At 41.5% G+C, this 115,343-nt stretch carries 100 protein-coding genes, 2 tRNA genes, 2 riboswitches and 2 other annotated features (2 of these 106 only partly in view); of the genes, 20 read left to right on the forward strand and 82 right to left on the reverse strand.

Annotation, left to right across the window (positions count from 1 at the left end; genetic code table 11):
- From AC623_RS13985 to AC623_RS14060, 16 genes are all read right to left on the reverse strand, one after another.
- Positions 1-365, reverse strand: partial view of a rod shape-determining protein gene (locus AC623_RS13985; protein ID WP_049663447.1) — the beginning only. It extends 652 nt beyond the left edge of the window; only the first 365 of its 1,017 coding nucleotides appear in the window; the start codon lies at positions 363-365; its stop codon lies beyond the left edge, outside the window.
- Between the two features lie 132 nt (positions 366-497).
- Positions 498-1,187, reverse strand: coding sequence for a RadC family protein (gene radC / locus AC623_RS13990; protein ID WP_049663449.1), 690 nt, complete (start codon positions 1,185-1,187; stop codon positions 498-500).
- A 22-nt stretch (positions 1,188-1,209) separates the two neighbouring features.
- Positions 1,210-1,797: a Maf family protein gene (locus AC623_RS13995; protein WP_049663451.1), complete on the reverse strand. Its 588-nt coding sequence runs from the start codon at positions 1,795-1,797 to the stop codon at positions 1,210-1,212.
- Positions 1,798-2,135: 338 nt separating this feature from the next.
- Positions 2,136-3,086, reverse strand: a complete 951-nt coding sequence (locus tag AC623_RS14000; RefSeq protein ID WP_049663453.1) for a hypothetical protein — start codon at positions 3,084-3,086, stop codon at positions 2,136-2,138.
- 109 nt (positions 3,087-3,195) lie between these two features.
- Positions 3,196-3,387, reverse strand: a complete 192-nt coding sequence (locus tag AC623_RS14005) for a hypothetical protein (protein ID WP_049663454.1) — start codon at positions 3,385-3,387, stop codon at positions 3,196-3,198.
- Positions 3,384-3,665 (reverse strand): prepilin-type N-terminal cleavage/methylation domain-containing protein, encoded by a 282-nt coding sequence (locus tag AC623_RS14010; RefSeq protein ID WP_053104146.1) that lies wholly within the window; start codon positions 3,663-3,665, stop codon positions 3,384-3,386. The genes AC623_RS14005 and AC623_RS14010 overlap by 4 nt, the downstream gene beginning before the upstream one ends.
- The gene (locus tag AC623_RS14015) at positions 3,646-4,416 is read right to left on the reverse strand and encodes a hypothetical protein (RefSeq protein WP_156187047.1); all 771 of its coding nucleotides are present in this window, start codon (positions 4,414-4,416) and stop codon (positions 3,646-3,648) included. Before AC623_RS14015 ends, AC623_RS14010 begins: the two co-directional genes overlap by 20 nt.
- A gap of 5 nt (positions 4,417-4,421) precedes the next feature.
- A complete protein-coding gene (locus AC623_RS14020) occupies positions 4,422-5,045 on the reverse strand; it encodes a hypothetical protein (RefSeq protein ID WP_049663458.1) in 624 nt (207 codons plus the stop codon).
- 3 nt (positions 5,046-5,048) lie between these two features.
- A complete protein-coding gene (gene pilM, locus AC623_RS14025) occupies positions 5,049-6,002 on the reverse strand; it encodes a type IV pilus biogenesis protein PilM (protein ID WP_049663459.1) in 954 nt (317 codons plus the stop codon).
- Between the two features lie 19 nt (positions 6,003-6,021).
- Entirely contained in the window at positions 6,022-6,771 is a 750-nt protein-coding gene (locus AC623_RS14030; RefSeq protein ID WP_049663461.1) for a prepilin peptidase, read from the reverse strand.
- A 14-nt stretch (positions 6,772-6,785) separates the two neighbouring features.
- Positions 6,786-7,262 carry a prepilin-type N-terminal cleavage/methylation domain-containing protein gene (locus tag AC623_RS14035; protein ID WP_053104149.1) on the reverse strand — a complete coding sequence of 159 codons (477 nt, stop codon included), beginning with the start codon at positions 7,260-7,262 and terminating at the stop codon, positions 6,786-6,788.
- Positions 7,263-7,359: 97 nt separating this feature from the next.
- The gene (locus AC623_RS14040) at positions 7,360-8,571 is read right to left on the reverse strand and encodes a type II secretion system F family protein (RefSeq protein WP_049663463.1); all 1,212 of its coding nucleotides are present in this window, start codon (positions 8,569-8,571) and stop codon (positions 7,360-7,362) included.
- A complete protein-coding gene (locus AC623_RS14045; RefSeq protein WP_049663465.1) occupies positions 8,564-9,613 on the reverse strand; it encodes a type IV pilus twitching motility protein PilT in 1,050 nt (349 codons plus the stop codon). Before AC623_RS14045 ends, AC623_RS14040 begins: the two co-directional genes overlap by 8 nt.
- A gap of 6 nt (positions 9,614-9,619) precedes the next feature.
- Positions 9,620-11,281: a GspE/PulE family protein gene (locus AC623_RS14050; RefSeq protein ID WP_049663466.1), complete on the reverse strand. Its 1,662-nt coding sequence runs from the start codon at positions 11,279-11,281 to the stop codon at positions 9,620-9,622.
- Between the two features lie 24 nt (positions 11,282-11,305).
- Positions 11,306-12,652, reverse strand: coding sequence for a VanW family protein (locus tag AC623_RS14055; protein ID WP_049663468.1), 1,347 nt, complete (start codon positions 12,650-12,652; stop codon positions 11,306-11,308).
- A 289-nt stretch (positions 12,653-12,941) separates the two neighbouring features.
- The gene (locus AC623_RS14060) at positions 12,942-13,886 is read right to left on the reverse strand and encodes a hypothetical protein (protein WP_049663469.1); all 945 of its coding nucleotides are present in this window, start codon (positions 13,884-13,886) and stop codon (positions 12,942-12,944) included.
- Positions 13,887-13,997: 111 nt separating this feature from the next.
- Here AC623_RS14060 and AC623_RS14065 point away from each other — a divergent pair, with 111 nt between their 5' ends.
- Genes AC623_RS14065 through AC623_RS14075 form a run of 3 tightly spaced genes read left to right on the forward strand, consistent with a single transcriptional unit; the run spans position 13,998 to position 17,258 of the window.
- The gene (locus AC623_RS14065) at positions 13,998-14,561 is read left to right on the forward strand and encodes a type IV pilus modification PilV family protein (protein ID WP_049663471.1); all 564 of its coding nucleotides are present in this window, start codon (positions 13,998-14,000) and stop codon (positions 14,559-14,561) included.
- Positions 14,503-15,102, forward strand: a complete 600-nt coding sequence (locus AC623_RS14070; protein WP_049663472.1) for a PulJ/GspJ family protein — start codon at positions 14,503-14,505, stop codon at positions 15,100-15,102. The genes AC623_RS14065 and AC623_RS14070 overlap by 59 nt, the downstream gene beginning before the upstream one ends.
- Positions 15,102-17,258: a hypothetical protein gene (locus tag AC623_RS14075; RefSeq protein WP_049663473.1), complete on the forward strand. Its 2,157-nt coding sequence runs from the start codon at positions 15,102-15,104 to the stop codon at positions 17,256-17,258. The genes AC623_RS14070 and AC623_RS14075 overlap by 1 nt, the downstream gene beginning before the upstream one ends.
- A 50-nt stretch (positions 17,259-17,308) precedes the next feature.
- Here AC623_RS14075 and AC623_RS14080 read toward each other — a convergent pair whose 3' ends face one another.
- From AC623_RS14080 to nfsA, 4 genes are all read right to left on the reverse strand, one after another.
- Positions 17,309-21,967, reverse strand: coding sequence for a VWA domain-containing protein (locus tag AC623_RS14080; protein WP_049663475.1), 4,659 nt, complete (start codon positions 21,965-21,967; stop codon positions 17,309-17,311).
- A gap of 221 nt (positions 21,968-22,188) precedes the next feature.
- Complete coding sequence (locus AC623_RS14085; protein ID WP_049663476.1) at positions 22,189-23,478, reverse strand: bifunctional folylpolyglutamate synthase/dihydrofolate synthase; 1,290 nt, start codon at positions 23,476-23,478, stop codon at positions 22,189-22,191.
- A gap of 178 nt (positions 23,479-23,656) precedes the next feature.
- Positions 23,657-26,299 carry a valine--tRNA ligase gene (locus AC623_RS14090; protein WP_049663478.1) on the reverse strand — a complete coding sequence of 881 codons (2,643 nt, stop codon included), beginning with the start codon at positions 26,297-26,299 and terminating at the stop codon, positions 23,657-23,659.
- A 101-nt stretch (positions 26,300-26,400) separates the two neighbouring features.
- Positions 26,401-26,637 (reverse strand) — a binding site (T-box leader).
- A 52-nt stretch (positions 26,638-26,689) separates the two neighbouring features.
- The gene (gene nfsA, locus AC623_RS14095; protein ID WP_049663479.1) at positions 26,690-27,418 is read right to left on the reverse strand and encodes an oxygen-insensitive NADPH nitroreductase; all 729 of its coding nucleotides are present in this window, start codon (positions 27,416-27,418) and stop codon (positions 26,690-26,692) included.
- 174 nt (positions 27,419-27,592) lie between these two features.
- Between nfsA and AC623_RS21160 the strand changes: the two genes are divergently transcribed.
- The 3 genes from AC623_RS21160 to AC623_RS14110 all read left to right on the forward strand — a co-directional run bounded on the left by AC623_RS21160 (position 27,593) and on the right by AC623_RS14110 (position 32,121).
- Positions 27,593-27,784, forward strand: coding sequence for a hypothetical protein (locus AC623_RS21160; RefSeq protein ID WP_082174552.1), 192 nt, complete (start codon positions 27,593-27,595; stop codon positions 27,782-27,784).
- 173 nt (positions 27,785-27,957) lie between these two features.
- Positions 27,958-28,097, forward strand: a riboswitch (cyclic di-AMP (ydaO/yuaA leader).
- Positions 28,098-28,396: 299 nt separating this feature from the next.
- Positions 28,397-30,223, forward strand: a complete 1,827-nt coding sequence (locus tag AC623_RS14105) for an APC family permease (RefSeq protein ID WP_049663482.1) — start codon at positions 28,397-28,399, stop codon at positions 30,221-30,223.
- 142 nt (positions 30,224-30,365) lie between these two features.
- Positions 30,366-30,544: riboswitch (Lysine riboswitch) on the forward strand.
- A 104-nt stretch (positions 30,545-30,648) separates the two neighbouring features.
- On the forward strand, positions 30,649-32,121 hold the full coding sequence (locus AC623_RS14110) for an amino acid permease (protein ID WP_049663483.1): 1,473 nt from the start codon (positions 30,649-30,651) through the stop codon (positions 32,119-32,121).
- Positions 32,122-32,174: 53 nt separating this feature from the next.
- On the opposite strand, the gene ysxE is transcribed toward AC623_RS14110, so the two are convergent.
- From ysxE to hemA, 8 genes are all read right to left on the reverse strand, one after another.
- On the reverse strand, positions 32,175-33,158 hold the full coding sequence (gene ysxE / locus AC623_RS14115; RefSeq protein ID WP_197090974.1) for a spore coat protein YsxE: 984 nt from the start codon (positions 33,156-33,158) through the stop codon (positions 32,175-32,177).
- A 62-nt stretch (positions 33,159-33,220) separates the two neighbouring features.
- A complete protein-coding gene (gene spoVID, locus AC623_RS14120) occupies positions 33,221-34,381 on the reverse strand; it encodes a stage VI sporulation protein D (RefSeq protein ID WP_049663485.1) in 1,161 nt (386 codons plus the stop codon).
- Between the two features lie 192 nt (positions 34,382-34,573).
- Positions 34,574-35,863, reverse strand: coding sequence for a glutamate-1-semialdehyde 2,1-aminomutase (hemL, locus tag AC623_RS14125; RefSeq protein ID WP_049663486.1), 1,290 nt, complete (start codon positions 35,861-35,863; stop codon positions 34,574-34,576).
- Positions 35,864-35,876: 13 nt separating this feature from the next.
- Positions 35,877-36,854, reverse strand: a complete 978-nt coding sequence (hemB, locus tag AC623_RS14130) for a porphobilinogen synthase (RefSeq protein ID WP_049663488.1) — start codon at positions 36,852-36,854, stop codon at positions 35,877-35,879.
- Entirely contained in the window at positions 36,854-37,639 is a 786-nt protein-coding gene (locus AC623_RS14135; RefSeq protein ID WP_049663490.1) for a uroporphyrinogen-III synthase, read from the reverse strand. Before AC623_RS14135 ends, hemB begins: the two co-directional genes overlap by 1 nt.
- Entirely contained in the window at positions 37,636-38,571 is a 936-nt protein-coding gene (gene hemC, locus AC623_RS14140; protein ID WP_442853573.1) for a hydroxymethylbilane synthase, read from the reverse strand. The genes AC623_RS14135 and hemC overlap by 4 nt, the downstream gene beginning before the upstream one ends.
- A gap of 17 nt (positions 38,572-38,588) precedes the next feature.
- Positions 38,589-39,422 carry a cytochrome c biogenesis protein CcsA gene (gene ccsA, locus AC623_RS14145; protein ID WP_049663493.1) on the reverse strand — a complete coding sequence of 278 codons (834 nt, stop codon included), beginning with the start codon at positions 39,420-39,422 and terminating at the stop codon, positions 38,589-38,591.
- A 13-nt stretch (positions 39,423-39,435) separates the two neighbouring features.
- Positions 39,436-40,779, reverse strand: a complete 1,344-nt coding sequence (hemA, locus tag AC623_RS14150; protein WP_049666652.1) for a glutamyl-tRNA reductase — start codon at positions 40,777-40,779, stop codon at positions 39,436-39,438.
- 184 nt (positions 40,780-40,963) lie between these two features.
- Between hemA and AC623_RS14155 the strand changes: the two genes are divergently transcribed.
- Positions 40,964-41,449 carry a LiaF transmembrane domain-containing protein gene (locus AC623_RS14155; RefSeq protein ID WP_049663494.1) on the forward strand — a complete coding sequence of 162 codons (486 nt, stop codon included), beginning with the start codon at positions 40,964-40,966 and terminating at the stop codon, positions 41,447-41,449.
- A gap of 288 nt (positions 41,450-41,737) precedes the next feature.
- Here the strand turns inward: AC623_RS14155 and yihA are convergent, their stop codons facing one another.
- The 13 genes from yihA to hsdR form a co-directional block, all read right to left on the reverse strand.
- Positions 41,738-42,343, reverse strand: coding sequence for a ribosome biogenesis GTP-binding protein YihA/YsxC (yihA, locus tag AC623_RS14160; protein WP_049663496.1), 606 nt, complete (start codon positions 42,341-42,343; stop codon positions 41,738-41,740).
- On the reverse strand, positions 42,333-44,663 hold the full coding sequence (gene lon, locus AC623_RS14165; protein ID WP_095407419.1) for an endopeptidase La: 2,331 nt from the start codon (positions 44,661-44,663) through the stop codon (positions 42,333-42,335). Before lon ends, yihA begins: the two co-directional genes overlap by 11 nt.
- Positions 44,664-44,900: 237 nt before the next feature.
- Positions 44,901-46,571, reverse strand: a complete 1,671-nt coding sequence (gene lonB / locus AC623_RS14170) for an ATP-dependent protease LonB (protein WP_049663497.1) — start codon at positions 46,569-46,571, stop codon at positions 44,901-44,903.
- Positions 46,568-46,729 carry a hypothetical protein gene (locus AC623_RS21540; RefSeq protein ID WP_156187048.1) on the reverse strand — a complete coding sequence of 54 codons (162 nt, stop codon included), beginning with the start codon at positions 46,727-46,729 and terminating at the stop codon, positions 46,568-46,570. The genes lonB and AC623_RS21540 overlap by 4 nt, the downstream gene beginning before the upstream one ends.
- A gap of 323 nt (positions 46,730-47,052) precedes the next feature.
- The gene (clpX, locus tag AC623_RS14175) at positions 47,053-48,315 is read right to left on the reverse strand and encodes an ATP-dependent protease ATP-binding subunit ClpX (protein ID WP_049663499.1); all 1,263 of its coding nucleotides are present in this window, start codon (positions 48,313-48,315) and stop codon (positions 47,053-47,055) included.
- Between the two features lie 787 nt (positions 48,316-49,102).
- The gene (gene tig / locus AC623_RS14180) at positions 49,103-50,389 is read right to left on the reverse strand and encodes a trigger factor (RefSeq protein WP_049663500.1); all 1,287 of its coding nucleotides are present in this window, start codon (positions 50,387-50,389) and stop codon (positions 49,103-49,105) included.
- A 143-nt stretch (positions 50,390-50,532) separates the two neighbouring features.
- The gene (locus tag AC623_RS14185) at positions 50,533-51,510 is read right to left on the reverse strand and encodes a tetratricopeptide repeat protein (RefSeq protein ID WP_049663502.1); all 978 of its coding nucleotides are present in this window, start codon (positions 51,508-51,510) and stop codon (positions 50,533-50,535) included.
- A gap of 225 nt (positions 51,511-51,735) precedes the next feature.
- Positions 51,736-51,812 (reverse strand) — tRNA-Arg (locus tag AC623_RS14190).
- Positions 51,813-51,959: 147 nt separating this feature from the next.
- The gene (locus tag AC623_RS14195; RefSeq protein ID WP_049663504.1) at positions 51,960-52,634 is read right to left on the reverse strand and encodes a hypothetical protein; all 675 of its coding nucleotides are present in this window, start codon (positions 52,632-52,634) and stop codon (positions 51,960-51,962) included.
- A gap of 219 nt (positions 52,635-52,853) precedes the next feature.
- On the reverse strand, positions 52,854-53,414 hold the full coding sequence (locus tag AC623_RS14200; RefSeq protein ID WP_049666657.1) for a recombinase family protein: 561 nt from the start codon (positions 53,412-53,414) through the stop codon (positions 52,854-52,856).
- Positions 53,415-53,859: 445 nt separating this feature from the next.
- Complete coding sequence (locus AC623_RS14205) at positions 53,860-55,170, reverse strand: restriction endonuclease subunit S (RefSeq protein WP_049663505.1); 1,311 nt, start codon at positions 55,168-55,170, stop codon at positions 53,860-53,862.
- On the reverse strand, positions 55,167-56,597 hold the full coding sequence (locus tag AC623_RS14210) for a class I SAM-dependent DNA methyltransferase (RefSeq protein ID WP_049663507.1): 1,431 nt from the start codon (positions 56,595-56,597) through the stop codon (positions 55,167-55,169). Before AC623_RS14210 ends, AC623_RS14205 begins: the two co-directional genes overlap by 4 nt.
- 131 nt (positions 56,598-56,728) lie before the next feature.
- Positions 56,729-59,935, reverse strand: coding sequence for a type I restriction-modification system endonuclease (gene hsdR, locus AC623_RS14215; RefSeq protein ID WP_049663508.1), 3,207 nt, complete (start codon positions 59,933-59,935; stop codon positions 56,729-56,731).
- Between the two features lie 452 nt (positions 59,936-60,387).
- Between hsdR and AC623_RS14220 the strand changes: the two genes are divergently transcribed.
- Positions 60,388-61,713, forward strand: a complete 1,326-nt coding sequence (locus AC623_RS14220; protein ID WP_049663511.1) for a hypothetical protein — start codon at positions 60,388-60,390, stop codon at positions 61,711-61,713.
- 95 nt (positions 61,714-61,808) lie between these two features.
- Here the strand turns inward: AC623_RS14220 and AC623_RS14225 are convergent, their stop codons facing one another.
- From AC623_RS14225 to AC623_RS14270, 11 genes are all read right to left on the reverse strand, one after another.
- Positions 61,809-62,585 (reverse strand): hypothetical protein, encoded by a 777-nt coding sequence (locus tag AC623_RS14225; RefSeq protein WP_156187049.1) that lies wholly within the window; start codon positions 62,583-62,585, stop codon positions 61,809-61,811.
- Between the two features lie 353 nt (positions 62,586-62,938).
- Entirely contained in the window at positions 62,939-63,418 is a 480-nt protein-coding gene (locus AC623_RS14230) for an HNH endonuclease (protein ID WP_049663517.1), read from the reverse strand.
- 688 nt (positions 63,419-64,106) lie between these two features.
- Positions 64,107-64,268 carry a hypothetical protein gene (locus AC623_RS21545; RefSeq protein ID WP_156187050.1) on the reverse strand — a complete coding sequence of 54 codons (162 nt, stop codon included), beginning with the start codon at positions 64,266-64,268 and terminating at the stop codon, positions 64,107-64,109.
- 12 nt (positions 64,269-64,280) lie between these two features.
- Positions 64,281-65,216 (reverse strand): tyrosine-type recombinase/integrase, encoded by a 936-nt coding sequence (locus AC623_RS14235; RefSeq protein ID WP_442853574.1) that lies wholly within the window; start codon positions 65,214-65,216, stop codon positions 64,281-64,283.
- Between the two features lie 209 nt (positions 65,217-65,425).
- Positions 65,426-65,499, reverse strand: a tRNA-Arg gene (locus tag AC623_RS14240).
- 252 nt (positions 65,500-65,751) lie between these two features.
- Entirely contained in the window at positions 65,752-66,261 is a 510-nt protein-coding gene (locus AC623_RS14245; RefSeq protein ID WP_049663518.1) for a metallophosphoesterase family protein, read from the reverse strand.
- A complete protein-coding gene (locus AC623_RS14250) occupies positions 66,258-66,866 on the reverse strand; it encodes an XTP/dITP diphosphatase (protein ID WP_049663520.1) in 609 nt (202 codons plus the stop codon). The genes AC623_RS14245 and AC623_RS14250 overlap by 4 nt, the downstream gene beginning before the upstream one ends.
- On the reverse strand, positions 66,863-67,624 hold the full coding sequence (gene rph / locus AC623_RS14255) for a ribonuclease PH (RefSeq protein ID WP_049663523.1): 762 nt from the start codon (positions 67,622-67,624) through the stop codon (positions 66,863-66,865). The genes AC623_RS14250 and rph overlap by 4 nt, the downstream gene beginning before the upstream one ends.
- Positions 67,625-67,791: 167 nt before the next feature.
- Entirely contained in the window at positions 67,792-68,838 is a 1,047-nt protein-coding gene (locus AC623_RS14260; protein ID WP_049663525.1) for a GerMN domain-containing protein, read from the reverse strand.
- 111 nt (positions 68,839-68,949) lie between these two features.
- Entirely contained in the window at positions 68,950-69,750 is an 801-nt protein-coding gene (gene racE / locus AC623_RS14265) for a glutamate racemase (protein ID WP_049663528.1), read from the reverse strand.
- Positions 69,751-69,760: 10 nt separating this feature from the next.
- Positions 69,761-70,210 (reverse strand): MarR family winged helix-turn-helix transcriptional regulator, encoded by a 450-nt coding sequence (locus AC623_RS14270; protein ID WP_049663530.1) that lies wholly within the window; start codon positions 70,208-70,210, stop codon positions 69,761-69,763.
- A 186-nt stretch (positions 70,211-70,396) separates the two neighbouring features.
- Between AC623_RS14270 and AC623_RS14275 the strand changes: the two genes are divergently transcribed.
- Positions 70,397-70,723, forward strand: a complete 327-nt coding sequence (locus AC623_RS14275) for a hypothetical protein (RefSeq protein ID WP_049663531.1) — start codon at positions 70,397-70,399, stop codon at positions 70,721-70,723.
- A 67-nt stretch (positions 70,724-70,790) separates the two neighbouring features.
- Here AC623_RS14275 and AC623_RS14280 read toward each other — a convergent pair whose 3' ends face one another.
- The 5 genes from AC623_RS14280 to AC623_RS14300 form a co-directional block, all read right to left on the reverse strand.
- Positions 70,791-71,015: a helix-turn-helix domain-containing protein gene (locus AC623_RS14280; RefSeq protein ID WP_041097586.1), complete on the reverse strand. Its 225-nt coding sequence runs from the start codon at positions 71,013-71,015 to the stop codon at positions 70,791-70,793.
- Between the two features lie 296 nt (positions 71,016-71,311).
- Positions 71,312-71,767 (reverse strand): acyl-CoA thioesterase, encoded by a 456-nt coding sequence (locus AC623_RS14285; RefSeq protein WP_049666661.1) that lies wholly within the window; start codon positions 71,765-71,767, stop codon positions 71,312-71,314.
- 65 nt (positions 71,768-71,832) lie between these two features.
- Positions 71,833-72,600, reverse strand: a complete 768-nt coding sequence (gene sdhB, locus AC623_RS14290; RefSeq protein ID WP_049663533.1) for a succinate dehydrogenase iron-sulfur subunit — start codon at positions 72,598-72,600, stop codon at positions 71,833-71,835.
- A gap of 2 nt (positions 72,601-72,602) precedes the next feature.
- Positions 72,603-74,363: a succinate dehydrogenase flavoprotein subunit gene (sdhA, locus tag AC623_RS14295; RefSeq protein ID WP_049663535.1), complete on the reverse strand. Its 1,761-nt coding sequence runs from the start codon at positions 74,361-74,363 to the stop codon at positions 72,603-72,605.
- A gap of 55 nt (positions 74,364-74,418) precedes the next feature.
- A complete protein-coding gene (locus tag AC623_RS14300; protein WP_049663537.1) occupies positions 74,419-75,027 on the reverse strand; it encodes a succinate dehydrogenase cytochrome b558 subunit in 609 nt (202 codons plus the stop codon).
- Between the two features lie 278 nt (positions 75,028-75,305).
- On the opposite strand from AC623_RS14300, the gene AC623_RS14305 reads away from it, so the two are divergent.
- Positions 75,306-75,737 carry a YslB family protein gene (locus AC623_RS14305; RefSeq protein WP_049666663.1) on the forward strand — a complete coding sequence of 144 codons (432 nt, stop codon included), beginning with the start codon at positions 75,306-75,308 and terminating at the stop codon, positions 75,735-75,737.
- A 51-nt stretch (positions 75,738-75,788) separates the two neighbouring features.
- On the opposite strand, the gene uvrC is transcribed toward AC623_RS14305, so the two are convergent.
- From uvrC to AC623_RS14375, 15 genes are all read right to left on the reverse strand, one after another.
- Complete coding sequence (gene uvrC / locus AC623_RS14310; protein ID WP_049663538.1) at positions 75,789-77,576, reverse strand: excinuclease ABC subunit UvrC; 1,788 nt, start codon at positions 77,574-77,576, stop codon at positions 75,789-75,791.
- Between the two features lie 89 nt (positions 77,577-77,665).
- Entirely contained in the window at positions 77,666-77,980 is a 315-nt protein-coding gene (gene trxA, locus AC623_RS14315; protein ID WP_049663540.1) for a thioredoxin, read from the reverse strand.
- A 272-nt stretch (positions 77,981-78,252) separates the two neighbouring features.
- Complete coding sequence (locus tag AC623_RS14320) at positions 78,253-79,233, reverse strand: electron transfer flavoprotein subunit alpha/FixB family protein (protein WP_049663541.1); 981 nt, start codon at positions 79,231-79,233, stop codon at positions 78,253-78,255.
- 28 nt (positions 79,234-79,261) lie between these two features.
- Positions 79,262-80,035, reverse strand: coding sequence for an electron transfer flavoprotein subunit beta/FixA family protein (locus AC623_RS14325; protein ID WP_049663543.1), 774 nt, complete (start codon positions 80,033-80,035; stop codon positions 79,262-79,264).
- 68 nt (positions 80,036-80,103) lie between these two features.
- Complete coding sequence (locus AC623_RS14330; RefSeq protein WP_049663545.1) at positions 80,104-80,874, reverse strand: enoyl-CoA hydratase; 771 nt, start codon at positions 80,872-80,874, stop codon at positions 80,104-80,106.
- Positions 80,875-80,906: 32 nt separating this feature from the next.
- Complete coding sequence (locus tag AC623_RS14335) at positions 80,907-81,491, reverse strand: TetR/AcrR family transcriptional regulator (protein WP_049663547.1); 585 nt, start codon at positions 81,489-81,491, stop codon at positions 80,907-80,909.
- 115 nt (positions 81,492-81,606) lie between these two features.
- Positions 81,607-83,295, reverse strand: a complete 1,689-nt coding sequence (locus AC623_RS14340; RefSeq protein WP_049663549.1) for a long-chain-fatty-acid--CoA ligase — start codon at positions 83,293-83,295, stop codon at positions 81,607-81,609.
- A gap of 143 nt (positions 83,296-83,438) precedes the next feature.
- Positions 83,439-84,305, reverse strand: coding sequence for a VanW family protein (locus AC623_RS14345; RefSeq protein ID WP_049663552.1), 867 nt, complete (start codon positions 84,303-84,305; stop codon positions 83,439-83,441).
- Positions 84,306-84,390: 85 nt separating this feature from the next.
- Positions 84,391-84,705, reverse strand: coding sequence for a cupin domain-containing protein (locus AC623_RS14350; protein ID WP_049663553.1), 315 nt, complete (start codon positions 84,703-84,705; stop codon positions 84,391-84,393).
- Positions 84,706-84,864: 159 nt separating this feature from the next.
- The gene (locus AC623_RS14355; RefSeq protein WP_049663555.1) at positions 84,865-86,325 is read right to left on the reverse strand and encodes a carbon starvation CstA family protein; all 1,461 of its coding nucleotides are present in this window, start codon (positions 86,323-86,325) and stop codon (positions 84,865-84,867) included.
- A 280-nt stretch (positions 86,326-86,605) separates the two neighbouring features.
- Positions 86,606-87,934, reverse strand: a complete 1,329-nt coding sequence (locus AC623_RS14360) for a hypothetical protein (RefSeq protein ID WP_049663558.1) — start codon at positions 87,932-87,934, stop codon at positions 86,606-86,608.
- Positions 87,935-88,123: 189 nt separating this feature from the next.
- The gene (locus tag AC623_RS21790) at positions 88,124-89,056 is read right to left on the reverse strand and encodes a hypothetical protein (protein WP_197090975.1); all 933 of its coding nucleotides are present in this window, start codon (positions 89,054-89,056) and stop codon (positions 88,124-88,126) included.
- 18 nt (positions 89,057-89,074) lie between these two features.
- The gene (locus AC623_RS21795) at positions 89,075-89,596 is read right to left on the reverse strand and encodes a sodium:solute symporter family transporter (RefSeq protein WP_197090976.1); all 522 of its coding nucleotides are present in this window, start codon (positions 89,594-89,596) and stop codon (positions 89,075-89,077) included.
- Positions 89,597-89,613: 17 nt separating this feature from the next.
- On the reverse strand, positions 89,614-89,832 hold the full coding sequence (locus tag AC623_RS14370) for a DUF3311 domain-containing protein (protein ID WP_049663560.1): 219 nt from the start codon (positions 89,830-89,832) through the stop codon (positions 89,614-89,616).
- A 100-nt stretch (positions 89,833-89,932) separates the two neighbouring features.
- Positions 89,933-91,594, reverse strand: a complete 1,662-nt coding sequence (locus AC623_RS14375; protein WP_049663562.1) for an amidohydrolase — start codon at positions 91,592-91,594, stop codon at positions 89,933-89,935.
- A gap of 266 nt (positions 91,595-91,860) precedes the next feature.
- Between AC623_RS14375 and AC623_RS14380 the strand changes: the two genes are divergently transcribed.
- From AC623_RS14380 to AC623_RS14395, 4 genes are all read left to right on the forward strand, one after another.
- Complete coding sequence (locus AC623_RS14380) at positions 91,861-92,841, forward strand: 2-hydroxyacid dehydrogenase (RefSeq protein ID WP_049663563.1); 981 nt, start codon at positions 91,861-91,863, stop codon at positions 92,839-92,841.
- A gap of 110 nt (positions 92,842-92,951) precedes the next feature.
- On the forward strand, positions 92,952-93,395 hold the full coding sequence (locus AC623_RS14385; protein ID WP_049663565.1) for an Hsp20/alpha crystallin family protein: 444 nt from the start codon (positions 92,952-92,954) through the stop codon (positions 93,393-93,395).
- A 462-nt stretch (positions 93,396-93,857) separates the two neighbouring features.
- Entirely contained in the window at positions 93,858-95,381 is a 1,524-nt protein-coding gene (locus AC623_RS14390) for a pyruvate kinase (RefSeq protein WP_197090977.1), read from the forward strand.
- Positions 95,382-95,705: 324 nt separating this feature from the next.
- Positions 95,706-96,731 carry a CapA family protein gene (locus tag AC623_RS14395; protein WP_049663569.1) on the forward strand — a complete coding sequence of 342 codons (1,026 nt, stop codon included), beginning with the start codon at positions 95,706-95,708 and terminating at the stop codon, positions 96,729-96,731.
- A gap of 197 nt (positions 96,732-96,928) precedes the next feature.
- Here the strand turns inward: AC623_RS14395 and AC623_RS14400 are convergent, their stop codons facing one another.
- A complete protein-coding gene (locus AC623_RS14400) occupies positions 96,929-98,317 on the reverse strand; it encodes a UDP-N-acetylmuramoyl-tripeptide--D-alanyl-D-alanine ligase (protein ID WP_049663572.1) in 1,389 nt (462 codons plus the stop codon).
- A 193-nt stretch (positions 98,318-98,510) separates the two neighbouring features.
- On the opposite strand from AC623_RS14400, the gene AC623_RS14405 reads away from it, so the two are divergent.
- A complete protein-coding gene (locus AC623_RS14405; protein WP_049663574.1) occupies positions 98,511-99,731 on the forward strand; it encodes an ATP-grasp domain-containing protein in 1,221 nt (406 codons plus the stop codon).
- 335 nt (positions 99,732-100,066) lie between these two features.
- Here the strand turns inward: AC623_RS14405 and AC623_RS14410 are convergent, their stop codons facing one another.
- From AC623_RS14410 to zapA, 5 genes are all read right to left on the reverse strand, one after another.
- A complete protein-coding gene (locus AC623_RS14410) occupies positions 100,067-100,474 on the reverse strand; it encodes a DUF350 domain-containing protein (protein ID WP_049663577.1) in 408 nt (135 codons plus the stop codon).
- A gap of 16 nt (positions 100,475-100,490) precedes the next feature.
- Entirely contained in the window at positions 100,491-102,845 is a 2,355-nt protein-coding gene (locus AC623_RS14415; RefSeq protein WP_049663580.1) for an endonuclease MutS2, read from the reverse strand.
- Between the two features lie 16 nt (positions 102,846-102,861).
- Positions 102,862-104,577 (reverse strand): DNA polymerase/3'-5' exonuclease PolX, encoded by a 1,716-nt coding sequence (gene polX / locus AC623_RS14420; RefSeq protein ID WP_049666665.1) that lies wholly within the window; start codon positions 104,575-104,577, stop codon positions 102,862-102,864.
- An 82-nt stretch (positions 104,578-104,659) separates the two neighbouring features.
- Entirely contained in the window at positions 104,660-105,205 is a 546-nt protein-coding gene (locus AC623_RS14425) for a CvpA family protein (protein WP_049663582.1), read from the reverse strand.
- Positions 105,206-105,210: 5 nt separating this feature from the next.
- Complete coding sequence (gene zapA, locus AC623_RS14430) at positions 105,211-105,471, reverse strand: cell division protein ZapA (RefSeq protein WP_049663583.1); 261 nt, start codon at positions 105,469-105,471, stop codon at positions 105,211-105,213.
- Between the two features lie 91 nt (positions 105,472-105,562).
- On the opposite strand from zapA, the gene rnhC reads away from it, so the two are divergent.
- Positions 105,563-106,495 (forward strand): ribonuclease HIII, encoded by a 933-nt coding sequence (rnhC, locus tag AC623_RS14435; protein WP_049663585.1) that lies wholly within the window; start codon positions 105,563-105,565, stop codon positions 106,493-106,495.
- Positions 106,496-106,874: 379 nt separating this feature from the next.
- On the opposite strand, the gene pheT is transcribed toward rnhC, so the two are convergent.
- From pheT to AC623_RS14450, 3 genes are all read right to left on the reverse strand, one after another.
- Positions 106,875-109,289, reverse strand: a complete 2,415-nt coding sequence (gene pheT / locus AC623_RS14440; protein ID WP_049663586.1) for a phenylalanine--tRNA ligase subunit beta — start codon at positions 109,287-109,289, stop codon at positions 106,875-106,877.
- Positions 109,290-109,304: 15 nt separating this feature from the next.
- The gene (gene pheS, locus AC623_RS14445; RefSeq protein ID WP_049663588.1) at positions 109,305-110,339 is read right to left on the reverse strand and encodes a phenylalanine--tRNA ligase subunit alpha; all 1,035 of its coding nucleotides are present in this window, start codon (positions 110,337-110,339) and stop codon (positions 109,305-109,307) included.
- 97 nt (positions 110,340-110,436) lie between these two features.
- Positions 110,437-110,662, reverse strand: a binding site (T-box leader).
- 43 nt (positions 110,663-110,705) lie between these two features.
- The gene (locus tag AC623_RS14450) at positions 110,706-111,473 is read right to left on the reverse strand and encodes a TrmH family RNA methyltransferase (protein WP_049666666.1); all 768 of its coding nucleotides are present in this window, start codon (positions 111,471-111,473) and stop codon (positions 110,706-110,708) included.
- 113 nt (positions 111,474-111,586) lie between these two features.
- On the opposite strand from AC623_RS14450, the gene sspI reads away from it, so the two are divergent.
- The 4 genes from sspI to AC623_RS14470 all read left to right on the forward strand — a co-directional run bounded on the left by sspI (position 111,587) and on the right by AC623_RS14470 (position 113,904).
- Positions 111,587-111,793, forward strand: a complete 207-nt coding sequence (sspI, locus tag AC623_RS14455; RefSeq protein ID WP_049663589.1) for a small acid-soluble spore protein SspI — start codon at positions 111,587-111,589, stop codon at positions 111,791-111,793.
- Between the two features lie 80 nt (positions 111,794-111,873).
- Positions 111,874-112,578 carry a DUF421 domain-containing protein gene (locus tag AC623_RS14460; protein WP_049663591.1) on the forward strand — a complete coding sequence of 235 codons (705 nt, stop codon included), beginning with the start codon at positions 111,874-111,876 and terminating at the stop codon, positions 112,576-112,578.
- Between the two features lie 154 nt (positions 112,579-112,732).
- Positions 112,733-113,305 carry a CotY/CotZ family spore coat protein gene (locus tag AC623_RS14465; protein WP_049663593.1) on the forward strand — a complete coding sequence of 191 codons (573 nt, stop codon included), beginning with the start codon at positions 112,733-112,735 and terminating at the stop codon, positions 113,303-113,305.
- A gap of 209 nt (positions 113,306-113,514) precedes the next feature.
- Positions 113,515-113,904: a CotY/CotZ family spore coat protein gene (locus AC623_RS14470; RefSeq protein WP_049663595.1), complete on the forward strand. Its 390-nt coding sequence runs from the start codon at positions 113,515-113,517 to the stop codon at positions 113,902-113,904.
- A 1-nt stretch (position 113,905) separates the two neighbouring features.
- Here AC623_RS14470 and AC623_RS14475 read toward each other — a convergent pair whose 3' ends face one another.
- Positions 113,906-115,343: the 3' portion of a hypothetical protein gene (locus AC623_RS14475; RefSeq protein WP_049663597.1), read on the reverse strand. 137 nt of this gene lie beyond the right edge of the window; 1,438 of the gene's 1,575 nt are visible here — the last part of the coding sequence; the start codon falls outside the window, past its right edge — the gene reads right to left on this strand; its stop codon occupies positions 113,906-113,908.

A 115,343-nucleotide genomic window follows, 5' to 3' on the forward strand; every position in this document is an offset into this window, starting at 1 on the left:
TCAATGACGGCCCGTTCTTCAACAGCTGTAATACCAGATGGTACACAAACCATGACATATGGCTTGCTTGCAAAAAAGCCTTTCCCGTTATTCGTCGCTTGTTTTAAATAGTATTTAATCATCGTAGCAGTCGTTTCATAATCAGCGATTACTCCGTCTTTCATCGGGCGCGTGGCTACTACATTCCCCGGTGTACGGCCGATCATTTTCTTAGCATCGTTTCCGACTGCCACAATTTGTTTTGTATCTGTCTGCAGAGCCACAACAGACGGCTCACGAACAACGACACCTTTTCCTTTTGCATAAACGAGCGTATTAGCCGTTCCTAAGTCTATTCCAAGATCTCGGCTTCCAATTCCAAACATACAAGTATCTCCCTTTCTCGGTCCATTACTTTTATCATGATTGATTTGACATTATTCTTTTATTTTTCGACAAAAACAACTAGGAAAAATCATAACTTATATTATAACCGAATGAAAAAAAAAATCCTAGCGTTATAAATAGCCTTTTTCTTTTAGACTGACGAATTTCTTTTCTCCTATTATTAAGTGATCGAGTAATTCAATACCAAGGATTTTGCCGCACTCGGCTAGCCGCTTTGTCACATCAATGTCTTCCCTGCTCGGTCCCGGGTCTCCTGACGGGTGATTATGGATACAAATGATCGAGGCAGCGGATCGGCGAAAAGCTTCCTTGAACACTTCCCGCGGATGCACGATCGAAGCATTTAAACTGCCGATAAACAAGGTTTGCTTGTGCAGCACTTGATTTTTGGTGTTCAAATAGAGACAAACAAAATGCTCCTGTGTTAGGAATCTCATTTCTTCCATCACATAATTAGCCCCATCTTCCGGTGACCGGATCACATAACGATCCTCAAACTTTAATTGACTAATACGCCTTCCCAGCTCAAGGGCCGACATAATTTGAACAGCTTTTGCTTCACCGATGCCTTTAATAGAAGTGATTTCTTCGAGAGAGGCTTCTTTTAACAAACGAAGGCCTTCAAATGTTTGCAAGAGACGATTAGCGATTTGCAGAACGGACTCCGCTTTCGTGCCCGTTCGCAAAATAATAGCGAGGAGTTCGTGGTTGGACAGACTTGCTGCCCCGTTGGCAATCAATCGTTCCCGCGGTCGATCTTCCACCGGAACATCACGGATCATAAACGTTTCTTTGGTCATCTTTTTCTCCTTTTCATTCTTTTCAGGAAGGGAAAAAGAAAGCCGTGCCTTGCCAACCCATTTGCTTTAGCTGTCTGTACAAAGAAGAAATCGGCAGGCCAACAACGGAGAAATAGTCGCCATCAATTTTTTTGACGAAGATGGCTCCTGCTCCTTGAATGCCGTATGCACCAGCTTTATCAAACGGTTCTCCTGTATCGAGGTAACCATTTATCTCTTCTTCCGTGAGCTTCCAGAAAGTGACGTTCGTTTTTTCATAAAAGCTGCACTCGCTTCCTTTATGCCTCACGGCCACTCCTGTGCAGACGGCGTGCGTGCGGCCAGAAAGACGCTGAAGCATTTCTTTTGCCTCTTGGCGATCGCTTGGCTTACCTAAAATTTCTCCATCGAGGACGACAACGGTATCTGCACCGATAACAAAGTGATCTTCATTGTTCTTCGCTACAGCCGCAGCTTTCACGGAAGCTAAGTGCATAACCGCTTCTTCTGGGGTTATTCCAGAGGGGATAGTTTCATCTGCATGGCTTACTTTCACTGTAAAAGCCAAGCCGATTTGTTCGAGGAGTTCTTTACGTCGTGGGGAACCAGAAGCTAAAATTAATTGTGTCAAATCCATTCACCTATCTTTCAAGAGTAAGGGAGATACACCGCTATCATATCAAAAGTGCCAAAACACTACAAATTTTTCTGCTGTGAGAAAAGAACACTTATTTCCACTCAAAACCAACATTTCCACAAAATAAAAAGGATGCACTGTACACCCTTAGAGATCGAGACAAAGTCTATTTTATATATTTATCGGGCTGATTAAAAGCGTTTGTCTTTCTAGACGCGAAACCTGGCGAGGAACGAAGTGACCATCAAGGTCATAAGCGCCACAGCCAGGTGAGCAACGAAGAAAGAGTACGTTTATCAACGGCCTGAAGGATGCATGACGCATCCTTATTCTTATTCACTATAAACAGCTAAAAAAGCCAGAAGCTTCTCCTGCGCAGCTTTGGCGGCCTGCGGCTGATCGCTTTTGGCTTCAGTTAACGCTTCTGTCAGCAGTTGTTTCAGCTTAGCGGACGCTTCGTCACTTGACGGCACTTTCACTGTTTCTAACTTTTTTTCAGCCTCCTCCAGCTTGCTTTTATCCGCGCTGAGACCAGCGGCCGTTTTACCGCTTTCCTCTGCTGCAATCGAGAATAACACCGCCATTTCACCAGCTTCCTCCGACAAGCCTTGAGCCGGAGAGATCGATACCTGTTTTGCATACGTATCTGCTCCAGCTGTTTGATAGAGACCGCCCACAGCCTTCGCCGTTTCGACAGTAGAAGCAGCGGCCAATAAGACAAAATACTGGCCATTTTGCCGCACGGATTCAGCAGGAAGCCCTAAGTCTTTCACTTGTTGTTTTACTGAGTCCGCTGCCTCTTTCGTTGAAAAAACTCCCCCTTGGACGACAGCCATTTCCAGCGGCAAGAGAGCTGTTTTTTCAGTTTTTGGCGCTGCCGGAGCAACGGGTGCCGCAACCTCTCTTTCCTGTTTGGCTTTTTCTTCTTTTAATATGGCTGGCGGTGCGGCTCCTTCCTTTTGTTGCGTTACAATTTTCACCAATGAATAACCGAGCAAGACTCCCACAAGCACAGCGCTGATGACAACAATAAAGATCCTTCCTGTCGCCCGTTTCGCTGCTGCTTTTTGTACCGGCACATACTGTGTAAGGACGTCTTCCTTTCGTTCCGTCTCTTCAGGAAGCAGCCATTGGAATTCGTCTTCGTTTTTCTTCGGTTCAATCGCAGCAGCACTCTCTGTTTCCCCTTTTTTCCACTCCTGCGTGACCACTTTTGTTTTCTTCTTTCCACCGATCGTTAAAAAGAGCTCTTGTCGTTTCTTTGGGTTATCCTTGTCCATCATTCGCGATCATCCTTCCGCCTCCATTGAAGTTGCCTTCATGCTAACATAGCGGATAAAAAAAAGAACAAGACTTTTGTCGTCCTGTTCTGGAAAAGTTTCGCCAACATTCTTATTTGTTCTTAATATTTTCTTCTACTAAATCGGCGGATGCCAAGCCTGTGTCGGCGCCTTCTCCGCATAGCTTTTTTTCATGGCCTTTTAAACAAACGCCCGTCACCCGCTTTCCATCTGTTAGAGCGAAAGAGTCCGTTGAGGGGTCTAGCTGCGTCTGGGTAAACGGATCGAAAAATGCTTCGATCATCCCCTCGTTATATAAAAAAGGTAAGTAATTTTTGAAGCAACTGGTTCTTCCCGCGCTGTTTTATCTTTGATGAAAAGGTCAGCGGCTGATTTTAATGCATGCGCATTTGCCACAAAGGCTTTCTCCTTTGATTGTTCAATCAGCCGGCTCATGCTAAGGACAGCGATGGCTGCAATAATAGCAAGGATCACCACTACTGCCAAAAGCTCTATTAAGGTATATCCTTTTTCATCTTCTATAGGAAAGCCTTTCTGTCCGCTAGTCATTAATTTTAACAAACGGATCTTCCTTCTTTGCTGGATTCGGTGTATCCACTTTCGGCACATCCTGCATTAAGCTAAGCAGCTCTGGCATATAGTAAGCCGCAACGGTCACATCATAGACGAGAGGCTCATCGGTTCCTTCTAGCTTTTCTGATTCTTCTGGTCCGTCGAATATAAGCTGCTCAATATTCAGAATACGAATTTGCTGTTCCAATTCCGCTAAAAATGTTTCCATCTCCGCATAACTGTCCGATTCGACAGTAAGCTGCGCTGAGATTTTCTCTATTCCCGCCGGCAGTACTTCTGGAACGGCTGTTGTATCAGCCTCACCTTGCTCTTTCTTTTTTTCCTGATCGGTTGTCTGCTCATCAGCTTGACTGTTGTTCGTCGTGTCCGTTTCTTCTTTTTTAGCATCCTCCAGCAGATTGGCTTCTTCTTCCACTTCCCCATCTGTGAAGTTCATCTCGGTAATGGTACTGTTGGAAAGCAGTTCGATCTTTTCAAAATCGAGAAGCAATTGATCGGTCATCGGTTTGACAGGCAACCTTTGCTGAAGGTTGTTGGTCGCTATAATCAGTTTAGAAGGTGTCTCTCCCATTTGGGATTCCAACGCTTCAATCAATTTTTCTTCCGATTGTAATTCCCGCTTCTTGGATTGCAGCTCTAACGTGAGCGGCTGGTAAAAAGCGTAATAAATATAAACACACACAGCAGCCAGCAAAAGAAGGAACAGAGGAATAAGGATACGGCGTCTGTTTTGAAACATATTTATCACTTCTCCCCCTGCTTTTCTCGTTCTTCACTTTGCTGTTTTTCTAGAATAAAAGCTTTATCGAGCGTAACCTCATACTCTACTCCGTAACGGGGCAAGGCATCTGCAATTTTCAACAATTCCTTCGCATCTTTTTCTTTTTCATCTACAGACGTTGTCACCGCAATGATCTTTGCGTCGGCCACCCACTCTGATGCTTTTAACTCACTCAAGTAATAAGCCGCCTGTCTGCTCGTGTCGAATTGAATTCCTAGCTTTATCGTTTCATTCGTTGTATAGGAGTATTCAAGAAAAAAGCCGCGCTCTGGCAGAAGAGCGATTAAGTGCTTCAGAACCGGAACAGTTTTCAGCTTTTTGCCTTCTGCCCACACAATCGCATCATTCAATTTTTTGACGTCTTCCTCGTCTCCTTTTGGCTCATTTTGACTCATTTCGAGCGTTTCCCGCAATTGAACCGTCGTTTTCAGCTTAGAGTCTAGCGATTCTAATTCGTTTTTCTTCGCTTGTACCCATAAAAAGGCGCCAGCGCCCGCTATGATTAGAAGCAAAAGCAAAAATACCGGAATGAAAATGGAACTGCGCTTTTTCTCTTTTTCTGGCAGTAAGTTAATATCAACGAGCATCAGCTACACCTCTTTCAAGCCTAAGCCCACAGCTGCGTAGTAGGCACGCGACAAAGGTTCACCATCTTTATCTATAACCTCTATCCCCTCTTGTTCCGCAACGGATAGGCCGAGCGTTTCTCTTATATAGGTCTCTACAAAAGCAAGGCGGGGGTGATCTCCATTGACAAATACTTTTCCGATCTGTGCCTGTCCTTTGCAAATGGAATTTTCATAGAAGTTCACGACATTCGCCACTTCTTTTAAAGCATCCATTAATCCGGATACTTCTTCCTCTCCTAATTCAAGCAAAGTGAGAGATTGAGCATCTTCTAGCGAAACCGGCTTAATAAACTTCGGCTGATGCTGATAAAAAATAGAAATCGTCATTAAATTTCTCCGTACATGAAGAACAAGCTCATGCCGACTTTCTTCTGTCAGCCCCTGATAGTAGAAAAAGCGGTAAAGACTCAACGGAGTAATATCGGCGGCCTTTAGTCGCAGCTTCACCTCTTCAAACAATTCACAAAACTTTCGAACTTCTTCTTCCGGGGCCGCTACGAGCAGTACGTTTTTTCGGCCATTCGTTTCACCGGTCACAACAGCATCAAACACTGGCTCTTCAAAAGGAAGGTGGATCGTCGAGCCAATTTGCAAAAACAAATAGCCTTTGATTTCATCCTCTTCCAGGTCTTCACGCAGCTGCTCTTCGCGAATGGCAATATAATGATCCGGTACCGCAAACCGCACATCCCGCTTTTTAATTCCCCATTCTACCAAGACATCTTCCAAAATTAGTTTCAATGATTTATAGTCGATTATTTCACCGTTGCGCACGATTCCTTCCGGCAATTCCCGTTCTCCGCAGCATTCGACGACAATCGGGTCCGTTTGGCGCAATTCAACAAAGCGAACTATATAGTCTGTTACGATAAAATTAACGGAGCGGTCCTTTTTTCTAAACAATGTAAAAGCCATGCTGAAGTCCCCTTAATCATTAGTTAAAAAAAGAAAAATACCACGCAATCATACGATCACCGTAAAAGTAGACACCAATGGCCGCCACCGCGATAAACGGACCAAACGGCATCGGTTTTCCTCTTTTCACTATACCAAAAAATAAAAGAAACAAACCAATAAATGCGCCAAGTGCACACGAAAGAAAAAACGTCAGCAATACTGCTTTCGTTCCGATCACAAATCCAATGACAGCAAACAACTTAATATCTCCGCCTCCCATTCCGCCCTTTGACACTATCGCAATCAACAAGAGCAAGAAAAAGCCAACAGCAGCCCCAAGCAACGAATCCCACCATGGAGACAACGGCCAAAACAGCCGTCCCACGATGAACAGAGCAGCAAAAAACAGCAGAATCTTATCTGGTATGAGCATGTACGCTAAATCGGACACCGTAATGATGACAAACATCGAAATCAACAACACCGCGATCAAAAACGCCGGTGTCAGTCCGAGAGAAAGGTACGCATACAAAAATAACAGCGCCGTCGCCAGCTCTGTTACAGGATAAAGAGGCGAAATGCTCGTCCGGCAGACACCGCATTTCCCTCCTTGCATCATATAAGATAAAACTGGAATCAATTCTCTTGCCGTCAACGTGTGGCTGCACTTTGGGCAAGCACTGCGCGGCCGCACAATCGACTGCCCTGCTGGGACCCTCAAGCCGACTACGTTAAAGAAGGAGCCGAATAGGAGACCGTAGAGGAATACTAGAAATCCAATCATCATTATTTTATTCAACCTTATGTCGTTGCAGCTGTTGCAACTCTGCTAACCGGTTCTGTAACGTTCGCACGCTTAAGTTTTTTTGGTTCGTCCACCCAAATTCCTCTAGTTCCATTAGTTAGTTTAACTTCATAAGAATAAGTCTTACCACTCTTTTTGATTAAGACATAAGATGCAGTAGCATCATAAGTACCCTTATCTGGGTCATCAATCGGATCTATTAAACCATCGTCCATCATCTTTTGTAATGTTAATTTCTGGCCATTCGTGGCATCAATTGCCTCATTCGCATTCCCAGCCACCCAAGTCTTCGCCGAGCTAATCATCTGCTGGGCATTCGCCACATGAGCATCCTTCTTTGTATTATCAATCAATCCGCCAATCGCCGGAATCGCAATCGCTGAAATAATCGCTAAAATAACAACAACAGCTAAAAGTTCAATTAACGTTAATCCTTTTTGATCTTTCAATCTTTGTTTAATCGTTGCTATCACTCTATATTCCTCCTTCTTTTTTACTAGTTTATCATATTGCTATCTTATGCTCTCTCCACTTCGAAATCAATTAGAATTTGTGTATGTTTTCCAACATCTATTGCTGTTGAACTGTATTGAATATTTCGAACATAGGCACAAGGATAGAGGTAACAATAGTGCCGACAATAGCAGCAAGGGCTACGATCATGAGCGGTTCGATGAGGGCTTTCAGCCGGTCTGTTACCGCTTCAACTTCCCTTTCATAGAAATCGGCGACTTTGGCGAGCATGGAATCGAGCGCGCCGGTTTCTTCCCCGATGGCAATCATGTGATGAATCAAAGGAGGAAAGGCCCAGTGCCGCTTCATTGGTTCTGTCATTGAACCGCCCCGCTCTAATGATTCCTTTGATTCGTGAATGACTTTGGCAATAATCTCGTTTTCTACGACATTCGCAACGATGTCAAGCGCCTGCAAAATCGGTACGGAGTTCGAGAATAAAGAGCTTAACGTGCGGGTCATGCGAGCAAGAGCCGCCTTTTGCAGCAGGTTTCCGAAAATCGGCATTCGCAGCAAAAAGTAATCCAGATAGTATCTCGTTTCTTTGCGCTGTCGAATCGCCCAAACCGCGATCGCGACAAGCAATGCAAGCGCTGCAATAACATACCAATACGCCTGCATCCAGTCACTGGCGCCGATAACAAATTTCGTAATCGCCGGCAGCTCGCCGCCCAAGTCGTTAAACATCGTTACAAACGTGGGCACAACAGAGACAAGAAGAAAGATAACAACCCCCACCGCAAGCAAACCTACGACGATTGGATAAGCAAGCGCCGAGATGACTTTCTGCCGCGTGCGGTATTGCTGCTCATAATGATCGGCCATTTCCTCCAAGGTCTCATCCAAGCTTCCCGTCGCTTCGCCAGCGCGCACCATATTAACAAACAGCGGCTCGAAAACTTTTTTTTGTTTCGCGAACGCTTCTGAAAGCGGTCGCCCTTCCCGCAGCTCGGTTTCCACAACAGCCAGTGCCTTTTTCAGTCCTTTACTTTCGGTTTGTTGGGCCAATATAACGATCGCATCGACAACGGTCACCCCAGCATGCAGCAGCGTAGAAAATTGTTTCAGAAACACCACCATTTGCTCAAGTTTCACAGGGTTGCCGATCGTAATGTCCTTCGTCAGCAATGTTTCTGGCTGTTCTTCTAACTCAATGACTCGGATGCCGCTTTTGGCAAGCTTCGCTGCTGCTTCCTTTTTGGTATTAGCTGTGATCACACCGGATTTTTTGCCTTTCCGATCCCGGCCCGCGTATTTAAATCTAGCCATTTTGCTGATCCCTTTCTTTCATGTAAGGCAGGGCTGATTCTCTGGCAATTTGTCCCTGTTCTACTAGTTCCCTAATTTGATCGGCCATAACCTGCATTCCTTGTGCTTTAGATGTCTGCATTACATTGATAAGCTGATGAACTTTTTCTGAACGGATTAAGTTCGCCACGGCTGAATTATTGATCATAATTTCTAGAGCTGCTTTTCTTCCCTGCTTATCGGCTGTCGGAAACAACCGCTGGGAGATAACTGCCATCAGGACGGTCGCCAGCTGAATGCGGACTTGCGGCTGCTGCTCAGCCGGAAAAACATCAATGATCCGTTCAATCGTCGCTGGTGCACTGGACGTATGAAGCGTCGCAAACACTAAATGTCCGGTTTCCGCTGCAGTAATGGCGGTCTGAATCGTTTCCAAATCACGCATTTCCCCAACGAGAATGACATCCGGATCTTGACGCAAAGAGGCACGCAAGCCTTTGGCAAAATTACGTGTATCATAGCCGACTTCCCGCTGGTCAATAATACATGTGCCATGCTTATGCAAATATTCAATTGGATCTTCTAGGGTGATGACGTGCTTACGCGCCTGTTTATTTAAATAATCAATCATGCTGGCCAACGTTGTGGATTTTCCGCTTCCTGTCGGCCCAGTTACAAGAACAAGACCATGTGGTTTTTGAGAAATGTCCTTCAGGATAGAAGGAAGCTGCAACTCTTCAAGCGTTGGAATATGCGCTGGTACAACACGGAGGGCCAGTGACACACAGGATCGCTGATGAAATGTATTAACGCGAAATCTTGACACTCGTGGAATCCCATACGAAAAATCAAGTTCCCCCTGGTCTTTGAATTCTTCCCAAAGATGATCAGGAATCAACGCCCTTGCCATTTCTTCGGTATCATGTGGAGTGAGCTTCTCTTTTCCGTAACGCTTCAAATCGCCATGAATTCTAAACACTGGCGGAGAGCCAACGGTCAAATGAATGTCTGAAGCTTTTAATTCAAAAGCGGATCGCAATAAAAAATCGAGTTTTTCTTTCATCTTTCACTACTCCATTAAGGCAGCGCGCAGTACTTCTTCTGTTGTTGTTATTCCTTGCTTGACCTTCAACAAGCCATCATCGATTAAAAAAATCGTTTTTTGCTTGCGCGCTATCTCTCTCATTTTTGAAAAAGGCTCATTGTTCAAGATTACTTTTCTAATCTCTTCCGTCATCGTCAGCACTTCATGGATAGCTAACCGCCCTTTGTATCCTGTCATATTACAGGAAGAGCAGCCGCGCCCTCTCGTTACCTTTTCAATTCGCAGCCCGCGTTGGGCAAAAATTTCTTTCTCTCTCAGGGAGACTTCCTTCTCTTCCGCACAGTCACGGCATACTTTCCTGATAAGCCGCTGGGCTACGATGCCGCTCACAGAAGAGGCGACAAGAAAAGGCTCAACTCCCATGTCGATCAAACGGGTAATGCTCGTCAGCGAATCGTTCGTATGCAAGGTACTAAGAACCAAGTGTCCCGTTAGCGAAGCACGGATGGCGACTTCAGCTGTTTCTTTATCACGGATTTCCCCGACCATAATAATGTTAGGGTCTTGCCGCAAAATCGAGCGCAACCCTGCCGCAAAGGTTAAGCCAACATTAGGATTCACTTGTATTTGATTAACGCCTTCAAGCTGGTACTCTACCGGGTCTTCTACTGTAATGATATTAACCTCTTCCTGGTTAAGCTTGTTCAAGGCAGCGTACAAGGTCGAGGATTTACCTGATCCAGTCGGTCCCGTAATAAGAACAATGCCGTTTGGGCTTTCGATCATTTTCTTAAACCGTTGTAAATTTACACTGTTAAAGCCAAGCTGGTTCAAGTCATTTAGCGAGCTGCTTAAATCGAGGATCCGCATCACGACCTTTTCACCATAAATCGTTGGCAATGTGGAAACACGCAAATCAATGGGGCGAAAATCAACATTTGTTTTAATTCGTCCGTCCTGCGGCACCCGATGCTCTGTAATATCGAGGCTCGCCATAATTTTAATACGGGCAATCAGCATGCTCTGCAAATGCTTTGGCAGCTGACGCTCAATCTGCAGCATACCGTCTACCCGGAACCGGACGATTACCTTTGTTTCTTGCGGATCGATATGAATGTCACTTGCCTTCTCTGATACCGCATTGGAAAGCAGCTGGTTTACGAGCCGGACAATCGGCGAATCCTCTTCTACAAAAGCCGGGTCTCCCGGCAGCTCTTCTTGTGGCGACGGAATAGTTAACTCATCAAAGCTATCGTCTACATCATAATATTTTTTAATGGCCCTAATAATATCGTCTTTTGTGGCAATGGCGGTTTCAATATGAAAGCCAGTAGAAAGCCGTAAATCTTCAATAGAGTAATAGTCCATCGGATCGGCCATAGCGACGAATAGACGGTTTTCTTCCTTTTTCAAAGGAATCATCAATTGACGTTTCGCTGTTTCTTTCGGAATCAAACTTAAAAGCTTTGTATCTAGCGGGTAACGATATAAGCTGACGTGCGGAATACCAAGCTGGAACTCTAGTACCTCGATTAGCTGCTGTTCAGTAATATACCCCCGCTGCAAAAGAGCATCGCCAAGCTTTTGGCCTTCCGTTTTTTCAGCAAGAGCGGTTTGTAATTGTTCCTCTGTTAGCAAACCAGCTTCGACTAATAAATCTCCTAAACGCTTACGCTGCTGACGCATAATCTTCCCCTTCATTTACTGACATTATTTTGCTTCTTTCGATGACTGTCCAGCGGCGGCTGGTGTTTGTTTACTCGAGTCCTCTGTTTGTGTGGCAGGCGGCTCTTGGACAGGTGGAGTTTCCATTTTTGGCTGATCCGTTTCCGGTGCCTTTTCAGCTTCATCTGTCAGTGTCTCTTCGCTGCCTTCAGGCTCCTCCGTTTTTTCTACAGGTGGAGGCGGCTCCTGTGTACTGTACACTTCAATCCGATGAACCGGCGGATAAAAGTCTTCACTCACTTTCTCCTCTTTCATTCGCTCCGATTGTTCATTATAGACAACGCGGTACATTTGAATTAATTCACCATTCTTGCCTGGCTGCTTCAATTGCCATTGACCATATGGCAAGTTGGGAGAAAAATGCAAAATCGTTTTTGGCTTCAGTACTTTCTTGTTTTTTAAAATGCCTTTGTAGTCATAAGCAAACGGTAAACCTTTAATGGCTCCATATAGTTTGTTATTGACTACCTTTAAATCTAGTGTATAGTCGGCAGGACTTTCGTTCATAAAAATAAAATCCAGCTCTTTTACTTTATTCACCTTCGCTTCATATCCAAGCTCAATATAAGATGGAAGCTCAGTGCCTTGGTTTTTTTCAAAAATTAAAAAGTTTGTCTGCAACACGAGCCGGTATAATAAAGAAGAAAGGACATTTTTATCATCCTCATCCAAGGACATATCATCCGCCTCCTCCATCCAATCTAAAAAAGAAAATGCGATATTGCTTTTTAGTTTGACCTCAGGTGTTTGCTTAATAAAATCCTGCAGTTCCGGTGTCAGCACCTCTTTCCCAAGCAGCGCCTCAGCGACAACTTCCTGCTTTTCCTCCTTATTTAAATAGAGTGATAGATCAATAACCGTTTCACCCTTTTGTAAAGAAGAAGCGATGTCCTGCAAGTCGCTCGCTATCGCGTCGTAATCAAGTGATTTCTTGCTGACCTTTGGAAACTGTTCACGAAAGGCTTCTTCAATCGCAGATTTATCTACAACGCATAGAAGCGGATTTTCCTGACCGGAAACCGCCTCCTTAACAGATGTTTTTGGCTGGAATTCAATCACATTGGGATCAAGTGCCGCTTTTTTTTCGACATATTGTAATGTAATCTTTTTGTCTTTCTGCCACTCTTCTGTTTGGGTGTGCAGTTGGTTTAATGCTTCAACTTTTGTTTGCTTCGAGACATCTGTTGGACCAATTTTCGTTCCTTCGTCAAAGCCGGCCGACAAGTGAAAGATTTTTTCATATGCTTCAGCTCCATAGGAGGGAAATGTGATGAGATAAGCTACCATGATTGTTAGAATAAGCAGAATTCGAAAAAAGCCCCTTTTGTCCATCGGCTGCCACCCTTTCCCTGTTCATTATTCTATGTTCGTGCTCATTTCTCCGAACGTTCCGGGTCTGCTTTCCTTGCAGATTAGATGTATGACTGATTCATAATGAATCCTTCATTTATTCTGCTGCTGTTTAATGGCAGAAAGACCACTTTACCCTGCTTTCGTATTTCTTCTATATTTATATCTGACTGTTTTCGTTAAATGTATCCTCTATATAACCTTTCATCGGTTATAATCTCCTTGTACTAAATAGAGAAGCTAAAAACATGCTTTCACTATCTGCTATCTATTACTTAAATGAGTCTAAGTCTGTATCCTTATCGACAGGTCTGGTCGTGCCTTTGGCTTCTGCGTTTTCTTCAAGTTCAGTCGTTTCCTCCTCAAACCATTCATCAAAATCTGAACGATCAAACGGAGTAATATAGTCTTCTTCCTGGCTATCAGAAAGAAGTTCTCTATCCGGTTCCGGGCTTTTTTCTTTAGTGATCGAAAGGCTGCTTTCCTCTTCTTTCACTATTTCATCAAATAGGCTTTCTAAATAATACTTCTCATTGTTATTGCTATCAATCTCACTATCTTCTTCTATCACGCTTCGTTCAAAGACTGGCAATTCTTCTCTTGCCAATAAGCTTTCTAAATCTTCTTTCCATGTTTCAGTTACTGGGGCAGAAGCAGCTTTTTCACCTATAGACGTTTCTGTTTCCAGTTCATTCCCCAGCAACTCCTTGTCTATCGGCTTTAACCCTTCTTTTTCATACATACTTTTTTCTTCCAAATTAAGCTCTTCTACTTCTTCATTTATATAAAGCGGCTCGTTTTCCTCGGCCGCCTGTACAATTGCTTTATCATGATTCGCTTCAAACAAAGCAGCCTTTTGCGGAGGCTCTTCAATTTCTGCAAGCTGCTTTTCCTCTTTCCTGTCCTTCATCACTTTCTCCCTTGTTACAAATCTATTCTCACTAGCCCTCTCCTTTTTATTGACCGATCTTTCGCTCATTACTTTATGTCCCATATACTTGGATACAAAATAAGCCATGGTAACGACAAGAAGGAAACAGACGAGCAAATTATGCCAAATTGGAACATATGGCTCCATAGCAAAACTGCTCCCTGCAATCAGCAAAGCAACACCTAACAGTACAAAACTTCCTGTTGCTGTTAATCCGAGAGGCAGAAAATATACAATTGGCATAGCCAAAAAAAAGGCCATCAGTATAAAAACTAAACGGGTCATATAAGAACGCCTCACCTTTAGAGAAATATATTCATCTCTTACCGTTTAAAGGAAAAATGAACTACAAAGTATTGTATAATAAAGTCAGCTATTTTGAAAGAAGGGAAAGCGATGAACCTGTCGAAATTTGTATGTCAATCGCAAAAAGGTGTCACTTTATTGGAGCTTTTGCTCGCCATGACCATTTTGTCAATCGTTCTACTAACCTTTACACGTTTTTTCTATCAGGCAGGTACTTACAACCTTTCTAACCAGAATAAGACGATAGCGCTCAATGTAGCGAGAAATGCGATGATGCTTTTGGAGAAAGAAAATTTTATTGAAATAAGGAATAGTTTTTACGAGGATACCGCTCCAGTTACAGCTACTGGAGATCAGTTTGGATTGTATTTGTGTAAAAATTCAAATGATCAAACAGAAGGGTATACTCTTAAGCCCTTATCAGAATCTGAAACAGAAGAACCTCCGCTGCTTCCTACTGGCTGTCGGCCCGTTACAATTAATGGCGGAGACTATTATGTAACGGTGAGCTCTGAAAAAAACGCTGAAGAAGAAAATAATGATACATTTTATAACTATTACATCCCAGTCAAAGTGAAGGTGAGCTGGTATCAAAATGAAAAGAAAAAAGAAACCGAACTGGAAGGAACGATTAAAAGCGAGGATTTGCGATAAAAGTGGGCTCACTCTTATAGAAGTGCTGCTGACCATTGTCATTATGGCGATTATCTCGCCGATCGTCTGGTCTGTCTTTAACGGCGGTCAAAAAGCGTATGTCCGGCAAACCGCTGAAGTTCAGTTTCGCGAAGATGCCGATTATGCCGTCACGATGATCATGAATGAATTTTTCGCCACGCCATTTGACTACGTGGAAAGCTGCGGAACAAATTGCATTAAAATCGTAGATGCAAAAGAGGCCAGATTAAAAAAAGCAGGGGCTGAAAAGACAACCTACTATGACATAGAAAAAGAAGCAAAAAGCGAAGTAAAAGAAACGGAAATAAAAGTAGCTGAGGAAGATGAAAAAACCGTCCTGCAGATCAAAGGGGTTCCAGTGGAAACAGAATCGGATTTTAAAGATACAACCGTTTCCTTCTCTTGTCAGGAAACGGATTCTAATGGAAAGTGCTCCTCTGGCTTAATTAAAATTAACATGAAGCTCGGCGATGCAAAGACAAGTCAAAATCTCGATCTAGAAAGTGAGTTTGGTTTCTAATGAACCTTCTGCACAACAATAAAGGAAATGCCCTGCTGCTTGTGTTATTGATAACCGTTATTTTCACTGCTTTAGGCTTAAGCATTATCGCCTCTACGCTCGGCGGGACAAAAAGAACAGAAATTCGCAAAGAAGAAATCGACAAGGCATTCGCCTCTATTAAAGTCATTGACCAAATAACAGCTGATTTGTCTGCCGCTTTGCAAAGCCCAGAGAATAATATGGCCATCGCTGACATAGCCCCGGCAAATGTATCTAGTCGTCTCAATGCTATTTTACTAGACTTGAAAGCTCGATATGAAAATCCCGAAAAAGGCATTGAACAAGTAGATTTTAAAGATGTCACGGTAGACAAGCATTATTTAACCAAAACCCAATCAGATGAAACTTTAACACGCGTATACGAAATTTATGTAACAGCCAAAACCGGAGAAGAAAAAGGAAACATCCGTCGCACGGCGACTAAGCGGCTTATTATTTCCCCGCTGCCAAGCTTTTTAAAGTATGCAGTCGGCGCTGAAGATGGGCCGCTTATTTTAAATGGATCGCCGAATATTAATGGGGATATTTTTGCAAATCAATTGATGATTAGTAAAGATGCTAAGTATTACAGTGAGGCCTATGATCCAGAAAAGGGACCAGATAAAGAAATGGCTACACCTTATCCTTCTATTATGAAAGATCTTTATGCGAGTAAATTTAACAGCGGACACTTACAAGAAATCCTTGATCTGTTAAGGAAACGAGACGAGGAGGGAAATACTTATTTTTACAAAGACAAAGTGCCGGCTTTAAAAAACGACAGCCAGTATCAGGAGATTGACTTTGAAGAAGCATTTGCAACAGAACAAAACGCCGCACTTGAGAAAGTCGCTATAGGAAGGAAAGTTGATATGTCAGTGGTTATATCACAAAATGACATATCTGAGGGTATAGCGACAGCTGAGAGCCTCCCCACGCCCGACGAGCCTGTCCCTGACGTCAGTTTTAATGACTTAGACATTTCAGGAGACGACGGAAAGCACGTTGGCAACTTAATCATAACGAACAAAGAATATGACATCACTGTAGACGATCTTTATGTTAAAGGTGATTTATTAGTTTTCGCTAACCAAAACATGACGTTTCACAATATTTATGCAACCGGAGCCGTTAAAATCATTTCGAACAATGGAAATCTATCAATAACAGGCAATATAGCGTCTCGAGGCGCAATTACATTCATAAATAGCAAAGGAACTTTTGAAGCGAAAAAAGCGATCGCTACGGAGCAATCATTGACGATCACCAATGAAGATGCAATGTCGATTTCCAATCAGGATACTCCACAGAAGCAAAACTTGTTTGCAGCAGAAAAGATAGAGATCACAAACAATCCTGAGGGAATATTAACGATAAATAATGACCTTGTGGCCGGTGAAGGAAATAACGATACAGACGCCATTAATTTGGAATTAAATGGCGAATCCAAAATTGAAGGAAACCTCATTTCCTTAAAAGACAAAAATAATATTAAACTGCTTGTCTATGACAATCTTGATCAGCAGCTTGAAATCACTTTTAAAGGCAACATTTATTCCTCAGGAAAGTTGACGTTACGCGGTAACACAAAAGGTGAGGAAGGCCAAGCAAAAGAAAACGACGAATTAAAAGTCGATGGCATTATGTATGCTTCTGGAGAAGCCACGGTTTCTAACCTAAATATTGTTGGTTTAGAAGATGAAAAGCAATCAAAACAGCTTATCCTGCTTTCTGGAGAAGATGGCTTAGTAATTACAAGAATTAATGAATTCAATTACTATAAGGAACCCATAGAAACACTGGAAACAAATTATGTACCTACTGATGATCCGGAGATTAAGCCCATCAAAGGATTTTTCTACACAGAAGGCAAAGCTGAGTTATACGGTGTCGGCTCACTCTTTTACGTAGACGGAGGCATTTTTGCGAAGGAGCAATTAGAAATTAACGCGGTGCGTGGAGCAATAAAGAAGGATTCAGATGGAAAGCCTAAAGACATTATGGTGGAAAAACAAGAAGATCGTTATTCTCGCTTTATCGTCAACTATAATGAAGACGTCTTGCTACAAAACTTTGAAACCCTTCCTCAAGTAAAATATTTATCGATTTATTCAGATGATCTGACTGTAGAATAAACAAAAAACGGCGTCCTAAAAGCCTGACTTTTAGGACGCCTTCTTATTCTTTACCATCTTCCCTCTATATCATCACCGTGGTCTCCACCGCCACTATCTGACGATGGCTTACTCACTTCAAAAACAGCTGTACCTGAAGCTGTTTTCTTGCCGTCTCCCTCTTTATTTGGCTGTTCGGCTGTTACCGTCACAGTAGAATAACCGGCCTGATTATCAGACACTTTGATCTGCCATTCTCCACCTTCTATTCTAGTCTCAACAATAGAAGACTTAGCAGATTCTACTCGGATCACCTCAACATCTGTTGCGTCATCCGGGTTAATGTTCACATAATCTGTAATAGGTATCCACTCGTTTTCTGTTTCACCTAACTGAAAATCATAATGCGGTTTCGTGAAGGAAATCCCTTCAAGTTCAACAAATGGATCGATAAACTCAATCACAATCGTTTCTTTCACATTTGGATCTTCTTTAGCTGTCACGGTCATGGTTACCGTGCCGGATTCTGTTCCGATCAAGGACCATTTATCTTTCGTTTCAGTCTTTTCCGCTCGGCTCCACTCTTTATCTAATGTTACGGTGTATTCTTTGTTTTTTGTGGTACTTTCAGGAAGAATGGCAACGGTAAAATTGCCGGTTACTCCTTTATCAACTTTCCATTTTTCCGGCTCTTGTTCTGCTGTTTTTATCTTTTCATTATCCGGCACCACAGCAATGCCCGTGATTGGTTCATGAATCGTTACCTTCTCTCTAGATTGTATGTCCGGGTTATCCAATGAAGAAACAATTAGCTCCGTTTCTCCTGCATTTAAGCCTTCCAGTACCCAAACATCTCCATCACCGCTATGATCCTCTTTCATGATAGCATCGGCTAGACTGTCATTGCCGAAAGAAAGCTGATAATCATTTTCCACCGTAGTCTTTGGCTCTAATGTAACCGTGAACTCCTTCGATTTTCCTTTATCTACCTCTAAAGGACTCGGTTTAATAATAATGCCAGTGATGGGCTCCCCAACCGAAACGGGTACTTCTGCTTTAATATTTGGATTTATTTTAGATTGTACTGTCATCGTAGTCGTACCCGCTTTTAAGCCTGTCAGTTTCCATTCATCTACTTCCCCTTGTTTTTCAGGATTAACTGGAACTGAAGCGATGGAAGGATCTTCGAAGATAATATCATACTCCCCTTCTGTCGTATCCTCTGGGAAAACGGCTACAGTAAAATCAACACTTTTTCCTTTTACAACATTTAAAGAAGTAGGATTCACTGTAATTTCCGTGATTGGTTTAATGATTTCAATAGATTTCTTAATAGGATTACTATCAAGCGTAAATCCTCCAGAAGTCCGCACTTCGATATCGACCTGTCCTAAGTAGTCCTCGAAAATCGGCACAGCCATTTGCGGATCAAACGTTTGCCACGAAGTCGTGCTTTCCTTATTTGTTAATCGGTATTCATATTGAACCTCTTCACCGGCTACTAAATATATTGCTTCGAAAGCCACTGGTCCTTCTGTTTTTGGAACGGCAGGACCATCTGTTTGATGAAGTGGTTTCTTAGCTGCATCAAAGTTATTAAATACATTGTAATCTGTTTTCATGTAAAGCAGCGCGGTTGACCCGTCGCTATACGTCAGCTTAATGGCCGTGCCAGCGTTTACAAGCTCCATTCCTTTTACCGGTTTGACAATTTCACCATTTTCATTCGATAGCTTTGTCTCTGCCATCAGCCAAGCATCTGATTGATGAACTTTTTGAATGGTACCGGTATGATCGCCGACATAATCATAGCTCTTCTGTCCTGTTCCATAGAGTAATACTCTCATCGATATCTTTTTATCCGCTGGAGCTAATTGGTTTTCCTGATTATCGGCAAATCTAGAATCTTTAAAATAAAGAGTGCTCCTTGGGATTTCCGTAGAAGGCAGTGCCCATGCCGCTTTTAATTTTACTTTCACGACAAAACGATTTGGCGTAAAGGAACTTGGCATATAGGAAGTCGTTCCATTAGAACCAAGAGTAATGATTAACATTTTCCCTTCCTGCTTTACAGATGCTCCTGGTATAGAAGTTGTTTCTTTCATAACTTCTAATTGTGGATTGCCTGCCATTTCTACCCCATCCGGAAGTGGTTGGCGTAACACAATTTGACTGATCGTTCCTTTCGTTTCCGTACCGAAAACAGTATCAGGTGTCAGAGTATATTTCATAGTAAATTCATTGCTCTCTGAGTCAGCATTTCCGATTTTGACAAGACCTTCAGGCTCAAAAAATGAATTGCCCAGCACTTCTACCGTACTTTTAAATACTGGCGGTGCATCTTTCACTACTTCTACTTTAAAAGCAGGATGTACAAGCTCTTTCAGCTGGCCATCCAAGTCTTTATAAGAGATTTTTACTTTTCCCGTAAAATCATAAGTTCCGGCAGCTGTAAATTCCAAAGGAAGCAATTCTTGAAGTTTCACAGGGTCTGGATTTCCTCCGACAGGATAATGAAATGTAAAGGGAATTTTAACGATTCCCTCATTAGCAGTAAACTTACTATCTTTTCCCACTATTACAGACGAACCGAAATCTCTTAAGTTAATTTCTACATTTCCTCTTATAGAGGGAGCATCAACCTTTTGAGTAATACTAGTTAAGATAGAGTTCAAGTTCTGTTCATTCGCCGTTTGAACTGCTCCCCCGGTCTTAGCCGCCATCGTATTCAAAAGGCTAGAATTTGTGAAGGTAACGATGTTCATGACAGCATTGCTGTTCTTTACTTGTTCAGCAGAGGTTAAAGCCCCGTTATGGATTACTATTTGTGTCTCTGTTAAAGAACGTGCAATCAAATCTTTTTCAACATTTTTATTCTCATCTAGTAACTGTCTATAGGGCGTACTTCCATCTTTTATTCCGTACTTAACCCAAGCATTATTTCGTATTGTCTCACTCCATTGCTTACAATTCCCACTACTCCCTGCATAATCTATACATTTTTTCTCATTTACATCTTCCCTTTTGACGAACTCTGTCTGTTTGCCCGCTGTCAAAAAGATGATATACCGTTTGTTAATTATTGGTCCTGAAAACTTCTTCACTGCCTCTTCTAAGGCAATGGAGTAATTTGCTCCACCAGAACTGGAGTAATCGATAGATCTGCCATACACATCTCTTCCCACTAACGAGTCAACTGCTTCTTCAATTGCTGTCAATCCTTCTCTTGAAGCAACCATGCCGTTTCGTTTTCGGCTAATATTGCTATCAAACGGGATAAAATAGTAATTGTCATTTGAAATCTGTGAAGCTTTTAAAGTCTTAAGAGTCGATTTCATAGCGGATTGGGCCATTACAGACCACCCATTTTGCGCCATTGCACTGGAAGTGTCGTAAACGAAGACGATATCAACTGGTTCTCTTTGAGTCCCTGGCTGAGTAGCTATCCCTTTAGGAGTCAAGTCAATATTTAATTCGCTTTTAGCGTTTTCATTTGTCGGCTTGATCACTTTTTCAGGAGATGCTTTTACAGCAAAGTCAATTCCGGCAGACACCACTTCTTTTTTCGTGACATAAATCGTCGTAGATCTGATAATAGACCCGCTTGACTTGCCATAAGTCAGCTTGCTCTTAATTGTGTAGGTTCCTTCTTTTTTGAATATAAGCGGCAGGGCTTCAGAAAAGTTGCTTCTATTCAAATCAAATTCGTATATTTTCTTGCGACCTGAAGTGTCTCCTTTCATTTCAACAAAGGAACTAACATCTTCATTTTTTTCATTCACAACCGTATCTAGATCAATTTCAACCTTGCCAGTAAGGTCTGAAGACGGTTTTGAAACGATATCTGTAAATAAATCAGGAAGCCTCTTATCACTTGCCTCTAAAGCATAGCCGCCTGTCTTGCTGGAAATTTCATTTAAATAAGCCACATCCCCGTCATCCCCATTACCGACCCCCACGCTGTATAGCTTAATATCTTTACTTTTCATACTCTCAATGATTGTATCAATTTCTTGCTTTACCGCACGTTCATATTCCGCTGTTATCCCTTGCGTGTCGCTGCTATTATGCTTTGTTTCATTTTCAAGCAGATTTGGTTTTCCATCTGAAAAGAGAATAATATTTTTGTAGGAAGAGCCTGAGCTATCCAGCTGTTGAATTGCCGTTTTTAATGCCTTAGCGTAATTTGTTCCCCCGGGCGCATTGGTGCCTTTCTCAGAAGTATATACATTGTTATCTCCTAAACACTGGTTTGCCAAAGTATTTATAAGAGAAAAGCTTTTCGTCGTGCCTACTGTATACTTCCTGCCATTTCCCCCATTACAAGAGTAGCTGGGCACTCCATTTCTAAAAGGAATAAATACAGTATTGTCCCTGTTATTAAAGTAACTTAATGCCTCTATAAAGACTCTTTGTTCACTTATAAACTTTTTATCACTTTGTCCACCATGCATCGACTTTGAAGTATCATATAAGAAAGCTACATTGACGGATTGTCGCAGTCCCTCATTAGGCAAACCGTTTGTAGACACCTTTAATTTCAGTGTACTCTCTGCCCTTCCTTCAGTAGATAAAACGACATTCGGTGGCATAGCTGTAACATTAAAATTCATAGACGGCGGCATACCTGTTGCTGTTGCTGCATTTGCTTCTCTCGGTACAATTGGCAACACAGACAGTATTAACAAAAAAGCTAACAACATCTTAAAAATAGTTGATCTTCCTGCCATCTGTCTCTCCCTCCCTTGTTTCGTCGCATCTACTTTGTTATGTTACGATTATACCAATATACACATTCTTTTTATAGATCATTAGACCTAACCAAATGAATTTTTAATGGCAATTTTAGAGAAACGACAATACTATTATCTTTATGAGTTTATTCCATGAGGCGCATGTAAAAAGCCGTCCTTGCCGGTTTAGTGCCAGGACAGCTTTCTATGCTGATTCATCATGCTTCTTTTATGAATCTTTTCACTTCCGAAATAAAATAAAGCGACCCTGTCACGACTAACACTTCATTTTCATCGGCAGTTTGTTGGAATTTTTGAATAAATCCTTGCCACTTTTCTTCCCATTGATGGGCGGTTAAAAACGGTTCAAAGTCTTTTTTCTTAGCAGCCCGCGGGAATTCAAAGGTTGTGAAGACAATGTGGTTCGCTGTCTTCTCAAGGAGCTCTGTCATTTCCTTTAAGTCTTTATCCTTCATGCCGGAAAATAACGCAGTGATGTTTTTGCCGGGAAAACGTTCGGCAAGTGAAGCAGCGAGTGCTTTCATGCCTTCCGGATTGTGGGCCCCGTCGAGCAGAATCGTTGGCTGCTCGGAGACGTATTCCATTCTTCCCGGCCATTTCGCCGACTGAAGACCCGAGCGGATATGCTCTTCTTCGACTAGGAAAGCATAGAAGGTGCGCAAGTACAATATCGACATGATCGCAACGGCTGCATTGTCTGTTTGATGGAGACCATTCAGACCCGTCATTAAGTCTTTCAGATTGGCAAAGACAGACTGAAAATGAAAGACTTCTCCTTGAGGCATGGATGTTTGCCAGTCAGCCTTGAATTGCTCTCCAAGCTGGTAGACAGGAGATCGAACTTCTTTGGCCCGTCCTTTGATGACTTCCAGTGCCGCCTCCTGTTTGACTCCCGTGACGACTGGTGCACCATTTTTAATAATGCCTGCTTTTTCAAAGGCAATGTCTTCAAGCGTGTCCCCTAAAAATTGCATGTGATCCATGCCGACTGTCGTAATCACCGACAGCAATGGCTGAATGACGTTTGTGGAATCGAGCCGGCCGCCAAGCCCCACTTCAAATAAGGCGATATCCACTGGGCGGGTGTACGCGAAATAGTAAAGGGCCATCGCCGTAATCACTTCAAATTCACTCGGTCCGCCGAGCTCTGTTTTTTCTAATTCCTCTGCCAGCGGCTTAATCATAGCTGTTAATTCAACAATGGCTTCATCGCTAACCGGTTGGCCATTGATGCTAATTCGCTCGTTGAATTGTTCAATATAAGGAGAAGTGAAGGTCCCCACCTCGTATCCCGCTTTCTCTAGGATCGAGCGCATCATGGCGACAGTGGAGCCCTTGCCATTCGTCCCTCCGATGTGTACCGCCCGTAGACGGCGCTCTGGATACTTCATTTTCTCCATTAGCCATTCCATTCTCTTTAAGCCCGGCTTAATGCCAAGCTGAAGCCGTCCATGAATCCAGGAAAGCGCTTCTTCATATGTAGTCATCGTTATGTCTCCTCCTATCAATCATCTTCTAAAAGAAGGTTCGGCTATTTATTATCCAAAAAGTGGATTTTATTAGCTAAAATGATGATTTTATTAGCTAAAATGATGATTTTATTAGCCGATCGTTCCTCTAGAAAAAGACGAATCTACGCTCGGCAGATTCGTCTCATTCCTTTTCTTATCCTTGCATTTCTTTCATGCGTGCTTCAACAGCGGCGCGTTTTTCAAGATAGTCTTTTTCTTTCGCGCGCTCTTCGTCGACGACTTTTTGCGGCGCTTTGCTGACGAACCGTTCGTTGCCAAGTTTCTTTTGAACACGTTCGACTTCGCTGTTCCATTTATCCCATTCTTTTTGCAAGCGGGCAATTTCCTCTTCGATGTTAATTAATCCCTCAAGCGGCAAGAACAATTCGGCACCTGTGACAACAGCCGTCACCGCTTTGTCAGGTGCTGAAGCATCTGTTGAGACGACGAGCTCTTCCGGGTTACAGAAACGCTCGATGTAAGCACGGTTGTTTTCCAATGTGCTCAACACTGTTTCATCTTTCGCTTTGATAATTAACTTAATCTTCTTGCTGAGCGGTGTATTGACTTCCGCCCGGATATTACGCACAGAACGGATAATGTCTACAAGCAATTTCATTTCTTCTGCTGCTTGCTGATCAGATAGTTCCTCATTCACTTCTGGCCATTTCGCTGTGACGATCGTCTCTCCATTGTGAGGCAGGTTTTGCCATATTTCCTCGGTAATAAACGGCATGAATGGATGCAATAGGCGCATCGTGTTATCTAACACGTAAGCAAGAATAGAACGTGTCGTTTTCTTCGCTGCTTCGTCTTCCCCGTAAAGCGGAAGCTTCGCCATTTCAATATACCAATCGCAGAAATCGTCCCAAATAAAGTTGTAAAGCACGCGGCCTACTTCACCGAATTCATAGCGGTCAGCGAGCTTTGTCACGTTGACGATCGTGTCGTTTAAGCGCGTTAAAATCCATTTATCTGCAACTGATTTTTCGCCGCTCAAGTCGATTTCTTCATATTTCAAGCCATTCATGTTCATAAGAGCAAAACGAGAAGCGTTCCAAATCTTATTGGCAAAGTTCCAGATAGATTCTACTTTTTCTACAGAGAAGCGCAAGTCCTGTCCAGGAGAACTGCCCGTTGATAAGAAATAACGCAAGGAATCAGCTCCGTATTGATCAATGACTTCCATTGGATCCACACCGTTTCCTAGTGATTTACTCATTTTCCGTCCTTCTGAATCGCGGACAAGCCCGTGGATCAGTACATCTTTAAATGGACGTTCGCCTGTGAACTCTAGACCTTGGAAAATCATCCGGGATACCCAGAAGAATATAATATCATAGCCTGTTACGAGAGCAGCAGTTGGATAATAGCGTTTGAAGTCCGCTGCCTCTTTGTCCGGCCAGCCCATTGTTGAAAACGGCCATAATGCAGAGCTGAACCATGTATCAAGAACGTCTTTATCTTGTTCCCAGTTCTCAGCGTCTTCCGGTGCCTCATGGCCAACGTAGACTTCGCCTGTTTCTTTATGATACCAAGCTGGGATGCGGTGACCCCACCAAAGCTGACGAGAAATACACCAGTCACGGATATTTTCCATCCAGTGAAGATAAGTCTTCTCAAAACGGTCTGGTACGAAATGAACTTTATCTTCTTTTGATTGCAGTTCAATTGCTGAATCTGCAAGCGGCTGCATTTTCACAAACCACTGGGTAGATAAATACGGCTCGACTACCGCACCGCTGCGCTCTGAGTGACCGACAGAATGCATATGGTCTTCAATCTTGAAAAGGACATCTGCTTCCTGCAAATCCTTCACAATTTGTTTGCGGCAGTCAAAACGATCCATTCCATTGTATTTGCCGGCACGCTTATTCATAGTGCCATCTTCATTCATGACGAGAATGCGCTCTAAGTTATGGCGATTGCCAATTTCAAAGTCATTCGGATCGTGAGCTGGAGTAATCTTTACGGCTCCTGAACCAAATTCCATATCGACATAATCATCGCCAACGATTGGGATTTCACGGCCGATGATTGGAAGAATGACCTTTTTGCCAATAAGATGCTTATAGCGCTCATCTTCTGGATGAACCGCTACGGCTGTATCACCAAGCATTGTTTCCGGACGAGTGGTCGCGATTTCAATATAACCGCTTCCATCTGCCAGTGGATATCTCATATGATAAAACGCACCTTGTACATCTTTGTAAATCACTTCAATATCGGATAAAGCTGTTTTTGTTGCTGGGTCCCAGTTGATAATATACTCCCCGCGATAAATTAAGCCTTTTTCATATAGGGAGACGAATACTTCACGCACGGCTTTTGACAAGCCTTCATCAAGCGTAAAGCGCTCACGGCTGTAATCCAGGCCAAGGCCGAGCTTCGCCCATTGCTGGCGGATAAAGTTCGCATACTCTTCTTTCCATTTCCATGCTTCTTCTAGAAATTTTTCACGGCCAAGATCATAACGCGTTTTGCCTTCTTCACGAAGCTTTTGTTCTACTTTCGCCTGTGTGGCAATTCCGGCATGGTCCATTCCTGGAAGCCAAAGGACATCATATCCCTGCATCCGCTTCATACGCGTTAAAATATCTTGCAATGTCGTATCCCATGCATGGCCAAGGTGTAGCTTCCCGGTTACATTCGGCGGCGGGATCACAATGGTGTACGGTGTTTTTGTTTCATCATCTTTTGCTTCGAAATATTGGCCTTTTACCCACCAATCATATCGTCCCTGCTCAATTGCTTTCGGATCATATTTTGTCGGCATCGACAATTCATTGTTTTCCATTCAGTTTTCCTCCTTATTACAGAACAAATGCACAAGCACTTTAGCCAGCTACCTGTAATGTGATCATTCATATTTTTTGAACACAAAAAAACTCCTAACGTCAAAAGGACGAAGGAGTTGTTCGCGGTACCACCTTTTTTCACGGACAGCTGTACATAGACAGACTGGTCCGGCTCTCAATCCATTAACGGCTGGCGACCGGCTTCCACTACTGATAAGTTCGCAGAAGCAGCTCACGGGGGACATTCCAAAGATTCTTGCGGAAAACTTTTCAGCCAGGAGTTTTCCTCTCTGCAGGCAAGTGATCACTTTGTACTCTTCCCGGTCTTTGCTTTTCTTTATCATTCATATATTAGCTGAAAACAGGCAAGGGCGTCAATCTTTCCCCTATTATTTTTTTAGAAAGCCTTTTGATTGCAAAAACTCAAGCATATACGCCCGCCGCGGTTCAGATAAAAAGGCTGCCATCCCACCTGTCCAGGCGGCGTCTTTCTGGTTCGTTGAGCGGTTCGCATAATATTCGTGCATCCGCTCGTCATACGCTGGGAGCAGACGGCTATATTTCTCTTCATTATAGGAATCTTCATGTAAAATAGCTTCTACCGGCAGGCGCGGTTTTACTTCGTTCGATTCAGCTGGCACACCTACAGTCAAGCCGAATAATGGAATGACATAGTCGGGCAGATTCAACAACTCACTGATCGCCTGCGGATTATTACGTACCCCTCCAATATAACAGATACCATATCCTTTTGATTCTGCGGCCACGACAAAGTTTTGGGCAAACAAGGCTGTATCAATCACAGCGACAAGCAGATTTTCTGCCGTGCCGCCTTCAAAGTTTTTGCCATGAAGGGTCACGGCTTTTTCCAGGCGCTTTAAATCCGCACAAAAAACAAGCGGCAAGGCAGCTGATTCAAATTGCTGTTTGTTCTTTGATAATTCTGCGAGCTTAAGGCGTTTCTCTTCATCCTTCACTCGTACAACGGAATAAGCTTGCACGAAATGAGAGCTTGCTGCATGCTGGGCAGCTTCAAGCAATTCATAAAAAACCTCATCTGAAATAGGCTCGTCTGTATATTTGCGGACAGACGCATGGGATTTCAATAAATCGATCATATTATCCTTCCTCCCCTATCTTGTCATCTAAAACCATATGTATGTCCCTATTAACGTAAATCACCTTTTTCCCACTGTCAACGTTCCTGCTCTCCCCTGCTTAAAATCACCCTTTTTATTTGGATACATATAATAAAAGAAGAACTCTTCATGAATTTACAGGCAGGTGTAATGATGAGAAGACGCTATAACCCTTACTCTTTGCCACCTTGGCTTCGGACGGTCCGGGACGTTTGCTGTCAGCTAGCCGTTCCCTTTTGCATCTTCCAAGGCATCCGGACTATTTTCTTTCCTACAACCTTTGATGTTATTTTGTTGTCTATCCTTGTGCTGCTTGCTGTCGCCCTTTATCTCGAGTGGATTTAAGAGGACGTCCCCACAGACGTCTTTTTTGCTTTCTATTTCGCTTCTGCCTGCCAAGATTTTCGCTTTTGAAAATACCTTTCTCTTCCCTAAGTGAGCATGTACATATTTTTCTTTACGAACCATTATTTCGTGATTATAGTAGCTAAGTAAATTTCATATAAACTCAATCACACCTTATATAATTGCTTAATCCTTAAGGAGTGGGGGACCCATTTTGTGCATCGTCACTGGGGGTGAATCCTTCATAAGAAGGCAGGGCTACTCTCAAAGCCCGAATCCGACAGCTAACCTCATAAGCGTCTAGGGAGGAGGTTTGCTTTGTGTTGGCTGAAAAGGACACTGAGTAATACCTTAGTGTTCTTTTTTGTGTTCATTTTTAAATGAGGATTGGTCGTGGTTAAAGGGGGAAGTATAAACGTATCAATCCTTTGCAGTAAAGGCTTGTTTAAGAACCATTAATTGAAATGGAATATCATAAGCAATCAATGTATAGATTTATATTTTTAATAACTGGATGTACGGAGATTGTAGACAAAGTCTATTTTTAACATCTCAGGCTGCTTGAAAGCGAGCGTTTGTCAACAGCCTGGTACTTTTATGGAGGTAAGCATCATGCGCTATTCACTCATGAAAAAAGCATTGATTGGAAGACCGCTCAAAACAAGGGAATTGGGAAAACAAAAATTAAGCAAGTTAAAGGCCCTTGCCATTTTGTCATCAGATGCGCTTTCTTCTGTTGCCTATGGACCAGAACAAGTTTTAATTGTCCTGTCTGCAATCGGTCTCGTGGCATTTTGGTATTCCATTCCTATCGGCGTTGGCGTGCTGGTACTATTGACGGCTTTAATTCTTTCCTACCGCCAAATTATCCATGCCTACCCCCGCGGCGGCGGTGCCTACATCGTCTCCAGAAACAATTTAGGAGAAAATGCCGGGCTCATCGCCGGAGGCTCCTTGTTAGTAGACTATATTTTAACTGTAGCTGTGAGTGTTTCAGCCGGAACGGACGCCCTTACGTCTGCTTTTCCGGAGCTGCATCAGCATAACGTAATTATTGCTTGTTTATTGGTCGTCTTGATTACCATTTTAAATTTGAGAGGCGTAACAGAGTCCGCTTCTGTCCTGGCTTATCCTGTCTACTTATTTGTTGTGGCCTTACTTATTCTTTCGGCAGTAGGGCTATGGAAAATTACAATTGGACAAGTACCGGCTGATTTGCATCCAACAATCGGAACAGCTGTACCAGGGATTAGTCTGTTTTTATTGCTCCGTGCTTTTTCATCCGGCTGTTCGGCCTTGACCGGAGTAGAGGCGGTTTCCAATGCTGTTCCTAATTTTAAAGAACCGGCAGCTAAAAATGCCGCGAATACATTAGTTATGATGGGAGTCATCTTAGCTATTCTTTTCTCCGGCATTATGTTTTTAGCCTACTGGTTTGGGATTGTCCCTAAAGCCGAAGAAACCGTAGTATCACAGATTGCATCCGCAGTGTTTGGAAGAAACTTTATGTATTATTTTATTCAAGGGGCTACCGCTCTTATCCTAGTGCTCGCAGCGAATACCGGATTTTCTGCTTTCCCATTATTAGCGGTTAACTTAGCAACAGACAAGTACATCCCGCGAATGTTCCTGATACGTGGAGATCGGCTTGGTTATTCAAATGGGATTGTCACACTGGGAATCATGTCCATTATATTAATCGTGGCCTTTAGCGGTCAAACCGAGCAGCTGATCCCCTTATATGCTGTCGGGGTATTTATTCCTTTTACACTTTCACAATCGGGAATGATTGTGAAATGGGTAAAAGAAAAACCCTCTGGCTGGGCCTATAAATTGAGTGTTAATTTAGTTGGGGCTCTTATTAGTTTAACGGTTGTTATTATTTTCTTTACGACTAAATTTACTCAAGTCTGGCCTGTCTTGATTTTCTTGCCGATTATTATCTGGATGTTCCACCGGATTAAAAACCACTATGAAGCTACGGGAGAACAGCTGAGAATTAAACCTGGCGAGGAAGCTTTACAATTTAAAGGGAACGTGGTAATCGTTCCGGTTGCAGGTATTACAAAAGTAGTGGAAAACTCCTTAAATTATGCCCAGCTAGTCGGCGATACAGTGATTGCTGTTTATGTTGCCTTTGACCGCGAGAGTGAAAAGCAGATGGAGGAAAAGTGGAAAAAGTGGAAACCAAATATCCGCCTCGTTACGCTCCAATCGCAATATCGCAGTTTAATGAGGCCCCTTTCCCGATTTATTGACCTGGCGGCGGAAAAGGCGAACGGGAATGACCGCACACTAACCGTGCTTATTCCACAATTCATCACGAAGAAGAGATGGCAGGATATTCTGCACAATCAGTCAAGCTTACGCTTAAGAGTTTATCTCCTTTATCAAAAGAACGTTATTGTCACGACGGTTCCGTATCGATTTAAAAAATAGGTCCTCCAAAAGCATGTTTTTCAATAGTTGGTTAGGGTGGAAATCAAGCGAACCGAGTATAAAGCACCAAAATTAACCATTGCAACATTCAAAAAAATTGACTATAATGCTAGTATCAAATTAATTAAATATTCCCATTTACCGATGGGATAGAGGCTGCAGTTTATATGAGTAAAACAGTCGAGATACCATGATGTTGATGACGCTGTTTGAAAGGATAAACTGCCGAAGTGTGAGTAGGTCATTGTCTATTCATGCTGGGGATGTTTTCGAATAGGAACATCACTGTCGCGTTATTTAACGTGGAGGGCTATCTTCGGAAGGATTAAACGGACTTTTAAACAGCCGTCGATCTTCTTCGACGGCTGTTTTTTATTTGCCCTCAACATGCGTTAACCTTCTATCATAAAAAGGAGTGCACAACATTGAGGAATACAGCAACATCATCAGCAGATGCATCAACAGCGTCATCCAAACCAAATGAACTAAAAAGAACACTCAAAGCAAGACACCTGACGATGATCTCTCTTGGCGGATCAATCGGAACGGGAATCTTCTTAGCCAGCGGCGGCGCTATTCACAATGCCGGCCCTGGAGGAGCGCTGCTCGCTTATGCAGCCATCGGACTAATGGTTTACTTCTTAATGACAAGCTTGGCAGAAATGGCAGCTTATATGCCGGTAGCCGGTTCTTTTAAAGCCTATGCCTCAAAATTTGTCGATCCAGCTCTCGGGTTTGCGATCGGTTGGAACTATTGGTACAACTGGGCAATCACCATTGCTGCCGAACTCGCTGCCGTTGTACTCATTATGAAATTTTGGTTTCCTGAAAGTCCTTCCTTTATTTGGAGCGGATTGGCCCTTTTAATTATGTTTGGCTTGAATTTTCTATCCGTTAAAGGGTTTGGAGAGGCAGAATTTTGGTTCTCCCTTATTAAAGTCATCACCGTTATTATATTTATTATTACTGGACTCTTCATGATCTTTGGCATTATGGGCGGCGAAGCGATTGGCTTTAAAAACTTCACCATTGAGGATGCTCCTTTCAACGGCGGATTTTTGGCGGTTCTAGGTGTTTTCATGGCGGCCGGCTTCTCTTTCCAAGGGACAGAATTACTCGGAGTGGCAGCCGGAGAAAGTGAAGAACCAGAGAAAAATATTCCTAAAGCGATTAATTCTGTGTTCTGGCGGATCCTGCTCTTTTATATTTTAGCCATTTTCGTAATCGGATTAATTCTTCCATACACAGATGAACGCCTTCTAAGTGATGCCGTTTCTGTCAGTCCCTTTACACTCGTTTTTGAACGAGCAGGATTTGCTTTTGCTGCTTCTGTTATGAATGCGATTATTTTAACGGCTGTCTTATCTGCCGGTAATTCCGGCATGTATGCCTCTACACGTATGCTCTGGGACTTGGCACGTGATGGACAAGCTCCGAAATTCTTAGCTCAGCTTGACAGAAAGGGCGTACCAGTAAACGCTCTTATTATTACAACTCTCGTTGGCTGTCTTGCATTCTTAACTACCTTCTTCGGTGACGGCGTCGTGTATGTATGGCTGCTAAACGCTTCTGGAATGGCTGGGTTCGTAACATGGCTTGGAATTGCCATTAGCCATTATCGTTTTCGGAGAGCTTTCATTGCTCAAGGCGGAGATTTAACAACACTTCCTTACCGAGCAAAATGGTTCCCAATTGGTCCTGTATTGGCTCTTATTCTCTGTGTCTTTGTTATTTTAGGGCAAAACTTTCAAGCCTTCACAGGAGGTCAAATTGACTGGAACGGCGTGTTTGTTTCTTATATTGGGCTCCCCCTATTTTTAATCTTCTGGATTGGCTATAAAGTGAAGCATAAAACAAAAGTCATTCCTTTAAAAGAATGTGACCTTGGAAAAGAATAACGATCAAAAACAGCTGAAGAGATTCTTTCTCTCCAGCTGTTTTTTAATAGATCTTATTCATTTTCTTCCTTTAATGATGTAACAAAATACTCAATGTTTTTTAATTGCCAATAATCCTGCTGAAATTTACGGGTATAGCGGTATTCACTTTGTTTTCGCTGTCCTGAAAAATAAGCAGCAGCTGTTTGATACATCGCTCCTGGATAAGCCATATAGCTTTGGAATAACAGTCTTTCCCCTTTTTTCAGCGGAAAAAATTCAGCATAATACGCGAACAGCTCCCTTGCTGATGCTGAGTTTTCCGGAAATGTATCCAGTATGCGGGCAAAATACGGAATTAAATCATGGATAGGCGTCGCTCTCCTGGACTGTTCTAAATTAATAAAATACCCTCCCCCGCTCCGATCAATAAGAAAATGTCCAGGATCTAGTTTGCCGTGCACCTGAACCGTTCTCTCTTTTTCGTCCTCTTCTGTTTCCTCTTTCCATTCTTTCAGCTTTTCCTTTGCAAAAGAAAACGCCTGGCGGGTCTCTGTATAGTACATACAAAATAGCAGTTGGAATGGTGACATATAAGTTTCTCTTTCTGAAAGTTCCAGAAATTGCTCTAAATGTTCTTCTTGCCTTTCCCATAAAACTTTAGTTTGTTCGTATTGTTCGGCACGTGCTGCCTTCGCTACGGGGATCTCTGCTGTAGAAACGAAATGCAGCCTGGCTACTTCTCGAATGAGCTTTTTCTCTGTTTCTGCTATCTGCTGGCCGCCGCTTTCAATCCACGGCATTAAATAGTAAATATGGGCGCCTTCCAAAACGCCATATCTACCGTCCAAAGTTGGATAAACCGGAACAAACCGATGATAGCCCGCTTGATAAAGCTTTTGCATATTTAATAGAAAATCCATTCCCCGTATGGAAGGAATTCTTTTTAAAGCAAACACGCCTTTATCAGTTGTTATTTTTTGTACCTGGCCTATCTCTTCGATATGCATGGGGGTTAGTCCGTAGCTTTTCCAAATATGTGAATAGGGCTGTTCCACTATCTTCACCCGCTTTATAAAAAATAAGGCTGTCCCAACTTTAATCGGGAACAGCCGGATCATTAACGAGAAGTCGGTATATAGAGCGCCTGGCCCTCTTCAATGCTTTGATTCGTCTCCAATTTGTTTTCGCGAACTAAGTCAGCTACCGGTAATTCGTAACGCTCGGCGATCGTCTGAAGGGTATCCTCTCTTTGAACAAGACACACTTTCCAAGTGACCGCTTCCTCAGATTCTTTTCTCGCAAAGAAATCGGCTAGAGACATCGTTTCGCTTTTCTTTAAACTAAATGACTTTTTCTTTTTCTTTGGTTCCTCTTCCTCTGATGATGAAGAGGAAGATGGAGACGGAGATGGGGACGGAGACTCATTCATCTCTGCTAATTCGGAAGGCGAGGATTCCATTACCTCCTTCATCTCATGAGCAGGCATATTGATATTGCTCATAGAAGAAGATTCCATTAGATTAGGAGACTCATTAATGGCCACATTAGGAGATTCATTAGGTACCAGCTCCATGTTCATATTAGAGACATTTTCTTTTTGCTGTTCTTTTCTTTCTTCATTTAGCGAAAACAGTGGTATTTCTTCTTCCTCGGGCGCGTCAGGCTGTCTTTTCACCTCCACTAAAAAATCGGCTTCCCTTCCCTGTTCTTCTAAATTCTCCGCTGTATCAACATCCAGCTTTAAAATCGAAAATTCCGGCTCCTTTTTATTTACTTCTTCTTTTAGCCTAGGCTGGTCCTCTACGGGTACTTCAACCGTTTTATCAATTGGTGTTCTTTCAGTCTCTGCCTCTTCTTCCATTATTCCTGCTATCGACAAATCTACGGTTAATTTTAAATTAGCTTTTTCAGGAAACTCATAGTCAAACGAGTCGATGTAAATTTCAACATCTTCCATCTTAGCAATACGAGATTTTGGGATGGTTATATCAATTGGAAAGTGATGAAAAAACTCACATTCATTATCTCCTCGCTCTAATACTTGCTGTACATATTTATAACCATGCATACCTGTCTGTTCTGCTTGGTGCTGTTCTGATGGAGCATATTCTCCTGAGAGTTCTAAAAAGCCATGCATTCTAATGAATTGGTCTGCTTCTTCAGTATGAATTTGTGGATCAAGAGAGATAGAATATAATTCTCCTACTTCCTGACCTCTCATAAATCGCACGGTTTCTTCTAATGAAAATCGTAAATACGATAGATCTTGAGACGCCACTTTATTTCCTCCTTTCAAATCCTCGGACTTATGTTTTTCACTCGTTTACATAACGACAAGATAATTCCTATTTATCTTCCCTGACAATTTATTTGTATGACGCTCTGGAAAGAAATATGAAAGATTGCCCCATTCAATTTAGGATAAACAAAAACCCGCCAGCGGATCGGCTGGCGGGTTTTTGTTTATCTTTTATTTCGCTAAGCGGCTAAATGCTTTTTCAGCAGCTGCAATCGTATGCTCAATGTCTTCTTCAGTATGAGCGCTTGATAAAAATAAGCCTTCAAATTGGGACGGCGGCAGGAATACACCTTCATTTGCCATTTCCCGGTAATAGTCCGCAAACAATTCGAGGTCAGACGTTTTGGCTTTTTCATAATTCGTTACATGTTCATTTGTAAAGAAGAGGCCAATCATTGAACCAGCACGGTTAAAGGTAATTGGAATGTTATGCTTCTTCGCTGCTTCCGTTAATCCTTCTTCAAGCCGATCTGCTTTGCGTCCAAATTCTTCGTACATTTCTGGGGTTAATTGACGGAGCGTTTCCAAGCCGGCTGTCATTGCCATCGGATTCCCTGAAAGTGTGCCCGCTTGGTAAATTGGTCCGCTTGGCGCAATTTGATTCATAATGTCTGCCCGGCCGCCGTAAGCACCGACTGGGAGACCGCCGCCAATGACCTTGCCAAGACAAGTTAGATCTGGTGTAATGCCGAAGAACCCTTGTGCACAGTTATAACCGACACGGAAACCTGTCATGACCTCATCAAAAATAAGGAGAGCTCCATATTCCTTCGTTACTTCACGAAGGCCTTCTAAGAAACCTGGCTGTGGCGGCACAACGCCCATATTCCCCGCAACAGGCTCAACAATGACACAAGCAATGTCATCGCCAAATTGTTGGAAGGCATACTTTACGCCATCAAGATCATTATAAGGGACCGTAATCGTATTTTTCGCTACGCTTTCTGGCACACCTGGGCTATCTGGCAATCCTAATGTTGCGACACCAGAGCCTGCTTTAATTAAAAGAGAATCGCCATGGCCATGGTAGCAGCCTTCAAACTTCAATATCTTGCTGCGCCCTGTAAAGCCGCGGGCAAGCCGAAGCGCACTCATCGTTGCTTCTGTACCAGAAGAAACCATCCGAACGACTTCGATAGATGGAACGCGATCGATGACGAGCTTCGCAAGCTCATTTTCAATTAAAGTGGAAGCCCCAAAGCTTGTACCCGTTTCAGCTGTCTTTTTCAACGCTTCCACTACTTGATCATTCGCATGTCCTAAAATAAGCGGGCCCCATGACAGTACATAGTCAATGTAGTCATTGCCGTCGATATCATAAATCTTAGAGCCTTTTCCCCGTTCCATAAAAATAGGGTCCATATTTACAGATTTAAAGGCACGAACCGGGCTATTAACGCCGCCTGGCATTAATTGAACCGCTTCTTGAAAGGCTTGCTTTGATTTTTCATAAGAACGCATAACAGAATCCCCCTTATTGTTCACTCAGCCAGCGGGCTGCATCTTTAGCAAAATACGTAATAATTAAATCAGCACCTGCTCGTTTCATGCTGATCAACTTTTCCATCACGATCGCTTTTTCATCCACCCAGCCGTTCAGGGCCGCGGCTTTGACCATTGAATACTCGCCGCTGACGTTGTAAGCAACGATTGGTAATTTGTATTCATTTCGCATATCACGCACGATATCCAAATAAGAGAGAGCTGGTTTAACGATTAAGAAATCTGCTCCTTCTTCAATATCTGACTCCGCTTCACGGAATGCTTCGAGGCGGTTTGCCGGATCCATTTGGTACGTTTTGCGGTCACCAAATTGCGGAGTAGAATCGGCTGCATCGCGGAAAGGTCCGTAAAAACTGGATGAATATTTGACAGCATAAGACATAATAGGCACATCTTCAAAGCCAGCTTCATCTAATCCCTTGCGGATGGCCGCGACAAACCCATCCATCATGTTAGACGGCGCAATAATATCAGCACCCGCCTCTGCTTGGCTAACCGCTGTTTTAGCAAGCAAGTTGAGTGATGGATCATTTAGAACTTTGTTACCTTCCACTACTCCACAATGGCCATGATCGGTATACTCGCATAGACACGTATCTGCAATAACGACCATATCCGGATAATGGCTTTTAATAAAACGAGTCGCTTGTTGAACGATGCCATGGTTGTGGTAAGCGCCTGTTCCTTCTGCATCTTTTTCAACTGGAACGCCGAATAAAATAACAGATTTTAACCCGAGTCCAACAATTTCATCCATCTCTGCTTTTAAACGGTCTAATGATAGGTGAAAGACACCTGGCATAGAAGGGACCTCATTTTTAATATTTTCTCCCTCTACGATAAACAATGGATAAATCAAATCTTCTTTATGAAGATACGTTTCACGTACGAGTGCACGCATACTAGCTGATTGCCGCAGACGGCGGTGACGTTTAAATTGTTGTTCCATTAGTCTTCTTCCTTTCTAAAATAGCGGATGATTTCCTCTGCCAGTGATTCACTCGTATAAGTATCCGGGCAAACCATTGTATGAAGGCCGAAGCGATCCGCTTCCTTTTTAGTTACCGGACCGATACAGGCAATGACGGATTGCTTTAATTCATGAATGCCTGCTTCTTGGATACTTTCCATAAAGTGTCGGATAGCAGACGGGCTCGTGAACGTCAGTACATCTGTTTTTTCGGTTTTGAGCAAATCAATTAAGTGCTGCTTTTCTTCTTCGGGAAAATACGTTTCGTAAACCACCCATTCATCAGCGGCTGCGCCTTTTTCTCTAAGGGCATCCGCAATCGTTGTTCTTGCAAGAGTGCCTTTTGGAATGAGGACCTTATTTGCCTCAAAGCGGTCACTGTTAATTTCCTCGGCAAACTGGTCAGCAGAAAACTTCTCAGGAATATATTCAGCTTGGAATCCATAGCTTTTTAGCACAGCTGCTGTTTTTGTTCCAATGGCGGCAAAGCGAGCTTGTAGGCTCTTCCACTCTATTCCTTTCTCTTCTAACCGTTGAAAGAAAAAATCCACACCGTTTTTGCTCGTCAAAATAATCCAATCATATGTAGACAATTGCTGCAATCGTTCCTTTTCCCGTTTGTCGAGAAAAGAGCGAAAAGCAATCAGAGGAACGAAATGAACAATTCCTCCGGCTGCTTTTATTTTATCAATAAAGGAGTCTGCTTGTCCTCTAGGACGAGTGACTAATACGTGCTTGCCTAAAAGCGGCTGGTCAGACGTCATTCGGCATCAAGCTCTGCTTTCACAGTGTCAATCAGTTCTTTTGCGCCGTGCTCTGAGAGCAGTCTTGCTGCTTTTACGCCAACCTCTTTTGGATCGTTGCCCCTTACTGTTTCTTTATAAATTGTTTTGCCGTCTGGAGAAGCGACAAGGGCCGTTAGGGCTGTTTCTTCGCCATCTATTACGGCGAACCCAGCGATTGGCACTTGGCAGCCACCTTCCATTTCATGTAAAAACGCCCGCTCTGCTGTTACCGTTTTCACTGTTTCTTCATTTGAAAAAGCAGCAAGCAATTCGAGTAATTCTTGATCATCTTCACGGCATTCAATGGCTAATGCCCCCTGGCCTACTGCCGGTAAGCAAAGTTCAGGCTCAAGGAATTCTGTTACAACGTCAGAGGCCCACCCCATGCGGGACAACCCCGCTGCTGCCAAAATGATGGCATCATACTCTTCTGTCTCAAGTTTGGCGAGACGGGTATCAATGTTGCCGCGGATCCACTTAATTTCAAGATCAGGACGAGCTGCCAAAATCTGGGCACTGCGACGCAGGCTGCTTGTTCCGATCACGGCTCCGGCCGGCATATCCTGAAGTTTAACGTGATTTTTTGAAATAAACGCATCACGGTGATCTTCTCGTACTGGAATACAGCCGATTGTCAGTCCTTCTGGAAGCTCCGCTGGCATGTCTTTCATACTGTGTACGGCCATATCAATTTCCTTATCGTACATCGCCTGCTCAATTTCCTTGACGAATAAACCTTTCCCTCCTACTTTAGACAGCGTTACATCTAAAATACGGTCTCCTTTTGTTACAATTTCTTTTACTTCAAAGTCGTATTCTGGCTTCAGCTTCTTCAACTGATCAATAACCCAGTTTGTTTGTGTAAGAGCCAGCTTGCTTCGGCGGGAGCCGACAATAATTTTTCTCATAATACCCTCCTGCTTTGCTTTTAACTGTACCAAAAGTGAAACGATGAAAATCGGCTCACTAAGAAAAAGTTAATTAAGATAATTAAAAAGGCAGCAGCATTTAACAGTGCTAATGATTTGCCGTAGAGCCCCTTGCGAACTTTTAGGTAAAGATAAATGCCGTAAATAATCAACAGAATAAAAGAAGTAATAATTTTAACGTCATACCAGCTGACATCAGGAAGTTTAATAAACTTCCAGATCACCCCAAGAATCAAGCTTAACAACAGCATCGGCACACCGATAGCATTTGATACGTAGGAAAACTTCGTTAACTTATCTAAGTCACCAAGGCGCCATAAGCGCTGGCTCCATTTTTTCATCTTCAACAGCCGATATTGCAGCAAGTAAAGTAAGGAAAAAATGAAAGAAAGCGAGAATGCAGCGTATGATAAAATCGCCATCGTAATATGAATAAGCAGCAATTCAGAAACAAGCTGCTCGGCCATTGCCTGCGATTTCATTTGCACAGGAGCAAAGGCATGTATGGCCATAATGGCAAAACCGATCATATTTGTAAAGAAAACGGTAAAATCCATACGCAGCAGCCGGTTGATGACCAAGGAAAGGGTGATCAAGATCCAAGCATAAAAATAAAGCCCTTCAAAAAGGGTAAGAACCGGAAATCGACCGGTTTTGAACATATATAAAAATAAAAAAATTGTTTGAAGAGCCCAAACAATCGATAAAATCCAGAAGGCGATTTTATTCGCCTTCCGGTTTTGATTTAAAAAGTCGATAAAATACAGCATGATGCTTAAAGCATATAAAATTACCATCAATTCGTGGAGCCTGGCCATTCCTTGTTCAAACATCGAGTAACCCCGCTTACACTTGGAATAATGGCTTCGTTTGAACTTGCTGAATTGGCTGTTCTGCTGTTTTTGCCTGTTTCTCCGCTTTTACTTCCTCTTCAATATTAAAGATTTGTGTAAATAGAGCCAGTTTTTCAGCCGAACGTTTATCTCCAGCCAGTTCTTTCGCCTGTAAAATCGGATCCTTCAACAACTGATTGATAATACTTTTTGTATGTTTGTTTAATATTTTCCGTTCACGGTCTGTTAGGTTTGGCATTTTCCGTTCAATGCTAACCATCGTTTCTGCTTGGATAGAAAGTGCCTTTTGGCGAAGAGCAGAAATCACTGGAACAACTCCAAGCATATTGATCCATTCATTGAAAGCAACAATCTCTGCTTCGATCATCAATTCGATTTTCTCTGCTGCTTTCTGACGCTCGGCCATATTTGCTTGAACAATTCCCTCTAAATCATCGATATCATACAAGAAAACACTTTCCAAATCGGAGATAGCTGGATCAAGGTCACGTGGTACAGCAATGTCTACCATAAATAATGGTTTGCCTTTACGCATCTTTTCCACAACGGCCATTCTTTCTTTTGTAATCACATAGTCGCTGGAGCCTGTAGAACTGATTAAAATATCTGCTTCAACAAGAGCGCATTGAAGCTCGGCTAACGTTTTAGCATCGCCATCAAACTTTTCGGCAAGTGTAGCGGCTTTCTCAAATGTCCGATTCACAACAGTTACCTTTGTCGCTCCACTGCCATGTAAATTTTGAATAGCCAGCTCACCCATTTTACCGGCGCCGACAACAAGGACATGCTTACCTGAAAGACTGCCAAAAATCTTTTTGGCAAGCTCTACAGCAGCATAGCTCACAGACACAGCATTTGCACCGATCTCTGTTTCAGCATGCGCTTTCTTAGCAAGCGTAACAGCCTGCTTAAATAGATGATTAAAGACCGTACCCGTTGCGCCAATTTCCTGGCTTCTTAAAAAGCTTGATCGTACTTGTCCCAAAATTTGCGTTTCCCCAAGTACCATAGAATTTAAACCGCTCGTCACTTTCAACAAGTGTTCAACCGCCGCTTCCTGTTCATGGATAAAGAGAAAAGGAGTAAATTCTTCCTTTTCCATCCCGAACCATTCAGCTAAGAAATGTTTAATATAATAACGCCCTGTATGGAGCTGATCGACGACCGCGTAAATTTCTGTCCGGTTGCAAGTGGAAAGAATGACATTTTCCAAAATACTTTTTTGCTTACGGAGCTCTGACATGGCTTTTTCTAAGTCCGTGTCTTGAAAAGATAATCGTTCACGTATCTCCACTGGGGCTGTTTTGTAGTTTAGTCCCACCACAATAATATGCACGTTCTCAGCACCCCCATAAAAATCTGTTACATCCATTATAACACGGAACAAATTTTCCTTATTCACAAATTGTGAACATATGCTAACATTAAAAGCAATAAATTCTGTTTAAACCCACTAGCTAGCGTAACAAAATAGGAACTAAGATTCAAGTTAGGAATTTGGAAAGCGGGGAAACTATTTTATGAAGCAGCAGCGAATTTTTCCGGGCACTATCTTAATTGGATTTGGCTTTTACTTCTTTTTGCAGCAAGCTGCTATTGCCTGGTTTCAGCCCTTCTTAAGCTGGCCAACGCTTTTGATCGTGATTGGCCTTGCCTTTTTAGCGGATGCCTACAGCGGCCGGGAAGGGAACAGTATCTTGCCCGGTGTAATTCTAACTGGCTTCGGCATTCATTTTCACGTAGTCAATCACTTTGGGTTTTGGTCTAACGATACAGGTGTTTTTATTTTAATTATCTCACTGGGATTTTTAATGCAATATCAAAAAACGAGAAATGGTCTGTTCCAAGGTTTGCTTTTTCTTATTCTTGCCGTTATTACTCTTTTTTATGATAAAGTAGTCGAATGGCTCGGATTGCTTGAAAATCGCGCACTCTCGCTTTGGCAATTTTGGCCTGTTATTCTCATTGCCATTGGCGGTTATCTTCTATTTGTCAAAAGAAAGTAAGATGAATCCTAGCTATTATTATCCAAGCGACAGTTTAGAAAACATATAGCAGCCACTTTTTCTGTACATATAAAAATGCCGTTCACCCACTTGATGAATGAACAGACAGCTGAACTTATGCGAAAAAACACATCTTATTTTATAAAAACTAGGACATCGGGCTCTCAATTAGTTAAACCTTTCCCATGACACATGGTTATTTAGAATAGCACTTCCGGCTTCTTCCTATAAGGAAAAATGATATTACAACAGAATACCCACTTTTAAAAAAAGAAAACTGCTCACACATTAGTGAGCAGCTTTTTTTTCGCTTTTCATTCTCTTTTGGATAATCTTCCAGGCTTCGTCTTTTCCTTGCCCTGTTTCAGAGGAGAAAACCACGATATCATCCTCAGGATCAAAATCAAGTGTTTCCTTGACTACCTTTAGATGCTTTTGCCACTTGCCCTTCGGAATCTTGTCTGCTTTCGTGGCAATGACAATGGCCGGAATTTCATAATGCTTTAAGAAATTATACATCATGGCGTCATCTTCTGTAGGAGGATGACGTAAGTCAACAATGAGCATACATGCACGCAGCTGCTCCCTTGTTGTTAAATAAGTCTCAATCATTTTGCCCCATGCTTCACGTTCTGTTTTTGATACTTTTGCAAAGCCATAGCCTGGCACATCAACGAAATAGAGCTTTTCTTCAATTTTATAAAAGTTCAGTGTCTGTGTTTTCCCTGGTTTAGATGAAATCCTAGCCATACTCTTACGCTGAATCATTCTATTAATAAAAGAAGATTTTCCTACGTTAGAGCGTCCAGCCAGCGCAAATTCCGGAAGAACATCTTCCGGATACTGCGCTGGCTTTACTGCACTAATGACGAGTTCTACTTGATTAACCTTCATAATTTTCACCTGTTAGCGCTATTTTTAACACATCATCCATATGAGAAGCTAGAATAAATGTTAGATCATGGCGCACACTTTCTGGAACGTCTTCGATGTCTTTTTCATTATCCTGCGGTAGGATAATCGTCTTAAGCCCGGCTCTATGAGCGCCAAGCGATTTTTCTTTTACTCCGCCGATTGGCAGCACACGGCCACGCAGCGTAATTTCGCCCGTCATGCCGACTTCCCGACGGATTGGCCGAGTCGTTAAGGCTGATACAAGAGCAGTAGCCATTGTAATACCAGCAGAAGGACCATCCTTCGGCACCGCTCCCTCTGGAACGTGGATATGAATATCATACTTTTCATGGAAATCTTCTTCAATATCCAACTCTTTTGCTTTAGAGCGGACATAACTAAAAGCGGCCTGAGCTGATTCCTTCATCACATCTCCTAGTTTTCCTGTTAAAATCAACTTGCCTTTCCCAGGAGAAAGCGATACTTCAATCTGTAAAGTATCTCCGCCAGCAGTCGTGTAAGCCAGCCCATTTGCTACACCGACTTGATCAACTGTTTCCGCCTGGCCATAGCGGAAGATGCGCTTGCCTAAAAATTCTTCTAAATTTTTGCTTGTCACGACTACACGTTTCTTTTCCTCCGACACAATCATCTTGGCTGTTTTTCGACAAATAGAGGCAAGCTGGCGCTCAAGATTCCGAACGCCCGCTTCACGTGTATAATAGCGGACAACATCTTGAATGGCATCGTCTCGTACTTGAAGCTGTGATTTACTTAATCCATGCTCTTCTACTTGTTTTGGCAGTAAGTGCGATTTGGCAATGTGGATTTTCTCAAGCTCCGTATAGCCTGCAATCGTAATAATTTCCATCCGATCGCGAAGAGGTCCCGGAATCGTTGCTAGATCATTAGCCGTCGCAATAAACATGACTTTTGATAAGTCATATGTTTCTTCGATGTAGTGATCACTAAAGTTAAAATTCTGTTCCGGATCTAGTACTTCAAGCATGGCTGAAGACGGATCTCCTCTAAAGTCACTTGACATTTTATCAATTTCATCGAGCAGGAAGACAGGATTGATCGTTCCCGCTTTTTTCATCCCTTGAATGATACGGCCTGGCATGGCTCCAACGTACGTACGGCGATGACCGCGAATCTCAGATTCATCACGCACACCACCTAAGGAAATACGTACAAAGTTTCTGCCGAGAGATTCCGCAATAGAACGCGCCAAAGATGTTTTCCCGACACCCGGAGGTCCAGCAAGACATAAAATCGGCCCTTTTAATGACTGGGTAAGCTGTTGAACGGCCAAATATTCAAGCACACGCTCTTTGACTTTCTCTAGTCCGTAGTGGTCACGATTTAAGATTTCTTCTGCTTTTTCAATGTCCAAATCATCTTGCGTTGCGTTCGTCCACGGAAGCGTTACAAGCCATTCAAGATAATTGCGAATAACCGCGCTTTCTGCCGCGCTTGAAGGAATTTTTTCAAAGCGATTTAATTCTTTTAAAGCCGTCTTTTTCACATGCTCTGGCATATTGGCTTCTTCAATTCGCTTCAATAACTCTTCAACTTCTCCAGTTTTGCCTTCTTTATCGCCAAGCTCTTGCTGGATCGCCTTCATTTGCTCCCGCAAAAAGTACTCTTTCTGCGTACGCTCCATAGACGTTTTCACGCGCTGCCCGATTTTCTTTTCCAAGTTCAATACTTGCTTTTCGTTATTTAACAAATCAATAATCCGATTGAGACGATCTTTTACATTAAATGTCTCAAGAATCTCTTGCTTGTCCTTCATTTTGATTGGCAAGTGAGACGCTACGATATCAGCAAGCCGGCCTGGCTCGTCAATGTCCGCTACAGTAGAATACGTTTCTGCAGAAACTTTTTTGGAAAGCTTAATATATTGCTCAAAATACTGAAGAAGTGTGCGCATCAAGGCTTCTAATTCGAGGTCTTTTGTGACATCATCCTCATGCACTTCTACTGTCGCTAAATAAAAAGTTTCCTTATCCTCCAACTGCTTCAGCACTGCCCGGCTTAGGCCTTCAACGAGCACACGGATCGTTCCATTTGGCAACTTAAGCATTTGCTTCACTTTTGTTAAAGTACCCGTTTCAAACAAATCCTCTTGCAAAGGATCGTCTATATTGGAATCTTTTTGAGTGGATAAAAAAATCAAATGATTGTCCAACATTGCCTGCTCCAATGCCTCAATCGAACGGTCGCGACCAACATCGAGGTGCAAAACCATCGTAGGATACACTAGTAATCCCCGGAGTGGCAGGAGGGGCACAGTGTGAATCGTTTCATTACTCATAAACATAACCTCCATCACTTCAAACATCAGGCAAAGCAGCCGCCTGTTCTCTGTTTCACGCTTTCTGCCGTAAAATAGGTGTTTTGTACAATCTTATCTTATTTAAATAAGAGTGTCCATTTTTGAAATGAATTATCATTTTCCTGTCTTTTTACCTATTCCTCACTTTAGCAGAAAACAAACAATGGGGCTGCCCTAAAAGTAAAAAATATTACTTTATGAGGCAGCCTCTGTCTGCTATATAGATTTCTTTTCTTTCGATAAAATATTCCCTGGCTGAACAAGGCCTTTCCGCTCGGCCTCTTTATCGAAAAAGTGATCAAATGCTTCTTCTAATTCGGAAATTGGAATTAATTCTATTCCCTCGACTTTTTCTAAAAGAAGGGCTTCATTTTCTTTTGGAAAAAGCACTTTTTTCGCCCCTGCTTCTTTTGCAGCTAGCACTTTTTGCAAAACGCCGCCAACCGGTTTTATTTGGCCATGAAGACTAATTTCGCCTGTAATGGCTGCAGTGTGATCGGCGGGATGACCATATATCGCTGAATAAATAGACAGTGCAATCGCTGCCCCAGCAGAGGGGCCGTCCACCGGCATCCCTCCAGGAAAGTTAACAAAAATATTAAACTGTTCTACCGGTACACCGATTGATTTTAAAACGGTAACCGCGTTTTCTACAGATCCTTTTGCCATACTCTTTCGCTTAATCGATTTTGCCGATTGATTGAACGTTTCTTCTTCTATTATGCCGGTTACGGTCACGGTTCCCTTCTCATTTGCAGGAAGGACCGCTGCTTCAATTCCGAGAAGAGCCCCGCTATTTGGCCCAGTAACAGCCAGCCCATTAATGAGCCCAACTTTTGATTTCTCCGGAATCCGCGACTCCCATTTTGGGGAGAGGCGGCTTGAACGAATCACCCATTCCACTTCCTGGTCAAGTATCTCTTTCTTATTTTCCATCATGGCAATTCCAGAAGCCATTTGTACCAAGTTCACCGCTTCTCGACCGTTGCGAGTATGTCCGGCAATAAGAGCCAATCCTTTTTCAGATAAAGCCATCCCCGCCTTTTCAGCCGCTTTACGGGCAATATTGGTTAAATGCTTATGATCCAATTCATTAAAGTACACTTCTTGACAGCGGGAGCGAATAGCTGCCGGGATTTCCTCAGGCTGTCTTGTCGTCGCTCCGATCAAACGAAAATCTGCCGGTAATCCTTTTTGAAAAATATCATGAATATGTCTCGGGATATTCTCATTTTCTTCACTATAATATGCACTTTCAAGGATGACTTTTCGATCTTCCAGCACTTTTAGCAGCTTGTTCATTTGAATAGGGTGCAGCTCACCGATTTCATCAATAAACAAAATCCCACCGTGTGCATTACTAACCGCTCCTTTTTTAGGCTGAGGAATACCAGCCTGCCCAAGAGCCCCAGCTCCCTGATAAATAGGATCATGCACAGAGCCAATGAGCGGGTCTGCAATCCCTCTCTCATCAAAGCGAGCGGTCGTCGCATCTAACTCTACAAAAACAGCGTTCTGTGCAAAAGGCGAGTGCTTGCTTCTTTTTGCCTCCTCTAATACAAGACGGGCTGCTGCGGTTTTTCCTACGCCCGGCGGCCCATAGACGATGACATGCTGCGGGTGAGCACCGCAAAGAGCCGCTCGCAGCGCTTTGATCCCTTCTTCTTGTCCTACAATATCCGAAAAGTTCTGTGGTCGAATTTTTTCGGCAAGCGGCTTCGTTAAAGAGATGGCCCTCATTTTCCTCATGGCTTCCATTTCTTTTTTCGATTCCTTGTCAATCGTTATTTTGCTCGCATGCTGTTTTTTCAGCATCGTAAGAAAATAAAGACTGATAATCAATCCAAACACAAGCTGTCCCGCAATAGCAACTGCTGTCCAATTCATATCGTATCCTCCCATACTAGCAAAGTGATCCCTGCATAAACGGCTGATCTTTCCATAGGGATGCCCCCTATGTTCTTCCAGAAGCCATCCTCTGCCTTCTCACCATCCGTTTTCTTATTTGCCAGTATCGCCTCATTTTGATACTCATAAACAGCCATTCATTCGGAAGTTCTTCTACGACAAAAAAACAGGGCAGCCGCATGACTTTGAGCTGTCCTGTTTTCATAAATTGTTTATTTTATTCTTTTACTTCACCAGACGCTTTTGGACTCCTTGTTGAGCCCTCCAACCTCCTAGCGGGCTAATCAGGCCGCTTCCGCTTTTCTATTGTCCAGCTGCAGACGCTTAGCGGCTAGTGGACTTCCTGCTCCTTCTTCCGATAAGTCAACATCGAATCGCTAACGCTCTTCGTGTTTCCTTTATCTCATGCGGAGCTGTCCAGTCCATACGCCGCTGAACAAGCGCCTTCCGCTTTTCTATATTACGCCGAAGTTTTGGTTAGGTCTATTTTTTGGCCGTTTTCGCCAAGAAGTTTTGGCGCTGCGTTGTTGAGGACTGTGTCCTCCGTAATGACGCATGTTTTAATGTCCTCCCTTGAAGGCAGGTCATACATGACATCCAGCATAATGCTCTCAATAATAGAACGGAGTCCTCGTGCACCTGTTTTACGTTCAATTGCCTTTTTAGCAATTTCACGAAGGGCATCCTCTTCAAACTCGAGGTTCACTTCATCAAGCTCCATCATTTTTTGATATTGTTTAACAAGCGCATTTTTTGGCTTGGTTAAGATTTCAACGAGTGCTTCTTCATCAAGCTGTTCAAGGCTTGCGATCACTGGAAGACGGCCAATGAATTCAGGAATCAAACCAAATTTCAATAAATCTTCCGGTACTAGCTTAGATAAAAGAGAGCCATCTGTCACTTCTTCTTGCTTTGTTTCAAGGCCAAAACCAATTACTTTTTGACCTAGACGGCGTTTAATAATTTGTTCTACGCCATCAAATGCTCCTCCGCAGATAAAGAGAATATTTGTTGTATCGATTTGAATAAATTCCTGATGAGGATGCTTACGTCCACCTTGTGGCGGAACACTCGCTACGGTACCTTCTAAAATTTTCAGAAGGGCCTGCTGTACGCCTTCACCAGAAACATCACGTGTAATAGATGGATTTTCAGATTTACGCGCTACTTTATCAATCTCATCGATGTAAATAATGCCCTTTTCTGCTTTTTCTACATCGTAATCAGCAGCTTGGATTAATTTAAGAAGGATGTTTTCTACATCCTCCCCCACGTAGCCTGCTTCCGTTAAAGAAGTAGCATCGGCAATAGCAAATGGCACATCTAAAATACGTGCAAGTGTTTGTGCAAGAAGGGTTTTCCCGCTTCCTGTAGGCCCGATTAAACAAATATTACTTTTCGCTAATTCCACGTCATCTACTTTGCTGTTTGAATTGATACGCTTATAGTGGTTATAAACAGCAACGGCTAACGACTTTTTAGCACGTTCCTGGCCAATGACGTAATCATCCAAAATATCACGAATCTCCATTGGTTTCGGTACATCTTTAAACTCTACTTCTTCTTCAGTCCCAAGCTCTTCCTCAACTATTTCAGTGCATAGCTCAATACACTCATCACATATATATACACCGGGTCCAGCTACAAGTTTGCGTACTTGATCCTGTGTTTTTCCACAAAAAGAACATTTAAGCTGCCCTTTTTCATCGTTAAACTTGAACAATATTTTTCACCCCTTATAAATAATTAATCGCTTGTCCAGCTCATCGGCTAGCCCGTACGGCGGTTTCAGTCTCTCTGTCGGAGTCAAAGAACTACTCCTCGTCAAGCCCTCCAACCTCCTATCAGGCTAAACAGGCCGCTTCGCTCTTCGTGTCCAGCTACGCCTCCTTGAAGCTCGAGGTCATAAGCCAATCCGGCTGCATGGCTAGAAAACGCCACTTCTCCGGTTCGTCTTATGCTTGTCGCTTCAAAACAGTCGGCTTCGCTTTTCGTGCCCAGCTACAGGCGCCAGTGCGTACGTTGATTTTACTCTCCCTGTCACCCTTTCCCATAAAAACAAACAGTCATTTTTATGACATATGTCTTTTAGGTAATCGCGCCTAGCTGTTTATTTACCCGCTTTTGCCCCAACAATTTGCTGCGGCCAAACGGGTGATTTCCCACTTTTCCCTCGTTCAGCTATAGATGTCAACGTGTACGCTGAACGAGCGCCGTTGGCTCTTTATTAAAAAAGTATGTATTGCATTGTACCATATTTTGTTCTATTGCAGAAACAAAAGGTCTTTTGTATATATAATGTGTAACCATCTGCACTATTACTAAAACATTTTTTCACTTTTCTTCGTCAAACTGCTTTTATTTAAAAATCAAGTAAATAACTGACTCCCGAGGCGGATAAAATCCCCATTTTCTTATAAGCACCTTGACTGTTATATATGTATGGTAGTAAGTAAATAGGTAGAAAACAAGGCACGAGCAGTTCGCGCCTTGTCTACCATTATCTATTATTATGCACTAGCTTTGCTGTTTTCCACAAGAAATTCGATTGCTTTGCGGATCTTTAAGTCAGCCTGCATGCCATCTAAGTTGCCTAATGCTTTTTTAATGTCTTCAACTGACAGATTAAACTGTTCTGCCATCTTGCTTAATTCTTTTTCTGTATCTTCTTCAGTTGCTTCTAAATTCTCTGCTTCTGCGATAGCTTCAAGCGTTAAACTTGTGCGTACACGTGTTTCTGCATTTTCTTTCATTTGGCCACGAAGGTCTGCTTCGCTTTGACCTGAGAATTGATAGTAAAGATCAAGATTCATACCTTGCATAGAAAGGTTTTGTGTAAATTCCTGAAGCATACGATCAATTTCATTTTCGATCATTACTTCTGGTACATCGATTTCTGCATTAGCTGCTGCTTTTTCTACAAGTGTATCACGAAGTGTTTGCTCTGCAGCTGTTTTCTTTTGCTCTTCAAGACGTGTGCGGATTTTCGCTTTTAATTCATCAAGTGTTTCCACATCTTCGTCTGTTTCTTTCGCAAATTCATCATTTAGTTCAGGAAGCTCTTGTGCTTTGATTTCATGAACTTTCACTTTGAATACAGCTGGTTTTCCAGCAAGCTCTTCTGCATGGTACTCTTCAGGGAAAGTAACTTCTACGTCTTTCTCTTCACCAGCTGCTACACCGATCAATTGCTCTTCAAATCCAGGAATGAATGTACCTGAACCAATAACCAATGAGTAGTTTTCAGCTGTGCCGCCTTCAAATACTTCTCCGTCAACAGAGCCTTCGAAATCAAGAACGACTGTGTCGCCGTCTTCTACTTTGCCGTCTTCTTTCACAACAAGCTCAGCATGACGCTTTTGAAGAGCTGTTAGTTCTTCTTGGACGTCCTCGTCTGTTACTTCTGTGCTTAATTTTTCTGCTTCAAGCCCTTTATATTCGCCAAGCTTTACTTCAGGCTTAACGGTAACAGTCGCTTTGAAAATTAACTCTTTGCCTTTTTCCATTTGCTCAATATCAATTTCCGGACGGTCTACAGGATCAATTCCTGCTTCCTCAACCGCTTTTCCGTATGCTTCTGGAAGAATGACATCCAGTGCATCTTGATAAAGAGACTCTACACCGAAACGCTTTTCAAATAAAGCACGCGGCATTTTACCTTTACGGAAACCAGGTACGTTAATGTTTTTTACTACTTTTTTAAATGCGGCATCTAAACCGTTGTTTACTGTTTCCGCATCTACTTCTACTGTTAGAACCCCTTGGTTCCCTTCTTGCTTTTCCCATTTAGCAGACATAAAGTTCCCTCCAAAAATCTATAAATTGATCATCATGAACAGTATAAGTTGTTCGGCCGCCCTATGTATATCTTTCTTACACAAAAAGGACACATTATGACCTTTACATTATAACATACGTTTTTTCTCTTTCAACAAAAAGCCTACATGATCGGTGAAGAAATTTCATCTAATTTCCTCATAAAAGCAAGGCTCTTTTGAACCTCTTTATCCAGCTCATTCTCTGTTCCCAGCCCCGGTTCTTGGTAATAGGTACGAAGCTGCCGCAATGATGCTCTAGCCCATCCTTCAGGAGAAATCTCCTTCGGCTCAAAAGGATATATAAGGAAAAAATGATGCTTGACTATTTCCTTTACTTGCTCAAGCTGAACTGGATCTTTGTCCGCTAGCTCGTCTTCCAAAAAGTGGATAACCTTCTTAAAATAATCCTTTTCAAAAGCATCGGACAACTGTACAGGAATCACACTACCCGTAAATTCAAACTTCCTTACCGTTACGGCCCTTTCAATTCCATGTTCCTTTAATACGTTCAAAATAAGTGTTTGCAAAAAAGGATGCGTGCCTTCTTTTTCAAGCATGGCAACTAGCTCGTCATAATACGGCTGGATATTCACATGAGCAAGCTCCATCAATTTTAACGTTTGCTCACGTAAGGTTTCCTGGCCAGTAAACAGCGGCATCCACCTGGTTTCTGGAGCATCCAGCATCTTCCGGCTTAACTCTAACAGCCGTTCAAAATACTCTCGCTTTTCTTCTGGCAGCTGCTTTTCCTCCATCAACGCTGATAGCGTAGAAAAGATCGTCTTATACTGTTTTTGCTGCATAAGAATAAGCACGTAAATATCAAGCACATCATAGTAATCGCCAAGCCCCTTATGTAGCATGTCTTTACACAACTCTAAGGCGCTGTCGTAACGACCACTTTCGTACAAAGCTAGTAAGAGGGCTGTTTTTACATCCCCTTCTTCAGTAAGCGGATGTTCCAGCGCTTGGGACAAAAAAGAAGCAGCTTCATCATATTGCTTCTCTTCAAGGGCGGCCCGTCCTTTTTGGATAAGCGCCTGTCCCGTTCCCGGAAAAATAAATACATTTCCTTTTCTATCCCACTTTTTCTTCTTCATAGTCAGTCACCCTATTGCCTCTACCTCGATGAAAACAGCGGCTGCTTCCATTCCTTTTTTTGTATTTCTGTAAGTGTAGCACGGATATTCGAAAAAAAAAAGCAAAGGAGAAAGCGGATGATCGAAAACAAAAGGATTTAATCGTGCTAAACAAGGATTCCTTCTCAAATTTCAAATATAAAAAACCTCCCAAGCGTTTGCCTGAAAGGTTGATTTCATTATGTATGGCGTCCCAGGAGAGATTCGAACTCCCGACCGACGGCTTAGAAGGCCGTTGCTCTATCCGGCTGAGCTACTGGGACATATCGCTATTTTTCCTCTATTATGTATAACGGTCACTTTTCGAACTTAGACCGATTGACTTATTCTTTATTATAATTCCTTATGTGTCGAAGTTCAAGCATCTATTATTGTGTGCGAAAAGAAGAAGCACCTTAAAGGTGCAATAACTAAAAATGGATTTTACATTTTACAGCAATACAATCATTATAATCTTCAATTATTTTTTTAACTTTCTTAGTCCATTCCCTACCATGCATTTTAATATCATCCGTCCAATCCCATTCATGCCATTCCCCATCAGGAGTTAAGACATCACTAATCGTGTTATTTTCTATATATTTTTCAGAAATATCTCTAACATAAACCATATCATCATTTCCTATATAGCCTTCATCATTTTCATCAATATGGATTGTTCTTACCTTTCCTTGCCAGCCATAACCAATATCCCAAATATCGAACTTCCCTCTTGGATTATATTTACTAATATAAACACCCCTACCCTTACAATCTAAACACTCTGGGTCAGCCTTGTTATAAAGTGGGTGGGATTTGCATGCACTCTCATATTCATTTTTCCAATCTGATATAAAATTTCCCCAAGAAGTCAATTCTTTTTCGTCTAACTCTGCATATTTTTTGTACAAATCATCAATATGTGCTACTTTCTCATTTGCAATCTCTTTGGCTTCCTTTTTGATTGTATCGTTATCAAGACAATAACAATTATCAATATAGGGTTCAACTGGTGTTGTAAAGTCATATTGACTCATTAAATTACCTATTTCATTAAAGATAACTTGTGTATCCTTACTCACTAATACAATTACTTCTCTCCACATAGTTCTCCCCCCTATTCCCACATTACAATAAATATATTTACTGAATTTGAACTTTATTCATGAAACCACCTAATCGTGGCGAAGTCAGTTCAGATTTAGTGACGTGTGGATTAGGGTACATAGGGTATATCCCTACTTTGAGCTTCATAACAACGTGGAAAATACCCCCCATACCCTTATACAAAAGAAAAGAGACTCCTTGATTTCGGAAGTCTCCTATTATTGCTTTGCTTCATGTTCATTCTTTCTGTTAATCAGTGTCCGTTTCTTTATTCCAGTCATTGCTTCAACTTCTTTGTATGTATGACTCTTAAGTAATTCTAAAGCATGTACAACTTGTTGCTTAGAGTGTTTTCTTGGTCTGCCTTCTCTGAAATCATCTCGTTGCTTAGCTAATGCCTTACCTTCTTGAGTACGTTCTACAATCATGTCTCGTTCAAACTCTGCAAATGAACTGAGTATATTGAAAATCAGTCTTCCTGTTGGGGTGTTTTCCACTAGTCCCATATTAAGGATGTGAACCTTTACTCCTCTCGCAAATAAAGTCTTAACTGTTTGAATACCTTCGACTGCTGACCTAGCAAATCTATCTAGCTTTGTTACAACCAACGTGTCCCCTTCTTGTAATGCCTCAAGCACCTTGTTGAACTCTGGTCTATCTGTTTTAGTACCTGTGAACTTCTCTTTATGTATAACCTCGCAACCTTCTGCTTGTAATGCTTGAATTTGAACCTCTAAATCTTGTGCTACTGTCGAGACTCTTGCATATCCATATTTCATTGCTATGTCCTCGCTTTTCATCGCTCATTTATTGCACTAAGTTAATGCACCTCTTGAAATCTATTATAGCAAGGTTGTTAAAAAGGTGCAATAACTTTCAAGTTTTTGCACCTTGCAACTTAAAGTACTCATTACTATTAAACAAGTGATATTCATTAACTCTAAACAGTATTCTTTCCTTAACAACATACCTTGTTACAAAGATTGCAGATTAAGTATTAATTCGAATAACATAATCAATCTCGATGATTCGTTTCGAACAACGTGAGTATTTTACTTGAACATTTAACCATTTATCAATATTTAACATACCTTTTATTTGAGTCGTGTCGGGAATTTACCGAATTCGTGTGTGGATGAGAGTGGTTTCTTTAAAATAATAAGCACAATCTAGAAAAAGCATCCAACCACTTTGGATGCCTTCTTACAACTATTTCACTTGTTCTTATAGCACTTCTTTTAGCAATTCAATTGCACTTTCTTCACTTGGGTTATTTGTTCCAAGTTCACCACGGAAGGCTTTGGAAAGTATTGATTGTTTCAACATATCCAAATCTACTTTATCTAAATTTTGAGCAGCTTTATTTTCCTTCTCAATAAAATTATAGTATTTTTTCACAATTACCTTTTGAGTTTCTATATCAAATAAAGGTATTGAAAGGCTCTTTATTCTTGTTAGGGATAGTTTCCCCAATGTAGCTGATGCTATACTTTTCTTAATTAAATTCTGTGCTTTATTAGAACTCAAACAGAGTGCTAAATATTCTGGTAGGCAATCCTTTAAGTTTGTAAGCTTAGCGGCATTTTCAGTTAAATTAGCACCATCAACTTCTTTAGGAATTACACCAACATCCCCAATACAAGCACCCACTATTGTTATATAAACATCTCCAGCACTTACTGTATAACTTTTTATTTTTTCTTGTGTACTCGGTAATAAAAATTGTAGCTTATCCATCAAGACAGTGCCATTTTTTAAATCCCCAGCTTTTATATATGGGAAACCCGTATCTTCATTTACTAAAGCTTCTCCTTTAGGAAGCCGTTTCCCCCCTTTTACATCAGTAATATCACTAATATTGACCATTTGTTTAATGCTTGACTCTTCAAAGAGAGTATTTACAAACGCCGCTCGACGTAGTTCAAACGTTTCCTTCGCTTCCTCAATCAACTGCTTCGCATCTTCAATTTTACTTAAAAGATGCTCCACTTTCCTAGCAATCCGTTTTTGTTCATTTACAGGTGGTACAGGGAAAGGGATTTTCTTAAGTTTCTCTACTTGTATACCTTTAACAGTAGAGCCTGTTGACATCGATTCAATTAATGGGGTATTTACCGTAAAAAATAACCATAAAAAATAAGGTAGTATTTCAATTTTTGGTCTGACTATTTTCAAATCTTGATTAATGGCTGTCGATATCTTTGTTATTGTACTCTTACCCGGCGACATTCTTGTAATCAATAAGAGTTCATATGGCGATGCCATAGTTGCCGAACTGTTTTCCAAACCCTCAACCGTAATATAATCTATTGTAGATGATAAATACCTATTCTTAATATCTTTCACTGTAGCCCATGGAATATCCCCATTCCAATAATCACTATTACTCTTAGAAGGTGTACCCCCACCTATGAAGTTTAATATGTGTCCTGAATTAATCCACATCCAATTTTCTGGAACTGCATAAGGCTGTTCCTCATGTGGTACTACAACTTCTTCCATCAATACTTCAATGGTCTTTTTCTTCTTGCTCATTTTGTGACCACCTCATCCACTTCAACAGCACGTAACTCTTCAACTACTTCATTTAATAGATCCATTGCTTGTTGAAGTTTCGCAATTGCTTCTTCCGCCGATTCAATGGGGTCTGGTAAGTTTTCATATGATGATAAAGAGTTATCTGCAATCAATCCAATATCTAAACTATCATCTTTTTTTGCAATTTCTTCTCTAGTAAACTTGTTCCAACGTTCATCTTCTACATTAGAACGGTCTTCTGCCACATATGCTTTCATGAAGCTTTCAAAATGAGTCATTGTTAATTGATTACGTTTTCCAAATGAAGACATATTTGTACGAAGGTCATATACCCAAACATCTTTCGTGTTATCTTGGTCAGTTTTTCCTCTTGTGAAGAACAAGACATTCGTTTTAACACCTTGTGCATAAAATATACCTGTTGGTAAACGTAAAATGGTGTGTAAATTACATTTATTCATCAAGTCACGACGAATTTGTGCACCAATACCACTTTCAAACAGAACGTTATCAGGTAAAACAACGGCTGCACGAGCGTTTCCATCATCCTTCAAAGCATTATAAATCAACTGCAAGAAATTCAACTGTTTATTCGATGTTTCAAACGTTAAATCATCACGGGATACACGTTCTCCGCCCTTTTTTGTACCAAATGGCGGGTTTGTTAAGATAACATCAAAGTTCTTCATCCATTTTCCGTTTCCTGATAAAGAATCTCCTTGTTCTAAGCGTCCTTCCATGTTGTGAAGCAAAGCGTTCATTAACGCAAGACGATGAGTATCTTTAACAAGCTCCATCCCGACGAAAGCTTCTTTCTTTTGGAACTCGGCTTCTTGCGGCTCTATATCATAATAGTCATCTGTTTGATTCTTTAAATATTGGTCTGCCGCAATCATGAAGCCAAATGTTCCAGCGGCAGGATCAGCACACCGCTCACCAATTTTCGGGTCAATTAATTGAACCATCACATCAATTAATACACGAGGTGTGAAGTATTGTCCCGCTCCCGATTTCTTTTCACTTGCATTCTTCTCTAATAGACCCTCATAAAGATTGCCTAGTCCTTCTTCTTTTGCATTGTACCAATCAAGTGCATCAATGGATTTGATAATTTTTTCTAAGTTTTTCGGCTCAGCAATACTTGTAGAAGCATCACTGTATATTAGACGCAGCCGCTCATTTTCACTGCTTCCTAATTCAAGTAACAATCGCTGATAAAATGTCTTTAATCCCAAACCTTCTTTATCTAACAAATCATCCCAACGATATCCTTCTGGAATCACACCTTCTGTTTCCTGCTCCTTCATCATTTTGAGGAATAATAAGTAGGTCAACTCTGTTACATATTGCTGATAGGTAATCCCATCATCACGTAACACATTACATAAATTCCATAGTTTTTGAACGATTTCTTGGTTGTTCATTTTTCAGCCTCCTGCTAACTCCGAGTATATTTTAATTTTGGATTCTCATTCAAACCTCATTAAAGTGAAATCAAAGATAAAGTAACTTATCTATTATAACTGAAAAAATGCCCCTATGAAGAGGCACATTGTTAACTAATATAAAGGTTCTCATTTATAGTGGTAACAACTGTATCAATATAGTCACCGAACTCCCGCTTCAGCAATTTGTAGCCGCCAGAAGTTTTAAATGGTTCTTCTGAGAATGCCTCTTCTGCAGTTGGTGCTAATACAGGCACTTGAAGTAATTGCTTTTCTATTCTCTCTAACCATTTCTTCTGTCTTGGAGTCCAATCATGCAGTGAATACACTTTCTGCATCGTCTGTTTAATACGTGCTTCATGGGCAACGAGTGCTTCACCTAATGCAGCTTGGCGAATAAAGCTAATAATGTCTGCTGCAATGTCTTCATTTTTTGTTTGTTTCCAAGCTGTCTGCAAATGAGATTGCTTAAAGCCTTTCGTTTCTAGAATGGTAATAAGTTCTCGTAAATCCTGCCTTGTTAAATCTTTCGGTCGTGTGCAAATAAGATGAAGAGCGGGAATTTCATTGATATTTTCTTGGATAAAACGAACGAAACCTTCTAAGTAATCTTCAGGTCGCTTGTTTCCTTCACCGTATCCCCGAACCACATCTGTTACTTCATCCTCTTTGTTGGAGATATATCGTTTCTCGCCTTTTACCCGATAGGCTTCCATATATTCAAATAACATGTTGTGCTGTTTTGCTTCTTGTGGCGTATACGACTGAATCTCTTTTGCCCACTCATCCACATTTTTTCCATTCGACAGTTCTTCAAACTTTTGTTTTCCTTCTTCATTCAACCTTTGCTTGCGACGCTGAATTTTCGCTGCCAATTGGTCACGATAAAACAAAGCTTCATCTTCTGTGGCAGCATTGGCAAGTGATTCATATAGTTCACCGATACTGTAATTTTGTTTCTTTACAACAGGTTTCATCTCCGTATAGCTTTGCAATTTATCGTAGATGCCCACTGCATCGTAAATGTTAAAGTGTGTTTTTCCTATGTTGGGACAAAGACGGGTTGCACGTCCAAGCATTTGGTCATAAAGAATACGAGACTGTATACGCCGTAAGAATACTATGTTTGTTATCGGAGGAACGTCAATGCCTGTAGTGAGTAAATCAACCGTTACAACGACATTTGGCAGCCGTTCATTTTTAAACCGTTTAATGGCATCTAATGGCTTGTAGATATAGCCAGTAATTTTCATAATGGCATCATCTTCAATTTCATCGCCACGTTCTTTAAAGGCTTCCTTTAATAACCGAACAACTAAATCCGCATGTTGGTCAGTAGCTGCAAAGATAAGAGTTTTCTCTTTTCCTGTCGGGTCAATGTATTCGACCAGTTTGTTTAGAACCGCTCGATTAAAAGGCTCAGTAATCACCCGTTTATTAAACTGCTCAACTTCAAAATGAACGGTATCTTCCATTTTTTCTAGTTGAATCTCACCTTTATCAACATCATACACTTCCACTTCTTCGTCTTTTTCAAGAGTAATCCCAACTTGTGAAAGTTCTGTCTTAAACAGATATGGTGGTTCATGGTCAACTAAGTAGCCATCCAGAACCGCTTCACTATAAGAATACTTAAAAATAGGCATACCAAAAATCTCTGTTGTATGAAGAGCGGGTGTTGCAGTAAGTCCTAAACATGCCGCATCAAAATAGTCAATTACACGTCGATATTGACTGATGTAATCATTTTGGTCACGGAATTCTAATTCTTCTTCTGACATTTCTCTATCACTTGTATAGCCACGATGTGCTTCATCTACAATGATAAAATCATACTGTCCTACACTTGGCAGTTTTTCATTATCACTATAGAAAAGTCTTCTAACCATTCCCTGTACTGTCGCAATTTGCACCTTTGTTTCAACTTCTGGAGACATGTCTTCTAAAGACTTTACATCGTATATATCAGCAAATGAGTAGCCTTCAATTTTCGTATCTTTAAGTGCATCCTCTGTCTGCTTTCCTAACGAGTTACGATCAACTAGAAAAAGAATACGACGACACTTTTTTGACTTGATTAAGCGATACATAAGAGCGATTGCTGTGCGAGTCTTCCCTGTTCCCGTTGCCATCGCAATGAGCATTCTTCTTTGCCCTTCTTTTAATCCCTCTTCAGCAGCAAGCACCGCTCTTTGCTGATAATGACGCAAGCCAAACTTCGTGATATCCTCTTCTTCTAATCGTTTATTTGCATCCTTATCATCTTGACTAAGAAGAAGCTGTAAGTCGTCAGGTGAGTGCCATCCCTCTAGTGGGCGAGCATGCTCCAACGGCTTACGTGAATCCCAAAACCAGATACCTGATTCCTCTTGAAGTTGTCTCAAGTATGGTCGACCGTTCGTTGCGTATAAAAACGGCACTTTATATTCACCTGTTGTAGGTGTAATAACTTCATTCTCAACTTGCACTACATTTTTGGCATACACTTTTGTCTGGCTTTCTAATGCACTAGGAATCGTTTTCTTTTTTGCCTTTGCTTCAATAAAGCCAACAAGCTTTAGACCAATAAATAACGCATAGTCAACCCTGCCGCCATCGACCTTCCACTCGGCAATTGCCATGTTACGATTTTTCTCTGGCAGCGTTCCGTTCTTTTGATGATTTAGTACAGTTGTGTCTACTTCCCACCCAGCAGCACGTAGTTTCCCATCAATAATCGTACGTGTTTCAGCCTCTGTTAATTGCTGTCGACGCATAAAGTTTTTAGATATCTTTTTACGCTCGGCTTTTACCTCTTCTTGTTCTACTTCTGCTTGCTGACGAATTGTCTCTAATTCTTCTTCAAGCTTTTTGACTTTTTCCTCATATTCTTGCTGAAGCGTTTCTGTACTCTTCCCTTCTTGTTCTTGAGGTTCTACATACTCTGGTGCTTGAAAGTCCCAATCACCATATACCTCCATAAACCAAATAGACAAGCGGAACGTTAATTGTAACAAAGCCTTTGCTTCTTCTACTTTTCCATAATCCGCTTCATGCATCGCTACATTCCCTTTGCGACGAAGAGCCTCTAATATATCAATTAATTCAGGCTCAAGTAACCTTTCCCGACGCAAAGTGTTAATGCGGTCCACTTGCGTTGTACCATATGCCTCTTTAATATTTTCAGCGGCAAGGATAAATTTAGTTAATGTTTCAGCAAACAATCGCAGTTTCATTACTGTTGTATGAGGATCATGATATACATTTTTCTCAGCAGTCTCTCCCAAGTTAGCAAGTACATCCCATTTACCTTTAAAAAATGAAAAGTTGCTACTCATTGTTATCACCGTTTTCTCGATAGATTGTATGTGTCCATTATACTATAAGGATACATTATTTGGTGAATGAAGCAATAAGACCTCCTTTACTCAAATAAAAGTGTTAAAGAAGCCTAGTTAAATAAAAAACAGTCGAACTAAAAACGACTGTTTTACCAATTTACTCATTATTAAATAATAAAATCGATATTTCATTAAGGAGATTTGAGACTGTATGCCCTCAAACAATCCCAACAAATTCATCTGCACTCAGTGTTTAAACTTTGTATTCACACACCCAATACCAAGACCATCATAGTTTCATTCAAAGCCTTTCATTCTAAATACGTCAATAAGCATTGTTTCGTATCATCCTAACTTGGCTGGATTCCATTGTAATAATTTGTCCATTTATCATGAATATTGCTGTATAATTTGTAATATATGGATCGTCTACAAGGAGGAATATAGCTGTGCAAATAGCATTAGAAGAGCGAACAACTGGTCATGCTTCATATGCAAATATGGAAAGAGTTATTCAAATTTTAATTGAAACTGACACCTCTAATATTTCAACAAGAGGACTCGAAATGTTGGAACGGATACGAACAACATTCGATTTTTTAAAAGACACTTTAGATAAAGCAGACCCATGGTTAGTCCCGACAAGTACAATGGACAATATTAACAGTCCAATTTCACAAGTGTTAGGAGAAATAACCAATTTCAATAATGATAAAAACGAACAACGGTTGAACAGCATTCTTAGTTACCTTGAGAATTTACTTGTGTATTTATCACAATTAGTAGTTACAAAAACCCCAGAGGAAATTGAAGGTGTAAGAAACTCTGTTATTAAATTTAGACAGTCTGTTGGTCAACATTTATCTTACCTTGAAAAAGACGCAACAGAAACCTCGACAGCCTTAACAAAAAACACAGAAAAGTTGAATGAACTCACTTCTTCAATCGAAAGCCAAAAGACCAGAATTGACTCCATTGTTAATGAATTTCAAAGTCAATTTTTGCAAGGACAAACTCAAAGGACAGAAGATTTTAATATTTTCCTTAAAAAAGCTGAAGAAGACTTTAAAGGAGTTTATAATGCCAATACTGATACCTTTGACCAACTGGTATCCACTCAACAAGTGTCCTTTGACTCTTTAAATGAAGGTTTCCAACAACAAGTAGACACCCAGCAAAAATCCTTTGACTCTTTAATTGACGAGTTGAAGGCTAAATTTCAAAGCGAACTTGACCATATACATAAAATGAACAAAGAAGCCGAAAAGATAGTTGGTATTATTAGCATGAAGGGTCTTGCCCATGGGTATCAAAAGATTGCTAATGACGAAGGTAAAAAAGCATTTTGGTGGAATTTTGGGTCAATTGGTTCTATGATTGCTGTTATTGTCTTCGGCGTTTTTTTTCTTTTAATGCACGAAGGGTCTTTTGATTGGACAACGCTCGTAAGTCGAATTGTATTAACTGGTATTGGCTTAACCCTCTTCACTTATTGTGCAAAACAGGCTACAAATCATAGAAATGAAGAAAGACGTAATAGAAAAATAGAGTTGGAACTGGCTTCACTTGACCCTTACATAAAGGATTTAGACACCAATAAACAAAAAGAAGTAAAAGAAAATCTCGTTGAAAAATACTTTGGGGTTGAACTTCCAAATGTAACAACACATCAAGCTCCAGTCCAGCAACAAAATATTACCGACACAATTGCGAATAACCCTCAAATAATGCAACTAATTGCGGACAAAGTGTCTCAACTTATTACAAAACAATAAGGTAAGACTGAACAAATAATATGGGAAGCTTGATTTAAGCTTCCCTTCTTGATACTTCAATCATCCACTCCAATATACAAAAAAGAGAACCTCAATTAAGAGACTCCTCTTTCGTCTGATACCCCTTCTCCACCACCTTTAAATTTACTTCTATCAGTCTTGTAATGGAATTCTGCAAGTCCCACCGCCCATTTTGCGGTATCTTCTTTATGAATCCATCTTGTGCAGTAGTTCTTTGTAGTTGTATTATTAATTTGAAAATGTACAAAGAATAGAATTTCCTCTTTATGCAGTATTTTGAGATATTCAATAACAGACTTTCTGTTTATTCCTGTATCTTTTACTACCGTATCAATTAAAATGAATGATATTGGATCGTTGCTTACATTATAGAATATATAACCTACCATATTTAGATACGTGGCGAATATTTTAGGCTTATAATCACTTTTCATTGCTACTATCTTTTGAAAATCCTTATAGAACACTTTTGCAAAATTGTATTCTTCGTCCTTACCAGTGGGTTTGATAAAGTAGTTGTTAGCGTGTTTTAAGTCTAACATCACACTTTTCATGGATAAATCTTCGTAAATCTCGATATGTCCCGTCTTTTGCAATCTGAGTAAAGATTCTTTTGTTCTTGCCTTAGTTGAACTTTGCTCAGTACTCATGCCAATGAATCTCATAATATGGATAACTCCAGTGAACGCTGCTCCTTGAAAGTTGTTAGCCAATGTTTTAATGATTGCTAAGTGATAAACATCTAAATCACCATACTTTCCTAAATCCTTTGTTTCAATTAGTGACTTGGAAATCTTTATAAATGATTCTTCCCTTTCTTGCTGTATCGTTGTTTTGGTTTCTGTACTCAATTTTTTTCTTTCTCCTGTTCTGATTAATATTTTCAACTTTCTCCAACCCAATTCAATCGAAGAACATTTTGTTTTGACATGCAAAAGGAGGCTTGCCGACTTTTGTGCGTTACATTTCATCTATTTTATATCTTCTATCTATTATTCTTCTATCTATTCCCCCACTGGAATCGCCCGATTAACTAGAAAAATACTAGTATTATTTAGTGTTATGGGATACCTAATTTTTAGGTGTGGTTTTTTATAAATCCACCATTTTTTAGGTGTGGTTTTATATATAATCATTAAACCACACCTATATTTCGGGTGTATAAATCATTAAATCCAAGAGTCAATAAGATTAAAGCAGTAAATCACTTAAGTTTCACTTCTGTAAACTGCTTTCCACCAATAGTAATTGTTACTTTTTCAAAGAAACCTTCTACAATTCGATCGGCATATTGTTGTAAGAGCATTGGTTCTAAAATCTTGTTTGGGACTTCTTTAATAACTTCAATTAGAATCTTTGTCCCTTTAGCAATATTGCACCCTTTACACAATATCCAAGCATTGTCCTCGACACTTGCTGTATTAGGCTTAGAAATATTCTGTGAAAGCCTATGGTCTACTTCCAAGTTACTAGTTTTCTCGCAGATTTGGCAGAAACGACCGTACTTCTCAAAGGTAGCTTGCTTTTGTTCCTTGGTGAAGTCACCACCATTCTCTCTTCTTTTTTTCTCACGATTGTTATTACATGCCCTACAGGCACTAGCAAGACCATCTTTTTTACTTTTGTCTTTACTAAATTCTTCTACACTCTTAATCTCTTTACATTTACTACATTGTTTTAACATTTATATGAGTAGCGTATAGACCCTCTCTCACTCACTCATACTATTTTTACTACTTGTACCTCTCTTTCTATAATTTGATTTGTAAATTCGCCCATTCGAATGTGAATCCATTGCAAAATACCACGTCAGCAAGTGCAAATAAACCTGTCCAATATTAGATTTAAATCTGTCAATCGGCATGAGCACTTTATAGACAGAATAAACTTCCTTACGAGATGGTTGCTTAATCTTATTATACAAATCAAGAAATCAAGAAATTATGTCTAAAACCGTCATAAAAAATCTAATGGTTCTCCTCATCAAATCTAAAAAACCATGTCAAGAACTTTTTTTAAAAAAAGATGATTTTTTTATAGAATGAATTCAGCTTCGATGATTTGCTACTGTTTTACAGGGAAATGTACATCTACAATTTATGGGGAATTTCAGTGGTACATTGAGTTTAGGTTTGAAAAATGTTGCCAAAGGTAATCTGTTTCATATGTTTCATAGTGTAGAAAAAGAGTAGATGCGTCTCGTATCGAACATTTGAACGGTATGTTGGTGTAGATTGACACGGTCTAACTACATAACACTTTTTAAACAAAACACATTTAAAAACCCACCGTCGTTATTTGCTGAAAAACTTATTAAAGAAAAAGAGCAGTCAAAATGACCGCCCCTCTCGTTTTATCTGCATTAAGTGAAACTACAATGAACCTTTAATTAATTCATTCAACATTCTTTTATACATAAGTAAATGATTATTGCGATAGGCATTTCCAGACCCTCTATAGGTTGGTCTTGCCTTTGCCCCCTCTTGAGCCACCATCTTGGTATAATAGGCAATGTGCTTCAATTGTTTATTCATCCTCATTGCTCCTTAAACATCCAAATAGGAGCGAAGATTATTCGCTACCTCATCAACATCTAAGTACAAATATTTGGTTGTAACTGAAATATCGCTATGTCCTAATGCTTTAGATATAATAGCAACATTTGCCCCTTTATCAAGCAAGGATTTTGCAAAACCACGTCTTAAGGCATGAGGATTGATGTTCTTTAAACCATACATCCTAGAATACTTATTCAGCCGCTTCTGGATATTATTATGTGCTGGTGAGGTTGCTATAGCATCCCCGTATTTTGTAATGAATACGAAGCTGTTCTTCTTGCCATATCCGTCTCTAATCATGGCATTTTGTTTTATCAATACCTTTAGCAGCCTTTTAAGTAAATCGTCAAAAGGTAATTTAATTTGTTGATGATTTTTCATAATACCGCCATCTAAATTCAGCACATTATTATTGAAGTCTATATGGCGTTCTTCAAGTTGGGTTAATGTATTTATGCGAATGCCTGTTTTAAACATCACTAGGACAGCTGTAGCGTCCCTCAGCTGAATGAAATTGCTTAAGTCCAATAAAGAGAGCAATACATTAACATCACGCTCTGTAGCACCCTCTTTAATCTTTTGATCGACCTTTATATTAATGGTTTTCCAAAACTTTATTTCAATCCAACCGTTATCAAAACAGCGGGAGAGGAAGGCTTTTAGACATTTCAATCGTGTTAATTTGGTTTGATTGCTTACATTCATACTGTCTAGCCACTTATAGACCGTATCGGCTGTAATATTCCCAACATGGTTCACGTTTGTTACACTCTGAAAATGCTCTACATGGAGAACATAATCGCTTATTGTACGGCTTCTATTCCCGCTCACCTTCATTTGCCTAGTGATGGTTTCGAGAGCATCAGAAATCAACATTGAGTCATCCAAGACCTCAAATTGTTTTATTTTTTCTTTTGGAGCGATGGAACTAGTAATGGTCAATCCATTTAATAATCCCTTTACATCCACATCAACATCTAATAATCCTTTACTTTTGGTCACACAAAAAACCTCCTATATCGAAAGTGATATAAGCCAATAACAGGTGTAATTTCTTACGTGACCGTTATACTGACCGTTTCACTATACGATATAGAAGGTTGATTTAACGGGCTTTACACCCGATTTCTCGACGTCCCAGGAGAGATTCGAACTCCCGACCGACGGCTTAGAAGGCCGTTGCTCTATCCAGCTGAGCTACTGGGACAATTTTAAAAGTGTTAAACAAGTTATGTAAGACATTTACTATAATAACAACCTCACGAAAGATTGTCAACGTGTTTTTTTAATTTTTTTCATTTATTTCATAGAGAGGGATTTTTCCTCTTTAAAAGCAAAAGTGCAGCTTAAAAAGTTAGCATTCTATTGGCTGTTTAAACTGCACCTTCGCTTACACACTCCTATAACTCACTGCTTTTATTCTATGCATCCCAATTAACAGGTTATACATAAAAACCATTTAAAGTGAAAAAATACACTGCAGCTCTGTTAATTCCCGATGGGTTTCATCAAAAAAACGAACGACAGCCTGCTGCTCGTCTGCTTCCACAAGCGCATACGTTTTCTCCCGCCGGCCACGCGGCATCGCAATGCTCCCTGGATTCAGAAAAATAGCATCATTTATCTTCTCGGCGCCTAACAAATGAGAATGACCAAAAAAGACAAAATCTGCGCCATTTTCTTGCGCTTTATAAGCTAACTTCATAAGCGACATTTTCACGTTATAGCGATGACCATGGGTAATGAATATTCTTTTTCCCTTGACACCCTCGACAATATCATAGGGAAATTCTTCCTCTGCGTCGCAATTCCCTCTTACCACTACATACCCTTCAATTGCCGGGGTATCCGCACTCAATTCAGAGTCGCCGCAATGAATCAATACATCTGCTTCCCCTTCATAACGCTGTTTCAGCTCTGTTAAAATTTCACTCCAGCCGTGACTGTCACTCACAACTAACACTTTCATCTCGTTTCACCACCCATAATTTCCGGAAGCAGTGCGCCTAATTTCTTCATGGCCCAACCACGGTGACTGATACTATTCTTCTCTTCCGGCTGCAGTTCAGCCATTGTTTTTTGGAAGTCCTCCACCCAGAAAATAGGATCATAACCAAATCCGTTGGCGCCTTGCTTCTCTGAAGTGATTTTCCCTTCACAAGCTCCAGATACCGTCACCGTTTTTTCACCTGGACGGGCAATGGCCAATACACAATGAAAGCGTGCAGTCCGTTTTTCTTCCGGCACTCCCTTGAGTTCGGCTAACACTTTTTGAATATTGGCTTCATCGTCTTTCTTAGCGCCAGCATAGCGGGCAGAATAAACGCCCGGCCGGCCATCAAGAGCATCAATGCTTAATCCTGAATCATCGGCAATCACCAACTGCCCTGTTTCATCTGCTATCGCTTCTGCCTTCAATACAGCATTTTCTTCAAACGTGTGACCTGTTTCCTCTACATCAGGCAACGATGGATAATCAAGCAGTGTTTGCACTTCTATTCCATAGTCTGCAAATAAACTAGAAAATTCCTTCGCTTTTCCTTCGTTTTTCGTTGCAATAATGACCTTATTCATTCTGCCTCTCCTTTTGGCCGTTTGCCGATTTTTCCAGCAATTTCACCAAGGGCTGCTGATTGAATTGCAAACAGGCTCGTGATCCCAGCCTGGGCAAGTTCTAGAAGTTGATGCAGCTCCTGAATAGAAAAAGTGGCTTCTTCTCCAGTTCCCTGCAGTTCCACAAACTCATTGCTGCCTGTCATGACAATATTCATATCCACCTCTGCCCGGCTGTCTTCTATGTAATTTAAGTCTAACACGGCGCCATGCTCTTTGACGATCCCTACGCTTGTTGCGGCTAAGAAATCAGTAACCGGAAATACCGGTAATTCTTTTTCCTCAGACAGCTTATTAAGCGCTAGTGTCAGCGCTACAAAGGCACCGGTAATAGACGCTGTCCGTGTACCGCCATCTGCCTGAATCACATCACAATCAATCCAAACTGTGCGTTCGCCCATCGCTTCCAAATCTACGATCGCTCTAAGAGCACGGCCAATAAGCCGTTGAATCTCCATCGTTCTTCCTGATACTTTTCCTTTAGAAGATTCACGAATATTCCTTTGTCCCGTTGCTCTCGGCAGCATCGAATACTCCGCTGAAATCCAGCCTTTTCCGCTCCCTCTCATAAATGGAGGCACCCGCTCCTCAATGCTGGCTGTACAAATCACTTTCGTATCTCCAACTTGAATAAGCACGGATCCCTCTGGATGCTTCAAATAATTAGTCTCAATATGTACGTGTCTAAGTTCCTGAGCTTGTCTTCCATCAAATCTCATCTTAATTCCCTCCGTTGTATCATTCATCTGCATCTTATTATAGTAGCATTTTTCTCACAGACATAAAAAAGAAATCATTCACCTAGCCCCCTGATCGCAGGTGGTTAGATAGATGATTATGAGAAAGGTCAATTGCATATACGATCTGTCATCTTTAAAAGAGGCTTTCACAAATCAACCGGATTCACTACGTCCGGACGTGTTACCGAACTGCTAAGCGGCTTGCCTTGCTCAGTCGTAATGTTTGAATTGCCACCAACCTGAATAGCTAAGCTCTCAATCTGGGTTCCTTCCGTCAGAGACAAAGCGAGTGATTGTAATATATGCTCAGACACCATTTTATTTTCGAAACTTCCAAGAATAGACTCATTAAAGTTCAACGTAACTCGGCCTTCCTTTATCACTGGCTTTTCCAATAATTCGGCTTCTGGAAGAAATTCTGTTACGAGCCCGGAATCTGCTCGCGGCCCTTTAGCTAACTCTTTCACAATGGCCGTAATTTGATCTTGTTCCTTATTGCTGACACGCTTCGTGACAGGTACATAATAATAGCCCTCTCCCTCTTGAGCCATATAATAAACGGTGACCGGTCTTGTGTCTACGATATCCACTACACCAGAGGCATCTACATTAATTCCGCTTTGTCGTGTTAACCCATCTTCATCAAGTGCCATCTTTCCGACTGGCATTTCAGAAATTGGATGGCCATTCACTTGGAGTTTTACCCGCTCCACCGAATCAAATTGAGTTAATGTCCAAGTAATCGATTGAACGATTCTCTGTTCGTCTGCTCGATCATATTCTTTAAATTCAGGAGAGAAATCAACTGTTGCCGTTCCTTTTTCAATATCAACGCTTTTGATTTGTGTACCGGCCGGCAGGACAGGACGAAAACCATTTGGAACCATATTGGATACAGGTCCCTCGGCCACAAGATATTCAAGTGCCTGCTTGGCCAAACTTTTTGTATTCGGAAGCGGCATCGTTTGAGAAACAACATAGCCGTTTTTATCAATTAAATATAGCTCTGTCATCACCATATTTTTATTTTGTGCAGCTTTTTGCCCACCTTCACTCGTCAAGCTATCCGTATACACAACAGATTGCGGGGGATCAATTTTTTCCTTCTTCTCTTCGGGCCATAATCCGCAGCCTGCTGTATAAACAGAAGAAATTAAAATAACTGCCACCGCTGCCGTCTTCTTTTTTCGCATAACTACCCCTCCTAAAACTGTTTGTACTAAATATACGGGTGTTTCGAAAACTTAGAACTAGCTTGGACAAATCTTCTATTCTTACAGACACAGACTCCAGAAAAAAACCGCTTAGCTGCCTAAGCGGATTGATTCAATATGTAACTCTTTCTCTTGAAGCCAATCGGAAGCAATTTCGTAAAACAACTCTTTTGAACCCGTTGTATAGAAATAATGTGACAGCCGAGGAGATTCTTCTGCCAAGAGCTTCTTGTAATCAAGAATAGCACTTACCTCGCGGGCCGTTTCTTCCCCTGAGCTAATAACTTGAACTTGTTCGCCTAGAACATCAGCTATAATAGGTTCAAGCAAAGGATAATGGGTACATCCTAAAATAACCGTGTCAATTTGCGTATTCTGCAACGGAACTAACGTCTCAGCCACAATCTTTTCTGCCGTTTCCCCTTTGTATTCTCCGCTTTCCACAAGAGGCACAAATTTTGGACAAGCGAGCGAGGTAACAACTGCCTTTTTGTTAATAGAAGTAAGCATGTTTTCGTAAGCACCGCTTCGGATTGTCCCAATTGTACCAAGCACACCAATCTGATCATTTCTCGTTTGTTTAATCGCTGCCCGTGCCCCCGGACGGATCACCCCAATTACAGGAATTGGCAAAGCGGTCCGAATCTCTTCTAGTACAACGGCTGTAGCCGTATTACACGCAATTACAAGCATCTTAATGTTTTTCTCTATTAAAAATCGGGTCATTTCCCAAGTATAGGCCTTCACTTCTTCAGCCGGTCTTGGCCCGTAAGGACAACGTGCCGTGTCCCCTGTATAATAAATAGTTTCATTCGGAAGCTGACGCATAATCTCTTTAGCTACCGTTAAACCGCCTACTCCCGAATCTATTACACCGATCGGTCTATTCAATTTTCTCGCCTCATTTTACTTTCATTTCTTGATGCATTTTCTCTAAGTTGCTTTTTAAAGATAGTATTTCATCCTCGCTGAAATTTTGTAAAATTTGCTGTACATACAGCTGGCGCTTTTTTATCACTTCTTCGATCATACTCGCGCCTTCTTTCAGTAGATGAATGCGCACAATCCGTCGATCATTCGTATCTTTCACCCGTTCAACAAGGTTGTTTCGTTCCATTCTATCAATCAGGTCTGTTGTTGTACTGAAAGCTAGAAACATTTTCGTAGATAACTCGCCAATCGTCATATCTCCTTCTTCAAACAACCATTGCAGCGCAATAAATTGAGGAGGTGTAATCTTATAATCACTTAATATCTCTCGGCCTTTTTGTTTAATAATACCGTTTATGTATCGTAATTCCTTTTCAATATCCGCGACAAAATCGAGCGATTGCTCAAGATTTGCTGCCATGCTTAGCACTCCTTATTCATCGTTCCCTTTTTCAAACCTTAACGTTCGTGAATCCCTTACCTGTTTATTGTCGCTTTTTTCCCTATAAATTGCAAGGTAAAGAAGGCACAAAAGCATAATCTATAGTATTTCTCTTGATTTACTTATTTTTCATTAAATAGTAACTATAAGTAAGGAAGGGGGCAAATGAATATAAAAAGAATAGCTAGCTTTATAGCAACATGGTTAATTTTATGCGGAGCAACTTATAGTCTCACTTTATTAAAAAAAGGACACTTTTTCGATTATTCCTTTTTCGTCGGATTAATTGGTGTAGTGCTGATTAAGTTTTCCAGCTCATCCGGTGGTTTTACTAGCGACAACTTAGACATGCACCTGCAAAGTCAAACAGGTATGAGGCAGGAACGGCAATCGAAATCCTTTGATCCCCCATCTTGTTTTTATGCAGCGATCATCTACACTGTGGTTTCATTTAGTTTAATGCTATTTTATTATCGTCAATATTTCTTTTAAAGCAACCGTAGAAACATTTTATCCAACGGCAAAACAGATGGCGACCTAGTGGCCGCCACCTGTCTTCTTAAAGCTTTAATTCACCCATTCTGAGCAATTCAACGATTGCCTGCGCCCGTCCTTTCACGCCGAGCTTTTGAATGGAGTTAGAGATATGATTGCGGACCGTTTTTTCACTGATAAATAGCTCTTCAGCAATTTCCCTCGTCGTCCGATCTTGCACGAGTAATTCAAATACTTCTTTTTCTCTCTTTGTTAATAGCGGTTTACGATCAAAGCGATGCTCCCTCACTTGACATGTAACCTCCTCGCTTCCGCCAGCTTCTGATCACTCAATTAACGGAATGGCCGTTACGGTATCATATGTGAAGGAACAAAGAATTGACAGCAAAGCAGCAAAATTCTCTTTGTTTTTTATTCTTATGCTCTGTTATACTTCGGCGTTGATTTTCGCTGCAGGCAGACACTTTCCGTAACCGGTCCTGCATGGTCCCACCAGGACTCACTTTTCTCGCAGAGTCACCATCTTCCGCTATGATCAACTATTAAAGACATCATTCATCTTTAATAGAGCCTCTTCTAAGTAAATTAAATTGACTCACCAAGTAATTTCTCTTTCACTGTCGATGTAAACGGCACCGATTTTCCTGTTTTGGAAGATATTTGCACGAGCGTTCCTCTGCCTATGAAGCAAATCTTTCCGTTTTCTGTTGTCCCTTTATAGTGAATGTCACAGGAGGAACGGCCAAGACTGTCTACTTTTACGCCGATCGATAACGTTTCGCCAAAAAATACTTGTTCTAAAAAATCGCACTGCAAGTCAGCAACGACTGGAATGACCTCGCTTTTCCCACTTAGCCATTCGTCCTTTAGGCCTCTTTCTGCTAAAAACTCAATCCGAGCTTCTTCAAAGTAGATAAATGGAATCGTGTTGTTTAAATGACCAAACATATCTGTTTCCCCAAACCGTACCTTTACAAAATGAAAAAAGTCGAATCCTTTCTCCCACTGTTCAAAATCAGCAATATATGAAAATTTTTTCACCATGTTCTCCCCCTTTATTCTAAAAAAAACAGCCTCCAGCTGAGATAGCTGAAGACTGGAGTCAATTAATCTACTTGATGGTCGCTTCCAAAGAAGTTGCGGAAAGATTGAACTGTTGCCGCACGGTTCATGGCTGCGATTGATGTCGTTAAAGGAATTCCTTTTGGACATGCTTGCACACAGTTTTGAGAGTTTCCGCAGTCCTGTAAACCACCATCGCCCATTAATGCGTTTAAGCGCTCGTCTCTGTTCATTGAACCCGTTGGATGCGCATTAAACAAGCGAACGAGAGAAATAAAAGCAGGACCGATGAAATCAGATTTGCTGTTCACGTTCGGACACGCTTCAAGACAAACGCCACAAGTCATACATTTGGATAATTCGTACGCCCATTGACGTTTTCTTTCTGGCATACGCGGACCAGGTCCAAGCTCATACGTACCATCGATTGGAATCCATGCTTTGATTCGTTTCATGGAATCAAACATGCGCTCCCGATCAATCTGCAAATCACGAACAACAGGGAATGTGCTCATTGGCGCAAGACGAACCGGCTGTTCTAATTTATCGATCAAAGCTGTACAAGCTTGACGCGGCTTGCCGTTAACAACCATTGAACAAGCTCCACAAACTTCTTCAAGACAGTTACTATCCCAGGCAACCGGTGTTGTTTTTTCACCTTTAGCATTAACCGGGTTACGCTGGATTTCCATGAGCGCTGAAATAACGTTCATGTTCGGACGATATGGAAGAACGAACTCTTCTTCATACGGAGCCGAATTCATTGTGTCTTGACGAGTAATAATAAAGCGAACTGTTTTATTTTCACTCATCTTTATTTTTCCTCCTTATTCTTCGTATAGTCACGTTTACGTGGAGGGATCAAGGAAACATCTACGTCTTCATAATGGAAACCAGGAGCTTCGTTCTCTCCTTTAAATGTTGCCATTGTTGTTTTGAGGAAATCCTCGTCATTACGATCTGGGAATTCTGGTTTGTAATGGGCTCCACGGCTTTCATTACGGTTAAGAGCTCCAATTGTAATAACGCGAGCAAGATGAAGCATGTTTTTCAACTGGCGTGTGAAGGCCGCACCTTGGTTGCTCCATTTTGCTGTATCGTTAATGTTAATGTTTTTGTAGCGCTCCATTAACTCAACAATTTTATTATCTGTTTCTCTCAGCTTGTCGTTGTGGCGAACAACTGTAACGTTTGCTGTCATCCACTCACCAAGCTCTTTATGAAGCAAGTAAGCATTTTCCTTGCCGTCCAACGACATAATACCGTTCCATTTTGCTTCTTCTTGTTTCACATGTCGGTCAAAAACAGAGGAAGAAATAGCATCCGCTGATTTTTCTAATCCGTGAATATATTTAACTGCATTCGGGCCAGCAACCATTCCACCATAAATAGCAGATAGAAGGGAGTTAGCACCTAAGCGGTTCGCACCATGTTGTGAATAATCACACTCACCCGCTGCGAACAAACCAGGAATATTTGTTTGCTGCTCATAATCAACCCATAATCCACCCATTGAATAGTGAACGGCAGGGAAGATTTTCATTGGTACTTTACGTGGATCTTCGCCCATGAATTTCTCATAAATTTCAATGATACCACCTAACTTAATATCAAGTTCATGTGGATCTTTATGAGAAAGGTCAAGGTATACCATGTTTTCTCCGTTAATACCAAGCTTTTGATTTACGCACACATCAAAAATTTCACGTGTTGCAATATCACGTGGTACAAGGTTTCCGTATGCCGGATATTTCTCTTCCAAGAAGTACCATGGCTTCCCGTCTTTATATGTCCAAACGCGTCCGCCTTCTCCACGTGCTGATTCACTCATAAGACGAAGTTTGTCATCGCCAGGAATAGCTGTTGGGTGAATTTGGATGAATTCGCCGTTGGAATAGTATACACCTTGCTGATACACGATAGATGCAGCAGAACCGGTATTAATAACAGAGTTTGTCGACTTACCAAAAATAATACCAGGTCCTCCAGTAGCCATAATAACTGCATCGCCTGGGAATGATTGAATGTGCATGTCACGCAAGTTTTGAGCGACAACTCCGCGACAAATGTTTTCATCGTCAAGAACAACGCCGAGGAATTCCCAGCCCTCATATTTCGTAACAAGTCCAGCTACTTCAAAGCGACGAACTTGCTCGTCCAATGCGTATAAAAGCTGTTGACCTGTTGTTGCTCCAGCAAACGCTGTACGGTGATGTTGTGTACCACCGAAACGGCGGAAATCAAGCAGACCTTCCGGAGTACGGTTGAACATAACTCCCATACGATCCAACAAGTTAATGATGCCAGGTGCTGCTTCTGTCATTGCTTTTACAGGAGGTTGATTCGCTAAAAAGTCTCCACCATAGACCGTATCATCAAAGTGAATATAAGGTGAATCTCCCTCACCTTTTGTATTAACCGCACCATTAATACCACCTTGCGCACACACAGAGTGGGAGCGTTTAACCGGAACTAGAGAAAACAAGTCAACCTGTGTTCCTGCTTCTGCTGCTTTAATTGTAGCCATTAAACCGGCCAAACCGCCGCCGACTACAATAATTTTTCCATTACTCATTGAGACTCACTCCTTTTTCTCCCAAATCCAAACTTAACTTATTTCAACGATGTACTTATACGAACGCAAGAATTGCACGAACCCCTACAACAGAAAGCGCAACAAAAACAACCATTGTGACATATGTCATAATGCGCTGTGAACGAGGTGAAATCGTAAGTCCCCAGCTTACACTGAAAGACCAAAGACCATTAGCGAAGTGGAATACTGTCGAAATGACACCAATTATGTAGAAACCAACCATTAACGGATTGGAAAATACATCCGCCATCATTTGAAAGTCCACTTCAGCGCCAAGTGCTGCTTGGATTCTTGTTTCCCATACGTGCCACGCAACAAATACTAGTGTGATGACACCAGATACACGTTGCAAGAAGAACATCACATTACGGAAATGACCAAATCTGCCAATGTTATTCTTTGCTGTGAAAGCAATATACAGTCCGTAAATAGCGTGGAATAACAGTGGAAGGAAAATAATAAAGGTTTCCAATAAATAACGGAATGGTAAACCTTCCATCACACCGGCAGCTCGGTTAAATGCCTCCTCGCCTTTTGTTGCAAAGTGGTTTACGACTAAGTGTTGCGTTAGGAACAATCCTACAGGTATGACACCAAGCAATGAGTGCAGCCTGCGATAAAAAAATTCTCGGTTGTCAGCCATGTTTTACCCCCCTTAATCTTGAAGCATCCGACAAAATATCCTTTGTTTCGGTAAAGCTTCATATTGTAACTATTTTGTGACAAGACCATTTTACTCTCATCGCTATGAAGCGTCAAGGATGCGTACACTCTTTTTTATATTGTAAAAAAGCGACAAAAACTGAATGTTTCTTCACTTTTTTCGTTTTCTATTACAAATTTATTATACCACAATATCGATTTGATAAATTCCTTTTTTCTCTTCCATCTGTTGTATATAATGGATAACAGAAAGTGGGGATGAAATTGACGAATCAACTCGACCAACAAGAGATAAAAGGCCTCTCTGTACCTGTTTTTGGTTATGAACTAATTCGAGATTCTCTATTAACAGACATACTTGGCAAAGAAGCTGACTCGATCCTTTACTGGGCAGGAAAATCACTTGCTAGAAAGTTTCCCTGCAAAAGCAGTGAAGAGCTTTTCTCTTTTTTTGAAGAGGCTGGCTGGGGAACTCTTACTCTTTTAAAGGAAGCAAAACGTGAGAAGACCTTTGAACTCGGCGGCCCTTTCGTTGAAAGAAGGTTTTCAATCCAATCTGAACCTTCCTTCTCCCTGGAAAGTGGGTTTTTAGCCGAACAAATCACTTCACACGAACAAACTGAGGCAGAATCAGTGGTTGACATACAAAAACGGACAAAAAGAGTAACCGTAACGGTAAAATGGGAATAAGAAATGAATAGAGAAAAGGCTGTCCGTTAAGGAAAATGGACAGCCTTTTCTCTATTTCTCTTCCGCTTTTCCTTGCAGCTCTTCAAGAATTTCTTTCGCTGTCTTCTCTGGAATACCGATTGATCTTAACTCTTCCTCTGTTGCTTCTTTTATTTTTTTGACAGAACCAAAATGCTTTAACAGCTGCTTTTTACGTTTAGGTCCTACCCCAGAAATATTATCTAGAATCGATTGGAAGGTTCCCTTTCCGCGAAGCTGACGGTGAAATGTAATTGCAAAACGGTGAACTTCATCCTGAATGCGCTGCAGCAAGTAAAACTCCTGGCTATTATGTGCAAGCGATACGACTGAGGGCGGTGTACCGTATAAGAGCTGTGAGGTACGGTGCTTATCATCCTTTGCCAGACCAGCAACCGGGACATCTAAATTTAATTCATTGAGCAAAACATCCTTCGCTGCTTCAATTTGCCCTTTACCGCCATCAATGATAATTAAATCCGGCAGCGGCAGCCCTTCTCTAAGCACACGGCTGTAACGGCGGCGTATAACTTCTCGCATAGAACCATAATCATCTGGTCCTTCTACTGTCTTAATTTTAAATTTGCGATATTCCTTTTTGGCAGGCTTGCCATCAATGAACACAATCATCGCTGATACGGCATCTGTTCCTTGAATATTAGAGTTATCAAACGCCTCAATCCGAAGCGGCGTGTGAATATTCATCGCGCGCCCCAGCTGCTCTACCGCTTTAATTGTTCTTTCCTCGTCGCGCTCAATCAGAGCAAACTTTTCCGCAAGCGCCGCCTGCGCATTGCTGGCTGCCAAATGAACGAGCTCTCTCTTTTTTCCTCTTTGAGGCTTTATCATTTTCACCTCAATTAACTGCTCAGCAAGGGAATCATCCACTTTTTCCGGCAGCAGAATTTCCTTCGGCTTAAAATGGTTTGGCTGATCATAAAACTGCCCGAGATACGTTAAGAATTCTTCTTCCGGTTCATCATAAATAGGGAACAGAGAGACATCACGTTCGATTAACTTACCCTGACGGATAAAAAACACCTGCACACACATCCAGCCTTTATCAACGGCATAGCCAAATACGTCGCGGTCTGTAAAATCGGTCGTGTTAATTTTCTGTTTCTCCATAGTCGCTTCAATATGGGCGATTTGGTCACGGAATTCTTTTGCTCGCTCAAATTCTAATTTTTCAGCCGCTTCCTGCATTTTTGCAGTCAGCTGCTCTTTCACTTGCTGATGTCCCCCATTTAAAAAACGGGTAATTTCGTTCGTCATTTCCTTATATTGTTCGTCGGTTACTTCATTTACACAAGGAGCAAGACACTGTCCCATGTGATAATAAAGACAAACTCTATCCGGCAAATTCATGCACTTTCTGAGCGGATACAACCGGTCGAGCAGCTTTTTCGTTTCGTTCGCTGCATAGGCATTTGGATAGGGACCGAAATATTTAGCTTTGTCCTTTTTTACTTTTCTCGTGATAATTAGCCGAGGGTGTCTCTCCGCTGTTAGTTTGATAAAGGGATAGCTTTTATCATCCTTCAGCATAATGTTATACTTCGGATCATATTTCTTAATCAAATTCAGCTCAAGAATAAGCGCTTCAAGATTGGATGACGTAATAATATATTCAAAATCTTCTATTTCCCCAACGAGCCGCTGTGTTTTTGCATCATGTGAACCCGAAAAATACGAACGGACGCGGTTTTTCAGCACTTTTGCTTTTCCGACATAAATAACGGTGCCTTGCCGATCTTTCATTAAATAGCATCCCGGCTGATCCGGAAGCAGCGCCAGCTTATGTTTAATAATTGAATTCATCTTCTCACCTCCCGGATGAGTTCTGTTTCATTATATTTCTACAAAAAACCGTCTTCTGTCTGGGACAGAAGACGGTTTCTCTCATGAAATTAAGCGTGTTTGTTTACTAATTCAGCCAATGCTTCTTTCGGTTGGAAACCGATTACCTTATCAACAGGCTGGCCGTCCTTGAATAAAATAAGTGTTGGGATACTCATAACACCGAATTTTCCAGCTGTTTCTTGGTTTTCATCCACATCGATTTTTACGATTTTTACTTTGTCAGATAGTTCTGCATCAAGTTCTTCTAAAACAGGAGCGATCATTTTACATGGTCCGCACCATGGAGCCCAAAAGTCTGCTAACACAAGACCGCTAGCTGTTTCATTAGTAAAGTTTTGATCAGTCGCTTTTACAATTGCCATTTAAAAACCCTCCTAAAGTTACATATACTATGGTCAGTATAGCACCGATTATAATTGGATGCTATTTTTTTGCTTTACATTTTATTTTTCCCTTTTCCATAACCTTTACTCTTAAAAAGAGACTTTAACCAATCAAACTGTCATCTTTTATGATCTATCTTCATTTATCATGATTCATCGTCTCTTTTTCTAGAAGAAAGGCATATTTATCAGGAATGGTACGCCAAAATAAACAAATAAAAGCCAGCACTTATTGTGCCAGCTTTTAGTCATTAAGACGAAGCGACTTTTAGCTTTTTAAATTCCTCTGTCAGCATTGGTACGATTTCAAATAAGTCGCCAACGATGCCATAGTCCGCTACTCCAAAAATACTTGCTTCTGGATCTTTATTAATGGCCACAATAATTTTAGAGTTAGACATACCAGCTAAATGCTGAATCGCTCCCGAAATGCCACAGGCAATATATAAGTCTGGTGTAACGACTTTCCCTGTCTGGCCAATTTGCAGCGAGTAGTCGCAATAATCTGCATCGCACGCCCCTCGGGAAGCACCGACTGCACCGCCCAGTACATCAGCGAGTTCTTGCAGCGGCTTAAAGCCATCTTCACTTTTCACCCCACGGCCGCCCGCGACAATCACTTTCGCTTCTGACAAATCAACGCCTTCAGCTGTTTTGCGAACCACTTCCTGAATAACTGTCCGAATATCTTTAATATCCGTGTTTACAGGGTAGATATCACCTGTGCGGGATTCATCCTTTTCAAGCGGCGCAATGTTGTTTGGACGAACCGATGCCAGCAGGATCCCTTCACTAACTTTTTTCTTTTCGAAGGCTTTTCCGGAATAAATAGGACGAGTAAAAATCATTTCGCCGTCTTCTTCTTCTAACGCTGTTGCATCAGAAATGAGCCCAGCTTGCAGCCTGGAGGCGATTTTTGGAGACAAATCCTTTCCGAGCGCTGTATGGCCAAAAATAATCGCATCTGGATTTTCGCGGTCTACAACAGCAAGCAATGCCTGCGAATAACCGTCAGAGGTATATTGCGCCAGCTTTTCATGTTCCACAGTCGCCACACGATCTGCCCCATAATGAATAAGCTGATCGGCTAAGCCGCTGATAGATTCTCCAATCAATACCCCTACTACTTCTCCGCCCTGAGCGACCTTTTTGCCGGCTGCCATCGCTTCAAACGAAACATTTCTTAGTGCTCCATCACGTGCTTCTCCTAGTACTAATACTTTTTTTGACATGTGAATCCCCTCCTGTCCTGTTTGTCCTTTAGATAACCTTTGCTTCATTATGCAATAAGCTCACAAGCTCTTTTACCTGGTCACTTACATCGCCTTCTAAAACGCGGCCCGCTTCCTTTTTCGGCGGCAGGAACACATCGATTGTTTCTGTTTTTGCTTCTACATCGTCTTCATCGAGATCTAGATCCCCCAGCTCTAATTCTTCAAGCGGCTTCTTCTTCGCTTTCATAATGCCTGGCAAAGAAGGATAGCGCGGATCATTCAAACCCTGCTGTGCTGTGACAAGCAGCGGCAATGAAGTCTCGATTTTTTCCGAGTCCCCTTCTACATCTCGCACAATGTGAACGCTTTCACCTTCAATTTTAATATCCGTAATCGTTGTGACATATGGGATGCCGAGCTGATCGGCTACTCGCGGGCCAACTTGGCCGCTTCCGCCGTCAATGGCTACATTTCCAGCGATAATTAAGTCGGCTTCCTTGTCTTTTAAAAACTCAGCAAGAATCTTGGCAGTTGTATATTGATCACCATTTTCGACGTCGTCTTCTGTATTGATGAGCACAGCTTTGTCCGCTCCCATTGCTAGCGCAGTACGGAGCTGCTTCTCTGCTTCTTCACTTCCAACAGAAACAACTGTTACCTCTCCGCCTTTCTCATCACGGATTTGAATCGCTTCTTCTACCGCATACTCATCGTATGGATTAATAATAAACTCAGCACCATCCTCCTGGATTTGGCCATTTGCCACGCTGATTTTTTCTTCAGTATCAAAAGTTCGTTTTAGCAATACGTAAATATTCATAACTTCCCCTCCCGCTTTGTTCTTTTCTGTTCATTTAAAAGATTGCGAATATTTTAGTGAAAAAATAATCATCCTTTAAACTGAGGTTCACGTTTTTCGATGAAAGCACTTATTCCTTCTTTGGCATCTTGAGATTCAAATACTTCACCAAAAAGCTCAGCCTCTCTTTCTGCCCCCCTATAGTACTCAGCATGCTTAGAAAAATTCAGCAATTCAATGGCTGCTTTCATGCTGACTGGACTTTTCAAAGAAATCTTGGTTGCCATTTCACGCGCTTTTGAAAGCAGCTCTTCTTCTGGATAAGCCTGGTTGGCCAGCCCCCATTCGACAGCTTCCGTACCGGTAATTGGTTCGCTCGTCAGCAATAATTCTGCCGCTTTTGCCGTACCAACATACCGAGGCAGCCGCTGTGATCCGGCAAACCCTGGGACTAGACCGAGAGAAAGCTCCGGCAGCCCAAGCTTAGCCTGTTCAGAAACTAACCTAATATGACAGCTCATCGCAAGTTCCAAGCCTCCGCCGAGTGCCGCCCCGTGAATAGCCGCAATCACTGGCTTTGAAAAATTCTCAATGCGCTCAAATACCCGCTGTCCGCGAGCCGCAAGCTCAGAGAATTCTTTCCCGCTCTCTACTGTTGTAAATTCTTTAATATCAGCACCAGCTGAAAAAAATCTCCCCTCGCCATGAATGAGGACAACACGCACTTCTTCATCTTGCTCAATCTCGTTGAACGCTCGCTCAATGTCAGTGATCAACGCACTTGAAAGAGCATTGGCCGGCGGTCTTTGAATTAAAACTTCTGCCGTCCGACCCTCTCTTTTCCACGATATGTATGCCATTTTCTTACCATCCCCCTTACATTCAATGCAGGTCAGTGAATAGAAAATCCATTTAGCAGCATATCTCCCACTTCAGGAGCCAATGCTGGAAGATCATACTTTTGTTCATTCATCACCCAAGTGGTAACTGTTTCATCAATCGTTCCAAAAATCATTTGTCTGGCAAGCTGAATATTTAAAGAAGATCTAAATTCCTTTTTTTCAACACCTTCCTTTAATATTTCATCAATCAGCTGCAAATAATGTTTTAAGACTTCATTAATCTTCATGCGAAGTTCTTTATTTGACTGTCTCAACTCCAGCTGGGTAACGACTGCTAAATGCTTATCCTCTGCCAACATTGTAAAGTGATGTTCCACTAATAATAATAATTTCTCCGCAGCTGTGTTTTTTCCTGCTAAAGCTTCTTGAATTTTCTTCACAAAACTTCCCATTTTTTCTTGAAATAATGAGATTAATATGTCTTCCTTGTTTTTAAAATATAAATAGATTGTGCCGTCTGCAACTCCCGCTTGCTTGGCTATTTTTGCAACCTGGGCTTGATGATAGCCGTTCTCTGCGATTGTTACAACAGCAGCATCGATAATCTGGTGATACTTTGGTTTATTTCGTTTCACAGGCTGCCCCTCCCGTTCTTTCATAAGATGAAATGAATGACCATTCATTCATGTTTTTATCTTACCTTTTTACACAAAAAGAGTCAAGAGGGGACAAGCCTTTTATTTTCATAACTTAACTTGTTTTTTCTTGTTTCCTTTTTTCTTCATCTATTAGTGCGCGTCTTAAAATTTTACCGACAGCTGTTTTCGGAAGCTCATTTCTAAATTCATAGACTCTTGGTACTTTATAAGCTGCTAACTGGGTTCTGGCAAATTGATTTAATTCTTCTTCTGTCACGGAATATCCATCTTTTAATACAACATAGGCTTTTACCGTTTCACCTCGATAGGAATCCGGCACTCCTACAGCTACTGCTTCCTGCACTGCTTCATGCTCATATAAAACTTCCTCGATTTCACGCGGATAAATATTATACCCACCTGCAAGGATCATATCTTTCTTGCGATCGACCACAAAAAAATAGCCATTCTCATCCATATATCCAACATCACCCGTCAAGAGCCAGCCGTCTTTGAAGGTCATTTCCGTTTCTTCAGGCCGCTTCCAGTAGCCCTTCATTACTTGCGGTCCTTTAACAACAATCTCTCCAATCTCACCAGGGGAAAGAATCTCTCCTGTATCCATAGACAAGATTGCCGCATCTGTATCCGGCCATGGAACACCAACGCTTCCCTTTACCCGCGAATGATCCCACAGGAAGTTGGAATGGGTAACCGGGGAAGTTTCAGACAGTCCATATCCTTCTACAAGCTTTCCGCCAGTGATTCTCTCAAATTTCTGCTGCACTTCCGCTGGCAATGGTGCTGATCCGCTAAGGCAAGAATGAATGGAGGATAAATCATATTTTTTTAAATCCGGATCATTTAACAAAGCGATATAAATAGTGGGGGCACCAGGAAACAGTGTAGGACGCTGCTTTTGAATCGTCTTTAATGTCGTCTTGACATCAAATTTAGGGAGAAGAACCATTTTGTATCCTTGCATGATTGATAGTATCATAACAGCTGTCATACCGTATACATGGAAAAATGGCAAGACACCGAGAATAGTTTCTTCCCCTTTTCTGCACTTATACAGCCAGGAGGCACACATCGTTGTATTAGCTATCAAATTCTTGTGAGTAAGCATAACACCTTTCGGAAAGCCTGTTGTTCCACCTGTATATTGAAGGATGGCAAGGTCCTCATCAAAATCGAAGGAAATATCTAATTCTTCGGCTGCCTCTATTTCCATGATTCGTTTAAACTCATGATTCGTTCCACGCTCTTCTACTTGTACTTTCAGACCGGTTTGTTTCATTTGTATAAAAGGATAAATAATGTTTTTTGGAAAAGGAAGATAATCTTTGACAGCGGTTACAATAATATGCTGCAAGTTAGTTCGTTTCATCGCTTGCCGCACCCGAGGATACAAAACATCAAGTGTAATAATGACTGTAGAACCAGAATCCTTCATTTGGTACTCTATTTCTCTTTCTGTGTATAGCGGATTTGTTTGGACAACTATCCCCCCGGCATACAGGACTCCAAAATAGCTGATCACCGACTGTGGACCATTAGGAAGCATAATCGCTACCCGGTCCCCCTTCTGAATACCGAGCTTTCTCAGATAACGCCCCATCTTTAAAGAGGATTCATATACTTCCTGGAAGGTTAATTCTTTTCCCATGAAATGAATAGCTATTTTATCAGGGTACTCCCTTGCCGCTTTCGTTAAATACGATTGCACGGGCTGTTCTTCATAGGTAAGTGAAGCGGGTATTTCCTTTGGATACTGCGCAAGCCAAGGCCGAATACTCATTTCTCTCCCTCCCCATCCATTTTGAATATTATAAATATTCTATTCAATTATAAACCAATTCAGAAGGCTTTGCCAAATGGAAAAGACAAAGCCTTCTCCCTAACCTCAAGAAAGAAGGGGACAAAACTGAAAGAACAGTCACTTTACTGCTTTTTTACTTCAACGGCTTCTGATGAAAAGATTCGGATCATCATTTTGCCATTGTTTGAGGCCGCTCGAATTAGGATGGGATAATTGTATTCATTTTTAAAGACAAAGTCCGGTCCCCACCAGCTGACTGTAGCATCTTTTCCAGGTGGAACGTAAGGTACTCTTCTGCTATGTGAATACCGCTCAACAATTTGTATTCCTTTTAAATTGACAGCATTAAATAACGTTGAAGAAACTTGGCATATTCCCCCTCCAATATCCTCTGCCAGTTCTCCCTTTACAATGACTGGAGCACGTTTATATCCTCTTTCTTTCGTCCGTTCCCCTACAACCTTGTTAAAGGAAAAGGTTTCTCCAGGAAAAACTACGCGATTATTCACCGCTTTTGCTGCCAAAAAAATATTGTAGGAACGTTCCTTATTGCTTTCCGTGAAATATGTTGTAAAGCTGCCAATCTCATTCGTACTGATTTCTGCTAAAAGCTCGTTATCCACTTTTGGATAAATTTCTTTCTTTGGAATCGGCACGACAGCCGATTCTTTTCCGTAAAAAAATGCATACAATTGCTCGAGGAATTTCTCTTTATCTAACCCTATTCCTGGTTTAGCAGAGATAATCTCCCCTTTATCATTTAAAGCAGCATTAACTGGTGCTCTATACACTTCTTTATCAAAACGTTCCACAAGGGACCGTACCTTGTGAAGATCGATCATTGACTCTTCCATTGGGAAAAGAAGAAAATGATTGCGTGTAATCGTTTCATTAATCGTTTCATCGGTCATCGTAAGACTTTGAGCTTCAGACGCAAGCGGAGCGGACGTCAATAGCAAAAGAAACATAAACATAATTTTCTTTATCATCACATAACCTCCCCCGCTTAGTATTCGTTGAAGGAAAGGTTTCATGTACGATAAAGAAAAAATGAAAAAGAAGTTGTTGCCCTAGTTAATCCTTTGCCAATGTCACACATAAAGTCGCGTTCTTGTTCCTATCATTTGCAAAAGAAAGTACTTCTTTATTCCGACAATGAATCATGTCACCTTTTTTCGCCGAAAAACATTCACTGTCTATTGTAAAGGTTCCGCCGCCTTCCCAAATCATTACATATACATCGGCGTTCGGATGAGGATGGGGCGGCAACGATTGTCCAGGCTGAAAATTCAACATAAACATCATTGATTTCTCTCTGCTCTTTACTGCATGACGTGTGAGTGCCCCATCTGAAAAGGATATATATTCTTCCAACGATCGTTTTTCCATCACCCTCCATCTCTTTCACTAAATTTACTTAAGCTTTTCACAAAAAAGCCAGGTGTCAATGAACAGACACCTGGGTTATCAGCTTGCTGTCTTTTGCTTTTTATTATCTCCTATATAGGTAGTGGTTGGTTTTCGCTGCAATCAAATAAAGCCTTTTTATCAAGAGATATATCTCCCTAATCCATCATCCAAAACAATCGGCTTCTTGCCGCTCTTTGCTGCGGCAAACTTTCGTTTTAGCCCCCAGAAAAAACCAATAACGATGATGCCGGTAATGATAACTGCACCGATATAGGATGCGGTCATAGATAATCCAAAGCCAATTTGCGCATTGAGTATATAGGTGAAGGTGGCCATCGTAATGAAAGCCGCCGGCACAGCCGCAATCCAAAAGTTTTTCTTCTGTAACGCCAAATACATTGCTCCTACCCACAAGGCAATCATAGCGGTTGACTGATTTGCCCACGAAAAGTAGCGCCACAAAATGGTAAAATCAATTTGTGTCAAACCGACTGAAATAGCAAACATTGGCAAGGCTATCCAAAGGCGATTGCCTATTTTCTTTTGAGCAGCACCGATATAATCAGCAATAATCATCCGTGCACTCCGGAAAGCCGTATCGCCAGACGTAATCGGCAGTACAATGACCCCGAGAATGGCCAATGTACCAAATACAGCGCCGAGCGTGGTGGTTGCCACTTCCTTCACAACTCCGGCCGGTCCTACTGTTGCAAGCAACTCAGTTAACGAGGCTCCATTAAAAATCGACATAGCTGCCGCTGCCCAAATCATCGCAATGATTGCTTCAGTTATCATCATACCGTAAAAAATAAAACGGCCCTGTGATTCTTTTTGGGTCGTGCGCGAAATAATCGGAGATTGCGTCGCATGAAATCCAGACAAAGCTCCACAAGAAATCGTTAAAAATAAAATCGGAAAAATAGGCAGATTGTCAGGATGCATATTCACAAACGAAAGCTCCGGAATTGGGTGGCCTTGGAGTATGAGAGCCCCTCCAATTCCAACCGCGCTAATTAATAACAATGCTCCAAAAAACGGGTAAAAACGGCCGATGATTTGATCAACTGGCAAAACGGTCGCCAACAAATAATAGATGAAAATAACAGCTACCCAAATCCCCAGCGTCATCCAGCCCGGTGTCAGATCGGCCAGCAACGCCGCTGGCGAGGATACAAAAACAGTTCCCACGAGCACAAGCAATAAAAGGGAAAAAGCGTTGACAACATGTTTAAAAACTTTCCCGAGAAAAATCCCAGCCAGTTCAGGCAGGTGAGCTCCCCGGTTCCTCAATGAGATCATCCCTGTCAGATAATCATGAACGGCTCCCGCAAAAATAGCACCAAACACAATCCATACAAAAGCAACTGGACCATAAAGGGCTCCCATAATGGGCCCAAAAATCGGTCCTACACCAGCAATATTCAACAGCTGAATGAGTGAGTTTCGCTTTTTGTTCATTGGTACATAATCTACACCATCAGCAAGTGTATAAGCTGGTGTTTTTCTCTCTGTCTCCACCCCAAATACCTTCTCCACATACTTGCCATACGTGAAATAGCCGACAATGAGCAGAACAATGGCGGCAATAAAGGTAATCATGGCTTTCCCTCCTTTCCACCACTGTATGATCCCTTTGTTTTATTTATAACGAGACGTGCCTTTATTGTGAATTTTCATTTAACTGCATATGACGCAAAGGAGTCACCACACTGGTATACTTGGTTTTTGTGATTAGATATCTGAGGGAGAATGTTAAAATAAGAAAAGTATGAGAGTGATTTTTTATCATCTCAACACTTCTCTTTTCTTAGTAGTAATGGAGGAGAGACAATTTATTTATGATAAAGATAATTTCAATAACTACACAAAAAACCTAAAATCAATCTAAATTCAATTGATATATTTGACGGGGGCGCCCTTTATTGACAGGTTGTTCTTCTCCAATAATTCGAGCAAAGTTATGCTGCTCCAGTTTACTTAAAATTCGGCGTGCACTTCGTGAAGTAATGCCAAAACCATCCGCTAAATTTCCTGCAGTGATCGTTTGATTTCCGCAGCTTTCATTAAACGAAATTAATTTATTAATCGTTCCAATGCTTAATCCGGTTTGCTTGGCAATTAAGAGCCGGCCAGGATCTTTACTTCGTACCGCATACTCAAGCTGAAAAGGCTTTCCAATCGGACCATGTACCTTTCCATCTGATTCAACAACAAAACAATTGCTATCATCTGTCGATTTAGCTTTGGAGAAAGCTTCATACGCTTTTAGCTCTGCTTCGTTTGCCGTATGTCCAAAACCAATTCCGCAGAAAACGGGTATATTTAATTTAGTATGAACAGATTGAAACATGGGAAATTTCCGGAAACGCTGTGTATGCTGCTCGATCTCTCCTCTCGTTGTTATAAGCCGAACATTCCCCTGTTCTGTCCAAACACTTAAAGCTTGTATGTCTTTTTCATATTCTGCAATCATCTGCCATAAGATTTCTTCTCTTCGGTTTATAACCTGTTTATCCACGCTCTGATCAAGTTTATCCATATTCTGATTAAAACCAATTATGACAATGGCAATTTGGCTTTCAACCTGATAGAGGCTTTTCCCTTCTAGAAGCACTTGCTGTAACGTCTGGCGAATAGCTGATTTTGCTGGTGTAACTCGAAAAGCAGGAATGCCCAGCTTCTTTAGCTTTTCATAAACAAGATAATAACTCGTCATAGCTGATACAGTTTTTCCTTGCTTCCATAGATCATAATGAAAGGAAAAAAGTTTATCTAAATCCTGATGAAGCTTGCATTTCTTTTCATACATTTTTTCAGCGTTGATTTCTAATTCTTCTAAACATTCCTTTGCACCCGTTTCAGGCAAGTAATCGATACTGAAATTTAATTTATCGGCGCTCAAACCTGTTTGCTTAAAAGCCATAAATAATCCGCGATAAAAAGAAGCTTCAGTATATGGAATAAAAACCATTGGTTTATTTAACTCTATAGAAAAATGATTTAAATAATCACGCACAAGTAAATAAGGGACGGGCGCTGCAAATAAGAGAATATCTGTTTCTTTACGATACTCTTCAACTAGCTTTGTTACTTGATCAGGGTGACTATAAACCGCTTGCAGCAAATCGAGATCTTCAAATTGCTTTCCAATAAGCATCACTAATTCCACCAAATCAGGTGCTCCAAAAACAGCCACTTTAATCTTCAAATATATATCCCTCCTCTCTTTACGTATCAGAATATTATAAATATTCTATCATAATTTATTTTTTATTGTTTTAAAATAGACTTAAAGAATCCCGTATAATTGAAAAAACTGATGCCCTCATGTAGAAGAACATCAGCTTCTGATGGAAACGATACAAATTATTCAATACAAGCTTTTTAGATACTCATTTTATTTAGCCGCAACAGGTGGAGTTCCTTCAAGCTCCTCCTTTGTTTCAGAATTGGGATCATTTGATTTCCGGGCAACCGGCTCCTTTCCTGCCGACTGCTTTTTCATGACCATACTTACTATATAAGTCACGACAAAATTTAAGATGAGTGCAATCAATCCTGTATTTATGTTAAATAGATTGATTTCACTTACATGCATGCCTAAAGCAAACACATTCCCGGTAATTAAACCTGCTGCTATTCCTGCTGGTTTAATTGTGCGGGAGAAGAAGATAGCCAGTAACCCCGGCAAAAATTGACCATATCCATAATAAGCAGTATTAATTAAATTTAACATTAGACTTGGAGCCAGCAGGGTTAACGCCATTGAACTCAGAAGATAAAGGATCACAATCGTTTGTACCCATTTTCTTTGGGATTTTTCAGGAACAGCCGGCATTAAATTTCTTGAAACGAGCCCCCCGACCGTTAAACTTGTAATGGCCAGCACTAAAAGCCCTGAAAGTGCAGCCCCTGCAGCTACAAGACCAACTGCCCATGATGGAAGGATTGACATGACGGTAGCTATAAACGCCTGATTGGGATTTTGCAAATTTGGAATGTGAACTAAAGCAAAGTAAGAAGACAGAATTAAGAAAGGATACATCAGCATATAGAGTGGCATAAATCTTTGTGTTTTTTTGATCGTTCCCTCCGATTTGCCCGTAAAAATGACAGCTGTAATCAATGGCATGCAATATAGGGCTAGGGCTTGAAAGAAAATGGTTGTTAAACTGAAAACTAAATGTTCGGGTTGATCAATCGTCACAGACGCCCCTTGTTCCTTTGCCATTGAAAACAAATGAGAAACACCGTTTGCTTCTCTAATAACTGCTATGCCAGCGATCACAATAGCTAAGAACATTAAAATATCTTTTAGGATAGAAATCATTGCCGGAGCCTTTACACCTTACACAGAAATATAAAGAAACGCTATACATCCGGCAATAATGACCGCTGCTGCAGGTGACAAATTAAAGCCAAGGGAGCTAAGGGCAACAATGAGTCCTTCAAATTGCAGCTGTCCCCAAGGAATCAAAAAGAGCAGAGCAGACAACGCCACTACTAACTCTAGACCACGGTTAGAATAGTGTCCTTTAAATAAATCGGGGAGCGTCATGGCTCCATACTTCTTGCCCGCTCTCCAAAGCAGCGGAGCAATGAAATAGCCAACAGGATACGCTAAAAGAATGTATCCTAAAAACCATAATCCATAGCTAGGCCCTTTTGCGTAAATGCCTCCTGGAAAGCCAATCATCGTTCCTATGCTATATATTTCACCAACCGCTAGAAAGAAAAGTAAAATCCCGCTGAATGCCCGGCCTCCAACCAAGTATTCCTCCACGTTCATTTTCTTCTTTTTACCACGGCTGCTTAGTGCGATGCCCAATGACAAAAGTAAAATGAATCCAAATACGAAAGCTGTCATCATTCACTCCCCCTTTTTTGTCATATTTTTTCATCTTCATACTGATGCCGGTCAAAGAAATGCCAAGAAATGCAAAGACAAAGAGTAGTCAATGGGAACCAGAGAAATATCCAAAAATAGAGAATAGGGAACCCTAGAACGCTTACATCGGCTGCAGCAATAAACGGAACAACTCCCAAAATCGCCAGAAACGGTATTCCAATACCAATGAATACACTGCCTACTTGTCGTAGTGACAAAGAGATCTCCACCTTTCTGCTGATTCAGTACATACTCATATACCTACTTAAAAGATTCGCTTATCTTTCTTTCTGCAAGCCCTGATTAGTATAAAGATTATCATAGTAAACACATTTTGTTTTCATAAACAACACAGCCGTCAATCAATGTGGCTACGATGTCAATCTCTTTAATTTCTTTTGGATTGACCTTTGTAGGATCTTCTGCCAAGACGGTAAAATCAGCTTTTTTTCCTACTTCAATGCTGCCTGAGTGACGTTCATCAAAATTCAGTTCAGCTCCCCAAATCGTCATGGACCTCAAAGCATCTTCCACACTGCATTTCTGGTCAGCCCCCAACACTTTTCCATCCTTCGTTATACGGTTGACTGCTGCCCAAACAGAAAACAACGGAGAGATAGGGGTTACAGGACAATCTGAATGTACGGTAAAGAGCAGGTTACGGTCTAGAGCATCTTTTATTGGATTCATTCTGGCTGCTCTTTCCGGTCCAAGAAACAGTTTCTCATGACGGTCTCCCCAATAATAAATGTGATTAATGAAAAATGAGCCGGCTACACCGAGTTTTTTCATTCGGTCCAAATCAGCCGCTGTTGCTGTTTGCACGTGCTCAATGCGATGGCGATGATCTACACGGGGATGATGAGTTAAAGCAAACTCAAAAGCATCCAAATTAGAGGCGATAGCTCGGTCGCCATTGCCGTGGATCGTCACCCGATAACCACGCTTGTGCAGGTCCAGCACTTCTAAATTAAAATCCTCTTGTTCATGGATCAAATGACCATTTAATTCAGAGTTGCAATAATAAGGCTCTCGCAATGCTGCCGTCAGAACTTGGATAGATCCATCTTGAAACAATTTAGCGCTGTCAAGACGAGCTCGTCCGTTAGATCGAAGACGAATATCTTCATCCAATTCTTTAGCAGACACCCCCCCAAATACATTATTCTCTCTGAGAAGGTGATGCATAATCATTAATTGCATGCGCATAGGATTTTGTCCTCCGGCTACTGCCTGGATATGTGCTTCGAGTTCCTCTACTCCTATGTTCAGACCAACACCTGCATCTGTGTTTGTTGTAATTCCCTGAGCTAAATAATCTTTGGACGCTTCTCCCAGTAAAGACACCAAATTCTCTACAGACGGAACAGGAATGCTTGATTCAACAAGATTCATAGCTGGAAGCTCATATAGCACACCATTTAATTTTCCTGCCCTATCTCTTCCAAAATGGCCGCCAGGCGGATCCGTTATTTGCTCATCGATTCCAGCGAGCCTTAGAGCAGCCGAGTTGACAACAGCAAAATGGGCGGAAACATGCCGAATAAAAACAGGCTGATGAGGAACAACAGCGTCTAATTCTTCACGAGTCGGATGACGCTTTTCCTCTAGAAGAGTATCATCATATCCATAGCCCAAAACCCACTGATTTTTTTCCTTTTTCCGGGCTAATTGCAAAAGTCGATCTTGAATATCACTAATATTTTTATTAAGCGGACTGCTGCAATTTGCTTGTTGGCGAAACTGGGCATACATTAACAAGTGATTATGCGTATCAATAAACCCCGGAAGCAATGTGCCTCCCTTTAAATTAATGACTTGTGTGTGCCTCGTAACCTCAACCTCATTCTTTGGCGGTTCAGCTTCCGGCCAAATCCCGCTGATTCGGCCATTTGTTACGGCCACTGAACCTCCACGTCTTCCTTCCTTGTCTAAAGTAAGGACATTGGCATTTGTCAACAAAACATCTGCTTTAATCATTATGAATCATCCTCCCCCGTTTCACCTGCTCATTTTGTTCTTTTTTCTTCCGTGGTTGTGAAAAGGAATTTGTATGCGTTTTCAAAAAAAGAAAAATATTCAGATTTTTCTTTTAAACAATGGTATTAAAAACAATAATTTCTTACAATAACCATAAGTGGACCTTTATTATGTTTTGAAAAGAAAAGGTGAACAAGCAGCATGGAGACGAACAAAGTCGGGAAAGCCGGAAAGGCCTGTAACGAATAATAAAAGAGGGTGTTAAGGTGAAAAAAGTAATTCTTGCTTATAATCGTGTATCTCCGCAAGTCATTGAAGAGCTGGAAAAGGAATTTGAAGTCGTCTATTTTGAAAACAATGAATACTTGGATGATCCGCGTTTTGTACAAACGCTGCAAAAAGCAACAGGCGTAATTGGGCTTGGACTAAACGTAACAAAAGAACTGCTTGATCTAGCTCCAACGTTAAAAATAATTTCGAATGTTTCGGTAGGATACGATAATCTGCCACTAGAAGAATTATCAAAGCGCGGCATTATGGCAACGAATACACCGGATGTATTAAACGACACAACAGCCGATGCTATCTTTGGCATTTTAATTGCGGCAGCCCGGCGGATGACAGAGCTGGATCATTATGTAAAAAGCGGAGCATGGACTGAGCTCTTGCCTCCCGAACTTTTTGGATTGGATGTGCACCATAAGAAGCTTGGCATTATCGGCATGGGCCGCATTGGACAGGCAATCGCTAAACGAGGACATTTTGGTTTCGATATGGAGATTTTATATCATAACCGTTCAAGAAGGCCAGATGTCGAAGAATTATTAAACGCTCATTATGTATCAATGGATGAATTATTGGCAGAATCAGATTTTGTTTGCTTAATGGTCCCCGCTTCTCTCGAGACAAAAAATTTAATCAGCTATGGAGAGTTTAGCAAAATGAAACGAACAGCCATCTTCATCAACGGTTCACGGGGGCAAAATGTAGACGAGGAGGCTCTTTATGACGCTCTCCAAAACGGCACCATTTGGGCTGCAGGCACCGATGTCTTTAAAGAGGAGCCTCTTCCTGCTCATCATAAGCTGTTAACATGCAAAAACTTAGTCACTCTGCCACATATTGGCTCCTCCACAGCTGAAACAGAGCACAAAATGTCTGTAGTGGCTGCTAAAAACCTGCAAGCAGGTTTAAAAGGACAGCAGCCGCCTAATTTATTGAATCCAAACATATTTTTAAATCAATAAATTTTGTACCGTACGTTCGATTGTTTAGATGAGATGCCTTGAATGGTTACACTTCTCTTTTTTTATCATATTTTAGTATTGATCACTTAAGAAAAGGAGCAGATCGATTCATGGTATCTCGTAAAAACAATCTTCCAAAATTATTGGACGGTTCGCTTTATCATTTAGTAAAGACCATTGATTCTTTTTTTGATGAACCGTTTAAACAGTTTGATGCTTTTTTTCACCATAACCTGTTCAAAATAGATTGGTATGAAACAAGCTCAGATGTGATTGTCGAAGCAGAGCTTCCTGGATATAAACGAGAGCAGATTCAAATTGAAATACTCGGAGATCGCTTGCGGATTGCCGCAGAAAACTCTCAACTAGCAGGAATGAACCCTTTTGAACAGTCCTACTCCCATCAATACCATGCTAGCCAGAGAATGGAACGCTTTATAACGTTACCCTTTCTCATCTCAGAAAAAGACACGAGAGCGACTTATAAAGATGGCGTACTAAGAATTATCACACCTAAACAGCATTCTGCTAAACGCTTTATTAACATTGAGTAAAATTCCTTAATGTCCATTTATCTAACTAAAATAGCCTCTATCCATTTGGATTGCCTAAGCTCCGGAGCAAGGGAATCCACATATCTGATGAATAAAAGAATAAACTAAATTATTAATGACTTTTATACTGGGGTGGATAAACATATGCACCACTTTTCTCAAGATGAACTCGCCAACAAAGCTTGGTCACTCTATCAAACAGCGGTGAACCAGGCAGCCCTTGTCCCCTTGATACACCCACGTATCCACCATACGTTCAGCGCTCAAAACCTACTGGCATTTCTCGCTTATAAAAATAATATAGATTCTACCTTTATAACTGCTCTTCAGAGTAGAGGTTTCTGCTTAAGTTCAAATCAAAGCATGATGCAGAGCTTGCAAATCCTTTGTTCCAACTTAGGCATCTCCCCTCCTATTCACACTCCTGATGCGGAGGCACACTCACAACTGAGAAGAGAACGAATGCACACTGTATTAGGGGAAAGAGCATCTGAACACTCTCCCCATATTATGGTCACCTTGGACGGTCAAATGACCGCTCCTTCTCTTGTTGAAGGCTTCTTGTTAAACGGAATGACCATTGCCCGCATCAACTGTGCCTATGACGATGCATCAACATGGAAAAAGATGATTGACACCATCCGCTATGCTGAAGAGCAATTAAGAAACAAGGGCAAATATAAAGATCAAAGGTGCCAAATCCATATGGACTTAGCAGGACCTAAAATTAGAGTCGGTCCTCTAAGAAAAGTTGCCTATCCTTTAAAAATAGGTATAAAAAAAGACCGCTATGGCCGTCCGCTGGCAGCTAAAAAAGGAATTATCAGCTGGCAGTCTGCATCGACTAAACAGTTAGTCAACGAGGAATATGATTTTATTATTTCTACCTCTCCATGTGAACAATTTCGTCAATTGACAAAAGGAGACTCCCTTTCTTTTGTCGATAATCGAAATAAGAAGAGAAAATTCCTTATTACGGATACATTGCCGGCTGGCTTGATTGTCACGATTGAAGAAACTGCCTATATTACGGAGCATACGAAGCTAAAAAGCATACAAGGAGACATAGAGTTATTCGTAAATAACGTTGAAAGATCCCCCATTCAAATAGAAGTTAAAAAGGGAGATCTTTTAAGAATTCATTTGAATCATTCAACGGAAGGACACCCCGCTGCTGAATCAGCATCGGCTGCTATTTCCGTCAGCCTGCCTGAAGCATTCTCCTGTGTTCAAAAAGGACATAGAATATTTATTGATGATGGAAAAATTCAGGCCGTAGTAAGAACATGCAGCCAAGACTTTATCGATGCAGAAATTATCTCTCCAGATACGGAGACAGCTATTAAAGAAAATAAGGGAATTAACTTACCTGATTGCGATGCCAATTCAACGATTTCAGCTTTAACGAATAAAGACGAGGAAGATCTGGCGTTTATCTGTGAGCATGCAGATATGATAGGACTCTCTTTTATACACAGCCCTGAAGATCTTCAAAAACTACAACAGCTTTTAGCCAACTATCCGTCAAAAGATTTAACAGTGATCGCCAAGATTGAAACAAAAGAAGCGATCCATCACTTCTCTAACATTCTCTTAGAAGGGCTCACTTTCTCAAAATTCGGCATTATGATCGCAAGAGGCGATTTAGCCATTGAAATAGGATTTGATAAACTCCCGGTTGTTCAGGAAGAGATTTTATCCATGTGCCATGCTGCTCATATTCCTGTCATCTTGGCTACACAAGTGCTGGAATCGCTAGCTAAAAAGGGCACTCCTTCTCGATCTGAGTTAGCCGACTTATTCTTTGGAAGCGAATTTGATTGCTTAATGTTAAATAAAGGCCCATTTATGGAAGAAACGATAGAGTTCTTAACGGAAACCCTTCTCTTAATATCGGAAGCAAAGGATTATAAGCAAACGTTCACACGGTCGATAGCTTTTCAAGGTGAAGAGGACTTCCGCCCAAATCCTCACCAGCTTAGTTGATATACACTGGACACAATAACCACTTCCCCAGGGCAAGCGGGGAAGTGGGTTTAGTTTTTAAGCTGTGAGCACTGCCAATGAGCGGGAAGAACGGATAGAACTTTCACTAATCGTTCTCTACATAGTCCATTTCTTCTTATTAGGAAATGCATTACAGAACTATCCACAAATTCTCCTTAGTTAAATTTCTATTCAAGAGACTTATGCAGTTACATATTCATGAGTTGCTTATTATAGAAGCAAGATCTATTATTTACCTAATTTTTTAAGATCACTTAATCCTGCCCGGCATAGACTAAGATATATTATTAGGGAGGGATCTTTTTGCCTACAAAACCTTTAGTCTATAAAAGTCCAGATGATGGCAAAGATTTAAGTATTTTTTTAGGCGGAGATACTTTTTTAGGTTTTGCAGCCCAATCAATATTAGAAAGCAAAGGATATACGTATCCCTTTAAATACTTACGTTCCATATATAAAGAAGCAGATGTGCGAACACTTAACCTCGAAGCGCCAATCAGCAAAATGGCTAAAGAGCTTACTGCAGAAAAAAAGTATAAATATAATATGTCCCCTCGCGTGTTAGAAGGCTTTAAAAAAGAGAAGTTTGATATTTTTTATATGGCCAATAATCATACAACTGATTATGGACATGATGGCTTATTAGAGTCGATTGCTCTATTAAAAAAGGAGAAAATGATTCCTTTAGGGGCAGGAAAAAACATAGAGGAAGCAAAAAAAGCGTTGATCATCAAAAAGGGAACTATTCAAGCAGCCATTTTAAACTATATGAGCTATCGAAAAAACTATGATGAGAAGTATCATCACTTTGCGTCTCATAACCATAGTGGTGTCAGGGCACTATCTGAGCAGGCAGTACAGGAAGATATCCAGCAATTGAGAAAACTAGGTGTACATGTAATCATCGTATCTATTCATTGGGGTGATAATTATGAACCCGTATCTAAAAAACAAAAACGACAAGCTGAAATGATTTCTGCTGCTGGTGCCGACGTGATTGTTGGTCATGGTTCACATCAATTTCAAAATATAGGTATCGCAAACAAAATTCCTGTATTTTTTAGCGTTGGCAACTTTATCTTTCATACGACCCCAAACCGAACGTCCTCTTTAACCTATGGATTTCCACTTACCCTGCATATGAATGAGAAAGGTTTAACAAAGGTGGACGTATGGCCGATTCACACAAATAATAAAACCGTTAAGTTCCAGCCGCGGCATTTATCTGGTTCAACCGCTCATACAGCTATCCAGGAACTGTTTTCCCAATCGGATTTAGGAAAGTGGAAAACGAAAATAGCAAATGATCGAGGCATCATCTACTTTTAGTTTATTTGGTTCATATAAAAAGCTGTCCCAAGAATGAAAAGCCAGATTCCTCCCTCAGGTATAAACCATTATATACGCTGATTTAATAAGGCCTCCATGCTTAGGGACAGCTTTTTTATAATACATGTTTAGCTGCAATGTAACTTTCCTCTTATTATCTCGTTGCTCTATCTTTCCTGTGCTTCAAGAATCTCATTTCAATTTTTTTCTCCATCGAGCATAGTTAATAAAGGCATAATAGACTTGTCATACATAGAGGTTTTAATAAGCAGAGCGGTTTCTTCCGTTAATAAAGGTTTAATAATGTTCATAATGTCACCTGCTGTCTCACAAGCCACTTTTTTCCCTTTCATTTTTTTATTCTTTGCACCTTGAATGATCTGATTTGCAAACTTTCCAGTGGCAATTAATACATCTATTTGATAAGCTGCGATCATTTCTCCGATTTGCTGATGGTATTTCGCTTCATGCTCCCCCAATTCAGAGACACTGCCAAGAATAAGGATCTTCTTCTTATTGGCAGCAATCGCTTCCATCACCTTTAAAGAGGCTTCTATAGAGGTGGGGTTAGCATTCCATGTATCATTTATAATGAATGAATCATTAGGACCTTTGAATGTCTCTAGATGAGCAGTTAAGTTTTTAAAAGTCTTGAGCCGTTCAGCAGCTTCTCTAATCCCAAAACCAAACTGATGGACAGCAGCAATCGACCCCAACGCATTATAAACCTGATGTTCCCCATAGCCAGCGACAACCACCTCATACTTCATTTTCTCATAGATTAAGGTGAACGCCATTCCATCCTCTGTGTAGCGGATATTAGTAGCTTTATAGTCAGCAGGAGAGTGAATACCAAAGTAAACTACCTTTCCTTTATAGTTTTTTAACGAGATTTGTTTCGTTTTCTCATCATCTGCATTTAATATCAAAATCCCTTTATTATTCAACCCGTTTAGAATTTCTCCCTTTGCTTGAATGTAATTTTCGAGCGTGCCGCATTTTTTCAAATGGTCAACGCCAATATTAGTAATCATTCCAATGGTCGGTTGGAAAAATTTGCAGCTATATTCAAGCTGACCAATTCTCGCCACAGGAGTTTCAAAAACAGCTACCTCTGTTTCTTTCGTCATTTCACACAAGTAGGAAAGATTCCGGTAGGGAGCATTTTTGCTTTTCCTTGTAGCTAATACTTTATAATCTCTTTTTAAAATGTGAGTAATCATTTCTTTTGCAGTTGTTTTCCCGCATGTTCCAGTAATGGCAAAAACGGGAATATCAAACAAAGAGCGATAGTATTTTACAAACTCCCAATAAGATTTTTCCATGTCTTCTACTACAATATAGGACACGTTTGGTAAAAACGGCTTTTTAATTTTTTTCTTTTCAAGGATAACAGCACAAGGAGTATGTTTTTGTATATTCTCCCAGTCAGTTTGTTGAATTTTTCCCCGCAGAAAAATGACTCTGTTCGCTTTTTTTATATAATTAGTTCGATCAGTAATATGATAGATATCAAAAGTATTTCCGTGAATAAGCTGGCCTTTAATCACTTTAAGCAAAGTAGAAAATTTGATTTTTTTTTTCACTTCCTATACATCTCCAATCACATTATGCAGTACTTTAGAGTATGAAGCCTTTCTATTGAACGTGACGGCAGCTCTCCCTTGTTTATGCAAGATTTTATTTTTTCATTCATGGATAAGTATCTAGTCAAATAGGATTATCCTCCATACCTTATAATAAGTACTTTTTTATAGTGCTAATCAAGGGGGGAATGTTTTGAAAGCGATTATTTTCATAGAGATTTACAAATCAGGTTCTAGCAGGGAAGCAGCTAAAGCAGCTAACCGGCTCGGTTTTTTTACAATCGTTTTTACGAATAGAGCAAGAAGATTAAAACAGTCGGACCAATATCCAGAGGTACATCAAATGATCCTAGTGGATACACAGAATTTAAAAGCGATGAGAAAAAAAATAAAAGTATTGCGGTCCCAAGGAAGAGAGATTGCTGCGATCGTCAGTTTCACCGATCCCTATGTTCATACTGCCGCTGTATTAGCAGATGAATTTTGTCAAAGCTGTGTTTCCACAGAAGCAATTCACAAAATGGAAGATAAAGTGAAAACTCGTTTATCTCTTAAAGACCAACCTTTTACTCCAAATTTCATTGAAATAAAACCAACACAATCTGTTAAACCACTCACACTTCCTTCTTCATTAAAGTTTCCCGCAATGGTCAAATCACCAAAATCAACAGGTTCGAAAGATGCATTACTTGCTGAAAATGAAAAGCAATTGTTAGCAAATGTTATACTGCTGCGTGAAAAATACCCTATGGATTCCGTTTTGATTGAAGAGTTTATCGACGGAGAACAGTATTTGGTTGAGGCTTTGGTTTATAGAGGAAAAGTCATGATTTCAGCGGTTGTTAAACAAGAAATTACAAAAGGAGAAAGATTTATTGTAACCGGATATGGACTCATGGCCAAAGTTCCGGATGACTTACAGAAAAGTATTGAAGAGACAGTTAATCGAATCATTTCAGCGATAGGCATGGAAAATGGCTCGCTCCATTTGGAGCTAAGGCTAAGTAATGATGGATGGAAACTCATAGAAATCAATCCGCGAATCTCAGGCGGATCGATGAACAGGATGATTGAAGCAGCGTTCGGATATAGTTTAGTAGAACAAATACTAAAATTATACTTAGGTGAAGAACCATCATTAACAAAGAAAACAAAAAACTTTGTATACACTCAATATATTATTGCTACAAAAAAGGGGAAATTAAGAAAAATAACAGGTAGAAAAAGAGCCAGAAAATCCCCCGGAGTCGTGCATGTTCACATAAAACCTAGAAAAGGAAGCAAGCTTGTTCCTCCACAGACAATGGGACACAGGCTTGCTTATGTGATTGCTTATGGAAGCACATTGGAAGAAGCAAAAAAATTGGCAAAAAAGGCTGCTAAAAAAATAAAATTTCATTTAGATGAGGAATAGAAAATAGAGCTGATATTGTTGAAGATATGTCTTCACCCTCGTTAAATCAGCTCTTTATCAAACTTAAATGGTATGAGAGAATTCATTGTCATAACTGTCTTTTTTAAAAAGGCTGTCTAAAAAGAAAGAATTTAAAACCTCCAGTAGCGCATATGGTATAGCAATTGAGATAGGGACTATACCTTCGTGTGTTAAGGAGAAGCTAAATACTTTTAGGACAGTCTATTTTGATTTCTAAGAAATAAAGGTTAAATAAATGATACCAATAATAAGAAAGACGCCACAAAGGACGAGCAATACTTTCGCGAGTGTTTCCATAGTTCGGATGCTCCTTATTAAATTAAAGCTGCGCCAATAACGTATGATAATCCGACAGAGATTACCATAGAGATAAAGCCGACAGCACGGTTGTCTTGTTCAATTTCTTCATCAATTTTAAAACGGGGAGTTAAAAACTCAAAAATAAAGTAGCCGGCTAACAGCAAAACAAAACCAAATGCTCCCCAGCCAATCATCGTTAAAACATGATCATTATGGGCAATCGAATGGCGGAAAATATTCGCAAGACCGAATATTTTTCCGCCGGTTGCCATTGCCACAGCCATATTGCCTTTTTGGATTTCTTCCCAGTTACGGTATTTAGTTACCAGTTCAAACACGGCTAGCGACAGTATAATACAGACAACGACTACACTGTAATAACCGGCAAGCTGTATAAATTCATTTTCCCAAAACTGGTTCATACATATAAAGCCCCTCTTATTTTAATTCGACAACAGTCACGCCGCTGCCGCCTTCCCCCGCTTCACCGAAGCGTGTCCGCTTCACAGACCGATGATTTTTCAAATAATCCTGAACGCCTTTGCGAAGCGCCCCTGTTCCTTTGCCGTGAATAATCGAAACGCGTGGGTAGCCGGCGAGTAAAGCATCATCAATATACTTTTCTAACCGTACCAATGCATCCTCGTAACGCTCGCCCCGCAAATCAAGCTCCAAGCTTACATGATAGTCTTTTCCACGAATCGTTGCGAGCGGCTTGGGCTCTGCTTTTTTCTCTGACTTCACAAATTGCAAATCGCTTTCTTTCACTTTCATTTTCATAATGCCAATTTGCACGTTCCATTCTTTGTCCCCAGCTTTTTCAAGCAGCGTACCTTTTTGATCAAAACTAAGCACTTTCACTTCGTCTCCCGGCTTCAATATCCGTTCTGAAGAAGCTGCTTTCGTTTTTGGCGCTTTTTTCGCTTCCGGTACCGCTTCGGTCAGTCGCCTTTTAGCTTCAATCAATTCATGCTCTTTTACATCTGCCTTTTTCTCGAATCTCATCGTACGCAAATCACGGATTACTTCTTCCGCTTCTGCTTTCGCCTTCTCTACAATCTCTGCCGCCTGCTTGCGGGCCTTCTCGGCAAGCTCCTCTTTATGAGCATAATATTCCTGCATTTGTTTTTGCATTTCTTTATGAAACTGTTCCGCAAGCTTCAAATATTCGCGTGCTTCCCGTTCTTCATCTTCCGCTTTCCGGCGCGCCTGTTCAAGGGAAGCAATCATTTGATCAACTTCATTCGTATCCGCGCCAATCAAACTGCGCGCCTGCTGAATGATCGTATCATTAAGACCTAAACGACTGGAAATCTCAAAGGCATTGCTTCGTCCTGGTACGCCAATGAGGAGGCGATAGGTTGGACTGAGTGTCTCTACATTAAACTCAACGCTCGCATTGACGACCCCTTCGCGATTGTAGCCGTATGCTTTTAACTCAGGATAATGCGTAGTAGCAATGACTCTTGCTCCTCGGTTATGCACGTCATCAAGGATCGCCATCGCCAGAGCGGCACCTTCCTGAGGGTCCGTGCCGGCACCAAGTTCATCAAATAAGACGAGGCTTTCATCGTCAACGTGCTTTAAAATATCTACAATGTTCACCATATGAGATGAAAACGTACTCAAGCTTTGCTCAATGGACTGTTCATCCCCAATATCAGCAAAGACTGAACCGAATACCGCTGTTTCCGATCCGTCAAGCGCCGGGATAGGAAGTCCTGCTTGGGCCATTAATGTCGTTAAACCGACCGTTTTTAAGGTTACGGTTTTCCCCCCAGTATTCGGTCCGGTAATTAGGATCGTCGTATATTCTTTTCCGAATTCAATATCATTTGCCACTGCTTCATCAATCGGCAACAGCGGATGGCGGGCCTTATTCAAACGGATATAGCCATCTTTGTTCACCAATGGCTTCGTGCCTTTAATAGCTCGGCCGAATTTTGCTTTCATAAACATAAAATCAAGCTCACCAAGCAAGCCAGTTAAATGATAAAGCTCTTCTCCATGCTGTTCTACTTCCACTGTTAACTCGGTAAAAATCCGTTCAATTTCTAATTGTTCCTTCAGCTTAAATTCACGGATTTGGTTATTCATTTGGACAATCGACTCCGGCTCAATAAATAACGTTTGGCCAGATGAAGACTGATCGTGCACGATACCGCCATAGTGTCCCCTGTACTCCTGTTTTACGGGGATAACGTAGCGATCGTTTCTAATCGTAATGATCGTATCGGAGAGCATTTTTTGGGCGTTGCTTCCGCGTATTAAACTTTCAAGCTTGCCGCGAATCCGGCTTTCGTTCGCTCGAAGCTGCTGACGGATATGGCGAAGTGTTTCACTCGCTGAATCAAGAACGCCGCCGTGTTCGTCTACTGTATGTTTAATCCGGTGTTCAAGCGGTGTCAATACCGGAAGCTGTTCTGCTTTTTCAGAAAGGATCGGCAGTTCTTCGCCTTCTTCAACTAGATCATGAATGAATTGCTTCATCATCCGTCCTGCATAAATGGTGCTCGCCACTTGGACAAATTCCATGCCGTTCAGCATGCCGCCAATTTGTGCCCGCTTCACATGGGGACGAACATTATGAATTCCGCCCAGTGGTGCGTGCCCCTTTAGGCGAAGTACACGCGCTGCTTCGTCGGTTTCTTCCTGAAGTCGAACCACTTCATCATAGGAAACAGATGGATTCAAGGCTTCTGCCTGTTCCCTTCCTAAGCTGGAGGCAGCATGTTCAGCAAGCTGCTGCTTAATTTTGTCAAACTCAAGAGTTTTTAATACTTTTTTATTCACGTAACAGGATTCCTCCCTATTTGTTTCGATTAATAAATGCTAAAAAATCTTCCTTACTGTACGTATTGAGCACCGTATCTGGACGAAGCCAGCCTTTTCTCGCTGCTTTTGCCCCAATTTCCATGAAATCTAAATGTTCAATAGCATGCGCATCTGTATTAATGATCACCTTCACACCGGCTGCCTGAGCTCTCTTTAAATGATCGGCAGATAAATCCAGCCGGTAGGGATTAGCATTTAATTCCAAAGCCGTATTGGTTTCTTTCGCCAATTCAATGAGCATGTCAACGTCAACATCGTAGCCCTCACGACGGCCAATTAACCGGCCAGTCGGATGAGCAATTAAGTCAACGTATGGATTCATTAAAGCTGTTTTTAAGCGCTCCATAATCGTTTCCCGCGGCTGCGAGAAACTTGAATGAATCGAGGCGATCACAAAGTCCAGCTGGCTTAAAATTTCATCGTCATAATCTAATGTAGCATCAGGCAAAATATCCATTTCAATGCCGGAAAGAATTTCAATATCGTTATAGCGGGCATTGAACTCGCGAATTTCCTCGTTCTGCTTTAACAGCCGCTCAACTGACAAGCCATTTGCTACTTTTAAATAGCGGGAATGATCGGTAATCGCCATGTATTCATAGCCTTTAGCCCGACAGGCCTCTATCATTTCTTCAAGCGAATACGCCCCGTCTGACCAGGTCGTATGCATATGGACATCTCCCCTGATATCGCCTAAATGAATGAGGCGGCCAAATCCAGGAAAATCCTCTACTTCCGTTCCGTCCTCCCGAATTTCTGGAGGAATCCATGGCAGATTAAAATGATGATAAAAATCCTCTTCTGTTTGGAATGTGGTGACTTCTCCTGTTTCAACTGATTCAACGCCATACTCACTAATCTTTTCCCCGCGCTCTTTCGCCAGCTGGCGCATACGGACGTTATGATCCTTCGAGCCGGTAAAATGATGAAGCGTAGAAGCAAATTCTTCTGCTGTGACGATCCGAAAATCAACCGACACATCCCATTCTCCCTCGATGACAACGGAAACCTTCGTGTCACCGGCTGCGATCACTTCTTTAATTCCAGGAAGCGTGAGCAGCTGCTCCTTCACGGCAGCAGCCTTATCAGCGGCAATGATAAAATCAAGATCCTTAATCGTTTCTCGAAGGCGTCTTAAGCTGCCTGCCCGTGAAAATCGCTGAATTCCCTTCATCTCAGCCAGGCGGTTTTCAATCGATTCAGCAAGTGGCAGCATATACGTGATCGGGAGCCGCTCCGGGCGCTTTCCGGCTTCTTGGATAGCCGCTAAAATTTTTTCCTCCGTTTTAGCCCCAAAACCAGGCAGCTCCTGCACTTTTTTCAGCTCACATGCTTCTTGTAAATCAGCCATGCTTTTTACGTTTAATTCTTTATATAATTTAGCAATCTTTTTACCGCCAAGTCCCGGTAATTGCAGCAAAGGGACGAGCCCGGAAGGCACCTCATCCTGCAGCTCTTTTAAAACCGTCGATTCACCCATTTCCAGGTATTCTTCAATGACGGCTCCTGTCCCCTTGCCGATTCCTGGAATCTTCGTCATATCCTCAATTTCCGTTAAGCTGCGCTCGTCCGTTTCCAGAGCGGCGGCGGCTTTTCGAAAGGCAGATATTTTAAACGGGTTTTCCCCTTTTAATTCCATATATATCGCTATCTTTTCCAGCAAACGGATAATGTCTTTTTTATTGATCATCGTCGTCACCATACTTTCAAAATCGATCTTTTTCTCCATTTTAATAGTAACAGAAAAGCCAGACAAAACAAAAACTTCTCTTTTAAAAAGAGAAGCGGTTCAGTTGGGCAAGCGGGTTAAAGTTTTTGAGCGCATCTGATAAATAAGGTGTATGATGAATCATATAATCGGCAATGAAAGAATCATTTATCATGGAAGAAATTCCGGAAGGCAGCAGCATACCGAGGTAGACAAGGACAAAGAGCACGAGGTACACTTCCACAAAGCCGAGAACCCCTCCGCCGACTTTATTCACTTCTCGTAAAATCGGAATATTCGCAAGCGCATTTACAAAAGAGCCAAGGATTGATAGCACAATTTTTACTAAAATAAAAATAAGAACAAAAGCAATAGCTCCATAATAAAAAGATTCAAAACCGGCGGCCACAAGACTAAACGCTGGATTTTGATCAACCGGCGGCATTGGGATCCAGTTTTTTAGCAGCGGGGCTACCTGCTCGCGAAGCGCAAGAGCGGCAATAATCGCGATAATGGAACCAGCTATGTGGAAAAACTGTAAAACAAATCCCCGTTTTAAACCGATTACAATACCGGCAACTAATAAAATAAGCAATACAATGTCAATCATGTTGTTCAGCCCTTCAATTCTTTTAATTGTTGCTTTAAGTGTTCTATTTCTTCTTGCAATTTTACATAGTCATGAACTGTATTCACCGCAGCTAATACAGCGATTTTATTTAAATCAAGCACAGGATTCTTTCTCTTAATTTCCCGCATCTTTTCGTCGACTAACTGAGCCACATGCCGGATATGACTTTTCGATTCCGTGCCGACAATTGTATAATGATGTCCGTATATGTCAACCGTAATCCGGTTTTTCTCTTCATTCGACAATGGAATGCCCCCATTCGTAAAGAATCCTATCTGTTATCATACCATGAGCAGGAATCCATGAAAAGCCGCAAGTATAAAGGAGAGTTTCTATATGAGCCACACTGTTTTAAACGTATCCAGCACCACCCTTTCGAAAATGAAAACCTATTATCATTCCCAATCGACTGGCAAGCTGCCATCAGGAGCCGTCTTCGCAGCTAAAACGGCTGCCTGTGCGATTACCGGTTATCGTTCCGGTAAAGTCCTATTTCAAGGAAAGGATGCGCTGCTAGAAGCAGCCAAATGGCATGGAGAAAGTACAAAAGCAGCTCCTGCCAAGAAAAAGAAGACCGTGTCCGCCCAGTTGCCGTCTGGTTTCTCGGAAATGTCTGTTATCGGCAGTGATGAAGTCGGCACAGGCGATTACTTTGGCCCGATCACAGTCGTCAGTGCTTTTGTAAGAAAGGAACAACTTCATGAACTGCAGTCAATAGGCGTCCGTGATTCCAAAGATTTAACAGACCCACAAATTATCCAAATCGCTAAGAAGATTGCTAAAGTAGTACCATATAGCCTGCTTGTTTTAAAGAACGAGAAGTATAACGAGCTTCAGCAAAAAGGCATGTCGCAAGGAAAAATAAAAGCGTTGCTTCATAATCAGGCATTGATTAACCTGCACAAAAAGATTCTTCCTGAGCGTCCAGATGCCGTGCTAATTGACCAGTTTGCCGAAAAGGATACGTACTATCGTTATTTAAAAGAACAAAAAGAAATTTTTCAGGAGAATGTGTTCTTTAGCACAAAAGGCGAAAGCATCCACCTTGCTGTTGCCGCTGCCTCGATCATCGCCCGTTATGCTTTTGTGAAACAAATGGACAATTTAAGCAGCGAAGCCGGTTTTCCGATTCCAAAAGGGGCTGGCAGTCACGTTGATGTTGCCGCCGCCCGCCTCATCAGCGAAAAAGGCGAAGAAGCCCTGCTTCATTTCACTAAAAAGCACTTCGCCAATACCCAGAAAGCCCTGAAACTCGTGAATAAACGATAAAAAACAAAGCCGGCCCCAATAAAGGGTCCGGCTTTGTTTCTTCTTTCTCACGTTTATGCGCGTACTCTTGTTGATTGTGAGCGGAGTTCCCGGTTTTGTGAGCGCAACTTTGTCGATTGCGCGCGCATAGAACGAATTTATGAGCGCAAGTAAAAAGCACTCCTGCCGTTAGACAGGAGTACTGAGATTGCAGCCAAAGCCTTCTTTATATACGATCAGGCTGATTGAAAGCGTTTGTCTTTCAAGGCGCGAAACCTGGCGAGGAGCGGAGTGACCATGAGGGTCATGAGCACCGCAGGCAGGCGAGCAACGAAGAAAGCGAACGTTTGTCAACAGCCTGAGCACTCCTGCCGTTAGACAGGAGTGCTCAAAAAGAGCATTAGCTTCTTAATTCAGCTCCAGCTTTTTCTTTCAATGCTTCTAGTACACCATCATGGACTTTTACTACTTCTTCATCTGTTAGTGTTTTTTCTGGATCAAAATATTTGAGTGAGAAGGCAATCGATTTTTTGCCTGCCTCGATATGCTCGCCTTCATACAAGTCAAATACACGGACATCTTTTAGCAGTTTTCCACCGGCTTCTTTAATAATTTCCTCCAGCTTGCCTGCTTCTACGTTTGCGTCGACAACGAGAGCGATGTCACGAGTAATCGACGGGAAGCGTGGGATCGGCTTGTAAGTAACGGCTTCTGTTTCTGCTGTAAAGAGCGGGCTTAATTTCAATTCAAACACATAGGTTTCTTTAATATCTAAGTCTGCAGCCTGCTGTGGATGCACCTGCCCGACGAATCCAATCTCCTGGCCGTCAAGCTCAATAGCTGCTGTTCTTCCTGGATGCATGCCGGCGATTGCTGCCTTTTTAAAGGCAACGCGCTCTAAAAGACCCAGCTTAGCAAACAATCCTTCCAGCACCCCTTTTGCTACAAAGAAATCAGCCGCTTTCTTTTCACCTTGCCAGAGGTTCTCTTCCCAAAGACCCGTGATGGCTCCAGCTAGATGCTCTTCTTCTGTTGGGAGCTCAGCACCGGATTCTTTCAAAAAGACGCTGCCCACTTCATAAAGGGCAAGTGAATCAATTTGACGCGCGTTGTTATACGAAGCGGCGCCTAATAACTGTGGAATGATGCTTAAACGTAAATAAGCATGCTCTTCACTCATTGGCATTGCAAGCTTGATTGGCTCACGTGACTCTAATGCGTATTCTTGCGATTTTTTCTCACTTGTTAGTGTATAGGTGATGGCTTGATTGAAGCCAGCTCCTTCTAAAAAGCGGCGGACAGCGCGGCGCTTTTCTTGGTAATCTGTCAAGCCGCCAGGATACGTCGCGCCAACTGGAACAGTTGTCGGCAAGTGGTCATACCCATACAAGCGAGCAACTTCTTCCACGAGATCTTCTGCAATCGTAATATCACCGCGGCGAGTTGGCACTGTTACGATGAACTCCTCATTATCGGTTTTAACCTCAAATTTTAAGCGGCGGAAGATGTCTTCTACTTCTGCTGCTTGCAGATTCGTTCCAAGCACGTGATTTAATTTTTCAAGTGTAACAGAAACAACTTTTGGCTCGAGGTCGATTTCACCAGCAGCCACGCTGCCTGCCAGCACTTGACCGCCAGCGTACTGTGCCATCAACTGCGCAGCACGGTCAGCCGCTGCCTGCAAGCGATTCGGATCAACGCCTTTTTCAAAACGAGCACTCGCCTCTGAACGAAGGCCGTGATCTTTAGATGCTTGGCGAACACGCTGTCCGTTAAAATAAGCCGATTCAATTAACACAGTCGTTGTATCAGCTTCTACTTCGGAGTTTGCACCGCCCATTACACCAGCAAGGGCTACCCCTTCTTTGCCATTTGTGATGAGTAAATGCTCAGATGATAATGTGCGTTCTGCATTATCAAGCGTAACGAATTGTTCACCGTCCTGCGCACGACGAACAACAATTTCTTTTGAGCCTAACCGATCATAGTCAAACGCATGCAGCGGCTGGCCGTATTCAAGCAAAATATAGTTTGTAATATCCACAACGTTGTTATGCGGACGAATGCCTTCTGCCATAAGACGTGCTTGCATCCAAAGCGGCGATGGCCCAATTTTTACGTCTTTCACGATACGGGCGATATAAATTGGATTATCTTCTTTTGCTTCGATGCTTACCTTAATCCAATCTTCTGTACGCTCAGCAGCTTCCTCTACCTCAATTTCCGGAAGCTTCACTTCTTTATCTAGAATAGCGGCAACTTCATATGCTACCCCGATCATGCTTAAGCAGTCAGAACGATTCGGCGTTAAACCTAGCTCTAGTACTTCATCATCTAGATTCAACTGTAAAAGTGCGTCCTCCCCCGGTGTGACATCGTTCGGAAAAACGAAGATGCCTTCAGAATATTCTTTCGCGACAAGCTTGCTTTCAATGCCAAGCTCCTGCAACGAACAAATCATGCCGTTTGATGCTTCGCCGCGCAGCTTCGCTTTTTTGATTTTGAAGTTACCTGGAAGGACGGCTCCTACTTTGGCAACCGCTACTTTTTGTCCTTTGTCTACATTCGGCGCTCCGCAGACAATTTGGACTGGTTCTTCTTCGCCGATATCCACTTGGCACACATTTAACTTATCGGCATTCGGGTGCTGTTCTTTTTCAAGAACGTGACCGATTACGACACCTTTAATCCCTTCACCAAGCACATCAACGCCTTCTACCTCAATCCCGCTGCGCGTAATTTTTTCTGCTAATTCCTTTGAGGGCATGCCGTCTAAGTCGACATACTCGCTCAGCCATTTATATGAAACAAACATTATTTACCCCTCCAGTTATTCATGTTCTGAAAATTGCTTTAAGAAACGAACGTCATTTGTATAAAAGTGACGAATATCATCAATTCCATATTTCAGCATAGCAATCCGGTCGGGACCCATACCGAATGCGAAGCCAGTATATTTCTTTGAGTCAAAACCAGCCATTTCCAATACGTTTGGATGCACCATACCGGCGCCTAAAATTTCAATCCAGCCAGTTTCTTTACAAATCCGGCAGCCTTTTCCGCCGCACATACAGCTCACATCTACTTCAACAGATGGCTCTGTAAACGGGAAGAAGCTCGGACGCAGGCGGATTTCCCGGTCTTCACCGAACAATTTTTTGGCGAATACTTCAAGCGTTCCCTTTAAATCTCCCATGCTGATGTTTTCATCTACAGCCAGGCCTTCAATTTGAGTAAATTGGTGAGAATGGGTCGCGTCGTCATTATCACGGCGGTACACTTTTCCTGGACAAATGATTTTTACCGGACCCCTGCCTTCATGCTTTTCCATCGTACGGGCCTGAACTGGTGAAGTGTGGGTACGCAGCAAAATATCCTCCGTGATATAGAAAGAATCCTGCATATCCCGTGCTGGATGGCCTTTTGGCAAGTTCAATGCCTCAAAATTGTAATAATCTGTTTCTACCTCTGGCCCTTCAGCGATAGAATAGCCCATGCTGATAAACAAATCTTCAATTTCTTCTACAACCTTTGTAAGCGGGTGAGCGTTGCCTGTTCTGACCGGACGGCCAGGAAGCGTCACATCAATCGTTTCTTTTTCCAGCTGTTCTTGAATGGCTTTTTGCTGCAGGGCTGATTGTTTGGCTTCAATAGCCGATGCCACGGCAGCACGTACTTCATTCGCAAGCGCCCCCATTTTCGGACGTTCTTCCGCCGATAATTTCCCCATGCCTTTCAGCACTTCTGTAATCGGCCCCTTCTTTCCTACATAAGCGACTCGAATGTCATTCAGCTGCTTTAGATCTTCTGCTGCTTCCACTTTTGCGAGTGCCTCAGTTTGTAACTCTTTTAATTGCTGCTCCACTTGAAAAGTCCTCCTTTATTTTGCAGAACAAGTGCCTTTTGGCAGAAGTTCTTCATTATAATTGTTTTTTAACCAATAAAAAAAGCCCCGTCTCCCGGAAAGGGACGAGGCTTTGGTCGCGGTACCACCCTTTTTAACATGTAACACATGTTCACTTCATTGAGGTAACGGTTCTTCACCGGAGCACCTTTACGCCGCAAGCGGTCCTGATGCCGGCTCGAGAGGTGAACTTCACCCATTATTTCATAAAAGTGCTTGCAGTCTTTGGCACTTTCTCCCTGGAAGAAATGGCATGGGGTACTCTTCTCTGTCATTGCCTTTTTCATTATGTAATTACCGTTATTATAGTCAACGCCCGTAAAAAATTCAAACGTTTTTCAAAGAATGTTTAAAATGATACAACAAGATTCCCGCAGCAACAGCTACATTTAGCGATTCGCTTTTTCCATAAATCGGGATATATACATTGTTATCTGTTTCCTTCAATAAGGCTTCTTCCACACCGCTTCCCTCATTGCCGACGAGAAGGGCAAATGAATCTTCCACCTCTGCTTCGCGGTAGTCCGATGCCTGCTGCAGCGAGGTGCCAAACACCCGAATACCTTGCTCCTTCAATTGATGAACCGCTTCAAGCAGCGGCATTTGAATAAGGGGCAAGTGAAAATGACTTCCTTGAGCCGAACGCAGCACCTTCGGATTGTACGGATCGGCACAGCCCGTTCCAAGAATAACGCCATCGAGTCCTGCTGCATCTGCTGTGCGGATCATCGTGCCAATATTACCCGGATCTTGTACGGCATCAATTAACAAATAAGTGCGTCCCTTTAGCGCTTCTGTCAGCTTCTGCTTACGGCAAACAGCAAATGCTCCTTGACCTGCTTCTGTATCAGACAATGCTTTCGCGATTTCAGGTGTGACCATTGTCATTTCTACATCGTCTACATTCCAATGTGCTGGAAGGGTAATGTCTTCTGATACGATTAGTTCCACGATGTCTCTTTTATGATGTAATGCGGCTTCCACTAAATGAAAGCCTTCAAGCAGATACTGGCCCGCTTTTTCCCGTTCCTTCTTCGTTAATAGCTTTTTCCATTGCTTGACTTGGGGGTTTTTGATGGATTGGATAAATTTCACGCCGCTCACTCCTTTTCCTATTTTCGCCGCTTCATTATAGCTTAATTTCTCCGCATAATGAATGGCAAGTCGGGCGAAAATAAAAAAGATCACTTTGAAAAGGAGCGATCCACATGAATTTCAACTTGCGTAACGCCGTATTAGCTAACGTCTCAGGAAGTTCTCAGGACCAGTTACAACACACAATCGTTGATGCTATTCAGCGTAACGAGGAAAAAATGCTGCCTGGTCTTGGCGTCTTATTCGAAGTGTTCTGGAAAAATGCCGATGAGCAGGAAAAGCAGCACATGCTGCAAACATTGGAAGCAGGACTGAAATAACAAGGTGAAGTGATCCAAAGTCATTTTGGATCACTTCTTTTATCTAAGGCTCTTTTGATAAAAAGGATGTGATCATCATCATGGACTTTTTCTATTCCCAACAATCGCTAACAGCCATTCAATGGATTTTACGGGCTGTTGTTGCTTTTTTCTTTTTACTCGTCGTTGTTAAAATAATGGGACGCCACTCCATTTCTAAATTAAGAATGATCGACTTTACCATGGCTTTATTGCTTGGCAACATTATTTCAGACCCTCTTTCCGATGAACGATTAGAAATGAGAGGCTCGTTGATTACAATTAGTGTGCTAGTCATTCTCTATACGATCAGTGTATTCTTAACGTTGAAATGGCACAAGCTTAGAAATTGGCTTGATCCCTCGCCGTTTCCTCTCGTAAAAAATGGACAAATCATTTATAAAAATTTAGCCAAAGCAAAAATATCGCTCGACTTTCTATTGTCCCAGCTCAGAAAAGAAAAAGTAACTGCTGTGCAAAAAGTAGCGCTTGCCTTATGGGAACCAGACGGAAATATTTCCGTATTTCTGGAACCGAAGCATGAAGCTGTTACCCGGGCAGACATGCAGCTGCCAGCCACTCCTTTTTCCTTCCCCTACCCGATTATTAAAGATGGACAAATTGATGATTCTGAGCTAAAAAAGGTAGGAAAAGACCGGAAGTGGATTGAAAACAAGCTGAAGGAAAACCATTTTATAACGGTAAACGAGATATTGCTCGCTACTCTTAATGAACACGAACAACTAAAAATTTTATTATATAAATAACTAGTCCGGGACTGCTTGGATAATCGAGAAAAAGGGAAGGAAAAATCTTGTCCATTTCTCTCTTATTAAGCAAACCACCCACGCCATTCAAGCTCTTCTTCATATGATATTAATGACAACAAGTCAAATAATTAAAATGAGGAGGGAAAAGTGAATGAGTTGTGGAGGAGATTTTCATACAGGCAACTGCGTCTGCGATATTCTAGCAGAAATTGCAGAGCACCAGCAAGATACTTCTGACGACTGCCTGGGCAGCTGTTCCGAGTCTATTCGCGAGTTAATGGGAGGAATGGCTCCATCTAATTTCAATACGATACCTATACAGTTAATTTGTAATTCACCAAATACAGTCAAAAAACATCCAGACACACCAGGCGGCTTCTGCGGAAATGTCTTTATAGCCCAAGGATTTCGCAGGGCACTCGGCACAAGCGGCGCTACTGGAGCTATTGAACGGGTAACAGCTGCTTTCTTTAGAGTTCAATCTGTTGATACCGAGACTTGCTGTGCTGTATTAGAGCTATTATGCGTTAAAGAAAAAGAGGCAACTTCCCCTAATACAGGTCCAGATTTAAAATTTGGTCCAGATCCTAATGATCTTGATGAGTGCTTAGGAGATAATGTATTTACACCAAAATATACACGCACTGGCATTTGTATCAATATTGATCTAAATTGTTTCTGTGGAGTTGTGTGTTTGCCTGCTGCACATATTCGAGCAGCTTAATCTTTCGTGAAAACAGATACCTATGGAACGTTATAAAAAAATACTGTCACAGTAAAGATTGAGCTATCCTTTATAAACCCAGAGTCTGCTATCTGGGTTTATTCCTTTTGATGATAACGTATCGATTGATTTCTATGTTTAAAGTTGTTTAGTTATACATATACATAGAATAAAATCCTTTCAAAACCATGTTAAAGAGGGTGGGCACCGTGGATATAGCAGGTCGATTGAGACAAATTTATCTATTACAACAGGCTATCGAAGAACCACGCTTTTTATCAAAGATGTTTCTCCATAGGCCCTTAAAAAGTACGGTTCCCTTTTTATTGTATCTAAAAGATGGATCTACTTTTCAATCTTTTGGGAATATTGGTAAGCTAAAAGGGATCGATTGTTTTGCTACCCCCTTCTTTAGCGTCGAATACATCAATGAAGATGAGTGGGTGACTCTTCAATTGCTAAAGCCGTATGGTGAACATAAAATAGTAGCGGCTGATATTTGTAGCACCAGCCGCCTGGAAAAAACGTCTTTTCGTGTGGAAGTTCATACCGGCCTATTTGGCGGCCTGCAGATTTTAGATTCTCGACTAATCGATTGACTTACAAACTAATTACTCTGATATCTAAAATATCATCAACATCTATCTCGTAAATTTTTAGCGTATTCGTACTCATTAATAAAACGATATTTTTCTCTTCATTAAACAAGTGAATCTTTCCTATATAGTACTTCTTAACGGTCTTCAGCTCTACAATCACATGCCTTAATTCTTTTGGAAGTGTTGTTAGAAAAATTAATTTCTCCACCGGACTGTTTTCTCTAAAATCTGCTGAGCGCACTTCTCTACGGATTTCAGAGTACCTCTTCAAAGGTTTGCAGGCACAATGCTGTTCTTCTGTTGCCTTTTTATCTTCTCTTGTTGGTTCAATAGATGGATTTACTCTTTTCTCACTCACTAAACTTTGAATGTTAGTACGCTGTCTTATTTCTTTGATCGTTTCCAGTAATTCATCCGTTAATCCTGATTGATTGCTTTCTTGGAGAAAAGCAATCGGTTCATTTTCGTTCTTATTGAGACTCTCGGTTTGTTCAGCACCTCTCCTATTCTCTTCAAGTGAAGGAACTCCGTAAGCTGACAAACCTTTTTCTCTGCCTTCTTGGACAGCTTTATCCTTTGAATTGCTATCTGCATTTGTAAGCATTTCTTCTTTTTCTGTGACAGATGTTAATGAATCTGGTAATACTCCACTCTCTTCTTCTTGATTCTCATCGTTTAAATTGGTAGTAACAACCTCTTTAGGAAAAGACTCATCTAACGAGACAGGGAGTGTACATTCCAAGCATGACTCATTATCAATTGCTAATATTATCTCCTCACCGGAAACCTCACCTTGTATATCGTCGTTAAGGCTGGTCATCTCTATGTCTTCTCCTGCTGCCGCCGTTGATAACTCTGATCGCTCTTCATTCTCCTTAACAGACAGAATATTTTCCTCTCCTTGTTCTTTTATAGAGTCTTCTTTGTTTTCCTGAATGGATGGTATAGGCGATAAATTCGCGCCGCTATGGTTTTCTTCTTCAATTAAACCTCCTGCTTCACTCACATCGACCGGCTCAACGCTCATCTTTTCCTGTTCTTTTCTTTCCTCATTTGTAACTCTTTCTATTACGCTTGTCATTTCAGCTGATCCTTGACAGAAAACAGCATCTGTCTGTTCCCCTGCTTTCTTGTCTAGCGCAGTATGCTTAGAACTAGCTGAAGAGCTCTCTTTATTCATGGTGAGTGATGTTAGGCTCCCTAAAGGAGCTTCTATTTGAGATAGACTCCAATATTTTGCTTTTTTTCTCTTTTTAGTACATTTTTTGGACACTCTGGATTCTTCAGCTTGGTAATTCAATTCTCTACTCACGTTATTTGTGCTTCTTTCTTTCTTGCTCTCCACTTCTGCACTTTTAACATTCTCTGACCTAAATTGGCTTTCCCCTTTTGGAGCAGCTGTCTCTTCGACACTATCATTTCCCGGCTCGATAAGTGTT

The organism is Bacillus sp. FJAT-27231, from assembly GCF_001183975.1.
GTDB classification, from domain to species: Bacteria; Bacillota; Bacilli; order Bacillales; family Domibacillaceae; genus Pseudobacillus; species Pseudobacillus wudalianchiensis.

Coding starts and splice junctions, on each gene's coding strand:
- radC (WP_049663449.1), bottom strand. CDS start 1,187: ATGACCAAAGAAACGTTTATGATCCGTGATGTTCCGGTGGAAGATCGA.
- AC623_RS14000 (WP_049663453.1), bottom strand. CDS start 3,086: ATGATGGACAAGGATAACCCAAAGAAACGACAAGAGCTCTTTTTAACG.
- AC623_RS14005 (WP_049663454.1), bottom strand. CDS start 3,387: ATGATCGAAGCATTTTTCGATCCGTTTACCCAGACGCAGCTAGACCCC.
- AC623_RS14015 (WP_156187047.1), bottom strand. CDS start 4,416: ATGTTTCAAAACAGACGCCGTATCCTTATTCCTCTGTTCCTTCTTTTG.
- AC623_RS14020 (WP_049663458.1), bottom strand. CDS start 5,045: ATGCTCGTTGATATTAACTTACTGCCAGAAAAAGAGAAAAAGCGCAGT.
- pilM (WP_049663459.1), bottom strand. CDS start 6,002: ATGGCTTTTACATTGTTTAGAAAAAAGGACCGCTCCGTTAATTTTATC.
- AC623_RS14030 (WP_049663461.1), bottom strand. CDS start 6,771: ATGATGATTGGATTTCTAGTATTCCTCTACGGTCTCCTATTCGGCTCC.
- AC623_RS14040 (WP_049663463.1), bottom strand. CDS start 8,571: ATGGCTAGATTTAAATACGCGGGCCGGGATCGGAAAGGCAAAAAATCC.
- AC623_RS14045 (WP_049663465.1), bottom strand. CDS start 9,613: ATGAAAGAAAAACTCGATTTTTTATTGCGATCCGCTTTTGAATTAAAA.
- AC623_RS14050 (WP_049663466.1), bottom strand. CDS start 11,281: ATGCGTCAGCAGCGTAAGCGTTTAGGAGATTTATTAGTCGAAGCTGGT.
- AC623_RS14055 (WP_049663468.1), bottom strand. CDS start 12,652: ATGGACAAAAGGGGCTTTTTTCGAATTCTGCTTATTCTAACAATCATG.
- AC623_RS14060 (WP_049663469.1), bottom strand. CDS start 13,886: ATGACCCGTTTAGTTTTTATACTGATGGCCTTTTTTTTGGCTATGCCA.
- AC623_RS14065 (WP_049663471.1), top strand. CDS start 13,998: ATGAACCTGTCGAAATTTGTATGTCAATCGCAAAAAGGTGTCACTTTA.
- AC623_RS14070 (WP_049663472.1), top strand. CDS start 14,503: ATGAAAAGAAAAAAGAAACCGAACTGGAAGGAACGATTAAAAGCGAGG.
- AC623_RS14075 (WP_049663473.1), top strand. CDS start 15,102: ATGAACCTTCTGCACAACAATAAAGGAAATGCCCTGCTGCTTGTGTTA.
- AC623_RS14080 (WP_049663475.1), bottom strand. CDS start 21,967: ATGGCAGGAAGATCAACTATTTTTAAGATGTTGTTAGCTTTTTTGTTA.
- AC623_RS14085 (WP_049663476.1), bottom strand. CDS start 23,478: ATGACTACATATGAAGAAGCGCTTTCCTGGATTCATGGACGGCTTCAG.
- AC623_RS14090 (WP_049663478.1), bottom strand. CDS start 26,299: ATGGAAAACAATGAATTGTCGATGCCGACAAAATATGATCCGAAAGCA.
- nfsA (WP_049663479.1), bottom strand. CDS start 27,418: ATGATCGATTTATTGAAATCCCATGCGTCTGTCCGCAAATATACAGAC.
- AC623_RS21160 (WP_082174552.1), top strand. CDS start 27,593: ATGAGAAGACGCTATAACCCTTACTCTTTGCCACCTTGGCTTCGGACG.
- AC623_RS14105 (WP_049663482.1), top strand. CDS start 28,397: ATGCGCTATTCACTCATGAAAAAAGCATTGATTGGAAGACCGCTCAAA.
- hemL (WP_049663486.1), bottom strand. CDS start 35,863: ATGCGTTCTTATGAAAAATCAAAGCAAGCCTTTCAAGAAGCGGTTCAA.
- hemB (WP_049663488.1), bottom strand. CDS start 36,854: ATGGAACAACAATTTAAACGTCACCGCCGTCTGCGGCAATCAGCTAGT.
- AC623_RS14135 (WP_049663490.1), bottom strand. CDS start 37,639: ATGACGTCTGACCAGCCGCTTTTAGGCAAGCACGTATTAGTCACTCGT.
- ccsA (WP_049663493.1), bottom strand. CDS start 39,422: ATGTTTGAACAAGGAATGGCCAGGCTCCACGAATTGATGGTAATTTTA.
- AC623_RS14155 (WP_049663494.1), top strand. CDS start 40,964: ATGAAGCAGCAGCGAATTTTTCCGGGCACTATCTTAATTGGATTTGGC.
- yihA (WP_049663496.1), bottom strand. CDS start 42,343: ATGAAGGTTAATCAAGTAGAACTCGTCATTAGTGCAGTAAAGCCAGCG.
- lon (WP_095407419.1), bottom strand. CDS start 44,663: ATGAGTAATGAAACGATTCACACTGTGCCCCTCCTGCCACTCCGGGGA.
- lonB (WP_049663497.1), bottom strand. CDS start 46,571: ATGAATTGGACAGCAGTTGCTATTGCGGGACAGCTTGTGTTTGGATTG.
- AC623_RS21540 (WP_156187048.1), bottom strand. CDS start 46,729: ATGGCTGTTTATGAGTATCAAAATGAGGCGATACTGGCAAATAAGAAA.
- tig (WP_049663500.1), bottom strand. CDS start 50,389: ATGTCTGCTAAATGGGAAAAGCAAGAAGGGAACCAAGGGGTTCTAACA.
- AC623_RS14185 (WP_049663502.1), bottom strand. CDS start 51,510: ATGAAGAAGAAAAAGTGGGATAGAAAAGGAAATGTATTTATTTTTCCG.
- AC623_RS14195 (WP_049663504.1), bottom strand. CDS start 52,634: ATGTGGAGAGAAGTAATTGTATTAGTGAGTAAGGATACACAAGTTATC.
- AC623_RS14200 (WP_049666657.1), bottom strand. CDS start 53,414: ATGAAATATGGATATGCAAGAGTCTCGACAGTAGCACAAGATTTAGAG.
- AC623_RS14205 (WP_049663505.1), bottom strand. CDS start 55,170: ATGAGCAAGAAGAAAAAGACCATTGAAGTATTGATGGAAGAAGTTGTA.
- AC623_RS14210 (WP_049663507.1), bottom strand. CDS start 56,597: ATGAACAACCAAGAAATCGTTCAAAAACTATGGAATTTATGTAATGTG.
- hsdR (WP_049663508.1), bottom strand. CDS start 59,935: ATGAGTAGCAACTTTTCATTTTTTAAAGGTAAATGGGATGTACTTGCT.
- AC623_RS14230 (WP_049663517.1), bottom strand. CDS start 63,418: ATGTTAAAACAATGTAGTAAATGTAAAGAGATTAAGAGTGTAGAAGAA.
- AC623_RS21545 (WP_156187050.1), bottom strand. CDS start 64,268: ATGAATAAACAATTGAAGCACATTGCCTATTATACCAAGATGGTGGCT.
- AC623_RS14245 (WP_049663518.1), bottom strand. CDS start 66,261: ATGAAAGTGTTAGTTGTGAGTGACAGTCACGGCTGGAGTGAAATTTTA.
- AC623_RS14250 (WP_049663520.1), bottom strand. CDS start 66,866: ATGAATAAGGTCATTATTGCAACGAAAAACGAAGGAAAAGCGAAGGAA.
- rph (WP_049663523.1), bottom strand. CDS start 67,624: ATGAGATTTGATGGAAGACAAGCTCAGGAACTTAGACACGTACATATT.
- AC623_RS14260 (WP_049663525.1), bottom strand. CDS start 68,838: ATGCGAAAAAAGAAGACGGCAGCGGTGGCAGTTATTTTAATTTCTTCT.
- AC623_RS14270 (WP_049663530.1), bottom strand. CDS start 70,210: ATGGCAGCAAATCTTGAGCAATCGCTCGATTTTGTCGCGGATATTGAA.
- AC623_RS14275 (WP_049663531.1), top strand. CDS start 70,397: ATGAATATAAAAAGAATAGCTAGCTTTATAGCAACATGGTTAATTTTA.
- sdhB (WP_049663533.1), bottom strand. CDS start 72,600: ATGAGTGAAAATAAAACAGTTCGCTTTATTATTACTCGTCAAGACACA.
- sdhA (WP_049663535.1), bottom strand. CDS start 74,363: ATGAGTAATGGAAAAATTATTGTAGTCGGCGGCGGTTTGGCCGGTTTA.
- AC623_RS14300 (WP_049663537.1), bottom strand. CDS start 75,027: ATGGCTGACAACCGAGAATTTTTTTATCGCAGGCTGCACTCATTGCTT.
- AC623_RS14305 (WP_049666663.1), top strand. CDS start 75,306: ATGAAATTGACGAATCAACTCGACCAACAAGAGATAAAAGGCCTCTCT.
- uvrC (WP_049663538.1), bottom strand. CDS start 77,576: ATGAATTCAATTATTAAACATAAGCTGGCGCTGCTTCCGGATCAGCCG.
- trxA (WP_049663540.1), bottom strand. CDS start 77,980: ATGGCAATTGTAAAAGCGACTGATCAAAACTTTACTAATGAAACAGCT.
- AC623_RS14320 (WP_049663541.1), bottom strand. CDS start 79,233: ATGTCAAAAAAAGTATTAGTACTAGGAGAAGCACGTGATGGAGCACTA.
- AC623_RS14325 (WP_049663543.1), bottom strand. CDS start 80,035: ATGAATATTTACGTATTGCTAAAACGAACTTTTGATACTGAAGAAAAA.
- AC623_RS14330 (WP_049663545.1), bottom strand. CDS start 80,874: ATGGCATACATATCGTGGAAAAGAGAGGGTCGGACGGCAGAAGTTTTA.
- AC623_RS14340 (WP_049663549.1), bottom strand. CDS start 83,295: ATGAGTATTCGGCCTTGGCTTGCGCAGTATCCAAAGGAAATACCCGCT.
- AC623_RS14345 (WP_049663552.1), bottom strand. CDS start 84,305: ATGATAAAGAAAATTATGTTTATGTTTCTTTTGCTATTGACGTCCGCT.
- AC623_RS14350 (WP_049663553.1), bottom strand. CDS start 84,705: ATGGAAAAACGATCGTTGGAAGAATATATATCCTTTTCAGATGGGGCA.
- AC623_RS14355 (WP_049663555.1), bottom strand. CDS start 86,325: ATGATTACCTTTATTGCCGCCATTGTTCTGCTCATTGTCGGCTATTTC.
- AC623_RS21790 (WP_197090975.1), bottom strand. CDS start 89,056: ATGATTTCTATCCTAAAAGATATTTTAATGTTCTTAGCTATTGTGATC.
- AC623_RS21795 (WP_197090976.1), bottom strand. CDS start 89,596: ATGATGACAGCTTTCGTATTTGGATTCATTTTACTTTTGTCATTGGGC.
- AC623_RS14375 (WP_049663562.1), bottom strand. CDS start 91,594: ATGATTAAAGCAGATGTTTTGTTGACAAATGCCAATGTCCTTACTTTA.
- AC623_RS14385 (WP_049663565.1), top strand. CDS start 92,952: ATGGTATCTCGTAAAAACAATCTTCCAAAATTATTGGACGGTTCGCTT.
- AC623_RS14390 (WP_197090977.1), top strand. CDS start 93,858: ATGCACACTGTATTAGGGGAAAGAGCATCTGAACACTCTCCCCATATT.
- AC623_RS14410 (WP_049663577.1), bottom strand. CDS start 100,474: ATGAACCAGTTTTGGGAAAATGAATTTATACAGCTTGCCGGTTATTAC.
- polX (WP_049666665.1), bottom strand. CDS start 104,577: ATGATCAATAAAAAAGACATTATCCGTTTGCTGGAAAAGATAGCGATA.
- AC623_RS14425 (WP_049663582.1), bottom strand. CDS start 105,205: ATGATTGACATTGTATTGCTTATTTTATTAGTTGCCGGTATTGTAATC.
- rnhC (WP_049663585.1), top strand. CDS start 105,563: ATGAGCCACACTGTTTTAAACGTATCCAGCACCACCCTTTCGAAAATG.
- pheT (WP_049663586.1), bottom strand. CDS start 109,289: ATGTTTGTTTCATATAAATGGCTGAGCGAGTATGTCGACTTAGACGGC.
- sspI (WP_049663589.1), top strand. CDS start 111,587: ATGAATTTCAACTTGCGTAACGCCGTATTAGCTAACGTCTCAGGAAGT.
- AC623_RS14460 (WP_049663591.1), top strand. CDS start 111,874: ATGGACTTTTTCTATTCCCAACAATCGCTAACAGCCATTCAATGGATT.
- AC623_RS14465 (WP_049663593.1), top strand. CDS start 112,733: ATGAGTTGTGGAGGAGATTTTCATACAGGCAACTGCGTCTGCGATATT.